At 52.0% G+C, this 115,343-nt stretch carries 74 protein-coding genes and 2 pseudogenes (2 of these 76 cut by a window edge); 32 read left to right on the top strand and 44 right to left on the bottom strand.

Annotated elements, in window-relative coordinates:
- Positions 1-349: the 3' portion of a hypothetical protein gene (locus ACO08I_RS04790; protein WP_282781336.1), read on the top strand. It extends 383 nt beyond the left edge of the window; only the last 349 of its 732 coding nucleotides appear in the window; its start codon lies beyond the left edge, outside the window; the stop codon is at positions 347-349.
- Between the two features lie 120 nt (positions 350-469).
- Here ACO08I_RS04790 and ACO08I_RS04785 read toward each other — a convergent pair whose 3' ends face one another.
- From ACO08I_RS04785 to ACO08I_RS04775, 3 genes are all read right to left on the bottom strand, one after another.
- Complete coding sequence (locus tag ACO08I_RS04785) at positions 470-1,012, bottom strand: GNAT family N-acetyltransferase (protein ID WP_421948665.1); 543 nt, start codon at positions 1,010-1,012, stop codon at positions 470-472.
- 27 nt (positions 1,013-1,039) lie between these two features.
- Positions 1,040-3,406 carry a M1 family metallopeptidase gene (locus tag ACO08I_RS04780; RefSeq protein WP_421948664.1) on the bottom strand — a complete coding sequence of 789 codons (2,367 nt, stop codon included), beginning with the start codon at positions 3,404-3,406 and terminating at the stop codon, positions 1,040-1,042.
- A 225-nt stretch (positions 3,407-3,631) separates the two neighbouring features.
- On the bottom strand, positions 3,632-4,183 hold the full coding sequence (locus ACO08I_RS04775) for a D-glycero-alpha-D-manno-heptose-1,7-bisphosphate 7-phosphatase (protein WP_421948663.1): 552 nt from the start codon (positions 4,181-4,183) through the stop codon (positions 3,632-3,634).
- An 81-nt stretch (positions 4,184-4,264) separates the two neighbouring features.
- On the opposite strand from ACO08I_RS04775, the gene ACO08I_RS04770 reads away from it, so the two are divergent.
- On the top strand, positions 4,265-4,957 hold the full coding sequence (locus ACO08I_RS04770) for an SDR family NAD(P)-dependent oxidoreductase (RefSeq protein ID WP_421948662.1): 693 nt from the start codon (positions 4,265-4,267) through the stop codon (positions 4,955-4,957).
- On the opposite strand, the gene ACO08I_RS04765 is transcribed toward ACO08I_RS04770, so the two are convergent.
- Together ACO08I_RS04765 and ACO08I_RS04760 are read right to left on the bottom strand one after the other, a co-directional pair.
- Positions 4,935-5,525 carry a D-sedoheptulose-7-phosphate isomerase gene (locus ACO08I_RS04765; protein ID WP_421948661.1) on the bottom strand — a complete coding sequence of 197 codons (591 nt, stop codon included), beginning with the start codon at positions 5,523-5,525 and terminating at the stop codon, positions 4,935-4,937. The two genes, ACO08I_RS04770 and ACO08I_RS04765, sit on opposite strands and share 23 nt — an antisense overlap.
- A gap of 11 nt (positions 5,526-5,536) precedes the next feature.
- The gene (locus ACO08I_RS04760) at positions 5,537-6,667 is read right to left on the bottom strand and encodes a glycosyltransferase (protein ID WP_421948660.1); all 1,131 of its coding nucleotides are present in this window, start codon (positions 6,665-6,667) and stop codon (positions 5,537-5,539) included.
- A 48-nt stretch (positions 6,668-6,715) separates the two neighbouring features.
- Between ACO08I_RS04760 and ACO08I_RS04755 the strand changes: the two genes are divergently transcribed.
- The 4 genes from ACO08I_RS04755 to ACO08I_RS04740 all read left to right on the top strand — a co-directional run bounded on the left by ACO08I_RS04755 (position 6,716) and on the right by ACO08I_RS04740 (position 11,657).
- On the top strand, positions 6,716-7,141 hold the full coding sequence (locus tag ACO08I_RS04755) for a hotdog fold thioesterase (RefSeq protein ID WP_044228110.1): 426 nt from the start codon (positions 6,716-6,718) through the stop codon (positions 7,139-7,141).
- Positions 7,142-7,255: 114 nt separating this feature from the next.
- Positions 7,256-9,643, top strand: coding sequence for a choice-of-anchor B family protein (locus tag ACO08I_RS04750; RefSeq protein ID WP_282781322.1), 2,388 nt, complete (start codon positions 7,256-7,258; stop codon positions 9,641-9,643).
- Positions 9,644-10,211: 568 nt separating this feature from the next.
- Positions 10,212-11,360, top strand: a complete 1,149-nt coding sequence (locus tag ACO08I_RS04745) for a tyrosine-type recombinase/integrase (RefSeq protein ID WP_282781320.1) — start codon at positions 10,212-10,214, stop codon at positions 11,358-11,360.
- Between the two features lie 15 nt (positions 11,361-11,375).
- A complete protein-coding gene (locus ACO08I_RS04740) occupies positions 11,376-11,657 on the top strand; it encodes a helix-turn-helix domain-containing protein (RefSeq protein ID WP_282781317.1) in 282 nt (93 codons plus the stop codon).
- Between the two features lie 29 nt (positions 11,658-11,686).
- Here ACO08I_RS04740 and ACO08I_RS04735 read toward each other — a convergent pair whose 3' ends face one another.
- From ACO08I_RS04735 to ACO08I_RS04705, 7 genes are read right to left on the bottom strand one after another with little or no spacing between them, the layout of a single operon-like run.
- Positions 11,687-15,883 (bottom strand): zeta toxin family protein, encoded by a 4,197-nt coding sequence (locus ACO08I_RS04735; RefSeq protein ID WP_421948659.1) that lies wholly within the window; start codon positions 15,881-15,883, stop codon positions 11,687-11,689.
- A gap of 13 nt (positions 15,884-15,896) precedes the next feature.
- The gene (locus ACO08I_RS04730; RefSeq protein ID WP_421948658.1) at positions 15,897-20,063 is read right to left on the bottom strand and encodes a helicase-related protein; all 4,167 of its coding nucleotides are present in this window, start codon (positions 20,061-20,063) and stop codon (positions 15,897-15,899) included.
- A 1-nt stretch (position 20,064) separates the two neighbouring features.
- Positions 20,065-23,211 carry a hypothetical protein gene (locus ACO08I_RS04725; protein WP_421948657.1) on the bottom strand — a complete coding sequence of 1,049 codons (3,147 nt, stop codon included), beginning with the start codon at positions 23,209-23,211 and terminating at the stop codon, positions 20,065-20,067.
- A complete protein-coding gene (locus ACO08I_RS04720; protein ID WP_421948656.1) occupies positions 23,211-23,450 on the bottom strand; it encodes a hypothetical protein in 240 nt (79 codons plus the stop codon). Before ACO08I_RS04720 ends, ACO08I_RS04725 begins: the two co-directional genes overlap by 1 nt.
- On the bottom strand, positions 23,450-24,262 hold the full coding sequence (locus ACO08I_RS04715) for an Eco57I restriction-modification methylase domain-containing protein (protein ID WP_421948655.1): 813 nt from the start codon (positions 24,260-24,262) through the stop codon (positions 23,450-23,452). Before ACO08I_RS04715 ends, ACO08I_RS04720 begins: the two co-directional genes overlap by 1 nt.
- A 3-nt stretch (positions 24,263-24,265) precedes the next feature.
- Positions 24,266-24,523 (bottom strand): hypothetical protein, encoded by a 258-nt coding sequence (locus ACO08I_RS04710; RefSeq protein ID WP_421948654.1) that lies wholly within the window; start codon positions 24,521-24,523, stop codon positions 24,266-24,268.
- The gene (locus tag ACO08I_RS04705; RefSeq protein ID WP_421948653.1) at positions 24,520-25,260 is read right to left on the bottom strand and encodes a glycosyl hydrolase 108 family protein; all 741 of its coding nucleotides are present in this window, start codon (positions 25,258-25,260) and stop codon (positions 24,520-24,522) included. Before ACO08I_RS04705 ends, ACO08I_RS04710 begins: the two co-directional genes overlap by 4 nt.
- A 406-nt stretch (positions 25,261-25,666) precedes the next feature.
- On the opposite strand from ACO08I_RS04705, the gene ACO08I_RS04700 reads away from it, so the two are divergent.
- Positions 25,667-26,764, top strand: coding sequence for an endonuclease (locus ACO08I_RS04700; RefSeq protein WP_421948652.1), 1,098 nt, complete (start codon positions 25,667-25,669; stop codon positions 26,762-26,764).
- Between the two features lie 2,461 nt (positions 26,765-29,225).
- Positions 29,226-31,034 carry a T9SS type A sorting domain-containing protein gene (locus tag ACO08I_RS04695; protein WP_421948651.1) on the top strand — a complete coding sequence of 603 codons (1,809 nt, stop codon included), beginning with the start codon at positions 29,226-29,228 and terminating at the stop codon, positions 31,032-31,034.
- 98 nt (positions 31,035-31,132) lie between these two features.
- Here ACO08I_RS04695 and ACO08I_RS04690 read toward each other — a convergent pair whose 3' ends face one another.
- Positions 31,133-32,032 (bottom strand): M23 family metallopeptidase, encoded by a 900-nt coding sequence (locus tag ACO08I_RS04690; protein ID WP_421948650.1) that lies wholly within the window; start codon positions 32,030-32,032, stop codon positions 31,133-31,135.
- Between the two features lie 11 nt (positions 32,033-32,043).
- On the opposite strand from ACO08I_RS04690, the gene ACO08I_RS04685 reads away from it, so the two are divergent.
- Positions 32,044-33,168: an IS701 family transposase gene (locus ACO08I_RS04685; protein ID WP_421946784.1), complete on the top strand. Its 1,125-nt coding sequence runs from the start codon at positions 32,044-32,046 to the stop codon at positions 33,166-33,168.
- A gap of 513 nt (positions 33,169-33,681) precedes the next feature.
- Here ACO08I_RS04685 and ACO08I_RS04680 read toward each other — a convergent pair.
- From ACO08I_RS04680 to ACO08I_RS04660, 5 genes are read right to left on the bottom strand one after another with little or no spacing between them, the layout of a single operon-like run.
- Positions 33,682-34,683 carry an alpha/beta fold hydrolase gene (locus ACO08I_RS04680; protein ID WP_421948649.1) on the bottom strand — a complete coding sequence of 334 codons (1,002 nt, stop codon included), beginning with the start codon at positions 34,681-34,683 and terminating at the stop codon, positions 33,682-33,684.
- A gap of 2 nt (positions 34,684-34,685) precedes the next feature.
- A complete protein-coding gene (locus ACO08I_RS04675) occupies positions 34,686-35,177 on the bottom strand; it encodes a hypothetical protein (protein ID WP_421948648.1) in 492 nt (163 codons plus the stop codon).
- Position 35,178: 1 nt separating this feature from the next.
- Positions 35,179-35,949, bottom strand: coding sequence for an SDR family oxidoreductase (locus ACO08I_RS04670; protein ID WP_421948647.1), 771 nt, complete (start codon positions 35,947-35,949; stop codon positions 35,179-35,181).
- A 12-nt stretch (positions 35,950-35,961) separates the two neighbouring features.
- Entirely contained in the window at positions 35,962-36,330 is a 369-nt protein-coding gene (locus tag ACO08I_RS04665) for a DUF4345 family protein (RefSeq protein WP_421948646.1), read from the bottom strand.
- Between the two features lie 2 nt (positions 36,331-36,332).
- Positions 36,333-36,821 carry a DUF4267 domain-containing protein gene (locus ACO08I_RS04660; RefSeq protein WP_421948645.1) on the bottom strand — a complete coding sequence of 163 codons (489 nt, stop codon included), beginning with the start codon at positions 36,819-36,821 and terminating at the stop codon, positions 36,333-36,335.
- Positions 36,822-36,854: 33 nt separating this feature from the next.
- On the opposite strand from ACO08I_RS04660, the gene ACO08I_RS04655 reads away from it, so the two are divergent.
- On the top strand, positions 36,855-37,286 hold the full coding sequence (locus ACO08I_RS04655; RefSeq protein WP_421948644.1) for a winged helix-turn-helix transcriptional regulator: 432 nt from the start codon (positions 36,855-36,857) through the stop codon (positions 37,284-37,286).
- Positions 37,287-37,436: 150 nt separating this feature from the next.
- Here the strand turns inward: ACO08I_RS04655 and ACO08I_RS04650 are convergent, their stop codons facing one another.
- The 13 genes from ACO08I_RS04650 to ACO08I_RS04590 all read right to left on the bottom strand — a co-directional run bounded on the left by ACO08I_RS04650 (position 37,437) and on the right by ACO08I_RS04590 (position 49,569).
- Positions 37,437-38,522 carry a ligand-binding sensor domain-containing protein gene (locus tag ACO08I_RS04650; protein WP_421948643.1) on the bottom strand — a complete coding sequence of 362 codons (1,086 nt, stop codon included), beginning with the start codon at positions 38,520-38,522 and terminating at the stop codon, positions 37,437-37,439.
- A 154-nt stretch (positions 38,523-38,676) separates the two neighbouring features.
- Positions 38,677-39,501, bottom strand: coding sequence for a metallophosphoesterase family protein (locus tag ACO08I_RS04645; protein ID WP_421948642.1), 825 nt, complete (start codon positions 39,499-39,501; stop codon positions 38,677-38,679).
- An 82-nt stretch (positions 39,502-39,583) separates the two neighbouring features.
- On the bottom strand, positions 39,584-41,743 hold the full coding sequence (locus ACO08I_RS04640; protein WP_421948641.1) for a prolyl oligopeptidase family serine peptidase: 2,160 nt from the start codon (positions 41,741-41,743) through the stop codon (positions 39,584-39,586).
- Positions 41,744-42,383: 640 nt separating this feature from the next.
- A complete protein-coding gene (locus ACO08I_RS04635; protein WP_421948640.1) occupies positions 42,384-43,142 on the bottom strand; it encodes a D-Ala-D-Ala carboxypeptidase family metallohydrolase in 759 nt (252 codons plus the stop codon).
- Complete coding sequence (locus ACO08I_RS04630; protein ID WP_421948639.1) at positions 43,135-43,623, bottom strand: hypothetical protein; 489 nt, start codon at positions 43,621-43,623, stop codon at positions 43,135-43,137. Before ACO08I_RS04630 ends, ACO08I_RS04635 begins: the two co-directional genes overlap by 8 nt.
- A 21-nt stretch (positions 43,624-43,644) precedes the next feature.
- Complete coding sequence (locus ACO08I_RS04625; RefSeq protein ID WP_421948638.1) at positions 43,645-45,138, bottom strand: hypothetical protein; 1,494 nt, start codon at positions 45,136-45,138, stop codon at positions 43,645-43,647.
- Between the two features lie 33 nt (positions 45,139-45,171).
- Positions 45,172-46,356, bottom strand: a complete 1,185-nt coding sequence (locus tag ACO08I_RS04620; protein ID WP_421948637.1) for a hypothetical protein — start codon at positions 46,354-46,356, stop codon at positions 45,172-45,174.
- A gap of 21 nt (positions 46,357-46,377) precedes the next feature.
- Positions 46,378-46,977 carry a hypothetical protein gene (locus tag ACO08I_RS04615; protein ID WP_282784702.1) on the bottom strand — a complete coding sequence of 200 codons (600 nt, stop codon included), beginning with the start codon at positions 46,975-46,977 and terminating at the stop codon, positions 46,378-46,380.
- 10 nt (positions 46,978-46,987) lie between these two features.
- Complete coding sequence (locus ACO08I_RS04610) at positions 46,988-48,262, bottom strand: hypothetical protein (protein ID WP_421948636.1); 1,275 nt, start codon at positions 48,260-48,262, stop codon at positions 46,988-46,990.
- 3 nt (positions 48,263-48,265) lie between these two features.
- Positions 48,266-48,454 (bottom strand): hypothetical protein, encoded by a 189-nt coding sequence (locus tag ACO08I_RS04605; protein ID WP_421948635.1) that lies wholly within the window; start codon positions 48,452-48,454, stop codon positions 48,266-48,268.
- Positions 48,455-48,482: 28 nt separating this feature from the next.
- On the bottom strand, positions 48,483-48,872 hold the full coding sequence (locus ACO08I_RS04600) for a hypothetical protein (RefSeq protein WP_282784699.1): 390 nt from the start codon (positions 48,870-48,872) through the stop codon (positions 48,483-48,485).
- An 8-nt stretch (positions 48,873-48,880) separates the two neighbouring features.
- Positions 48,881-49,285, bottom strand: a complete 405-nt coding sequence (locus ACO08I_RS04595; RefSeq protein WP_421948634.1) for a hypothetical protein — start codon at positions 49,283-49,285, stop codon at positions 48,881-48,883.
- Positions 49,286-49,290: 5 nt separating this feature from the next.
- Positions 49,291-49,569, bottom strand: coding sequence for a hypothetical protein (locus tag ACO08I_RS04590; RefSeq protein ID WP_421948633.1), 279 nt, complete (start codon positions 49,567-49,569; stop codon positions 49,291-49,293).
- Positions 49,570-49,697: 128 nt separating this feature from the next.
- Between ACO08I_RS04590 and ACO08I_RS04585 the strand changes: the two genes are divergently transcribed.
- A complete protein-coding gene (locus ACO08I_RS04585; protein ID WP_421947473.1) occupies positions 49,698-51,005 on the top strand; it encodes an IS1380 family transposase in 1,308 nt (435 codons plus the stop codon).
- A gap of 331 nt (positions 51,006-51,336) precedes the next feature.
- On the opposite strand, the gene ACO08I_RS04580 is transcribed toward ACO08I_RS04585, so the two are convergent.
- The 11 genes from ACO08I_RS04580 to ACO08I_RS04530 form a co-directional block, all read right to left on the bottom strand.
- On the bottom strand, positions 51,337-51,489 hold the full coding sequence (locus tag ACO08I_RS04580) for a hypothetical protein (RefSeq protein ID WP_282784694.1): 153 nt from the start codon (positions 51,487-51,489) through the stop codon (positions 51,337-51,339).
- A gap of 10 nt (positions 51,490-51,499) precedes the next feature.
- Positions 51,500-51,655 carry a hypothetical protein gene (locus ACO08I_RS04575; protein ID WP_282784693.1) on the bottom strand — a complete coding sequence of 52 codons (156 nt, stop codon included), beginning with the start codon at positions 51,653-51,655 and terminating at the stop codon, positions 51,500-51,502.
- 109 nt (positions 51,656-51,764) lie between these two features.
- A complete protein-coding gene (locus tag ACO08I_RS04570) occupies positions 51,765-52,268 on the bottom strand; it encodes a hypothetical protein (protein ID WP_421948632.1) in 504 nt (167 codons plus the stop codon).
- Positions 52,265-52,672, bottom strand: coding sequence for a hypothetical protein (locus ACO08I_RS04565; RefSeq protein WP_421948631.1), 408 nt, complete (start codon positions 52,670-52,672; stop codon positions 52,265-52,267). The genes ACO08I_RS04570 and ACO08I_RS04565 overlap by 4 nt, the downstream gene beginning before the upstream one ends.
- Before the next feature lie 10 nt (positions 52,673-52,682).
- Positions 52,683-52,889 (bottom strand): hypothetical protein, encoded by a 207-nt coding sequence (locus ACO08I_RS04560; RefSeq protein ID WP_421948630.1) that lies wholly within the window; start codon positions 52,887-52,889, stop codon positions 52,683-52,685.
- 2 nt (positions 52,890-52,891) lie between these two features.
- Entirely contained in the window at positions 52,892-53,314 is a 423-nt protein-coding gene (locus ACO08I_RS04555; protein ID WP_282784686.1) for a hypothetical protein, read from the bottom strand.
- 45 nt (positions 53,315-53,359) lie between these two features.
- Entirely contained in the window at positions 53,360-54,079 is a 720-nt protein-coding gene (locus ACO08I_RS04550) for a hypothetical protein (protein ID WP_282784684.1), read from the bottom strand.
- Positions 54,080-54,297: 218 nt separating this feature from the next.
- Positions 54,298-54,609, bottom strand: coding sequence for a hypothetical protein (locus tag ACO08I_RS04545; protein ID WP_282784683.1), 312 nt, complete (start codon positions 54,607-54,609; stop codon positions 54,298-54,300).
- A complete protein-coding gene (locus ACO08I_RS04540) occupies positions 54,609-55,316 on the bottom strand; it encodes a hypothetical protein (RefSeq protein ID WP_421948629.1) in 708 nt (235 codons plus the stop codon). The genes ACO08I_RS04545 and ACO08I_RS04540 overlap by 1 nt, the downstream gene beginning before the upstream one ends.
- A 3-nt stretch (positions 55,317-55,319) precedes the next feature.
- Positions 55,320-56,060 carry a hypothetical protein gene (locus tag ACO08I_RS04535; RefSeq protein WP_421948628.1) on the bottom strand — a complete coding sequence of 247 codons (741 nt, stop codon included), beginning with the start codon at positions 56,058-56,060 and terminating at the stop codon, positions 55,320-55,322.
- Positions 56,050-56,646, bottom strand: coding sequence for a hypothetical protein (locus tag ACO08I_RS04530; RefSeq protein ID WP_421948627.1), 597 nt, complete (start codon positions 56,644-56,646; stop codon positions 56,050-56,052). The genes ACO08I_RS04535 and ACO08I_RS04530 overlap by 11 nt, the downstream gene beginning before the upstream one ends.
- A 77-nt stretch (positions 56,647-56,723) precedes the next feature.
- On the opposite strand from ACO08I_RS04530, the gene ACO08I_RS04525 reads away from it, so the two are divergent.
- The 14 genes and pseudogenes from ACO08I_RS04525 to ACO08I_RS04460 all read left to right on the top strand — a co-directional run bounded on the left by ACO08I_RS04525 (position 56,724) and on the right by ACO08I_RS04460 (position 93,146).
- Positions 56,724-57,197, top strand: a complete 474-nt coding sequence (locus ACO08I_RS04525; RefSeq protein WP_282784678.1) for a hypothetical protein — start codon at positions 56,724-56,726, stop codon at positions 57,195-57,197.
- A gap of 30 nt (positions 57,198-57,227) precedes the next feature.
- Positions 57,228-57,689, top strand: a complete 462-nt coding sequence (locus tag ACO08I_RS04520) for a hypothetical protein (RefSeq protein ID WP_282784676.1) — start codon at positions 57,228-57,230, stop codon at positions 57,687-57,689.
- 377 nt (positions 57,690-58,066) lie between these two features.
- A complete protein-coding gene (locus ACO08I_RS04515) occupies positions 58,067-59,104 on the top strand; it encodes a hypothetical protein (protein WP_282784674.1) in 1,038 nt (345 codons plus the stop codon).
- On the top strand, positions 59,101-60,066 hold the full coding sequence (locus tag ACO08I_RS04510) for an AAA family ATPase (RefSeq protein WP_421948626.1): 966 nt from the start codon (positions 59,101-59,103) through the stop codon (positions 60,064-60,066). Before ACO08I_RS04515 ends, ACO08I_RS04510 begins: the two co-directional genes overlap by 4 nt.
- Before the next feature lie 26 nt (positions 60,067-60,092).
- Positions 60,093-65,090: an SUMF1/EgtB/PvdO family nonheme iron enzyme gene (locus ACO08I_RS04505; protein WP_421948625.1), complete on the top strand. Its 4,998-nt coding sequence runs from the start codon at positions 60,093-60,095 to the stop codon at positions 65,088-65,090.
- A 101-nt stretch (positions 65,091-65,191) separates the two neighbouring features.
- Positions 65,192-65,350, top strand: a pseudogene (locus ACO08I_RS04500) (SUMF1/EgtB/PvdO family nonheme iron enzyme); the annotation flags it as partial.
- Positions 65,351-66,228: 878 nt separating this feature from the next.
- Complete coding sequence (locus tag ACO08I_RS04495; protein WP_282774407.1) at positions 66,229-66,675, top strand: endonuclease domain-containing protein; 447 nt, start codon at positions 66,229-66,231, stop codon at positions 66,673-66,675.
- Between the two features lie 568 nt (positions 66,676-67,243).
- A complete protein-coding gene (locus ACO08I_RS04490; RefSeq protein ID WP_421948624.1) occupies positions 67,244-69,721 on the top strand; it encodes a gliding motility-associated C-terminal domain-containing protein in 2,478 nt (825 codons plus the stop codon).
- Positions 69,722-71,018: 1,297 nt separating this feature from the next.
- On the top strand, positions 71,019-73,298 hold the full coding sequence (locus ACO08I_RS04485) for a family 20 glycosylhydrolase (RefSeq protein WP_421948623.1): 2,280 nt from the start codon (positions 71,019-71,021) through the stop codon (positions 73,296-73,298).
- A gap of 919 nt (positions 73,299-74,217) precedes the next feature.
- Entirely contained in the window at positions 74,218-74,460 is a 243-nt protein-coding gene (locus ACO08I_RS04480) for an RlmF-related methyltransferase (protein WP_421948622.1), read from the top strand.
- A gap of 13 nt (positions 74,461-74,473) precedes the next feature.
- Positions 74,474-74,698: pseudogene (locus ACO08I_RS04475) on the top strand (transposase family protein); the annotation flags it as partial.
- 209 nt (positions 74,699-74,907) lie between these two features.
- On the top strand, positions 74,908-75,051 hold the full coding sequence (locus ACO08I_RS04470) for a hypothetical protein (protein ID WP_282777252.1): 144 nt from the start codon (positions 74,908-74,910) through the stop codon (positions 75,049-75,051).
- Positions 75,052-75,865: 814 nt separating this feature from the next.
- Positions 75,866-77,614 (top strand): helix-turn-helix domain-containing protein, encoded by a 1,749-nt coding sequence (locus tag ACO08I_RS04465; RefSeq protein ID WP_421948621.1) that lies wholly within the window; start codon positions 75,866-75,868, stop codon positions 77,612-77,614.
- 346 nt (positions 77,615-77,960) lie between these two features.
- Positions 77,961-93,146, top strand: a complete 15,186-nt coding sequence (locus ACO08I_RS04460; RefSeq protein WP_421948620.1) for an SdrD B-like domain-containing protein — start codon at positions 77,961-77,963, stop codon at positions 93,144-93,146.
- Between the two features lie 559 nt (positions 93,147-93,705).
- Here ACO08I_RS04460 and ACO08I_RS04455 read toward each other — a convergent pair.
- A complete protein-coding gene (locus ACO08I_RS04455) occupies positions 93,706-95,424 on the bottom strand; it encodes a hypothetical protein (protein WP_421948619.1) in 1,719 nt (572 codons plus the stop codon).
- A gap of 444 nt (positions 95,425-95,868) precedes the next feature.
- Between ACO08I_RS04455 and ACO08I_RS04450 the strand changes: the two genes are divergently transcribed.
- The 7 genes from ACO08I_RS04450 to ACO08I_RS04420 all read left to right on the top strand — a co-directional run bounded on the left by ACO08I_RS04450 (position 95,869) and on the right by ACO08I_RS04420 (position 114,333).
- Positions 95,869-96,249: a hypothetical protein gene (locus ACO08I_RS04450; protein ID WP_421948618.1), complete on the top strand. Its 381-nt coding sequence runs from the start codon at positions 95,869-95,871 to the stop codon at positions 96,247-96,249.
- A 42-nt stretch (positions 96,250-96,291) separates the two neighbouring features.
- Positions 96,292-97,560, top strand: a complete 1,269-nt coding sequence (locus ACO08I_RS04445) for a hypothetical protein (RefSeq protein WP_421948617.1) — start codon at positions 96,292-96,294, stop codon at positions 97,558-97,560.
- Between the two features lie 90 nt (positions 97,561-97,650).
- Positions 97,651-98,595, top strand: a complete 945-nt coding sequence (locus ACO08I_RS04440) for an FISUMP domain-containing protein (RefSeq protein ID WP_282775832.1) — start codon at positions 97,651-97,653, stop codon at positions 98,593-98,595.
- Complete coding sequence (locus ACO08I_RS04435) at positions 98,580-99,986, top strand: TlpA family protein disulfide reductase (protein WP_282775830.1); 1,407 nt, start codon at positions 98,580-98,582, stop codon at positions 99,984-99,986. The genes ACO08I_RS04440 and ACO08I_RS04435 overlap by 16 nt, the downstream gene beginning before the upstream one ends.
- Positions 99,987-100,020: 34 nt before the next feature.
- Entirely contained in the window at positions 100,021-112,395 is a 12,375-nt protein-coding gene (locus tag ACO08I_RS04430) for an SdrD B-like domain-containing protein (protein WP_421948616.1), read from the top strand.
- A gap of 523 nt (positions 112,396-112,918) precedes the next feature.
- Entirely contained in the window at positions 112,919-113,626 is a 708-nt protein-coding gene (locus ACO08I_RS04425) for a reverse transcriptase domain-containing protein (protein ID WP_421948615.1), read from the top strand.
- On the top strand, positions 113,623-114,333 hold the full coding sequence (locus ACO08I_RS04420; protein ID WP_421948614.1) for a reverse transcriptase domain-containing protein: 711 nt from the start codon (positions 113,623-113,625) through the stop codon (positions 114,331-114,333). Before ACO08I_RS04425 ends, ACO08I_RS04420 begins: the two co-directional genes overlap by 4 nt.
- A gap of 286 nt (positions 114,334-114,619) precedes the next feature.
- On the opposite strand, the gene ACO08I_RS04415 is transcribed toward ACO08I_RS04420, so the two are convergent.
- Positions 114,620-115,343, bottom strand: partial view of a hypothetical protein gene (locus ACO08I_RS04415; RefSeq protein ID WP_282775725.1) — the 3' end only. The gene runs 1,016 nt beyond the window's last position; only the last 724 of its 1,740 coding nucleotides appear in the window; the start codon falls outside the window, past its right edge; the stop codon is at positions 114,620-114,622.

Here is a 115,343-nt window from a genome sequence, read left to right as displayed (position 1 = left end):
CCGTTTCTTCCGGAAGATAAAGGACGGTAAGGTTACCATCTACCACTATTATTCGGCACCACCGCCGGTAACAAGCGGTGATTATGATTACACACCACATTTGACGCCGCAGCCAGTCTACCGTATCGGTGACAAAGGTAAGCTGACTCTTGTCGCCGATATGAAAGTGGAAGAGGAGCTTAAGGATTGCCCTGATGTGGTTGAGCAATACAAGAGTGGTGCTTACGATGTAATCGGAGGCGATAAAAAAGATAAGGGAACGCTGGCAAGACTTGCTAATAAGACGAATGACATTCGGGAGAAAATCCATCTGAAGGTTATTGAGGACTATAATGAAAAGTGCCAGTAACCTATTACCAAAGGAATATGAAAAGCCCCGGTTTGACTTGCCAAGCCGGGGTTTTTCAATAGCTGTTGATACAAAGCGGGGTAATTTATCAGCGTTATGAATGGCCAATAACTCGTTTGGCTAAGCGTGCTTCTTTTCCAGCCATTCAGACTTGCTGATCCCGTACCAATTGTGCTCATCTCCGTCAAATTCAAATACCTCAATCAGCCGGAGCCCTACCTTCTGCAATACTTTGTTGGAGCCGATATTGTCGACATGGGCGCCAGCGAAAATCTCCTCTAACTTCAGTGTTTCAAAGCCATATTCCAATGCCGCCAGGGAAGTCTCCGTCGCAATGCCCTGCCCCCAGTACTGCCGCCTGAGCCGGTAGCCAAGGTCGTAATAGTCCATATCAGTACGCACGGTGGTCTCGAATTTTAGCCCTGACCAGCCGACGAAGTCCTGCGTGGCTTTGTCAATTACCGCCCATCTGCCTATGCCGTATTGGTCGTACTGATTGCGGACATAGGCAATCGTATCATGGGCCTGATCCATTGTTTTGATGGGGTTGTTCCCCAGGTATTTGTGAACCTCAGGATCGGAATCTAAATCGAAAAACCCCTGAGCATCCTGCTCCTCCGGCTTTCTCAGGATAAACCTTGCTGTTTCTAGGGTTGGGCTCATGATGGCTGGGTTGTTTTACAAAAAGGGTTATTTCCCATTGGCACGTTGCATGGGGTTTTTCCCACTCTCGATTTTATGCTTTTTAAAGACCTGGAACCGGGATGGGACCTGCCGTAGTGGCCAGCTGTTATTGCTCAGCCCGGCGTCTGCTGTTTCCCGGAAGGGGTCGATTTCAATAGCTTTGACCTGCTTTTCCCTGACGAAAACCTTGGTGAAGGCCGATTCGTTCTTGCGCCAGATCTGGGCAGGGATACGGTCGATCTCAGTGCTGCCGTCCTCGTAGGTCCACTGTATAATGACTGGCATGACGAGCCCGCCTTTGTTGCTGAAGTGCAGCTCGTAGTAGTTCTTATCGCCAAACTGCTGCTGTTTTTCCTTCTTGCTGAAGGGCTCATCGTAGATCACAATTTTCTGCTGTGTCACGCTGTCTGCCGTTTCCCAGGGCCTGTAGTTGCTGTAAAAATCCTGCAGTTCAGGGTCTTCCTCATCGGCAGGGACGATACCTGCTTCTTCATTGCGGATTTGGGAAAGGTCCCGGAAAGGCTTGGAGGCCCGCACGGGTTGGGTGATTTCCCGGCGTTCGGGGTCATTTTCCAGATCGACTTTGTACCATTTGACACTGTCCAGGGCAATATCCACATAGTCCGTACTGTAGAACCAGCCCCGCCAGAACCAGTCGAGGTCCACGCCGCTCGCATCCTCCATCGTCCGGAAGAAGTCGGCCGGTGTGGGGTGTTTGAATGCCCAGCGGCGGCCATATTCCCGAAAGGCGTAATCGAACAGCTCCCGCCCCATGATGGTTTCCCGCAGGATGTTGAGGGCGGTGGCTGGCTTGAGGTAGGCATTTGAGAAATAATCCTTGATGTTTTCACTGTTGGTCATGATGGGCTCCAGTTGCCCTTTCGGCATGCTCATATAGGCCGTAATCTGATGAGGCGGCCCTGCCCAGCTTTGGTAATCGGCATCGAATTCCCGCTCGGCCAGGAACTGCACGAAGGTATTCAGCCCCTCGTCAAACCAGGCCCACTGCCGCTCATCGCTGTTGATGATCATCGGGTAGTAGTTGTGGCCCACCTCGTGGATGATGACCGAAATGGCGCTCTTCTTTGCTATTTCCGTGTAGGTGCCATCGGGCTCGGCGCGGCCGGGGTTGAAGCAGATCATGGGGTATTCCATCCCGTTGCTGGCCTCCACTGAAATGGCAGTGGGGTACGGATAGGGAATGCTGTATTTGGAATAGGTCTTCAGGGTGTGGGCTACCGCTTTGGTAGAGTAGCGGCTGTAGATGGGGTAGGCCTCTTTGGGGTAATAGCTCATGCACATCACCCGTTTGCCATCGCTGTTGTAGTGCGGCATGGCATCCCAAATGAACTTGCGGCTGGCGGTCCAGGCAAAATCCCGCACCTGATTGGCGTGGTAAATCCAGGTTTGGGTTTTCTTAGCTGGTTTCGCTTTTTCCTGGGCTTTGGCTTCCTTCAGGGTGACGATTTCTACAGGAGTGTCTGCGGTCTGGGCGGCTTCCCAGCGCTCCAACTGTTTTGGCGTAAGCACATCCGCATAATTGAGGCATGCTCCGGTGGAGCCGACCATGTGGTCTTCCGGTAACGTAATGCGCACGGTATAGTCGCCAAAGGTCAGCGCAAACTCGCCCCGGCCGGTGAACTGATTGTTTTGCCAGCCTTCAAAATCGGTGTAAGCGCAAAGTCGGGGGTACCATTGGGTGATGGTGTAGAGGTAGTTGTCGTCCTCCGGAAAGTACTCGTACCCGCCCCGGGGCAGGGTAGCGGCATTGCCGGTAGCCTCGAGCAGGTGATTGAGGTACACCCGGTCCACGATGTAGTAATGCCAGTCCACCCGGAAGCGGAAGTGTTCGCCCGGGCCCAGGGTTTCAGGCAGTTCCACGCGCATCATGGTCTGATTGATGGTATACTCCAGCGCCTGGCCGTTCTCATCGGCTACGGCTTCGATATTGACGCCGTATTTATCCCGCCCGCGCCAGGTTTCCAGAGCTTTGAGTTCGTATTCGCTCATCACAGGTTTGATGGAGCTGGGGTCGAAGTATTGGTTGTCATTTTTTGGGGAGTGCTGGTTTTCGTCCAGTTGGAGCCACAGGTAGCGCAGGGGCTGAGGGGAATGGTTGTAATAGGTGATCCACTCGCTGCCGTCGAGGCGCTGTTCCTCGGTATTGAGGGTGCAGTCGATTTCGTAGTCGGCCCGCTGCTGCCAGTAGTCGGGGCCGGGGGCGCCATCCCAGGCGTGGTAGCTGTTGGGCGGAGTAATGAGGGTGCCCAGTTGCTCAAATTTGTTGCCGTGGTCGGCGCCGGGGTTTTGGGCGTGGAGGCTTGTAAAGAGCCCCATCAGGGCCATCAGAAGGAGGAATCGAAACAGTTGCATGGTCGTGTAAATGTGGTTTGAGGGGCTAAAATACGTTTTTCCGATGGGCTGAGGGTGGGCAATTGTTGCGGAAATGGTGATTTTAGGTAAAAGGGGGTTCACGCGAAGGCCGCGGAAGAGGGCACGCAAAGGGTTGCGGAGGAGGGTTTTTCACGCGGAGTGCGCGGAGGGTGGGGTGCGGAGTGCGTAAAGCGCCTGAAAGGCAGATTTGAAAATGAGAGGCGTTCAGGTGAGTAAATTTGGCAGTACCTGAAGGGTTTGAATGGTTTGCCAAACCGGCAGCCCCTCCTCGATTGCCGCCCGGATTCCAGCCTCATCTTCCGCTTTTCCCGTCACCCATACGTTGCGCATGCCCAGGTTGTGCCCGAATTGGAGATCGGAGAGGGAATCCCCCACCATGACAGAACGGCTGAAGTCAATATTTGGGAAGTCCGCTTTGGCCTGGTGTCCCATTTTTGGGCTGGGCTTACGGCAGTTGTTGGGCACTGTTTTGAGATCGGGGCAGGTGTAAATGCGGTCGGGCAGGGCACCTGCCTTTTCCAGGCCTGCGCACATGTGTCCGTGTACCGCCTCAAGCTCTGCCAGGGTCATCAGCCCCTTGCCGATACCCTGCTGATTGGTCACGACAAAAAAATAATCGAATAGGGGCCGAAGCTGCGCGATGGCCTCCGGGTTGCCGGGCATCCATTCAAATTCATCGGGATGGCTGACGTACCCGCCCGGGATGCGGGTATTGATGACACCGTCGCGGTCGAGGAAGAGGGCAGAGTAGGGCATGGCTCTGGATTTAGAGGTTGTTGTTGAGTGGGCAATTTAAACATTTCGGGCGTTACCCACCTTCTATTCCAAAACAACAAAATGAAAAAGCAAGCCATCATAACCGGTGCCGCAGGTGGGCTGGGCACTGCTGTTACCCAAAAGTTTTTAGAAGCCGGATACGAAGTCACTGCCCTGACGCAGCCCGGTCACCCGGACCAGATCGATCGCCTGAAATCAGCTACGGGCAGCCCGGCAGAACTGCGCATCCAACCCCTTGATGTTATGGACGGGAAAGCGGTCGCCGGATTTTTCGCCAATCAGGAAAACATTCATGCCGCTATCTTTCTGGTCGGTGGCTTTGCTATGGGCAAGCTGGCTGACACTTCGGAAGCAGACCTGGATAAAATGCTGTCGCTGAATTTCAAAACAGCCTTCCATTCGGTACAAAACGCCTTGCCCAAGATGGCGGAAGGTGGGCGGATCATCCTGATTGGTGCACGACCGGCAACGGATCCGGAAGCAGCAGCAGCCCTGGTCGCCTACAGCTTGTCCAAAGGTTTGGTTTTACAACTCGCCGATATCGTCAATGTGGAAGGTGCAGAGCGCAACGTACAGGCGGTCACCATTCTGCCCAGCATCATCGACACCCCGGCCAACCGGGATGCGATGTCGGATGCCGATTTCAGCCAGTGGGTGAGGCCGGCGGAAATAGCCGAGGCGATGCTCTTCGCCTGCTCTGAAGCAGCCCAAAAGCAACGCTTCGGGCAGTTTAAGATGTACGGGGGCGTGTAAATAATGCAGCTTCCACCAGCTGACAAATAGTATGTCCCATCAGCATGTGGCATTCCTGTATGCGAGGGGTATCTCTGCTGGGCGCGTTGAGCAGATAGTCTGCTGTATCCCGGAGTTTGCCGCCGCTCTGACCGGTCATGGCGACCACTTTCAGCCCCAGGCTCCTGGCCTTTTGTGCTGCCAGTAGGACGTTGGGCGAATTGCCGGAGGTAGACATGGCAAACAGCAGGTCTCCCTTTCGGCCAGCTGCCTCCACCATGCGGGCGTAAATCGCATCGTAGCCATAATCATTGCCAACAGCCGTAACAAAAGACGTATTGACATGCAGGGCTTCTGCAAACAGCGGTGGGCGGTCGAAGTAGAAACGGCCGGATAGCTCGGCAGCCAGGTGCTGCGCGTCGGCAGCGCTGCCCCCGTTGCCGCAAAACAGGACTTTGCCGTCACGCCGGTACACCTCAATGCACGCCTGAGCCACGGTTTCTATTTCCTGCAGCAGCTTAGCATCCTGCAGCAAAGAGGTTTTGGCTTTAATACTTGCCTGTATGGCTTCTTTTATCGTGGATTGCATTATTATCTGTTTTATTGGCGGATGAGGGCTTCTATGCCGCGCACCATATTTTCCCAGGAGAATCGGCTGCGGCCGGCTTTTACTGCGGTTTCCATGCTTTCCTGCTGTTGGTTGTGGTAAAAATCGGCAATCGCTGTGGCAATCGCTTCGGGGCTCACGTCCACCACATAACCTTCCTTGCCATGCTGCACGATTTCCGGCAGACCACCCACCCGGGTGACCACCATTGGTTTGCCAAAGTGGAAAGCCAGCTGGGAAATGCCGCTCTGAGTTGCGGTTTTATAAGGTTGCACCACGAGGTCTGCTGCGCCAAAGTAGGCGCCCACCTCGCTGTTGGGAATGTAGGCATTTCGCAAAACGATCTGCTCTTCCAGCCCTTGCCCGGCAATGAGTTGTTGATAAGGTTCCGGATCGTCGTAAAATTCACCGGCGACAATAAGTTTCACGCCAAGTGTGCTCACTTCCGGCAATGCCATCGCCTGAAGCAGCAGGTCAAGCCCTTTATATCCCCGGATAAAGCCGAAGAACAGCAGATAGTGCTGGTCCTTTGGCAAGCCCAGTTGCTCAAGGGCGGCATCCCGTTCCACCATTGGCCCATAGTTGTCGTAAATGGGGTGGGGGATGTAGGCCACTGGCATCTCTTTCGAAAAGGCTCGGATATCGGCCTTGACAGCGCGGGACATGACCACGCAGGCATCCACGGCATTAAGGAAATACCGGGTGAAGGCCTTATCGCCAGGACGGTGCTCGTGGGGAACTACGTTGTCGGTGATTGCCACCACTTTAGTACGTGCAGCCCCGCCACCGATACGGAGGATGGTGCCCAGGGCTGGCCCCATAAAGGGGAGCCAGTAGCGGACAATAATGAGGTCAGGAGCCAGCGCTTTCAATTTTCGGCCAACCTTTATCCAGTTTAAGGGGTTGATGGAATTAATTACGGGCTCAATCTGTAATCTGGCAGGGGGCGGGTCGTCTGTATATTGAGTCTTGCCAGGGAAGAGGAAGCCCGGGTACTGCAAGCTGAAAGAAAGGATGCGGACCCCGTAGCCATGCTGCTGCAGTTCCTGCGCGAGGCGCTCCGTGCTCGATGCAATACCGCCCCTGAGCGGGTGGGCGGGTGATAGAAAGACAACCTGCTTCACTTTTTGTGCGCAAGATAATCATCTCAGAACGAATAACACTTAACCACTATGATTTGGAAACAGGAATTTACTCTGGAGGGCATCCAGCAAATTTGTCAAAATACCCTGGTTGACCATTTAGATATTGTGTTCACGGACTTTGGAGACAATTACCTGGAAGCGACTATGCCGGTCGATCATCGCACCGTACAGCCCGCCCGGTTGTTGCACGGTGGGGCGTCTGTAGCTTTAGCAGAAACCATAGGTAGCGTGGCCTCTCAGCTTTGCATACCCAACATAGAGACCCACATGGCTGTTGGAGTAGAGATCAATGCCAATCACCTTCGCTCCGCCACGAGGGGTCGGGTGAGCGGTCGGGCGACTCCACTGCGCATTGGGCGCAAGCTCCACATTTGGGAAATCCGTATCACAGATGAAAAAGAAAGGCTCATATGTGTCAGCCGACTAACAATTGCAGTGGTCCAACGGAGCTAAATGGTGGAATTGCCATTAAGCTGGTTATATTTGACCGCTAAATTTACAACTATCGGAAGCTTGTTTTGGCGAAAGCCAGTCACCACACTTTTCCACCTAATGCTAAAAAAAAGTATGAAGAAAGCACTTTTACTCTTGTCATTCCTTGCAATGACAGCTACCTATTCTGTAGCTCAACTGAATATGGAACTCCTATCTCAGGTACAATACAACGATACCGGCCTGAATGACATCTGGGGCTGGGCAGACCCTGAGACGGGCATCGAATATGCGATCGTCGGGCTTCAGCTGGGCGTTTCCATCGTCTCCCTGGAAGACCCCGAGAATGCCGTGGAAGTGGCCCGTATTCCCGGGCAGTTCTCCACATGGCGGGACATGAAAACCTGGGGGCATTTTGCCTACATCACTACCGATCAGGGCGGTACCACTGAAGGTGTTACAGTGATCGACCTGTCGCAACTGCCCGAAGCAGCACCTTACTACCATTGGACACCCGATCTGCCCGGGCTGGGCACGCTGGAAACTTGCCATAACATCTATATCGATGAATTCGGCTATGCTTACCTGGCAGGTTGTAACCTGAACAGCGGAGGTATGCTCATCCTGAATGTGGATACGGAAGACGGTGAACCGGAATTCGTAGTGCCTGCACCGCCTATTTATGCGCACGACGTTTACGTGGTAAGCAACAAAATGTACTCCTCTGAAATCTATGTGGGCAACATGACCGTCTACGACGTCACTGATAAAGAGAATATTCAGGCGCTCGGTACAAAGGGTACTCCTTTTTCCTTCACCCACAATATTTGGTTAAATGAATCAGAAACAGTGGCCTTTACAACGGATGAAGTAGCAAACGCTCCGGTAGCGGCCTATGATATTACTGATCTTTCTGAAATTGAAGAGCTGGACCAATACCGGCCAGTGGCAACCGTTGGCTCAGGCGTGATTCCGCATAACGTTCATGTTTGGGATGACTACCTGCTGATTTCCTACTATACAGATGGTGGAAAAGTAGTGGATGGTTCCCGCCCAACCAATCTTATCGAGGTAGGTAATTACGATACCTGGCTGGGTTCGGATGGCGGCTTTAGCGGAGCCTGGGGCTTGTACCCTTTCCTGCCTTCCCAAACGGTACTGGTAACTGATATCAACAACGGGCTTTATGTATTGCAGCCCGACTTCAAGAGAGCCTGCTGGCTGGAGGGCATTGTTCGGGATTCCATTACACAGGCCCCCATTAACGGTGCTACGGTAGTCATCGACTCCGAGCAGCCCAACTTTGGCGAATCTGACCCATTTGGTGCCTACGCTACCGGACAGGTGCTGGCAGGTACCTTTGCGGTCACTTTTGAAAAGCCCGGCTATCAGTCAAAGACCCTGCAGGTGGACCTGGACAACGGCGTACTCACTGAACTGGATGTCGACCTCGTGCCCCTGCAGCAGTATTCCATTACCGGACAAGCCGTGCGCGATGGAGACGGTCAGCCGGTGCCGGGCGCATTGGTGCAGGCCTTCAATGAGACCTTTACTTTCAATACCGTAGCAGACGCAAGCGGTAACTTTACCTTCAATAATATCACAGAGGGCACTTATCAGGTAGTAGCCGGCTCTTGGGGCTACCTGCATGCCGTGCTTGAGGATGTGGATTTGAGCAACAATACAGAAGTAACCGTTGCCCTCGAAACGGGTTATCAGGACGACTTTCTGTTTGACTTCGACTGGCTGACCGGCGCCACCTCGCCTACAGGGCAGTGGGAACTGGGCATACCAGTAGGAACGGAATATCAGGGCGCTCAGTCACATCCTGGTTCCGATGCTCCCGATGACCTGGGCTTCAGCTGTTATTCTACAGGCAACGCCGGTGGAGGTGCAGGCAACGATGATGTGGACAATGGCAGCGTAGTGTTGCGCTCTCCTTTTATGGACCTGTCCAATTACGATATACCGGTGCTTTCTTTGAGTTATTGGTTTTTTAATGCTGGTGGTGGGTCTACTCCGAATGATGAGCTTGTCATTAGCATCACTAATGGAACAGACGAAGTCGAGATAGCTACGATTACCCAATCCCTTAGCCTCTGGCGCAAAATACAGCAGGTCAACCTTGCCGATCTCATCGAGCTGACTGATGAAATGCGCCTGGTGATTACTACTTCCGACGATCAGGCAGAGGGTCATTTAGTGGAAGCCGGTATAGATAAGGTGCTGATCGAAGAAATGGGTATGCCTTCCAATACTGAAGACTTGTCTGCAGGTGTTCAGCTCGAGGCTTTCCCGAACCCTGCCAAAGGTGCCTTCACGGTTAGCTATGAGGTACCGCAAACAGCAGCACGCGCTGATCTGATCCTCTTCAATGCCCTGGGGCAGGAAGTGGAGCGTCAGCAACTGCATTCGGCTGCCGGGCAGTTCCGCTTCGGCGAAAAGCTGAGCGCAGGTACCTACTTCGCCCACCTCATGGTGGATGGAGTGACGGTGGAAACGCTTCGGTTGGTGAAGCAGTAAAACAGCTAAAAGAATGATAAAAAATGGGGCGTTGCTGTTGGGTGGCGTCCCGTTTTTATCAATCTAATTTAAGCCGAGGTTTTGCTACGTGAGCGCTTGCTTATATTTGTTCATTGAAAAGACTGCATTCTGATTCAGACAGGAGATTTTAGTGACTTTAAGTCTTTAGGAGCCGACACATGATCTTTTACCTGCAAAGTACATCATTCTCCGCCTCTACATTTCCTCAGTCTTTCTACACGCCCCAATATTGCGGCACATCGCTGTGCAAAACAGACAAATACATTCTAATATAATATGTAATTTGTAGCGTTCTCCGAAAAAATATCTTTCCATACTTCTGTCTATCAGTTACTTACCTCTGGGTTCCACTTTGGTTAAATATCCTTATATTCGTGAAACAGAGACGCACTTTGCAAATACGAGATTTGTTTTCCAACTTTTTCGCCGGAAAACAGAAAATCTTAATTTGAATTTATTTGGTTTATTTTTGCTTGATTTTGTTTTATCCTGCTTATTTTTATCCAGCATTTTTTTAAGCCATTTTTAAGTAAAACAGACAGACCAAGTGACGATTCGAACAGTATTATGGGCTCAGCCCCGAAAGGATGGAACAGCGGCAGTTAAGATATATGTGAATCTTAAAGGCGTCGTACGTTATTTCAAGGTTGATAGTATTTACATTGAACCTGAGTACTGGGATAAGGCTAAACAGGCCGTCAAGGCTAAGCACCCCAGCGCAAAGTTGTATAATGCTAAAATCAGAGCCCGGAAACTAGAGGTGGAAGAGCACTTCCTCAATGGCGGGACATTTCAGGATTTTGGAAAGACCAAAGCCGAAAATAAGCTGGTAACGGAAGCTTTGGAAGAATACATTGACCTGAACCAGGAGGAATACAGTCCCAAAACTATAAAATTGTACCACTGCACGATCAATCGCATCAAGCAGTTTGATAACGAGTATTCCATTACCTCCAAAATTGGATCCATTGATGCCAACTGGGCGGATGACTTTGTCCGCTACATGAAGAGCATGGGGTATAAGAAGTCAGCGGCTTCCCTCCATCTTTCCAGAGTCAGGAATGCAGCCAAGCAACAACGGGTTGACAATCCCCATATTGAAAAAGTCAGGTGCAGTCAAAACAAGACGGCCCCCAAGACCTATCTGACGCCCGATGAAATAGCGTTGATGGAGAATGTCCCGGCTTCCGAGCTGGGAGAGACACTGGATACTGTACGGGACTTCTTTCTGCTGGCTTATTATTTTCTGCTGAGAAACAGTGATTTGTCGGCTATCTCCAGGTCGAATTTCATGGAGAAAAACGGCAAAATGTTTTATGTCGGAAGAAACAAAAAGACGAAGACACAGGTCATTGTACCTGTTAAGCAAAAGGCCAAAGAGATACTGGAGAAACACAATTATGATTGCTCTGCCTACAGCAACGGCTGGAGAAATAGTAAAATCCGGGAAGTTGCGGAGATTGCCGGCATTAACGCACTGGTAGAACAAAACAACGAGCTGGTCCCCAAATACCAGGTCATTAGCATGCACACTGCACGAAGAAGTGCGGCAACGAATCTGGACATGCAGGGCATGAGCCAGCATGGAATTAAAATGCTGGGAGGGTGGAAAAACATTTCGAGCTTGTCCGTTTACTTCCGTTCGGGCAATATGGATGTTGCGGAGAAAGCGGAGCAATTTGAACACTTCAAATAATGAAAGCCACTTAAGATGGAAAAAGAGAGAACCACTGAAAATTGGAAAGCAGAACTGATCGGCCAGGCTATCGTCCGGCTCATGATCAAAAGTTACAAGGAGAAAGGGTACACCAGCACAGCCATTGCCCAAAAGATTGGGATCAACAAGTCTGGCATGAGCCGCATCAAAAATGGCCAGTACCAGCTGGATCTGGACCGCTTTCTGGCGATTTGCTATATGACCGAGCAAAACCCTGTCGACCTGATTCAGCGGGCTGAAGCCCTTTTCGCTTCAACCCACAGTCCAGCAGTGTAACCGCTTTCCTATTCAGTAGTCTTTTGAATCTACGCAGCTGCTTTGCGCAGCTCTTCGGCCACCCGGGCGAGTGCGTCACTGTATGCCTCGCCCTTTTTTCTGCGCTTTTGAGTTTCTCCATGCAAATAGGATAGGTACCTGGGCACGCCTACTTTGGTTTTGGCCAGGTTACCGCAGGTGTCCACTTCCTTTTTGTAGCGTTCGCGCTGTTCTGTGGTGCAGTTGCCTTTCATACGGCATTTGGCCAGCTCCGAGTGCAGCGCGGCGCACTTCCGGTATTTCTGTTCGCCTTTGGTGGTGTAGGCCGCCTGCAGCTGGCTTTTGCTGACAACGCTCTTGTAGCTGCCCGCCGAGGGCGCCTCCGTTCTGGTGAGGCGGTAGGAGTCGATGCAAAGGCTGTACCACTTGATCTCCTCCTTTTTGCCCCGCGCGCTCCAGTCCCGGGCTTTCACCAGGATCTTTCCCTTGTCCTCCTGCGCGCGTAACTCGTAGATGCCTTCAATTTCCTGGGTTTTCTTCCACTTTTTGCGGTCGAAGATGTCCGACCAGATCATGGTGTTCTCGTCTACCATCTTCATAATTTTAGCAACCTTTTGAGCGGTGGTCAGCTCTTCGGCTGTACAGCTCCCCTCAGGCGTGGCTTTGGTGGGTGCTTTTGGGGCCGGTTTGGCGGCAGCCTTAGGTGTGGCTGACTGTTTGTCTGCCTTGGGCGCATCCGGCTGTTTGGTTGCCTTGGTGGTGTCCATCTTCTTCTCCGTCAGGTACTGTTTGAGTGCCTTAGGGTCTTTCAGCACCGGGTCGATCTTCTTCATGGCCGCCTGATCGCCTTTGTCTGCCTGATTGGCCAGGAGCATCAGCGCGCCCAGCTTTTCGGCATCGTCTTTGCCTTCCTTATAGAGGGTATGGTTAGCTTTGGCGATCTTCTTCACCCGCTCGGTCTTAGCTTGTATCTCCACCGGTGAGCCTTTGTAGACGACATTCCAGTGGTAGGCGCGGTAGCCTGCCTGTGGCTTTTTGTAGTAATCATCGAATTCCAGGACTTCGCCCAGCTTCCCGGCATTGACCTTGTCCTTGAAATCTTCCAGGCTTTTCTGGTCAGGGAAGACGACCATGGTGCCGATCACATCTGTTAAGCCTTTTTTGCCGGCCAGGCGCTTGCGGCGCAGCTTGTTGATGATGGAGTATGGGGTTTTGGTACGGCTGAGGATGTCCGTCTCGCCCTCCGCATGCTTTTTGAGGATCTCCACAAATTCATTTCGGGCAGTATCATAGTCCTTTCGGAAGTCGATGATCTTTTCGATCTCATCGGCCAGCTTGACTTCTTCCACCGTCTGCTTCCCATCACCGGGGGTGTAGGGGTCAGGATCGTCCACGTTCAATACGCCGTCCCCATCGTAGTCCCCAAATACGCCCCGGTATTTTTCCAGCTGCGGCGGCAGGTTCCTTCGCCCGGATTTGGGGGCACCCTGATGCTTTGTCTTGAGGTGCTCCTCCAGCGTGGTATTTTCGATGCACTTACGCTTGAAGCTTGCCGCATTCATCACGTAGACCAGATGCCCTTTATCGTCAAAGATCAGGTATTCCCCTTTCTGAGCGGTTACCGTTATGCTTTCCTTGCCGGTGCCTTTGAGCTGCACGGGCAAGTCCTTGTCCACCTCCAGGGCGTACTCCTGGCAGTGGTTGAGAATGGGCATCAGCTTGGAGGTGTCCGTAGCGGTAAGCCAGGAAAAGGAAGGCTCAGTGCCCGCTGAAGGCTCAGTGCCCGTGCTTTTTCTCAAATTGGAAAGGTCGTCCGGGTTGTGCAATACCTTGCCGATAGTAACGATGCCCTCATCGTACTCATACCCTCCGCCCCGGATTTCGGTTTTCAGGTCTTCCACAGACTGTATTACAGGAACCGGGCCGCCCTCTTGTTTGAGCCTGTCCAGCCACTTTGCGGCTTTGAACTCTAGTTCGACCGCCCACTGGCCTAAATCCTTCGCTGTTTTAACGACAAGGCCCTTGTCGAACTCGATTGACAGTGTATCGTATTCATAGTAATCTTCTTCCTTGTCTACGAAACTAAGTACCCCGTAGGCTTTGATGCTTTCCGGGAGCGTGTACTCCGGGTAATCAATTTCCTCCTCAATAGACACCACACCATCCCATGACCAGCCCGGTTGCTGCACTTCTTTCAATAAGTCTTTTTCAGACTCGAAAGAGAGTTCGTTGTCTTCCATCCACTGTTCAATATCGAGCGAAGCCCGCACGGCTATGCCTTCGTCTTTATTGGACAGGGCTTTTTCTTTGGACAGGTAGAGGTCGGCATCTTCCAGATCATACTGCCCCGGCTCTTCCGGCTGGTCCATGACCAGAAAGACTTCCATAGAGGGAGGCGGCGCGAACCCTTTAGGCTTTTGGGCCGTGCTGCCTTTCGGCAAATGCACACTCACGTAAGCCTCCGCATACTCTGATGCTTTTTTTGCCGTAAGCCCCATATCCTTCGCGCCCTGCTCCAGCTTGTCCATCAGCGCTTCGTACTCCTTTTGCTTCATGCCTTTGACCTGGGCTTTGCTGAGCCCCGGATGGGCTTTGTCCATCGCAGCGTAGTAGTCTTTCTTGTAGACCTTTTTGGCTTTTTTGCCGGGCTTGGGCTTGCTTGTTTTTTTGGGCTGCTGATCGTCCAGCTTGCTGTAGTCCCGGTCGTCGGGGATTTCGGCACCGCCTTTTTCCAGCACTTTTTGAGTTTTGCCGTCGATCAGCACGTAGCCGTCTACCATGCCCTTGAGCTCTTCAAAGGCCGTCAGCCCATTTTGAACGCCCTCTTCGATGACAAAACGGGGGACGTAGCGCCCGGACTTCTGATAGCGCCCCATTGCCCGTTCCAGGCTGGTCGCCTTATCGACTTTCAGGAACATGATGAACACCCGGTAGCCTTCCTTTTTGAGCACTTCGATGAGGGGCTTGTACTTTTTCGATTTGTTCATGGTGCCATCGTAAATGACATCATAACTGCAGCCGAATTTGCCCACCTTGCCGAGCAGGGTTTTGACGATATCCTGCGTTTCGCTGTGGGTCTGAGAAGCATTCCACCCTTCGTATTCCGGCAGCTTGGCGCGGATGTCGTCTGCATCAACTTTGAAGATGGCCGGGTTGTCCATCCAGTCCTTGTTATTGCGGATGTAGGTCGACTTACCGGAGCCCGGCAGCCCGCCGGTCAGTATAGCGATTGGGGCTTCGCGGCGGATGCAGGTATTGCCTTCGATTTCTTCCTTGATGATCTTGTCGTGTAGCTGCTTCCGCTCATCGGTGTATTCGCCGTACTCCGAGTGCATGTCTTTGGTCTGCGGCAGCTTTTCCAGGTGCGCCTCCAGGGCGTCCAGGGCTTGGCTGTCAATACGGCGGTTGCCTTTTTCATCCACCGGGGGCATACTTTCGGGGCGCGCTTCAAAGAAGCCTCGGGGGCGGGCGCGGATCTCCGCTTCAGTTGGCGCGTGTGTATGATAGTAAGGCTCGCCGTCGTTTTTCCAAAGCTTGGCCTCCCGGTCGTAGTATTCCAGGAAGGTGAGCTTGTGCCCATCGTCTCTTTGGTGGCGGGTGGAGATGGCAAAGGGGACATCATCGACCACGAGGTAGACTTTGTGCTCTCTGCCTTTTACATCGACGATTTTGTCGCCCTTCATGTAGGGCAATGAATCCGGGAGCTTTGTGCGTTCCCTCTCCCGGTTCTGCATGTACTGCCGGAACTCACGGTTGGCATTAGCCAGCCCCTCTTTTTCCTCCGGGTTGGGCGTCTTGGCTTTCACCCACTGCGGTGCGCGGGCGAGCAGTTCCTGTATTCTTTTATCCTGCCCGGGGAATTCGATATCGCCTTCGCCTACTTTTTCGTAAGTGGCAAGCTTGCCCTCGGCTGGTTTGGGCAGCATAATGTAATACCGCCCGTCTACGTACCGTTCGGGGTGGTCCCAGTCCACCCGCACTTCTTCCCCTTCCTTGACCCAGTTCCAGCGCAGGGTGCCACCGTAGCCTTGCTGTGCCGGGTAGTCCTTTTTCAATGCCGCGAGGATCTGCTCGTCGTAGTCCTCCCACTCAGCCAGGGCTTCTTTGTAGTCTTCAGAACCGGGCGCCGCGATATCGAGTATTTCCTCGAAGTCCCGCATGGCTTCAAAGTTTTCCTGGTATTTCTGGGGCAGGCTTGCGGTGTCCATGCCCATCGTTTTGAGGTACGCTTGTGCCTTAGATTTCATAGCTGTTCAAGTTTTAGGCTGCGAGCTGCAGCAGTTTTAGTTTTTTGCGTTTTCTGGCTTTGGCCAGCAGTATCCTTGTTCTGGCAGCAGGCTGAGCGGTAGCAGGCTGAGCCATGGCAGGCTGGGGCAGCCGGGCTTTTTGCGTGCCGCCCAGTGACAGGCGCTGCTCTTGTTTTTGGGTGTTGGGCGAAAGCTCACCCTCAATAGCCAGCTCGGTGTAGGCGCCCTGCCGGACGAGGTAGTAGTGCTTGCCGTTGCTGCCCAGGAAGGCTTTCTCGACCCGGGCTTTGCCATCGTTGAAGCGTACCGTTTCGCCGGGCCGGTAAGGGGCGTTCTCCGCCTCCCCGGCCAGGGCTTCCTGGGGCTCTTCCACGCGCAGGTCATCGAGCATGTAGTTGAGCTGTGCGAACTGTGCCACCCGCGCGTCGATGGAAGCCGCAGCGATGCCCTCGGCTTCCTTTTTCAGCCTGATCTCTTCGGCCCTTTCCTGCAGGCGCTCTGCCTTGAGCAGGCCCTCCTTTTCTTTTTTCTTCTGTTCTTTTTCTGCCTGGAGCTGCTCAACCGCTTGTTTGATGGCCTCTTCGGAGTCGTCCAGCCCTTTGGGCTTGAGGATTTCCACTACGGCCCGGTTGTACTTCGCTACGCTCTTTTTCCAGTTGGAGTACCAATAAGGGGGCGTTACCCCGGCAGGCTTTATCCAGGCATCCTCGTAGGGGTTGCGGTAGTAATGGCTGATTTTGTAGCCCCGCTCTACCTCTTCGCGCAGCGTTTCTACCAGCCGCCCGTCTTTGAGCTTTTTGGCGCGCAGGATATAGGAAACCTGCCGCCGCATCTCGTCGGGGTCTTGCGCTGCGCCCTCCGGCAGGCCGCGGTAGTAGCTTACCGCCTCTGCAACCTCTTCCAAACGGTTGAATGCCTGATAGCGGTCGTTGTGCAGCCCTTCCAGGGTGGTGAGCTGGGAGTCAATGGCAACGATCTCGTCTTCCAGTTCCAGGCTGCGCTCTTTGGCTTCCAGCTCCGCGATACGGAAGGGGTCTTTGATCAGGACGTACTTAAGCTCTGACGGGTCAAAGTCGCGGGTGTCCAGCGTACTCTGATTGTTGTCAAAGTCCCAAATGGCGTTGATGCGGGCAGTTTTCTCTTCCAGCTTTTGGAACATGAAGATGTCCATGCTGTCCTCCATGAGCGGGTTGACGATGCGCACGCTGCGGTGGATATTGCCCTGCCGCCAAAGCCGGCCTTCGAGCTGATTGACGTCGGTGGGGTTCCAGGGCAGCTCCAGGATATAAAGGCAGGAGGCGTAGCGCTGAAGGTTGATGCCCTCGCGTATGGTGGCGCTGCCGATGAGCACTTTGCAGCGGAACTCGTGGGGGATGTCTTCATAATCGCGGGTAACCGGGTTGAACCGGCGGCCCAGGAAGGCATTCTGCACCGTCTGCTTATCCTTGAAGCCCATCTTTTTCATGCGGCTTTCACTAACGATGATGCCCACCTCGTGCGGTTGGAAGCCCACCTTTTCGATCAGGTAATCGCGCAGCAGGGGGAAGAACTCCACGCCCATATTGCTGTAGATGATCTGCCCGGACATAGGCGAGCCCTGTTGCTCATGGTAGGCTTTCACGCTGCGGATGCAGCCGGTGATGAACTCCAGCTTTGCCGAGCTTTCGATGAAGGCTTTGGGGGAGCCGGGGTTCTTCGTTTCTTCATCGCACTCCAAAATGTAGGGCGAGAAGGCTACTTTTCTGGCCATGCCTGCCGCACGGAGCATGCGCACGCCGCCCCCGTTGTCGTCTGAGTCCACCTTGGCGTTTTGGCAAGCCTCATTGACGCTAATCTGCCCGGCAGCGTAGGCCAGGATGCTGTCCATACGTTCCTTTTGGTAAGCGTTGAATGGCAGTACCGTTTCAATCGTCTCGTCCCCGCCGAGCCTGATCTCCATGCCGTTGACCACCTTGCGGCGCAGGGGCAGGACGATCTTGTTGGGCCGCTTGAGGTTTTTGGTCGACTGCTTGTACAGAAAGAACCGCCGGATGATGGACTGAAGGGCATCTAGGTTGGAAAAGCCCACGAATACGTCCTTGAACTCCGGGTTGAGGGCAATGGTGAAGACCAGCTCATTGGACGTATTGACAAACTGGTCGAAGAACTGCTTGAGGTTCTTCAGCTGCAGCTCCTGCAAATAGCGCAGCCCCACCAGGCTGATCATGGAGTAAATTTCCATGGGCGAGTTGGTAAAGGGCGTGGAGGTCAGCAGCAGGACGTTGCCGGTGGGGTTCACCTTTTGGACGTACTGTGCGATCATAAAGGTTTTGAGCCCCATAGCGGAGGGCTCCCCGGAGCTGATATCGTAGCGCTTGATGCGCTTTTCGTTGTCCAGGTTCTCCTCCTCCTCGGCCTTGACGGTGGTGAAAATCTTCTTAGCGCTGTGCGCTTCGTCCACCACCATCATGTCGAGCCCCATGCGGTCGATATTGGCGCGTGCGCCCATCTGCGATACGCCGATCAGCCCCCCGACCTTGTTTTTGAGGCGCTCGTAGGCTTTGTCGGCAGCTTTGCCCGTTGCCAGGTGGTCCTCCTGGTCGAGGATGGACATCAGCTCCCCGAAGAAGTTCAGTTCCTGCATATCGTCCAGCCCCACCCGCTTGAAGCCCTGATAGGTCAGGAAAGTGATGGAGCCTTCGGGCATGGGCCCCTCCTCCGGGATATTTTCAAGGTAATCTTCGCTGAGGTTGTACAGGTCATTTTGGGGGATGTGCGGCAGTATGCCCCTGCACTCGCCCATGAACTGTTTGTAGACCTGATTGGGCAGTACAAAGAAGGGCCGCTTGCACCAGCCGTTTTCGAGGAACTGGGCGGCGATGAAAATAGCGCACCAGGTCTTGCCCAGCCCCACGCCGTAGGCCAGGCAGCCCGCGCCCCTGATCTGGGCAAAAGCAACGGCCTCCCGCTTTTCCGGGCGAATGTCCATTTCCATGCCGTTATAGATGCGGGCCATGGTAAAGCCGATGGGCACCTGGCCCAGGTCTACCGGCACTTCGCTATTGTAGCGCTCATTCCAGATGCGCTCAATGGCTTCCCGGTCTTCATCGGTAATGGCTTTAGCCAGGAAGTCCGAGAACAGGCGGATGCCCTCTTGCTGGGCAGCGGACTTGTTGCGCTTGAACTCTTGCACGTCTTCGTCTTTCCCGCGCTTGCGGCTTTCCAGGTAGAGCTCCTTGATGGAACGCCAGGTCAGCCCGCGCCGGATGCCCAGCTCCCGGGCATTCTCGCTCATCCACAGCACGAACGCGCCCTGCAGGGAGATTGGCTCTTTGAGCTCCTGCTGTATGCCTCTTTGCAAAGCACGGCTGTAGTCGATCTGCCCGTTCTGCCGGATTTTGGCTTTGAGCCGGACTTCGCCTTTCAGGTGCCTGATGGTATAGCTTTTGGCCAGGTTGCTGGCCGGCTTAATGATCAGGCGGTCTTCCATCCGCTCAGCATCGAGGCGCTTGCGGCGCACCGTAACCCGGTTCCATACCTGGCCAAGGGCGGCAGACTGCTGCTCAAAGATGGCTTTGCCGTCTTTCATGCTTTCAATCTTCGGCTGGTCCTGGCCGAGCATCTCGCGGCGCTCGGCGATATTGCCGGACAGGTAGATGAAGGCTGGCAGGAAACCATCGTCAAACCAGTACACCAGCTCTTGTTTGGCCCACTCCAGGGGCACTACTTTTTTGGACAGAGCAGCGGGGTTGTAGTATTTCTTCCACCCGCCTTCCATAGCACGCCCCAGCACCTTGGTTTGGTACCAGACAAAGACTTCCTTTTGGGCATCCGTCAGGTGTTTGTTGTACAGCTGGTCGATCTCGTCAAAGGTGATCAAATCCAGCTCTCCGGCTTTGGCCTGATTGCGGGCGCTTTGCTCTTTTTTGGATTGCTTAAGCGCACGGCGGACATTGCCGCTTTGCACTACTCTGAGCCTTGCTGCATCTGTATCGCTATGCTCGCTGGAAATATGGGGCGAGAGCATATTAGCCGCTTCATAAGCTACGCCCGGGATGCGCATTACATCTTCAAATGTGCCCCGATACTTAGTTACAGTTTTTTCGCCTTGCGTGTACCTTCCGGTTGTGAGGTAAGGCTGGCCAAGTATCTTTTCCGGGTTCTGGACATACCAGTTGTCGTTGATGATTGCTTCTATCACGCTACGCTAATTTTAGGAGTTGGAGCTTCTTTTTCTTTTTGGCTTTCGCCAGCAGTAGTTTGGTGGTGGCCTCTTTGGGGGAAGGCTTGCTTTCTATTCGGGGCTTCTTTTCCTTGGCGAACATCTCCCGGCTGAGTTGCTGCAAATACTTGTAACCTTCTTCGCTGCGCTCATACTCATAGGATTGGAGCTGGCTCCTGCCGCGCCGGATTAGCTCTGCCCGGCTGACATCATCAAGGGGGCGGCCATATTCATATACTGCCCGCTGCCATATCTCATGGGCTACGGCTTGAGAAATGCCAAATTCGTCCATGAATATCTCTTCGTAAGAAGTCATGACAGGGGGAGGGAGGATATCGCCTATATAGTTGATTTTGTAGTAAGCACGCCCGCAAGTGAGCGTGTGTGAACCCGCCAAAATTTCAATAGACGGCTTCCCGTTTTCTAATGCCCCGCCCTTCAGCTTATTGACGATCTCTTGCAATGGGCCATCCATTTCGTAATATACTCCGCCGTACCTTCGGGCGGCTTCGCAAACGGCTTTGTAATAGTCCTGCATGTAGGGGTTGCTGCCGGACGTGGCTTGCAGGCTTAAAATCCGGAAATCGCCTCCGGGCATCCGGCATTTATTCTCTCTTCCGCCGTGGTCAATAAGCTTCACTTGTATGCCGTGGGCCACAATAATTTCTGTCTTTCTTGGTATTCCGCTTTCCATAGATATCCGGTTAATTGTGCCGTAGCCCAGGCGGTTATTGAGTAATCCATTATTGCCGCTGCCTTCTTCCTGCCGGGCTGTGCCGTAGCCATAAAAATGGCCTTGGGGGTCAGCCTCCAGCATATATTGCCGGACTGCCTCTACCTGGTTGATGGCCTCTTTGTGGGTTTTAAAAGGGCCAAGAGCCAGCCTTGGCTTTTGCCCTTGGTCATGCACAGATACAAAGTAATCGCCGGGGCGGGTATCAGGAGTTATGTCATCGCCATACCGCTCATCTTTAGGTAGGCCAACTTTGCCGTCGAAATAGGCTTTAAAGGCTTCCTTGCTGTCGATCTGCTTCAGCTCGCTTAGCATTTGGTGGGCTTCTTCCACCTTTTCGGGCGAGGTTATCCGGGGCAGGGTGTCTTCATAATACCGGAACGGGGCGGCAGCATAATCTTTGTGCAGCCGCATCAGGAGAGAACGTGCTTCCTCCCGCAGGGCTTCGCCCTCTTCTTCCAGGCTGGAGAGCCTTTCGTTTTCTGTTCCGATCATTCCGTTGGCCTCCATTTCCACATAGTCCATTATGTAGTCGCGGATATGGTAGCCGGTACCGTTATATTTGCCATAATCAGGCAGGCCGGGGTTCAGGCCTTCCAGCGTTTCATCGAGTGCCGCTTTTAGTTCTTTTACAGTGAACTGCCCTTCAAATATCATGGGGGCCAGCGCGTGTACCATTTGTTTTTTGACCACTTCGTCTACCATCAGCCCCCTGGGCTCGCTATCCAGGTATCTCTGCAAAATATCCCATGCTTCCGATTGGAGCAATGCGCCAAACTTTTCGGTGAGCATATCCAAAAAATAGCGGTAAACGCGGTAGGTTTCTATAGCCTCCTCAGCCGGTTGCAGGTCAGCCCCATCCTCTTCCGCGAGCTGGTAAACGAGTTCATAGTCTTGGCTGTAATCCTTGTCGGTTGGCTTAATCAGCCGGGTGACTTCGCCATTGTACGGGTTGAGGTGGGCAATGCTCAGGTAGTCGCCGTTTTTGCGTTTTCGGCGGTCGGCGTAGACCGTGCTGCCGCCCATGTTGCCAACGAAGAGCCAGTCTGGATAGCGGCTTTTGGGCTGCCTGGGGGCGTTGGCATACGCTTCGATCAGCCGGGCTTCCTCTGCCGGTATGCTGCCTATCACATAAGCCTGGAATGCTTCTTCAGGGGTGACGTTCTCGTCAGAAAACAGCGCTGCCCCGGTGTTACGCCGCACGCTCTCGTTGAACGCCTTGATGGCGGTTTTGAACTTGCGCTGCCCCTGGGACATCAGGCGGCTCAGGTAGATCGCCCTTGGGTGCCACTCCTTTTCTGAGAACAGAGCGCCCTGATTGATAAACTGGTCGAAAGGGAGCCCGCTGGCTTTCATCTCGTTCAGGTACAGGATGGCATCGTTGATGTGGGGTATCAGGTTAGCGCTGCCGGGCAAAGTGCTGTTGCTGACCAGTACGGGCATGGCATATACCACCACTCGACGGGCTTGCTTGATACCGTCCCGCTCGGCGGCTTTCAATGCCGCTTTTTCCAGCACTACGCCCGCCAGGACTGACTCTACGAGTTCTTTCCCGGCGTTTGTGAAGTAGCCCTCGTCATAATATTCGGGGACGGACTGCTCCGTGATGATGTTGCACTGTAGCAGGGCTTCGAGCATCTGCTTTTGGGCCGTCCGGTCGGCGTAAAAATCGCTCATGCGGTCGTGCTGGTCGAGCATAGCCGGGATGCGGGTTTGGCACAGCGGGTTTTCCCGCAGGCTGTTGCTGCGCTCGATGGTTTTGTCCACCGCCCGCTTGCCCTTCATGGTGCTTTGGTTATACTTGGCCAGCTCCCGGGTCTGAAAAGCCGGGAAGCCGTAGTCGATCCGCACGAGCAGAGGCTGCCGGAAGTGATAGGCATCGTTGTTGATGCTGAAATCATCGCCCGTGGGCAGGTAAATCAGTTTGCCGTTCTGGCAGTCTATCCTTTCGGTTTTGCCCGTAGTTGAAAAACCAAAGGCTTCCAGTTCTTCGCACAGCGCATCCACGTAGGCTTTATAGTTCTCCGGGTGCCGGCTTGCCGCAAGCTTGGTGCTCATGGTGCGGTTGTTGCCGGAGACGACAATCCACTTGCCGCCAATCTGCTGCCCGGCGACGATGGGGCTGCCCGATGGTGTCCTGCTCGTAGTCAGCAGGCGGTAAGGGTCAAGCCTGCGGGCATTGTCCCGCACCCGCTCCTGTGCCGCTACGTCGTCCTCGTAGTTGCGGTCGTTCACGTTCTGCCCCTGCTCGTTTACCGGGTAGCCGGGAGTAGGCGCAAAGGTCAGCTCGTTGTGGGAAGCCAGCACGCTGTCCAGCTCCACAATAGCGAACCGGGCATCGCGCTTCTCGCCGTTGGGCATGGAAAGGATGATCTTTTTGCCAAGTACGGTCATTAGTGCTCCATTAAATTGTCATTAAAGTCACGCTCGATGTGGTCGATCGCCTCGGCAATGGTCATGCCTTCTTCTGCCACGTAGTTGACCACGAGCTGCACGATTTTCTCCCGCCCGCCGGGCTTGTTGATGAAGCTGCACACCTTTGGGGTGAAGGTGCCGGTCTCGTCTTCCTCGCACTGGTCCAGCTGCTCGTTGATGGCGGTTTTCAGGTCATTGAGTAAGTCTTGTGCGTCCATTATGCTGCGTTTTTGGTGAAACAAACGATGTCGCTCAGTACGTCGGTGCGGTCGAATACACCGTTGGGCAGGCGGTAGGCGTCCGAGAGAGTGGCGCGGGATGCAATTTCCTCCTTTACCTGGCTGTTGCCGCGCTGAAGGAAAGGCACGCCGCCGTTGGCCACTTCTGAGCCGATGATGTAGATCAGGATGCCACCGGGCTTGAGCAAGTCGATCCCGCGCCGGATGAAGTATTCGTCGTAGGCATGGGCATTGGTGTACTGCTTTTCGCCCATATTCATGTACTTGCCGCCCGATAGCCCGCGTATAGAGCCGTAGGGCGGGTTGCCGATGATGAGGTCATAGACGGGCTTTACATTGCTGCGCACGCTTTCGTTAATGCGCTCATTGATAAATTGCTGCTCGAAGACGCCCTGAATGGCCCGGGCTTCCGGGTAGAGGATGCGGAGAATGGCATAGCTGTACTGCTGCGGCTCGATGGCGGTCACTACGGCATCCCGTTCCAGGTATTGCCGGGCGGGCACCTGAGCAAGGAATACCCCATTGCCTGCTGCCGGTTCCAGGACTTCGCCGCCCTCGAAGCCGAGCTTCAGGGCCAGCCCCCACATCTTTTTGACGATGGGCACAGGCGTGAAAAACTCGTAGAGGATCCCCGCGTTCGATTCTTCCAAAAACTGGTCTAGCCCGCCGTAGCCGGAATACTGGCTAAGCATGGCTTTCTCATCTGCTGAATATGCAGTTGGGTTTATGCCTTTTTGGTCAATCAAGGCTTCGATCTGTCGGTTGAGCTCGTAGGCTTGCCGGTTGGTCATAATTTATTTCTTTGCTCCGATTTGGCTAGTGCCCAGCAGGTTGATGAGGATCAGTAGGATAAATAGCCCTATCAAAATCCGGCCTGCTAGCAGATGCCCTCGCCGGTACAAAAAAGTACCAGCAACAGGCATTAGAAGTATTATTCCTATCACGATGTAGAAGGCCTGTTCCGTAGTCAAGAGCGGCTTAGGCATCTTGGGCCGGGGCTCGTAAGGCTTGGCGATTGGCTTTTCTCCTGATTGGGCGAACAGGCTTTTCATGCGGCGGCTGGTTTTTCATTCCGGAAAAAGAGCTGGTACACCGCATACGCAGTGACTGGCAGCAGCACGGCCGCAGCAATAATCCAGCCCCAGCCATACTTTGCTACCGCCACTTCGATGAGGCGGTCTACGGGGAACTTGGAGGCGGTGACGATGACGGCGCCGTCTTCTTTTTCCGGAAAGTGGTTATTGATGCGGTTTTTCCAGCCCGGTAGTACGCTGAGCTTTCGTGGGTCTTGCAGGGCAAGCCATTCGTAGTATTTCAAGCGGGAGTCCCGGTAAAGGTTATATAGGAGCCCGCCGTTGATTTTGCTCTGCCGGTTGGTGGCCGCTACGGTCAGGCTCCCCAGTATGCCATCGACTTCGAGGTCTTCCCCCAGGTCGTTGAGGGTTTGCTGCAGCAAGGTGACCCCACCGGTGTCCCCTTCGTTACCGGGGCCGTGCTGAATGATGCCGTCCGCCACGATTTCTGCCAAATCCTGGCTATCGAATTCATCGAGGCGATAGCGGTCCCAGTACTCCTGCTCGTAGATGTCCAGTGCCACGTCCTTCGTCAGGTTTTTCATTTCCTGCTGCGTGGGATGGCGGCGGAGGTAGTGGGCCAGCGTAGCCGGCGTAATGCCGTACTTGGTACCGATAAACACGTCGTCCAGATAGTTCTCCTGCCAGTTGCGGTTGCTGTTGTAGCCCCCCTCAATCTGAAGGATTTTACCTGCGAATAAATTGAAACTTGCCATTAGCAGTATTTGTAAACTGCTATCCTTTTGAAAAAAAAAGAAAGCGCCTTCCCCTGAAGAGGGGAGAGGCGTTTCCCCCATTAGCTGCGGTTCGTCACAACCAAAAAATGATTGCAGCTCTTCGGTGCCACTAAATTAATCATTAGTTGCTTTATGCGCAATTTTATAGTGAAACGCCCTTAGTAATTTTTGTGCTGCTAGCATGGAGTTTTAAGGGGATGGGTGCAATTGCGGGTGGTGTGTATTCCGGAGTGTGCTGGCTCTTCTTCAAGGCTGTAAGCCCAGCGCAGCGCTACCTTTATCCGGAAGCAGCAGGGGCCTTTCTTAATGTAGTCACAACATCTTCCTTTTAGGTATTTAGGGACTGTGGATTTGACTACCTTGGCGGGCTAACCCAGCACTACACATGACTAAAGATTGGCTCAGCTTTTTATACCTTGTTATGCGTATAGTATCCAAGGCCTCGCCTATTACGGCCTGCCTGTTTCTTCTATCGTTCTACACGCCGTTGCAGGCTCAATCGCACACACCCGTATTCCCTGATTTAACAGAGGATGAATTGCTGACAGAAGTCGTTAGCGAGTACAAGCCATGGACTGTCCTTGATTACGGTGAAGCCAGGGACTTCATGTACGGGACGCTGTTTAACGTAAACGATAGCGTGAGCTGTGTCTATTCCGGTCATAGGCTTTACTTGCCGCCCGGTGTAGACCCTTCGACGCACCTGTTTATGAACGGGTCCTCAAATGGTATCAATGCCGAACATACGTACCCAAGAAGTAAAGGAGCAGATGAAGATAACGGTAACCCCTACTCGGATATGCACCATTTGTTCCCGGTCAGGGCCGCAGTGAATACCGGCAGGAGCAACTTCCCTTTCGGAGAGATCGATGATGATGAGACGACGTCCTGGTACTACTTTGACCAGACCCAGAGTAATATTCCATCATCAGACGTTGACGCCTGTAGCGAGAGAGTTAATGGAATGTTCGAGCCAAGGGAATCCCACAAGGGCAACGCGGCCCGTGCGGTCTTCTACTTTTACACCATGTACGAAGAGGATGCACTTGAAGCAGACCCCGGCTTTTTCGAACTCCAGCGGGAGACGCTCTGCGAATGGCATGGTAAGGACCCTGTGGACCTGCAGGAGTGGGAGAGGACCTTCGCAATCGCTGATTATCAGGATAGCAAGCCGAACCCTTTTGTCCTGGATTGTACGGTGGCGTACCGTTCCTATTGCCAGGGCTTTACCAATGACTGTGACATTCCGGTGCCTGCTCAGGAGGAAGTACAGGCTCAGGTACAGGTCTACCCGAATCCCTTTACCGACCGGCTCCATGTTGCCGCACAGGGGCAGCATACCCTACAGGTAGTTGATATGCTGGGACGGATCCACCTGAGGCAAGGCTTCTCGGATGAGGCTGAGCTGGACCTCTCTTTCCTGGGGGCAGGCATATATTTTGTGTGGGTTGGTGAACGGGTTTTTAGGGTCATAAAGGTTTAGAGAAAAGCCAGATGTGAGATGCAGAGCTGGCAAAAAATACTCATCCATACCCTATGCAAAACCTACCTTAATAAACTCTAGTCAAATATCATTCCTACATACGGTTATATAGACTGCGTGGAGCTCAATGTGATATCTGTGCGCTGACAGGTCTATTCCTGGAGCAAGGCACGCAGGATTTGGATAATGGTGCCTTCCCTATGCCGAGCCTGTGAAGGCGGTTATACATTCGGAAACCTACCTGCAAAGAAAGAGAGTATCTAAGGATATATCTACAGCTACAAGGGCATTAAGGGCGAATGCCTGCACTACCACTAACTAATGTCACTCACATTTAGATAATACGTATTTGGCAGGCGAATAAAATATAGAGGGAAAGGTGTTTTGGCGTATTTGTAGAAACAATATTTTTAATTATTGATTTATATAAAATTTTATTTTAAATGGTTGTGGTTTTTTTTGAGAGCTGTTCTTTTGCATCGTCACAGATATTCAGTTCATAGGTTATTGTAATTTAAAAGTCACAATAGCTTTGCTTATGCAAAAGCGCTAAAGAACGACGAATCGTAAGTGCATAGTTGTTTTCAGTTTTCTGCATTGGTAAACTTAAATAGGCTTTAATACTACATGAGCCTTAGTGAGTGTTTGGGCTCCTCTTGGAGCCACACTCCAAGCGTAATTATTTTGTGCATATTTGAATAGGTTATGCTTCTGTATTGGTTTGTAGGTTTCCAGGAAAAAGGAGCTCAACCTCACTTTATGTTTACTTATGTGTCATTTACAATTATTACTAGAGGTATATTCGTATCTTTTAGAGCACTGCTTCTAATAAAAAAGGAATATTTAATACCCTCCTTAAGTAAAAGTACTCTCGCACAGTGAAGAGTATTTTTACATGCTCAAACTCCCTGAGCACTATTCGAAAGCACTAGTGCTTTTCTGGAATTTCTCTCTAACACATCGTATTCTGTGCTGCAACAGAATATAACTTTAGACTGGTCTCTACCTGGCTTAAGGCTTCATCGTGTACAGCTATGTTGTACAGAGTGGAGAGCTTAGCGTGAGCTCAATAGTTGCGAAAGTTGAAGCTTACGGTAAGGGCGCTAGCTTAGCGGTAGAGTACAGTAGCGGCACAGTAGCTGGCACGCAGGTTTTGCGCTGTACGAGAACCAGCCAAACCCATTTAAGGGCGAGACGGCGCTCGGTTCCGACCCGGCAAAGGCAGTACAGCTAAGCAAGGACCTAAAGGTTTACCCCTGAGATGGTATGCATAAAAGGGTGCAAACATATCTAGGTTAAGCCTTCTGAACTCGTGGCAGCAGGCGTAGTAGGACACACCATCCGTATCGGCGAGAACAGCGCCACAAAGCGGATGGTGATTATGAAATAGAAGAAGTGTTGGGAGTTGTTAGTTTGGCAAGGTGCTTATTAAAATAGCGCCTTGCTTTTTTTTGGTTTTCAGCCAACGCTGCGCTCCCTGCGTAAAGATCTCGATTTTGTTAATTAGCTGAGTTTCCGGTTCTGCAATAAGAGTCAGCGCTGCGGATAGCAGCGATTCAGGCTATTGTTAACTAAGGACTTATGAACCCCGCAGAAATGGGGGGCAGGCTCAGGTGTTATCTTTTTTTAGCCAGAACTCTGCCGGGCATTCTGGCACAGCAAGCGGGCACAATTCCTTGATCTTCATTACGAACCTGCTCCAAATATAGCCCAGGCAATCAAATGAATTGTACAATACCAGGCTATAGGTTGAATTTCGAGTTCCTCCCCCTGCGCCCAAAACAAGCTTACCTCCCGTCAGGCCAAGTTTACCAATAGCATCCACAATATCCACATCCGGACAGACTGGCTTTCAGATGGCTTTGCCCTTGGTGTATGTAGCGCTTGTGGCGGATAATGATCCTGTGTTGTTGTCATCAATTCTTACCTGGTTTTTAGCTTAGGAAAACCGGCCAGAAGATTGCCTCAATACGCAGTGTGATTTTTCCTGACGAAAAATTTTCACGTAAAATGCCCCCAGAACAGCATGAAAATCTGCGAAAAGAGTCTACAATTTGTCTACAACTCAGGAACGGCAAATTAACAGAGTTGTATAATTGCTTGTAAATGAGTAGGTTTTCGTTCTTAAGGCTACGTTGGTGCCGTTTTGCTGTATAGTTGAAATGTGGCATATTTGAGATTGAAATACGGTAATAACCTAACGATTTAGGTTGCTTACCGAAGCTGTTAATCACGTACGTACGCCCCCTCTCTGTCAGGAATCTCGACAAAGCGACAGCCTGTAGCGCCGTCTGGCTTTGAGCTGCTAAAAGCAAAGTTCAGCACCCGCTTAAGTTCTTATTTGAAGAGGCAAGTTTAACCAGTATTGCCAAACCCATATCGATAGTGCTGTCTGATGATGGCACCGGATCAGATTACTCCCCCCTTATTGATTCTATTGTTCACTTATTAATTTTTTTTAATGAGAAAGCTATTACTGTTAATTCCCCTATGGTTGCTTGTTGCGCAAGTGCTGCATGCTCAGTGCCCGCAGTTTTCTAATTTTTTGAATACACAGGCAAAAGTTGATGATTTTGTTGCTGATTATTCCAATTGCCCCAACATACCAGCATCCTTAACTATATTTGGGTCTGGTATTACTGACATTTCTGGTCTCTCTTTTATTAATAGTGTGGGCGGTGATTTCCAGATCAAGAGTACTACCCTACAGAATCTGTCTGGTCTTGAGAACCTCATTTCTACTACTGGAAGTCTTATCTTAAGTGATAACACCAATCTGGAAGATCTGTCTGACCTTGAGGGTGTAACTACTGTAGGGGGAACTTTAACTAGTCAGAATAACCCTAAACTAGAATCTCTTGATGGTTTGGAAAACCTGACTACCATCAACGGCTTAGTAATTCGGGACAACTCTACGCTGAAGGATCTAGACGCTTTGGCTAATTTGACTTATGTTGGTCAACAAATAATTATTAGAAATAACTCTACTTTGACAGATATCGATGGGTTGGCAAACCTCACTACTATTGTTGGCCCAAGTGTGGCTATTCAACAAAATCCCCAACTCTCTTCCTGTAGCATAGAGTCTTTCTGTAATGAGCTCGAAAATCCCGATGGAGTCAATTTTAATATTAATGCGAATAAGGATGGGTGTAATTCAGTTGCCCAAATCGAATTCATCTGTAATCCCCTTCAGGCAGTCTGCAAAGATGCTACAGTTGCACTGCAGGGAGACGGCTCGGCAAGCATAAATGCCAATGCTGTAGACGATGGCTCGATTGGAGTTACTTCCAGCTCCGTCAGCCCTTCCTCTTTTAGTTGCTCAGACCTGGGTGATAATACTGTAACGCTCACTGTATCCGATGGCAATGGTGATACAGATGAATGTACCGCCACCGTCACCGTCATCCTGCCCAACGATCTGCCGTCTCCCTGGACCGCTACCGATATCGGGGATCCGGGCAGCGGCAACAGCTATAACTTTGACCCCTGCGTGGCCGGTCCTGGGGAATACACCATCAGTGCCGATGGCTACCACCTCATCCCCAATACCTCAGATAACATGGCTTTTGCTTCCCTGCCACTCTGTGGCAATGGCGGTATACAAGCCCGCATCGAAAGCGTGGAAGGTGGCTACGCAGGCCTCATGATACGCGAGAGCAGCGCTCCGGGCGCCAGAATGATTGGTATATACAGTAACCTGACGAGCCTGTTGCGTAGGGAGGTCCGTTATACAGACAATGGGCAGAATGAATCCAATACGACATATGCTTCTTTTCCTTTCATGCTTCGCCTGGTACGTAATGGCGATCGGATAAACGGGTTTTATAAGAATGGCAGCAAGTGGATTAAGTTCCATCAGGCAGAACTCCCTATGGGCGATTGCGTGGAAATGGGCCTGGTCGTCTTCTCCACCAACCCCTTCGGAACGGCAACAGCCACCTTTGACAAAGTCAACTTCATGTCTGGCATGAACCTGTCTGCTCCGAACACCGGACCGATTGCAGATGCCCTGTCCGATGTGCAGCGGGCGCGCGTATCTCCCAACCCGACTTCCGGTGCTTTCACCCTCGACTTTGAGCAGCCCCTTGAATTGGAAGCAACAGCTATACTCCTCAACGAGCTTGGGCAGCCCCTACGGCAATTGCAGCTCCCTGCCGGAGCCATCAACCATAGCTTTGACGACTCTAATCTGCCCCGCGGCTTGTATTTTCTGGAAGTGCGGGACGAGCAGGGCTACCGGGAAGTGCTGAAGGTGGTACGGCAGTAATCTGCCCCCTCACAATAGAAGCGCTTAGATTCCAAGCTGCACTGTATGGCATCGTGCCCTGCCGTGCAGCTTGGTTTTTTATGCTGACCTCTTTCAGCTTAGTTGCTCATCGTCTGATAACGCTTTAGCTTATTGACTTTGTAATTTCCAATCGAGTCCAAAGGATACGATTTCAACCCTCCTTTGCTATCATCAGCTTGCAATACATTGAAATGTAGATGTTCTTCCGAAGCCTGCCCTGTTTGACCACTTAATGCAATGGGTTGCCCCATGGTAATAAACTCGCCTACTTCTACCATGCTGCTATTTTGCTTTAGGTGGCCATACATTGTAAATAAGTGAGTTGAAGCATCGTATATCATAACTTGATTTGCATAGGGTTTCCATTTATCACTATGGCCCCACCCCTCGTAACCGTCAATAACCCCGACAACATAGCCGTTTTGAGTTGATGTAACAGTATCTCCGGTACTCATGGTAAAATCAAAAGCATATCTTGATAAATTTGAATTATGCGTAGGCCCCGAATTATTTCCTTGCAATAGTTTATAGCTCTTACCTTTTGGGAACGGAAGGCTTTTTAGTACAGTTGTCGTTTGAAGGGGAATATTAGGATCACCCAGTTTGAGTTTAATTTGAATTTTGTTTTTCAAGTCGCCATGGCCTTTGATTGTTATAGTAGTGTCTTTTTTAGCTTCAAGTAAAACAGGAGAAAACTCTTTTAACAACGTATTTACACTGCTTTCTTCGCAGGTCAGAAAGAACCGGTTTGGGCAATTTACCGGATTTCTGAGTATTAATTGATATTCGTCATCATTGTACATTTCTTCAATGTTCACCTTGAAAAATTGCAAATTTTGCTTGGGTAAGGAATGGGGCGAAATTTTTCTAAAAGCTGCAAGTGCAACTAGAATCAAAGCTGTTAATAACTGACCTTTCGCACGCGAAAGATTTGGAAAATTGATTAATAATGTTGGGGCAGTTATCTTGCAGCTCAAAGGAGCGCAAGATGAAAGACCCAAAGTTACTTGACTTGTATTCGGACTACCTGCTGGCATCGTTTCGCATGGCGACAGCCACCGGCTTGTCCGAGCTGACCGATCAGGCACTGAGCCATGACAAGATCAGCCGTTTTTTAGGGCAGGAAGCCTTCACGGCAAAGGACTATTGGCGTTGCATAAAGCCTTTGGTACGTAAAGTGGAGCACCCGGACGCGGTCATCAAGATAGATGACACGATCGAGGAGAAGCCGCACTCTACGGAGAATGAAGTGGTCACTTGGCACTGGGACCACTCCAAGAAGCCGAAAGCGGGGCACACCAAAGGGATCAACATCCTGAATTTCCTTTACCAGAGCCCACAGGGCATAGAGCTGCCTGTTGCTTTTGAGATCGTGCGCAAGTCGCAAGAATACGTGGATGCCAAAAGCGGGCAGGTAAAGAAGCGCAGCCCCCGCAGCAAGAACGAGATGCTGCGCGACCAGCTTTTTGCCCTTGTCAAATACAACCGCGTGCCCTTCCGCTATGTGGTATGGGACACTTGGTTTGCTGCCAAGGAGAACTTCGAGTTCGTGCATTATGAGCTGGGCAAGCATTTCATCAGTGCCTTGAAGAGCAACCGCAAGGTCGCCCTTAGCATGGAAGACAAGCTGGAAGGCAAGTTCCACCGAGTCGACGGGCTAGAACTGCAAGCAGGCCAGGCCATTACTGTTTACCTCAAAGGGCTGGATTTCCAAGTCCAGTTGGTCAAGCAGGTCTTTATAAACCAAGACGGCTCAACTGGAGACTTGTACCTGGTCACCAACGATCTGGAGCTAAGCGGCCCAGCTATCTGCACAACCTACGGGACACGCTGGGGAGTGGAGGTATTCCACAAATCGCTCAAACAAAACGTGGGGCTGGAAAAGTCCCCCACCAAGCACGAGACATCCCAGTGCAACCATGTTTTTGCTGCCATGATTGCCTGGACTAAACTCGAACTGCTGGCTGCAAAAGAGCAGACCAACCACTTTGCCCTAAAAACCAAAATTTATGTCAATGCCCTCAGGGCGGCTTTTCAAGAGGTGCAAAGGCTCAAAGCCTATGTCCCTAAAATTGGACCGCCGGATGGGCTAGCCACCCCTCTTTTGGGGTAAGGCCTTGATTAACTTGTTCATGCGAGTGCTTTTTCAGTGCCATGCACTGAGTGGGCTTGCTGTGCCAAGCACCCTGAGTACTGCTAATTTTTTCAATTATCATAACCTTTCGCGTGCGAAAGGTCAGTTAATAAAGCTGTTCTCTTGAGATGCAATTTTTTCAACATGCTACAATTTTTTCATTTTCCATGACCAGGTATACTGACGATTAAGTGGTTTGCAATAGCAAACCTACTCAATGCTTGCCCTGACAAGCTATGCTTCGTCAGTGGGCGATGTCGCAAATCAGTTCGTATTGCGTATAACTTAATAATGCACGGCCAAACCCAACCCCTCAAGATACCTCCTCCCCCAAAATTATCCTAACCTAAAACTCCCTTCAAACAAAAATAGGCCTGGCAGTCAAAAAACCAATGCGCATATGAAAATCCGGCTGGCTGGAGAGTGCCCGAGGCGCACCGTGGGCTTCAAAGCTCACGGCTGCCTACTCGATGGGCTGTGGTTTCTTCGTCTTTATAGCGTTTCAAACCATTCATTGAACTTTTGGCTCATTTGTTTTGGGTGGCTTTCAGTTAAAAAGTGTTTCCCTTTGCCCAAGTACAAATAGGTTGCATTTTTGAAGTTTCCTTTAGCGTATTCTACTGCTTCTCTTTGGTTGACCAACCCCTTTTTTGCGTAGAAATATAAAATCGGAATCTCTGTTGCTTTCATTCCGTTTGAAATCGTGTCCAGCATAGCTGCAAAATCACTTTCTCCCTTGCCTTTGGTATAAGACAACACGGCCGGGTCTGGCCCATTGGTTATAGCGTAGCGTCTTTCTTTTTCATCCCAAGGTTGAGTGTAGTACTTATAGGCTTCCCTGGGGAGTTTTCTTCCCGTGAAGAAATTCACAGCCAGTTTTTTGCCTGCAAAATTTCGCTTCACCATCCATTTTTCATTTCCCTTTGTGGTTCTGGTAATGCGCATAAAGGCTTTAAAACTGAAAGGCAGTTGGTCGTACATCACTTCGGCAGGCATAAACGGGGCCTCAAAAAGTGCTATGCCCTTTACGTTTTGTGGTGCTCTTATGGCATACAACATCCCTACTAATGAGCCAATGTCCTGAATGAAAAGCGTGACATTTTTGAGTTGTTTCGCTTCAATAAAATCAGTCAGCATTTTGTACTGCACTTCAATTGAAACATCACGGTCTTCTGGAAAACTGGATTTGCCAAAACCCAGGAAATCCAATGCAATGACCTTTTTATTGCTATCAATATTGGGTATGATATTTCGCCACAGGTAGGCGTTGGCAGGTAAACCGTGAAGCAATAATACCGGATCGCCTTCGCCCGATTCTACATAGTGGATTTTCTCGGCCCCTATGTCTATGAATTTAGACACGAAAGGAAAATCTGCCGAAATGTCTTTTTCAGGTTTTGTGTTTTCCCCTGAATATACGTCCTGAGCATATCCATTTCTAAACAGGGAAAAGCTGAAGACTACAAGTACTGCTGTTATTATTTTCTTGTTCATAGTTACTTCTTTCGTAAGTTTTTGAAAAGCCTGATGAAGATGTAGATGTGGCTTAGGAATGTCGCTAAACCATAGGTCACAAACATCAGCCAAATGAAGCCAAGGTTTTGATTGTAAAGTTCCAGGCCAAAGAATTGCGGAAAAGCGGTAATTAAATCTCCAAATCCTACGAGGTTGAATATCCAAACCAGCGGAATGGCAAAACGCCACTTATTTTTTAGGCCAATAGCGGTTATGATTGCTAAAACAGCCGTGGTGAAGTCTAATACGCCGACTGTGTTTAGAAATTCGGCAGGAAAGCCGTCATAAAACTGCTCTTTTGCCATAAAGGACAAGCCTAAATACCGAAACGTATTAAGGAAAACGAAGGGTAAAAGTGCATCCTGAATGGATAGGTTGGCAAGGCGTGGTTTTATCCACCACTGGAAAGCAAGAATTATTGCAATTGTGCCTGTTATGGCTTGCAAGTTGATAATCGTAAAATTGTCCATCATTTTAAATTGTGTTTGGTACAGCTTGTTTATTGAGTTGTTTGAATATGAATTTTGGAGCAAGTCGGCTCATGAATTTCAGTTGTTTAGAAATTCCTGGCGTGATTTCTTCTTTGCCGTTAATGAAATCCTTCCAAAAAATCGTTGCTAATTTTTCGGGTGGCATTGGTTTCAAATTATCGTCTTCGGCAATGTCTGCTCCGTGTGCTAAGGGAGTGTCTACGACTGGTGGTAAAAGTTCAATAACTTTAATACCATGAGGTTTCAGTTGCGGGCGAATACCTAATGTCCAAAAATGCAAGGCTGATTTTGTGCCCGAATAAACGGGTGCTTGAGCAAAAGGCACATAAGCCAATCCTGAAGAGACATTGACCAATACTGCGTTCTTACTTTTTTTAAGCAGCGGAAGGAAATAATGCAACATTCTAATGGGCGAATTGTAGTTGATTTCAATTTCCTGCATTTGTTTTTGCAGGTCATTGCTTTCGTTTCCGGTATCGACTAAGTTCATGATGCCTGCATTATTGACAAGGACATCAATGCCGCCAAACTTTTGTTGAACATCACCTGCCAGCGTTCTCACTGCTGCCTCATCTGTTACATCACTTTGGTAGATATGGATTTCAGGATTTTCCTGTTTTACTTTTTTAAGTTTATCGAGATTTCGGCCCGTTATGATGACGGTATGGTCATTCTCCAGGAACTTCATGGCTAAGGCAAGCCCAATACCTGATCCTCCACCTGTGATCAGTACTTTTTGATTCGACTGTTTCATTCAAATTTTAGTTTAAAGTGAACCTGAATTGAGTAGTTTGGCCTGAAACCAAAGCATCAGGGTAGTTGGAATTAATTCAATTAGAATAAGAAAAATGAAAAAGGGGGTAGCAGGGTAGTTGACCAATGCCGCAGCTCTGACAAGACCACCAATGAAAACAGCCACCATTAAGAAGCGGAATAAGGCCGTTTCTGACGGATTCCAAGCCACATAGAAAAACGCCAAAGAGGTAGCCATCCAAATAGCAGCCACATAGCGATGGTTATTGTCTGTCATTGGGTCCGTTACGGCAGAATTGTATTTTGCAGTGGTGCCCATAAATCCTGTGGCGGCAGCAATAAGTCCATACAGCACCAGGAAAACACGAATGAATAGTAGCATTATCAGGGTGTTTTAGAGGTTGGTTTGAGAAAGCAATAAGCAGCAATAATTATTGGAATAGCAAAGGGGATATGTTGTATTATATCTGTTGCGCCAACGTTAGGAACGAAACTGCCCCACACCAACATATCCACAACAATCACTAAGAAAAACGTGATTAAATGGAAGTAACCTGCCAATCTGAATTGTTGAAAATAGATAGCCAGCAAAACGAAAATGGGTGGAAGAACATCTCCAACGGCTTTGAAAATGGCGAGAATTTTTGCAAATCGCAGGGCAGCATCTGAATCTGGAACTATGGAAAATGAACCTTCGGCAGCAGCAGGGTGCGCTATCCAAAAAACACCAATTCCAATCAGCATGACAGCTGATACGATACTTGCCCAGATGCCAATGCGTATATGTTTTGGCTGGCTCTTAATGGCTAAAAATGACCCTTTTTCCATTCCTTTTGTTAATTTTGCTATTAATTCAGTAGCAAAAGTAATCAAAAGTTTTCATTGCTATCAAAACAGTAGTAAAAAATGAAAAATACTTTCCGCTCCGGTTGTCCAATTGCCTCCACTTTAGATATTCTAGGTGACAAGTGGTCGCTTTTGATCGTTCGGGATATGTTAGTTCAGGGGAAGAAAACGTTCAAAGAATTCTCCAGTTCTCCAGAAGGAATTGCACCGGGCATTTTGTCTTCAAGATTAAAGTGGTTAGAGGGGAACGAGCTGATATCGAAACAAAAGCTACCCGACAACAAAAAGGAAAACATTTATTTATTAACCGAGAAAGGAATAGAGTTAGCTCCTGTGATTACAGAGATCATTTTATGGAGCGATAAGAATTTAAGGAAGCACAATGCAGCTATGTACTCCATTTCAGAAGCAGGTTTCAATCAAGACAAGGTAAAAGTAACCGAGGGGGTTCAAAATAATTATCGTGCAATGGTTCATTCCCTTTTAGGTTGAATGTGCTTTTTTGAAATTCCAGCCAATGGGGGAGCTCCGTGAGGCGCCGGACTCTGGCTCATGAAGCATCAGCAAGCCGTGAGTTGGTGTGAAAGGCGCTCCCCGCTAATCTGGCGACTGTCGGGCCATCTACCCGGCTGTTGGCTGCTTTTATACCTTCGGTACAAACTTTTCGAAAGCTTCTCCATTTTGTTTATACACCCCGTCATTATTCGTTCCTAGCCAAAGCGTCCCGTTGCTGTCTTGGTAAATGGAAACAAGAAGGATAGTTTCAATTCCGTTGTGTATTTCCAGGTTGGAAAGCGATTCTCCATCATATTTCCAAACTCCACCGCCATAAGTTGTCATCCATAAATTCCCTTCTTTATCTGTAATTCCAGAGTTGAAATACAGGATTTTATCTTTCACTATTTCTTTGGGCAAAGCTACAGCCTTCACCTTTTCATATCCTTTGCTTGGGTCAGGGTTGATTTTGTATTTACTATAAAAATTGCTTAGCCAGAAATATCCGTCTTTATCTTGAATCATTGAGCGCACACCGGGTACCCTTCCATCCGGAAGCGTTGAGAGTTCCTTTTCGCCAATCCACAAAAATGATTTTCCATCAAAGCGAAACGCCCCTGCATTGATTGTGCCGAACCAGACATTTCCATCTCTATCCTTGTCAATGCCATAAACAGTATAAGGGTTGTACTGCATTTCTTCAAGAGGCATATTAGGATCCATGCTATAGAGTAAAGAATCTTGCCGGGGAAGCGATAAATCATGAAGCCACTCTCCGTCAAAACGATATAAATAATCACCAATCCCATTGAACCACAAATCAGTTGGTTCATTTTTCCATTTGCTGTCTGGTGATTTTATAACCTTTAGGGTCGTCAATTTTGTTCCGTCAAACTTGCTCACACCGATAGGCGTTTCTATATAAATATTGCCCTTTGTATCTTCCTGAATTCCCCGCACCTGATTATGAACCAATCCATCGCTCGTCGTAAATTGCTTTAGCTTTTTGCCATCATAGTGATAAATACCTTTTCCGTTGCTGCCGAACCAAAAGTCCCCTTTTGTGTCCTGATAAACTTTCCAAATTTGGTTATCAAGCTCCGTGACCTTTTTGCCGATTTCAAAAGGTATGATTTCAGCATTTTCAGGCTCAGGTTTCCCTTGCCCATTGCAAGAAATCAAGCTGCTGGAAACAAGAATCATCAGGATTAACTTGACCGGATTTATATTCATGTCGATTTTTTTGATTTTAGTTACCGGATAAATAGACCGGCTAGGTGAGGAGGCAGGCTCTAAGTAACGGTTTTTATTCGCCCCGCTGCACCACTGACCAAGTTACCAAAACCCAGACTAAGTACAGCACCCAATATGCCTTTTCCTGCTGTTTTTATTTTTCGATTTTCAGGATAATACACCTGGAGTCCACATTTAATATTTGTGTGCCATTGTCCATTTCAATTAAGGGGCGATCCCAATAGTTATGGCCACAACAAACAACATTCCTTTTTGAACGCTCCAGCACCGCTCTGATTTTATGGTTTCCGGGTAATTCCGGATTAACGTTATTTGGCCCTTCATGGAGTAAGATAAAGTCAGGTTGTGCCAAAAGCAGCTTTTTCAATTCCTTTAAGTGCTCACTTTCGTCATTTCTAAAAGGCTTATCAGGGCGTCCTATGATTCCACTTAGGCCCCCAATTTTCAGCGCTTTTACTTTTCTAACATGGTTATGCAAATAGTAAATCCCTTCTTCCCGGACAAAAGACTTAAACGCTTCGGGTTCTCCAAAATCATCATGATTTCCAGCGACTCCGGCAACAAATCCAAATTTGTCATTGAACGCTCTCCATACATTTTTTACATCTCCAAGCCCCCCTCTTTTATCAGGCCTGGCATACAAATCTCCACATAATAAAACGCCAACTCGTTCTCTGTCTACGCCTTCAAACTCAATCTCAAACAACAGTTGTAAGAAATCCGGTAAAACTTCGCCTAGTAATCTTGGCTTGTTTTCCTCAAAAACATTCCCTTGTAAGTCAGATGCTATTATTAAGTATTCAATGCCTTCAATCGTTGAATTCCTAACCGACCCCAGGTAAATCGGCAAATCTTCGTCTTTTATCACACGATTTCCACTTGCATCTCTCCCTCCCTGTGCAACAACCTTATAACTAAACCGCTCAATCGGGTCTAAATCATTCAGCTCTATCTTCATTTTTATTGTTTTCACAGCAACTTAAAATGCTTGGTCTGTCACCGTTAAGTTGCCCGATTCCCGGGGAAGGCTACACCAACCTCTACTCAGATGGCACAGCCAGGTGCCGGTCAAAGTATTCGATGATCTTGCCAAACAGGTAGCGATCGTAGTTCCGTTCACGGCTCCATCCATGCGTCGCACCCGGTGCAAACGCAAAGTCGAAGTCCTTGCCTTGTTTAATCAGCTCTTCCGCTAACGCGGCTGTGGTCTTGAAGGGAACCACATGGTCCTGCATGCCGTGGATGAACAGGAGTTTATCCTCCAGATTCGCTGCATAGTTGACTGCTTTTCTTTCGAAAATCTCCGGGTGGGTCTGTGGGGTACGAACGATCGCAACGTCGTCCGTGCCGAAGAACGCCGGGTCAACCGCCGCCGCTGCCGCAACACCTACCTGGAATAAGCCCGGCTTCATCAATAATGAATAAACGGAGAGGGTGCCACCGTAACTGCTGCCCCAGATGCCGATGCGGTCGGGGTCGACATAATCCTGTGACTCCATGTAGGCAACGGCACTGGCATAATCCTCAATGTCCTGGCCGGCAAAGCCCAGCAGGAATTCTTCCCGGAATGCCCGGCCATAACCGTTGCTGCCACGTGAATCCACCTGCACAATAACATATCCCTTCTTAGCCAATAGCTGCTGTACGAGGCTGTAGTTGCCGGCCCAGCGGTTCCTCGCTGTATTCGAATACACGGGCCCAAACAGCACCGGATATTGCTTACCGGGCTGCATGTTGGCAGGCTTGAGAATCCGCGCATGCAGGGTATAGTCATCCACAAGACTGGGAAAGCTGACGTATTCCGCAGCCGCCCAGGTCCGCTCCGTGAAGGCGGGCAAGGGCGAGTGGGTTATTCGCGTAGCGTCGCCACCTTCGCTGCTTACCACGTAAAGCTCGGGCGGTGAGGTGTCGTTGCTGTGCATGAACACCAGGTGCCGCCCATCCGGTGAGGGGTAGCCATCGTTGCGGCCGGGAAGACGCGTCACTTGCTCGCGATCGCCACCGGACAGATTCAGGCGGTACACGTGTTGTTCGTACGGATTAACGCCGTTGCCTGCATAAAACAGGGCATCACCAGCAACACTTGGACCGGACAGCACATCGTAGGACGGATCAGTCAGGAGCTGCGGACGATCTCTGGACGGTGAGGCATCGATGGTATAAAGGCCGTAGCGATCGCCCATATCGCTTAAAAATACGACCTGCTTTCCATCCGGATGCCAGGCAGACCCAAATGAGGTGTACATACGGCTCTCCCGAACTCCCCGCCAAATCTCACGCACCTGGCTTTCTCCGGGTGCAACGACAAACAGCTTACGTTCAACCGCCGTGTCGGATGCAATATCCACCAGCAGCGTACCGTCCGGTGACCAGTTGAAGTCGATGACCTGATTGGCCTGCGGGTCTGGCAAGTCGAGGTACGTAATGTTACCGCTTTCCACATCGAGCAGGCCCACCCTTCGAATCTCGTTTGGATCGCCCGGGTAACCCCGGCGGACCTCATTGGGATTGGTTTCGGAAGCGAGGTAATCCGGGAAGGGCACCTTTCGCATCTCGCGCCGGTCAACGACATGAATCGCGATGGTCTTGCCATCCGGGGACCACTTGTACGTTGGCCCGCTCCAGATGCCCGGGCCGATTTCACGTTCCGGCCGGCTGTAACGCCCTTTCGGTAAGTTCGAAAGACTGGCGATGCCGATCTCGGTGAGCTGTCGATTCTGCTTGGAGGTGAAGTCCGCAAGCCACAGGTCACCGTTGCTGATATATGCCGCCTGTTTGCCGTTTGGCGATATCGACAGGTTATGTGCACCTGCCTCGACGGGCATCAACTGGATATCCTCACCCTGGCTCAGCGATGTTAGCCATAGGTGGCCACCTCGCAGGCTAACGATGGTGTTCGCATCGGCCCAGGCTACATCGCGCACGGACGCGGAGGCCGTATCGGAACGGAGGCGCACTTCCTTCCCATCGCTTGTAGATACCCAGAGCCCACGCCCGGGATTTCCAGGCTCACTCCAGGAAAAGGCGAAGTGCCCGCTGTTCGGTGCCCACGCAGGCCGGGACGGAGTTGTTCCCGTCAGTTTTGGCGTTGCGAACAGGTCATCAAGCGTGAGCTCACCTTCCTGTGCTGTGCCTGCTGCGTGCATCGCCATCAGTAAGCCGGCTGCTACCCATGTTTTCCAAAAAGAGATCTGTTGCATGTGTTTGCTTTTAGTAGGTGAGGCAATCTCATTTCATCATTACGGGAAAACTTCTCTGCATCTCCCATCAGTCTATGCACTTCTGTATGTGGCAGAGGGTTCAATACTGCGTCTGAAAGAGAAGCACCTCCGATCCAGTTTTGACTCGTACGAAACTGACCTGGAATCTTGTGTTTTCTCGAACTCCTTGCAGTAGCACTTTATGAGCCATTCTGATTAATCAAAACGATAGCTTTTGAAAGTCCCTTGACTTATGTAATTGCCGGCTTTAAAATTCTCCATGGCAACTTTAGTAAAGGTTACGCAATTTAAAGAAAACCGTTCGAAACTTAATTAAGCCGAGGCGTACATTAAGAAAACGCAGGGATCCTTAAATAGCTGACTGCAGTTTTTAAGTGTATACCTGGAGTAAACGAGAGTTGATAATCAAAGAGTTGTACCTGTCTGTTGTGCCATCAGGCTGACGGAGGAAGCTTGTGGGTAGCTATTTTGTATGTCTCGAATGTAAATAGAACCAAAAGCCTAAGGGTTATAACCTAAAGGCTGGCTATCCTATGCGCATGGGTAAGGCCATGAAGCATTTGAGCCGTAAGTTGGGAGGAGAGGCGCTCCGCGCTAATCTGGCAACTGGCGGAGCCATCTAATTAGACTGAAACAAACCAAAATACCGGTAACTCAAATAACCCACAGTAGTGAGGGCCCCAATGACTAAGGCTATGGTCCGGATATGCCGGGACTGAATGTCTCTGCCGCGGTCCTCCGCATTGCCGAGCTCGGCAAACATACCGCGTATTTCTCCGGCGGTGACGAGGATGGTATCGAGTACAACATTGGTTGGGCTAAGGTTGAGGTTGCGCAGGGTTTTCATGCTGTTCCAGCGGCTGTAGAGCTGGCCCTGGTGGCGGCGGGTCCGCTTGGCGGCGAATACGGGGTAGAGCTCGCTTTGTACGCAGTCGAGGTGAAGGAAGGTGTCGTAGCTGCCGAACCCGCGTATGCCCATTTCCCACAACTCCTGAAAGACGGGGCCTTTGTTGTCGAAGTCGTCGCGCAGCTCGATGTAGATGGTGTTGACTTCGCGCTTGCTGCCGATAAACTGGAAGTCGATGGCTTGCGCAAGCATGTGGGGGGAGTGTGTGGCAGCTCCCACTACGCCCGGCCCGCTGGGGATGTAGTTGCGATAGGTGCTGGTGATGCGGATGGGCATTCCGAACCTGGTGCGCAGGTACTGCACCGCGTCAATGACTTTGATGGCAAGAGGGTGGGCGGGCAGGCCCGTTTTGGGGTTGTAGAACTCGCCTACGGTGAAGTTCTCCCGCAGCATCTGACTGGAGCTGGACACCATAGCATAGCTCGTGGTCTCCGCTGCTGCCTGAGGGAGGTAAGTCTGTATGTTACTCATGGCTTTTTACCTTGTTTCGGATTTGCATGGCAATGAAAACGGCGCCTATGGAAAAGAGCACTGCAGTAACTGCGGCAATGATGGCGGGCCAGTTGATTTCACCGTTCTGAGCTTTGTCGAGCCGCTTCTCCAGCTTGCGGACCTGCCGGTGCAGGATGTTGATTTCTTCCGTTTCCGGATTAGCCGGGCCGTCCTCGGGCTGCTCCTCTTCGGTCACCTGAGGTTCGTCCGGATAAGCCGCCGTTTGGGCGCTGTCGAGTTGTGCCTGCTGCAGTTTGTGCCGGGTGTACAAGTCAGAATAAGCGGCCATCACTTTTTCGTAGTGAAGCCCGAAAAACTCTCCTTTGTCCAGCTTCGTTTCTCCTTCCGGGAGGTTCCTTTCGTAGGCCTCGTACATCTCGCGGAGCTCCTTAATGGTGGCGGGGTGCATCTTGATCATCCCCAGGTTTTTCATGCTTAGCTGATCTTCATTCTTTTTCATAAAAGTTGCTTTTATCGCAATTTACGATTTTTCCGGGACACCGCCATTGCCGGAGTCCCGCACCGTCTGGCTGGGCAGCGTATAGCCCTGAGTGGTGGCATAATCCAGTACCGCCTGATAATCGGCATCATAGCCCGGGCCGCCACCGCCGCAGGAAGACGGGCAGCTGCCGCCGCAGTCCACGCCGGTTTCGTCCCCGTTCTGTACGCCGTCCGAGCAGGTCGGTACGCCAATCAGGCTATTGCCCAGGCTGCCATACGTCCAGTAGTACTGCCCATCGTACCAGAAGTCCTGGATCAGGCTGCTTTTCAGGTTGATGCTGCCGATGGGCATGCTGTCCAGGACATACAGGAACTCGTCCGGGAAGGTCACCGTGTCGTTGAGCCCGACTTCGGTAAACATCAGGGAATACTCCGCTGCCACGCCGGATGCAGGGCTGGAGGGCACGACCTCCCAGCGGTCGCGGGTGCCCATATTGACTTTGAACAGCCCCTCTTCCTGCCCGCCGAAGTCGTAGCGCAAGGTGAGGCTGTCGTTGGGGACCTGCACGGCCGGGTAGCCGCTGCCACCGCCCGGCGTGACCGTAGCAAATTCTAAGGCAGTGCCGCCTGCGTTGACGCGCACATACTTGCTGCCCTCCCCGCTCAGGGAAGCGGGCGTATCGCTCAGCCCGGTGAAGGCGCTGGCCCCGCCACCGGCTACGGCAGCAAATTCCAGCCCGTTTTCTGTGGCATTTACGCGCACATACTGCCCGCTCTGCCCCGTATAACTGCCCGGCGTATCCGACAGGGCGGCAAAAGAAGTATTGCCGCCCGTGCCGGAGTCCGTGATCAAATAGCCGTTGGCATCAAAGGCCAGGTAACCGGCGGCGGTGCCGGTGAATGCCGTGCTGGACGTGTACTGGTTGAGCCGGGCCTGCCCGCTGGCGAGCAGCTCCAGTTTGACCGTAGCGTCGGTGCCGAACTTCAGCTTGCCGGCCGCCAGGTTGTTGATGAATGAAAAGTCATTGTCTGAACTGCTCAGATAGCCCACCCGCCCCAGCAGGCTCGTATTGCGCCCCCGGTAGAACTCCAGCAGGGGCGTCGCGCACTGATCGGTACTGCAGCTGTCGCTGAGGCGCATCGTCATATTCGGGCTGTACAAATGGAAGCTCGCGCCAATGGTCGTGCTGCTGAAATCCCCAATGCCAATACTGCCCCGGTGGTAGTTATTGGAGGTATTGTCGGCAGCCAGGCTGGTAGAGTTTTGTACCTGCCAGATACCGCCGCCGCTGCCGGAAGGGGCATAGACCTCCCACCGGCTGCCCATGGGCGCTGTAGCGTCATAGACGTACACCACGCTGTTGACGGTGTCAAAAGCGATAGAGCAGCCGTATTCCTGGTTCTGCGTCTGCATGCTCAGGATGTTGTCGGGGTCGCCGGTGGTCTTGCACACCCCAGCGCCCCCGGCCAGGGCCTGCCCTTTTACCTGGAGGGCCGAAAAGCAGGCCAGCAGAACGAAGGCATAAAACTTCATGGATGAGTGTTGCCCGGTTACAAAATAGGTTTGTTAGAATGCGCGGCGCACCTTGGTGCCGGCCGGCAGCCCCATGGTATTGCCCGCCGAGGTGTAGAAGTACTCCCCGATGGCTACGCCCTGCACGCCCGCATCGGCATGGTCATCGGCTTCCACCGCCGCGAATTCGGTATTGATGATATTGGCGCCGTTACTGCCGTTGGAAGTGATCTGTATACCGTCCCCTTCAATGAAGCTAACGGTGCCCCCGTCAATGGCGTCCACGTCTGAAAGGCTTACTGCTGCGGTGCCCGTAGCCACGCCGATCGAGATGGTCTGTGCCTCGTTATTGGCATCGCCATCAATGGTCACGGTGCCCCCATCGGTCAGGCTCAGGTCGTTGCCGGAGATGGACAGGTCCTGTGTATCGGTATTGTCCAGGTAGGCGCTCAGGTCGACCGGGGTGGCATCCTGAGTCAGGCTCAGGGTGTTGCCGGCCAGGCTGAGGTCCTGCACCTCGTCCGTAGCATTCGAGGGGCTGCTGTTGGTGATCGTAAAGTTGGGGTACGTGCCGGATACGCTGATGCCGGTGCCCCCGGTAACGCCCACTGTTTGGTCGGGCGCGGTGTTGGTGATCTGTATATTACCGGACCCGTCATCGGCGATGTCAATAGCGGTGCCTTCCACCACGTCTACGCTGCCGCCCCCGTCGCTGAGGGTGAAGCGCCCGGTCGCCCCATCGGGGAAGGTGTTGGACAGCGTCTGCAGCTCGTCCGTGCCGTTGGAAGTAGCGGTGTTGGTAATGGTGAAGTTGCCGTTGCCGTCATCGGTAATGCTGATGCCCGTACCGGCAGTTACCCCCTGCACGGGGGCGATGTCGATAATCGGTACAGAGATGTCCCCGATGTCGGTATCGGTCTTTTCATCGTACAGGTCAAAGACCAGGTCGGTACCGGATACCCGTGGGTTGTCCAGGCGGGTGTCGGTATCCACCACATCAGACAAGGGCACGGCGGTCCACCGGTTGCCCGAGGCCGCTGTGGAGTCATAGAGGTAGAGGGCCTGATTGGTATTGTCCCAGGCCATCACGCACTCGTAGCGCGCGTCCTGCTGCTGCATGGAAGGGATGTTGTCCGGGTCGCCGTCGACCACGCAGACCCCGGAACCGCCGGTAATGCTTTGGGCAAAAGCCGCCTGTGCGAAAAGCAGTAGCGCGGCGATGTAAAATAGCTGTTTCATAGTATGTTGATGTTTAGAAGATTATTGTGTCCGGATGATGAGGGTGCCCCAGGGCATGCCCATGGTGTTCCCGAGGCTGGCTTTGTATGGTGCGCCTAAAGGGACACCTCCGTTGCCGGCCTCAATATGATTGATGTAAAAGCCATATATGGTGGCTGCGGCCAGGTTGGCCAGCACTTGGTCCAGCTTGAGCCAGTTGGAGCTTTCTAAAGAGGCTTTGATGATTTGCGAAAGGCCATTCTGGTTATCCGGAGTGAATAAATCAAATCCGAAGTTTGGGGTCGTTTTCGTGATTTGCCCTTTCCCGAATGGCGCAGGGCAATCGCCGCCCACGCAATCGGCAGTGATGTTGGTGAGAAAGAAACTCTGCACATTTATGGCCGTTACAACGTATTTATTCTTGTTGCCGTCGATAATCACATGCCCGACTTTAATATCCGTTGCGGAGTATTCGCTGCCCTGGTCCGTGAAAAAAATGTCGAAGGTATAGGTATCTGAATCGGCTGCCGTCACGTCACCAAACGTGCAGGTGCCAGCCATTTCCGCGTACAGCGTGTCTACCTGGGCAAGCAGGGGTAGCCCGGACAAGAGTGCCAATAATAGCAAGGTATATTTTTGCATCTCACCAGCGTTAAAATTCACCAATGACCGTCCAGTCGCCCCCAAACCCATTCAGCCCGCTAATAACGGACGTAGTGGCCCCGCCGCCAATGCCTGCATTAGGACAGGTGACATTCCAGCCCGCCCCCTGCACATCAAGCTGTTGGTTCAAAGTCGTAGTGCGCTCCACAAGGGTGATGTCAGGGATGACGGCATCGGCTTGTGAGGTATTAAAAGTTACACCTAACCACTGCACGGTAATATTCATGTCGCCACCGGCAGTCAAAAAGGAGTTGTTGCCATTCCACCGGAACCAGTCGAGCATAGTACCGGCCGGGACTGTGATGGTCCAGTTGCCTGCGCTGCCGGAAAGGGTAGGGGCGGTGCCGGTGTATTTGACCATAATAGTTGCCCCCCCACCGCTGATGGCTGCAATCGTTGGTGCGCTGCCACCGCCTCCGGTTGCATAATCTTGAAAGCTGGGCGTACCGCTATTCCAGACCATGACTTTCTGGCCTGGCCCGGGCGTGGCGTTGGGCCATTCGTATTTCCCGCCAAAGAAGGAAATCCCGGAGTCACTGGACAGGTCCAGGGGCTGCGTCGTTTGCAAGATGGCGCTGTCCTGGCTGAAGACGAAGCGCGAGGTATCTGCCAATGCCTTGCGGGTAAACTCCATGCTAACGGGAGACACATTGACAATGGAAGGATAGGAGTTGTCGATAGCAGAATGGCGTATGGTAGTGGCCCCGGCCAGGGTGGTGTAGACCTCTGCCTTGTTGCCCAATGTATAATTGGTGGACCGCATCATATTCGTAGCTGGCCCAATGAAGATCTGCCCCTGATTGCCGCCAATGGTATCCGTAGCGGCAATGAACTGCCCCTGCAGATCGGTGATGCGATAGTTTAAAAAAGATTCCCAGTCCAGGTCGAACCGCACACCATTGACGGTCGTATGCCGTTCCATATCCCCGCCCAACTCTATGTCTGTCGCTGAGGAGGCATCCCAATCGTTCAGCCCATTGGAGGCAGATGCAGCGCTGCCTCCCGCATTGATGGTTACGGTATTGCCATTGGTGTCGGTGAAGGTGTAGGTGCCATCCCCGTTATCCACGAGCCCGATATTGTCGATGGCGGTACCGATCGCGCCGAGGAGGGTTTGGATATCGGTGCCGCTCGGGTAGGCGGTGCCGTTGATGCTGATGGGCACGGTTGTTTCTACTGTGCCGGCATTGACGTTGACGGCAAAGACATCCTGATCGGTGGTGATGGCGAGGTCATTGCCGTTGTAGGTGAAAGCCGTCACCACATCTCAGCCGGTGCCCACTGGCAAGCTGTATGCCGGGACGATTTGGAAGTCGCCTGCGCCATCCGACAGCATCACATAGTTTGAGCCGGGTGCCTTAATGATGTTCTTATGCGGCTTGATCCGGTTTTCCTGAGCCAGGCTCAAGGTGGTGCCCAGCAGTAGGGCCGCAAGGGTGAAAAGTAGCTTATTCATCGTCTGGAGAGTATTTGCTGAGGGATAATTAGGCTGACCGTGGAAAGCGGACACTGATGCGGTCATTGGCTTTAGCTCCTGTGAACTCGATTGCGTCAGGTGTGGACCCTGCATTACGGACGGGGATCCAATGAGCGCCGATATGGCTGGACAAGCCATTGACTTCCACAAAAATCTGGTCGTCATCATCGGGCAGTTTGCCGTTGTTTTCTGTCAGTGGGATGGTTAGCGTCGTACCCGAAAAGTCGGGGGCGATAAAAGCCTCCCATTCCGGACCGACCAGGTAGGTGAGTTCCGAAGGGTGGATCCTAACGACTTTCCCATCGCTGGTTTCGAGGATCAGCCAGGCCGAATTGTCCACGGCTACTGCCGGGTCATCGAGCTGTGAGGGTTTTTTGCCTGTGATAATGCAAGCCATGCGGTTCGTTATATGAAGATCAGATAATGGTCGTCATCGACTTTGATGAACTCGTTGTTGTGGGTCATTACGGCATCGGTATAGCCCACCACTTCTTCCACGCTTTCGTACCCGGCGCAATCGGTGACTTTCATGCTCACCGTTTTGTTGTGGCTGATGTTGAAACCCGGCCCGAAGGCAGCTTCCACAGTCAGGGCCCCGCCGGGGTTTACTTCAGTTGTAATGCCGCTGCTGCCATCCACCGCCAGATAGAAAGTGTCTGAAATGGCGTTGAAGGCTGCGATACTGCCCGAAACCCTGACCGTGCCGGTATGCCCATCCACGTCCGTAAAGGTGAAGACGGCCTGCGCATTATCCGTGCCTGTGCAGTTGGGAAAAGCAGGCTTGCAATCTTGTAAGCTGATCAGGATCATAGCATTCAGTTTACCGGCACAAAGCCGAAGCGCGGAGTAGGGATGGTGCGGCAGTCCTCGTCAAGTGCCAGGAAGCCGTTGTTGGAGGCCTGCACGCAAACCACATCGCCGTTCTGCAGTGTGCTGGTGAATGGAATCTGATTGTTGCCGGTATTGATCTCAGCCGGTGTGGTTTCTATGGGCACGCCATTGCGTTTGATGGCTGCCCGGACCTCAGTGCCCAGGCTCCCTGTGGCATCCACCGTGCCTGTGCCCGTATCTAATCCGGCAATAACCGCATCCAAAGGGTCATCATCTGGTGGCCAGGTCCGCGAAAACCCGGATTATTCACGGCAAGGCATAAAAAAAGGGTATAAGTTCTTATATTAGAGTTGCTTAGGCTTTAAAAAATATAAAAACTCCATACCCAAAAATGAGTAATAAAAATACGGCTTTTTATCAGAATAAAAAACAATACACCTTCGATTTTTCGGGCCAGGAAACCAGCTCAGATGGAGGCTTTAGCCTTCTGTACAAACTGGCGAGAAGATCAAAATTGATCAAAGCGTTCAGTGAGCAGGTCCCCGACCGGCGCGACCCTGAGCTGATCACTTACAGTGTTGAAGAGCTGATAATGCAACGGGTAATGCTGCTGGCTTGCGGTTACGAAGATTGTAATGATGTAGATTACCTCAGGGAAGACCCCTTGCTGAAAGCTCTAATGGATAACGGCTTGTGTTCTCAACCAACGCTGAGCCGCCTGGAAAACAGCCTGAACATGGGCGCCGTGTACCGGCTGGCTGAGTGGTGGGTTGACCGGTATGTGGCTAGTTTGCCCACTGATAAAGAGTATGTGATCATTGATGTGGATTGTACCGACGACCCTACCCATGGAGATCAGCAGGGCAGTTTGTTTCACGGCTACTACTGGCAGTGGATGCTCAATGAGCTGTTTTATATAGATGGGGAAACGGGGCAAATCATCCTGCCGGTATTGCGCCCCGGCAACGTACACTCCAATAAATGGAATGACAGGTTTTTGCGGGTAATCGCCAGGAAAATCCGCCAGCGCTTTGGGGATATTCAAATTATCGTCCGGGCTGATGGCGGGTTTTCCTGCCCTGGTTTTTATGAGGTAGTGGAGGAGCAAGACCTTGATTTTTGCATTGGCCTTACATCTAACCCCCGCCTGAAAGCGGCGGTCCGGAAATCTTATGACCGGGTCAATAAGCACTATGGGCAAAAGGGGGCCCGGCATCAAAAGTTTGTAGGGCCCTTCAGTTACCAGGCTGATTCCTGGGATAACCCTCAGCAAGTATATGCCAAAATTGAATCGACGGGCAAAGGCATGAATCTGCGTTTTATCGTTAGCAACTTTGCCGACGACGATGCCGAAGAGCTATACAAAGATTTTTATGTGCAACGCGGAGAGGCCTCTGAAAACCGGATCAAGGAAGTGAAGAACATGTGTTTTTCAGACCGGCTCAGTTGCCATCGTTTCAGTGCCAACTTCTTCCGGCTAATGCTGTCGTGCCTGGCTTATGAGTTGTTGCGCAATTTACGGGGACTGATCCGGAAAACGGCTCATGCCAAAGCCTGGGCCTGGTCGGTACAGTCTATCCGGCTATATCTGCTAAAAGTAGCTGCCCAGGTTCATGAAACGGTTCGCAGGATACACATTCGTTTTTCGCGAGCCTTTTCCCAACAGAACCTGTTCCGAGAAGTAATGATGCAGTGTTAGTGGCTCGCCAGCCAGGTGTCAACAAGGAGGGGGTTTTTTCTACAGGGGCAAGCCCTGGAGGGAAGGCTATGCCCTTGGCTCATCATTTTCGGCTTTTTTCCGGCAAAATGAGAAAAAATTCTTGGCGAAGAAAAATTAATTCTATTCCGACCGGGAGCCAAGGAGTAGTTTTGATAAAATCAGCGCGGCATGGAGTTAAAATTTAATTTCAACTCCATGCCGTGAATAATCCGGGAAAAGCGGCTGCATGAAACTAGCGATAGCATAACAGCAAAGATTTGTCCCAGCCGGCCTATTGGCAGCGGCGGTATCCGTTTCCAAAAAAGCACCCTTAGCTAATCGTCCGGCTGATCAGTACGCCCGACACAATGCCGAGGATAATGCCAGCAGCGATCAGTGCGCCTACAGCCAGCCCGAAATAATTGGCTGATTGCCGGTCCAGGCTCACTTCGACGCCGTATTGAGTGGGGATGATGTCATTCATAGTGTATGGCTTATGCTGCTGCCTGATCGTTCACCGGCAGGCTCCCTTCCGCCATAAGCTTTCTCAGCTTACGCTCTTGGAAGTAGTCGACGATGAGGCCGGCCGTGACGGTTGCCACGACGGTGACCAAAGCCAGGGCAGCGTAATGTTTCCAGGAATTTTTCATGATCGCGGGTCAAATATTACGATGATATAATGTTTGATGAGGGCGGCTGCCAGCGAGGCAACCAGGCTTATCACCAAAAACTTCTTTTCTTGTTCGGTCAGTGGCAGCATCAGGATTCAATTCGTTCGAGCTGTGTTTCCAGTAAATCGCCGTAGTCGGTGCCGACGCTCCCGAACACCATGCACCCGGAATCCCAGGTTTTGCGCATGGCTTCCCGTATGGTCCTGCCGTGGGCGGCTTCATAGGCGAAGTTGAGGGCCCGGAGCTGGTTCAGGTTCAGGGCACTGATGCGGCGGTAGGTGTCGCAACGCTTGCTGATGCCGAAGCCAAACAGGTAGGTTGCGGTGAGCACATCGTGCAGTTCAGACACCCAGGGCTCCACATCAAAATTAGTCACCGGCCCATCGCCCGGCTGGAAGTTGATGTCTTCCACGTCAAAGCGGATGGGCGGCTCGTTTTTTGAGCTTAGCCCCAGCGACTTGCCAACTGCCCTTACCAGAAAGTAAAGGGCCAGCAAGACCAGGATAGCCACCACGCCAATCACTACCGGTTTCACCCAGGGGGGGCGCCCATGGAAAAACTGAGGATAGTCGTATGGCATTAGCGGGCTCATGCAATCGCGTTATTGTCGCAAGCCAGCTCCCCAATCAGTACGTCCCAGTGGGGCAGGGCTACGGTAGCGGCATAGGTTTTGATCTCCTGCTCGTAGAACTTCGCGCGGTTCTCGTTTGGGTAGACGTCGATTGCTTTGAAAAAGCCCCCCACGATGCTGCCGTTCCGCTGGCTGTCCCCCTTGAGGAACTGTTGGGCCATGCGGTTGAGGTCGCCGCTGGGGATGGCATCGGGGTTCCAGGGACCGAAGCGTTCCCGGTTTACCCGCACGCAGGGCATATTGCCCATAGCGCCCGGCCGGCCGGGATCTACCTTGTTTTGCCGTTGTTGCAGGACATAGCCCGCCACGCCCAGGAGTACCAGGATAGCCACGATCAGGAGGGTTGCTTTTGCAAATTTGCTCATCGTGCCAGCGCTAGTTGAGGTAAGCCATGGCGCGGTCGACGTTGAACTTGTCGGTCTCCGTCTTCATGTCCGTGAGCTTACTGTTTGGGGCTTCTTCGCCTATTGCCGGCCTGGAGCCGCCGCTGGCTTTCTTTTTTCTGAAAAAATAGTAGCCCAGCGCCAACGCTGCGATGATGGCCGTACCAATGATGATTTGCATTTTATACTTCCTTAGCATAATCAGATTTTTTTGATCAGAGCGATGATCAGGACAATCATGAAGACCAGGCCCATAGCTACTGCCACATCCGGCAGGGGCCAGCCCAGCACTTTCATTTGCGCAAGCGGGCCGCCGGTATAGCGTTCCGGCGCACCGGCCCGTTGCAGTTCCTGTTGCAGTGCCATCCGGTTGCCATTTTGGACATGGTACTCAAGCAGGTAGTCCGCCTGATCGCCAGACAGGTCGATGGGCACGTCCAGTATTTGCAGGGCAAAGTCGGTACCATCCTCATCCGGCAGTTCTGCCACCCGTTGGTGGATGACCATCTTCAGGTCTTCAGGCGAGTACTCCCCGTCATTCCGAATAAGCCCCAATGCTGCCAGCTTATCGCTGACAGCGAAGGGATTATTCAAAAGGATAGCGTCAATAATTCCTGCGTCCATTACACTCGCTCGGTTGAAAAATAAGTGTGTTCCGTTTGGGGCGGCTTAGTCGCGCGCCCGGCCGATCATCCAGAAAGTAAGGATGATGTGCAGCCCGTGGTAGGCGTAAAACTCCAGGGCGGTCTCCCGGTCGAATCGCGCTTTGCGGTCGGTCAGCGGGATCACCCGTACGTCCCGGTCAAAGTTGCCGGGGTCGTTGAAGTTGGACACCTCCAGCTCGCTTGAGATCTGGTCCCGGGTATTCAGGACATGGTAGTTCATTTTCTCCTGAAACTGCAGTTGTGCAGAGGCGGCAGCACCGGCAGTGGCGGCGATGTCCATTTTAATCCCTGCGAAGAGGTAGGTCCAGCCGCAGAGCCCGCCGACCCATGAAGGGTAACGGTTGTTGGAGGGAGAGCCGATGTAAACGGTGCCCGCCGGGTACTTGGAGGCAATGCCGTTGGCTGCGGAGAAGTAGTTGCCCTCATCAAAGAGGATGATCCGCTCCTTGGTCAGGGTATTGCCCTGTCCTGTGAGGTCGATGTGCACGGTTACGGATTCCTCCACCGCCAGGCCATTCGGTATGGAAGTGGGGACTACAGGCTGCCCGGTCGGCACCTGCATGTTCACATTCGCGCCACGTTCAGGAGTGACCACCTTGGATTGGGATGCGCCCTGCGCACCGAGACGAGAGGCGACACCAGGCGCAACGCTGCGCGCCACATAGCCCGAGGCTTGTTTTTTGCGCATGTCCTGCTCCAGTGCCCGCTTGAGCATGTTATTCATCTTGGATGATGTTTTAGTTTTCGATAGCTTTTGTTGGCTTGAATCAGTTTCAAATCTACGGCAACGGCCAGGGGGCAAAATCATGTTGAGCAGTATGGGGACGATAGCGCACGATTGGCAACGTGTGGCGCCGTTTTTGTGTGGGCCAGGGCATAAAAAAACCGGCCAGCCTGTGGCTGTACCGGTCCAAATGTTGCAAGTACGAAAATGACGTTGGCCTATTCGGCCCAGCAGAATTTCAGTTCGATATCCTCCCCGGCCCGTTTGAGAATGGTTTCGATAATCGTGCGGGCTATTTCGGTAGTGACCTGTGTGCGGTGCAGGTATGGCTGATAGGTTTCCCAAAACCCCTCACAGGTGGCTTTGAGCAGTTGTATCTCGCTGTTCCAATGGCTGCGCCGTTCCAGGTTCAGGGCCTGCCTGATTTCGGTTTTGTAAACAAAGCTGCCATTGCAGCGCACCTCCAACAGGCGTTTGGGCTTGCTTTGACCGGGGGGCGTAGGCTGAAAGGTTGAGTTTTTAGGTTCCATCACACATCGATTATTTCATGATACTGTACCCATTTATTGGTCTCCGGGGCTGCCAGTACCCGCTCATAGGCTTTCCATAGCTGTTCGGCACAGCTGTAGCGCCGGAACTGCCGGTATTCCAGCTCGCTCTCGCCGGTTTTGAAGAGGATGATTTTGGCAATCATATCGCCACGGATAAAAAAGAGGGGCACCCGCATGATCTGATGGCAGACGAAGAACACCTCCAGCCCGTAGTTCCGGTGGTTGTTCACGATATCAATCTGCCAGTCCGGCGGATTGGCCCGTACGTAGGTGGTCCACTCATCGAAGACCACCATGCCGTTGCGGAAGTGAGCCGCCAGCATTTCATGCATGTGCTGAATTTCACGCCCCTTGCGGCACACGTAGCGCAGGGCGCCCTTTTTCCAAACCGGCTGCCCTTTTTTATCCTTGAGGGTGAGCAGTTCCAGCGGGTCTTCCAGGTCGAGCTCCAGTTTCTGGCACGCCTGCTCCACGGTAGGGAGGTGGCGAAATGCCCGGCTGGAGCTCATGTCATGGATGAAAGCCCGGGGATAGACACCATCGCTGTAGGTATTGGCAAAGGATTGCAGGTATTCTTCCACCAGGTCAATCAGCAGGGTCGATTTGCCCTGCCCTTTACCGCCGATGAGCAGATAGGACCGATAATCTCTGGCACCTGTTTTCTTCCGGTTGGCTCTCGTTCCCATAGGTTACACTTCGATTCCTGCCTTGCGGACCACCGACCAGTCGATGGTATCGAGGTCCGGTTTCGTCATTCGGGCTTCCACCAGGCTACCCACGGCGTTAGCCTCATTGATGAGCAAGGAGCCGATTACCGCCCACTTCGTGATATTCGCCTGCCCCCGCAGCGCCCGCTTGCGGAGCTCCAGCTCGACCAGTTTGGCCAGGGTTTCCCGTTGTTTGTCCTTCCAGGCGAGGCGGTCGAGGAAATCATGGCGCATTTGCTCATGCTTTTCGACATAACCCCATAGCTGTTCCAAGAGCTCCTGCTCCGCTGCAGACCGGTTGTTTTTCATGGAAAGCTGCCGGGTGATCCGCCTGATGGTTTTCAGGTCACTGCCGCTGACCGTCCGGCTGTACAGAAAAGAGTAAATCAGGTGGCGGGCCCCTTCAAAAGCGACAAGGACCAGTTCGGCATTGAGCTCCTGCTCGGCTTTCACATCGCATGCCGGTACTGCCTCCGCAGGCGGGTCTTCCTTATTGGCAGCAGCCTCCTTTTCCTGCGCTTCTATGGCTTCTTCCTCCTGTTGCAGGTCCTCCGGCACATGGCCCAGCATTTCATCCAGCGGGTCCACCTCCGGTTCATCGCCCACTTCCTCGTAGTCGGTCTGTTCCCCGATTGGTTCAGGTTCAAAGGAAGGCTTTGTGATTTCGTCCTCGCTCACCGGTTTGGGCAGCTCTTTAGGCTTGCCGAAAAAGCTATGCTTCATCTTTATCGATTTCCAGGCTGTTGAGTGGTGGTATGATCTCGTGTTTTTCGAGCACCCGGAGCCCCGGTGTCAGCTGATCCCCCAGTTCTCCGAAGTTGTCCGTGATGTTGTGCAGATTTTTGCGGATAGCCGCAATGACGCTCACGATGATATTGCCGGTGGCGAGGTCTTCCTCCTTCGATTCCGATTGCTGAAAGTGGAACGCCTTCATTACCCCTGAGATCAGCCGGGAGCCCTTCATAGCCCCCTTATGTGCCATCCCCTTTTTGACGGCCTCCACCACGAACCCGAAGCGGCTGTAAATACCATACAAGCCTTTGAGAAGGATATCACGTTCTTCGCGCACCTCCAGCAGCGCCTTTTCCAGGGTGCGGTAATTTTGCTCCAGCTGTTCGGTATAGTCGGCCTGTCTCTGCAGGTAATCGGCATCGATGATGTACACCTGCTGTTCGTTCAACAATTTGAGAGCAGAGCCCCGTTTGCCCGCCTCGAAAGCCCGGAGAAAAGCCTCCACCGGCTCCGATGCCGTTGGGTTGTGCTCGTGGCTGGGTGGCCCGGTTTTTGCCTCTTGTTCGGTTGTTGCCATAAGATTTGTTGTTACTCTTCACAAAAATTGCTATTTTCGCAACAAGTCACAACCTCCTTACTAAGGGTAAAAAATTTATGGGGGTACTGAAAAGACTGCAAGAGCGGGGCATTATCCGCAAGCGCGTACGCGACATCCGCTTTCTACACGTTACGACCACTTACCATGCCCAGCGGCACCGGCGGGGCACCTTTGTCTTTGAGACCATTCTCAAGTACACGGATGAAGACGGGGAGATCCGTGGTTATGAAACCATCGTCAACTTCCAGCCGGACGACCGCCGGTACTACCTGCACCATCTTTTTCTTACCGAAGAAGCCGACCGCGCCCAGGCGATAAAGGAGGCCCTCAGAGCGGCGAAGGAAACGCAGGGCTACAACCGGCTCAGTGATGAAAGCCTGCTGGACGCTGAGGGGATGCATGATATCAGGTCCACCTTTGTGCAGGCGCTCAACGACATAGAGCTTTGGGTGGAAAACCGCAACGGCTACCCCTTTAAAAAGCTCAAACACTTCGGCCGTTTCTGGCTGAACCTGCAACGATCTGTCTAATCAATTTTTCTCACCAAATACAATTTAGCAATGGATAAACAATCGAAAGCGAAGCTGGAAGTCATCGCCAGGCGCCGCAACGAACTGGCCGGCGAGCGCGAGCAGCTCTCCAAGATCACCAGAGAGGAACAAGACCTGGAGTACCAGGAATTCAAGATCAAGATGGGCTACACCGAATCGCTGGGCGATCAGGCCAAAGCCCTGGAAACAGAGGCGGTCGGCCACAAAGACCTGCGCCTCACCGTAGAATTCGGTGATCAGCAGATCGAGATCGACATGAGCCGGTCGACCACTGAGAAGGTAGCAGACCTCAGCAATATTTCCGAAAAGGTGATCCGCGACCTCGCCATGTATCAGCGGCAGCTTGGCAATGGCTTCCGGATGTTGCACACGAGCGGCAACGTGGTCATGCAAACCCGCTACAACGAAGAAAAACGGAAGGCCGAACAAGCGCGCATCCGTGCCGAGGCTAAGCAAACGGCTGAGGGGTAGGGGGGCGTTTCGAAGAACATTGGGAAGCCTGGGTATGGGAGTGCCCGGGCTTCTTTTGTTTGGTCTGGTGAATGAAAGAGTGGGCGCTATATTTCTCCTGATTTCGAGCTTCTGGTGTTCGCTTTGGGATGTGAGATGATTTGCAGGGGCTTGGGCTTTGGTTGGGCTGCTGTGGCTGGGAGGGCCACCATTTATTCTTTTTATTGTGACATTGAATAAACCGTATCGGTTACTAACGGGCTGTTCGTTAGTATCCGTTTTCCGGAGATTTTGGAAAGGAGTAATCACTTCTGAAAACGAAGCTTTCCCTGAAACATTCAGCCATTGTTTGAGAAAATTATATATTTACTCAAAATATGCCCCGGTAGAGGTAAACTATGAGCTACAAGCAGGAAGAAATAGATGGTCTGGAACGGCGTTGCAAAATTATGCAACGTAAGATCTCCCTGCTTGAAGAAGAGCTTATCCTTGCTATTGATGCCAGTGCGAAGTTCAAAATTGAGCACGAACTGAATGAGTTAAAGCCTAAGCTGGCTGCTGCCAAACGAGAGCTGGAAGACTTGCTTACCGCGAAGTCTTCTGTTGAAAAATCCTCTTCTAAAAAGCCCGCGGCGAAGTTGCATGACCATCACCGGCTTACTTGCGACCGGAAGGAGCAGAATACGCAGTTCAAGGGGATCGAGTATGCACAGGAACATCAGGTGAACTTCCTCTATATCTATGGCTTTGACCGGCATGAGCACGAGGCGCTGGTCGAACGCTTTGCCTATGAGCTGCGTGGCGTGATGAAGGATTATCTTGACCCTAACCTCCGTGCACGTTGTAAAGTAGAGCAGGCAGAGACCATCTATCTGGAACTCAATGACAATATTGAAGCCTACAAAATAGAGGTGCTTTCCCAGCTGTTCACCGTCTTTGGTGTCGATACCCATACCTGCGGCCCAATGCTGCAACGTGACCTGAAGTACCTCTGGCAGCACAGTGCCCGGTTGCAAAGCCTGCAGGCTCAGGATTACGTCTGCTGCTACCTGATGATCCCTGAAATGGATTGGAATAAGGAAATTACCCCACAGGTGGTGACTTGGTTTATTGATGAATTTTGTGGTTCTACTCTCCCGCCAGAGGCCCCCGGATTCTTTTTCTTTTTTGGTATTGAGTTCGAAGAAGAGGACAGTGAGGTGAAAGGTGAAGTAAAAACGGCTATCCGGGCCGGTGGCCGCCGAGTACAAATTCTTCCGGAGTTGAACAGCCTTGGAGAAAAAGACCTCAAGCAGTGGTTTAACCGCTACAAAAAACAACTTCCTCGCCGCACGAAGTATACGGACTACTTCAAAACAGAGGATATTTATTATATGGATGACGTTGTGGTCGAGCTGCAGCGACTGATTGACACGATAAACCACCCCACATCATGAAAATACTGAACCGAAAGTTTTCCCGTACCGCCTTCGACCCGGAAGGGTATATCCTGCAGGATGGCCTGCGCAGTGCTGTTGAAGTGGCCATTGCCCTCGGTCAGCCGCTGTTGCTTACCGGGGAGCCGGGGACAGGCAAAACCCTGCTGGCTTCTAAAATTGCACATGAGCTGAGCAAAGCACCTGATAGTACCTTTCGCTCAAAGCCGCTGGTGTTCAACACCAAGACGACTTCCACCGCCCGTGACTTGTTTTATACCTATGATGCAGTCTCTCATTTCCAAACAGCCAATATCAAGCGGCAGGATAATGAAGCGGCTCCCGGTACAGCTGATTTTATTGAATTGCAGGCGCTGGGGCGGGCTATTGCAGGTACCAACCCAGGAGCTGTAGATACCAGTAAATTCAAGACTGCATTGCCGGAAAAGCCGGAAAGTGCGGTGGTGCTGGTCGATGAGATTGACAAAGCGCCCCGTGACTTTACCAACGATATCCTCAACGAGATTGAGGCATATACCTTCCGGATTAAGGAGCAGGACAACTATGAGGTATCCGCAGGCGCTTCTGAACAGGTGGTCGTTATCATGACGTCTAACTCGGAGAAAAACCTGCCTGATGCTTTCCTGCGGCGCTGTGTCTTTTTTCATATTGAGTTCCCCAAATCGGATAAGCTGTTACAGATTGCGCAGTCCCAATTGAGTGGAAGTACGGGCTACACAGAGGAGGCGCTAAAAGACCTGATCCGCATCTTTGAGCAGATCCGGGGGGCTGCTGTGCGCAAATCGCCAGCCACAGCTGAATTGATTGCCTGGCTGCGTATTCTGGAATTGCAAAAATATATGGAGCAAGGTCGTAAAAAACAGCAGGAAATGCTGCTCCACAACCTCTCTGTATTGGTGAAAACCAAGGAAGACCTGGAAGCGGTGCAGTCCTATTTAAAGGAACAGCTTACCACATCATAAACTAATTCCCCAGATCAAAACGTCTTTTGAACCAACTACCACCAAATACCAATCCACTACCCCTTGAATCCCTGATTCAGCGGCTGGAAGCTTCGGGCTACCAGATAAGCCCCCGGCAGCGCCTGCAACTGTGGCGGATTTTGGAGCAGTTTGGTGCGAAGGAGCTAAATCGGGTGGATCAGCTCAAATACCGGATGGCACCGGTGCTGGTGACCAATGCGGAGGAGCAACAGGCTTTTTATGCCCTATTCGATCAGTTCCTGGAAGAAAGCCGGAAATACGAGCCGCCCCCTGTACCTGAACCCCCGCCCCGATGGTGGGAAAGATTGTCCCGTAGTGCCTGGGTTGCCTTGCTTGGAGCGTTGTTGCTACTCGCAGGAGGAGGGCTGTGGTACGTGCTTTCCAACAGAGCGGAGCAGGCGCCCCGGCTGCTCAAGGTGAGCCACGATCCTGTGATTACGCTGGGGGAACCCTTCCGTGCGGACAATCAAAGTGGGGGATACGATACAACAACGACCCGGTTCAGGTGGGAATTACAGGATGCCGTTACTGGCAGTGTAGAGAACAGGTATGACGATCCGGTCCGCTGGATATTCCGAATAGATACCATTAGCGGCAGTTACAACAAAAAGCTGTTGTTGATTGCAGCGGCAGAAGAAAATCAGGATACCTTTTCCGCATCGGTCAGAGTGGTGTGCGCTACCCCTCCGGATGCCAGCTTTGAAGTGCCGGAGAGTGCTTCGGTACAGGAGCGTCTCCGGTTCCGTCCTGTTGCTGCCGAGCAGGAAGGCTACCGGTACGAGTGGAAATTTGGGGACGGTACCGAAGCGGAGGGCTACACTGTGCAGCACCGGTATGAAAAAGCTGGTGGGTACACTGTCCGTTTGCGTATTGTCGATGACCGTACTCAAGCCTTTTGTGAAAGCACCGCTCAACAAGACCTGTCGGTGGGCAAGCTAAACGCATTTCTGGCTTATCTGCCGGTACAGAAGGATGAGCGGGTGCCAATGGGGCTACATTTTTCGAAAGGCACCTGGTGGGCACTGTTGACCATCCTTGTCCTGGCGGTTTGGTTTTGGGGCCGGTGGTTATTCCAGAAACCACCACCACCACCGGCTCCTGAGGAAAAGTCAGCGGCATTGAAAGCCCGTTTTGCACATGCTGATCAGCCTCCGTACGAAATCCCGTTCCGGGCACAGGACGAGCTCCTGCGCCCGGGGCCAGAGCTGTATCGGCTGGCCCGTATTCTGCGGCTGCGGCAGGAGGGCGTCAGGCAGGAACTGGATTTACCGGCCACTATTCAGCAGACGATCGAAGGCGGCGGCTTTCCGGCCGTGCAATTCCGTCGTACCACAGTTCCGCCCAACTATCTTTTCCTGATTGATGAGCAAGCGCCTAACAGCCATCAGGCACAGTTGTACCGATACCTGCTCGATTTTCTGAAGGAGCAGGACGTACATGTGGCGGCATTTTGGTACAATAAACTCCCCGATCGTTTCTGGAATGCCCATCATCCCAATGGGCTGCGCCTGGAGCAACTGCAGCGTTTGTACCCGCACCACCGCTTGCTGGTGCTCGGAAATGCCCATGCTTTGCTCGATCCCACAGCTGAAGAGGAGCACCGGGTACGCCCCGAGCTGTCGGGCACCTACCGCCGCTGGAAAAGCCGGTTGCTGCTCACGCCGTTGTCTGCCAATGACTGGACTTACCGGGAAGCGGTCCTCTACGACCTGATGGCGGTCTTCCCAAGCGATACCGCAGGGGTACAAGCTGCGATGGCTTACCTGGAAGAAGACCACGATGAGGAAGACGAACGCGCCATGCCTGGTTTCAACCAATGGCAGACTGCTCACAATCAGCCGCCCCTGCCTCCGGAAACCAACTACCGCCGCTGGAACCGCTTATCGACCTACAAAGCTTACTTCGCTGATCACCCTGAAGTATTCACCTGGTTCAAAGCCGCGCTGGTTTACCCGCAGCCCACCTGGCCGCTGACGCTGGCTATAGGCAAAGCCATAGGCGCACCGGTCACCTTCGACAATATGCTGCTGCTGTCCCGCCTGCCGGTACTACAGGGGCATCCCATTCAGCCCCGTCTGCGCCTGAAGTTGCTGGCCGACCTGGATAAGGAGACGGAGCGCAAAGCCCGGGCTGCTCTGGCTGAAGAGCTGGAAGCTGTAGCTCCTGCGGTAGAAGGCGGGCACGCCAGTTATAAGCTTCAGGTGCAGCTGGCCATGCAAAACTTCCTGACAGCCCCGGATGATGCCACCAATAAAGAGGCGCTCTTCCACTTGCTGGAGGGGCACGCCCTGAATAAGCAACAGCAGGCAGAACTGGAAGAAGCGCTGTCTCGTGCTACCGGCCGTACGCAACAGCTGAGCACCTTCCTGCAAAAACCATCGAGAGAAGACCGTAAGCCACGACTGGGGCGGCGCCTGCTGAATGCTGATTTCTACCGGGCGCTAACCACCACCTCCCTGCTATTGCTACTGGGAGCGATGGTCGGCACCTTTGACGGCTATGTGGACCGTAGTGGTACGGAAGGGTCCGTCTACAATCCTTTCTGGGAGCAGCGCCCGCAGCCTGATAGTGCTCTGATTTACCACAACCGGGCGGTCGTGGCCTGGGACAGCCTGCGGGGAGGAGAAGAGCTGCCAGCTGCGCAAGACCTGGAGTCTCTGCTGGCTGACTTCCGCCGGGCCAGTGGTCTGCGCGGAGGCAACTACCCCCTTGCTGCCTCCAACACAAGCATTACCCTTTACCATCAGGGTTTGTTGGATTACCATCGTTTTTTGCAGGAAGGGGACGAAGTGTGGTTGGGTACCGCTGCCGCTTTCTTTGAGCAGGTAGATACCCTGCCCGCTGCCCGGCATGCGCTGGGGCTGATTGATTTCTACCGTGAGGACCGTGCTGCTGCCCGGCGGGCTCTTAACGCATTACCTGCCGGTTTCTTTGAAGACTGGTCACTGGAGCCGAACCTGCTGACGCTGCTGTCCCCACAAAACGAATACGGCATACCGCTTGCCGAATGCCTTACACCTCCGGAGTTGGAGTGGTTGAACGGCACAGACCTCTGTCGTGGGGACACCCTGCGCTTGCGGATCGTGCCCGCCGGGCAAGCCATTGAGGAGTACTTCGTACGATGGGGGGACGGGGAGGTAGATACCCTGTCGCAGGCAGACACCATCGGGCACCGGTACGAGGTCGGCGGCGGGCAGCTGGAGGTAGAGGTGTTGTCCTTTGGGCGATGTGGCAAAGGGCAGCGTGGTTATCAGAAGCGGTCGCAGCTCATAACGCTAAGTGTACCCCCCCGCATTCTATCTGGCGGTTTTGACTCCATTACCGTTTGCCCGCCCTACCGCTTTGCCCCACGCCCGGACGTACAGGGCGCCGCAGACTACTCCTGGGATTTTGGGAACGGGCAGCAAAGCCGGCAGCGACAGCCTACAGTGACTTACACTAAGCCCGGCACCTATACCGTGCAGCTCCGGGTAGCGAATAGATGTGGAACGGACGAAGCCATCTGGCAAAATACCGTAACTATACAACCCCCTGCCGCCTGCACGGATGAAGATAAGCTTCTCCTCTTTGAAGACAGATCCACCGGTCTGTACGGCTATCGCGACATACGCGGGGAGGTCGTCCTGACCGCCCGGTACAACCTCGCCAGCGAATTTGATGACAATGACGAAGCCGAAGTCGCCAAAAACGGCCGCCTCTTCCGCATTGACCCCACCGGGCGCTGTGTGGGCGGGGACTGCCCGCTGCGCCGATATCGCGGACGTGTTATGGGTAGCCTCTCTGAGGAGCCCCTGGCGAATACGCCCCTGCGTATCCCGAATCTCCCGGAGCCTTCCCTGGAGACCGACGCGCAGGGATACTACACCTTTGAGCTGTCGGAAGACACTTCCCCTGCCAACTGGCAGGCACAGGTGATGAGCGGAGATGGCCCGATTGGGAGTTTCCAGTTGCAAATTGCCGATGCGGAAGCAGATCCGGTGGCGCTTGTCACCCATACATTCCAACAAACCGTATTGAACGACGATCCTAATGAAGCCGATACCGACGGCGACGGCATCCCCAACACCTCCGACCGCTGCCCGGAAGAAGCCGGCCCCGAAGCTCTGCGTGGCTGCCCCGATACCGATGGTGACGGTATACCGGATATTGATGACCGTTGCCCGGAGGAGGCTGGGGTGGAGGCAAGACAAGGATGCCCACCTCCGTCCGACGAAGCCACGGAGGGCGAAGTCGGACTGGAGATGGTGCGGGTGCCGGGCGGTACCTTTACCATGGGCTGCGCGAGCGCCGAGCGGGATGGGGATTGCGGTGATAATGAACGACCCGCTCACAAAGTGACCGTGGGTGCATTTTATATGAGTGTGCACGAGGTAACAGTAGGGCAATACCTCGCATTTGTCGAAGAAACGGGAGCAAATCACCCTGAATGGTTGGAGCCCGGAAATGACTATAATGTAGAAACTGGCTCTGATGATTATTATAAGTCAAAAGGTTACAGCCGAGAGGCAGTCAATCTGCCGATCGTAGGAGTATCTTGGAACAATGCTGTTGCTTATGCAGACTGGCTGAGCCAAAAAACGGGTCAAAATTACCGCCTGCCCACCGAGGCAGAGTGGGAATACGCGGCACGGGGCGGGGAAGCAGGTGCGAAGGATGAGTTTTTATACAGCGGCAGTGATGATATTGACGTGGTAGCTTGGTATGGTGACAATAGCGGTGGCCGTACGCACGAGGTGGGGCAGAAGCAGCCCAATCAGTTGGGGCTGCATGATATGAGTGGGAATGTGTGGGAGTGGGTAGGGGATTGCTGGCATGAGGATTATAAGGGAGCGCCGGAGTATGGGAGTGCCTGGCTGGAAGATGATGGCGGCGAATGCGGTCGTCGGGTGCTCCGCGGCGGTTCCTGGGTCTACTTCACTGGGATCACCCGCGTTGCAAGTCGCAGCGGGTACGATCCTTCGTTTCGGTACTACGACGGCGGGTTCCGTCTTGCCCGGGACTAAGTTACCCTTTTCTCTTTTATTCTTTTTCTTCTATCCGGCGAAGCCGGATTTTCAAAATTTTTGTAAATTTGAATGGGCGGTCATGTTAGCAAGGTAGTCGTCGGGTGCTCCGCGGCGGTTCCTGGAACAACAACACTAGGAACACCCGCGTTGCAAATCGCAACAGGAACAATCCTACGAATCGGAACAACAACAACGGGTTCCGTCTTGCCCGGGAGTATGCACAGCCCAGTGCTGTAAGCCAGCGTCTGGCTAGGTGAAGTTGCCAGTCAGAGCGTGCATTCAGTATAGTCCGATGGCCGTCCGGTGCTGCTGCCTTGAGGCAGATGCCAAATACATCGGCAAAAGGCGGGGCTAGTAGCGTTAGTGAACGTCCCTCCTGATGTCTTATAATTTTTTAAGCCAGCCGCCGGTCATTCTTCCCAGACTTTGGATTTGCTCGCTTACGAGCCGGTACTGCCCGGAAGAGATGAAGGTCTTTTTTTAGTCACCCCCACCTCTCTCTGTCATCTCCTAAAAAAGGTTGACGGCATTAATGAGATGGGATAGCGTTGAGTCCACCCCCCGGCCCCCGCCAGCGGGGGAGAGGTGTTGCCCGTGGTGTTGGGAAGCAAGGATGAGGTTTGGGCTTCGCTTTTGGGCACGAGCCGGGCATGCCGTGTATGGCGCGTGGAACGGTCACGCTAAGCTACAAGACTCCCGCTCTAAGCGCAACGCATTTTCCCCCTCCTGAGGGGGTAAGGGGGAGGAACATCCACCCCCAGCTCCCGTCCATGACGAAGCGAAGCTTGTCAGGATTTAGGAACCAGACGCTTGCGCCATAGCTGGCTACAGCGTCGGGGCACGGGGGAGAGGTGTTGCCCGTGATGTTGGTGAGTGGAGCCTAAGTCCGCCCTTCGCTTTTGGACTTGAGCCAGGCAGGCGTTGCGGTGCACGGTGTGTATGAAGCGTGAAAGCTCTGCATTGAACTCCAACGCCCCCACCTCAAGCGCAGCGCCTTTCCCCCTCTGGGCGCTTTCGCCTGGCTGCTATAGCGCCGGGGCAAGGGGGGCAGGAGGAGGTACTAGAACCAATTCCCTGAAAAGAGTTGACAACCAGGCAAACAGGCAGTATCTTTAAACGGACAAAAGATACCCCTATGGAACCCGCCTCTCCACAAAACAACTACCACTACAATAAAAGGCTCCAGCCTTATGCCAACAAGCTGCGCAAGAACATGACCAAAGCAGAGGCTTGCCTTTGGAAGTATGTCCTCCGGGCCAGAAATGTGAAAGGGTACACCTTCCGTCGGCAGCGCCCCATACTGAACTACATCGCGGACTTTGCATGCCTTGATTTGCGCCTGGTCATTGAAGTAGATGGTATTACTCACGAAACGGAGGAAGCGGCAGAACGGGATCGACAAAGAGACCGTGATCTTGAGTCAGTGGGCTTTACCGTACTTCGTTTCACCAACTGGGAGGTGCTGAATCGGATTGATGATGTTTCGGCGATTATTTTAAGATGGGTGGAGGAGAATGGGGTAGGTTCACCCGCCAGTCCCCGCCAACGGGGGAGACGCGTTGCCCGTGATGGTGGGAAATAGAGCTTAAAGTCTGCACTTCGCTTTCGGACCGTTAAGTCGTTGGGACATCAGGCGGCGACAGCTCATCGCAGTCCACAAACTCCGCCTGGCTCGCCATCAAATTCTCACCTCCCGTTGTTTTTGCTTTTGATTTCAACTTAACGGCCAGTGTAAATGATTTAGCGTTAAGCGGGGATATCCCATTGTTATAAAAGGCGGAGAGCCGTATGCTTTCCACCAACCGCAAAACCTTCGGCACAACAATAACAGTTCCTCGTATCTCGCTGATGCAATGAGATGGGCAGTGCTCATTTATATTATTGGCAGTCTGTTGAGAGTCCGAATAACAGCAGGTCAGCCGCGCAGGGCGGTATGCCTAAACAAGAAGGCTTAATTTTTTGAATATATTTGTGCCCTACAAATATTATACTGAACCCCAACATTAAGTTTTATGAATATGCTCAAATGTATCCGAAGTTACTCGATCTCTGTACTTATTATTCTCGTAATCACTACAACAGGAGCTCACTTACCAGATCGTACATCCATCATCAATTTAAATTGCCCACACCCGGATTATGATGCTCTCATGGTTCTTTATAATCAAACGAATGGTGCAGCGTGGGATGACAATACGGGCTGGGCAGAAGGTCAAATTGGCGAAAATTGTGACCCCTGTACCTGGTACGGCATCGGTTGCGATAACAACGGCAGAGTGATTAGCCTCATCCTTGATAATAATGCCCTGGCAGGGACAATACCTGATTTAAATTTACCCTTCCTAAGCCAGTTGGAGTTAGGTTTCAATCAGTTGGAAGGAGAAATTCCTGACTTCTCAAGCCTCCCAGCCCTGCAGCGATTTAGAGCTATGGATAATCAATTGACGGGTAGCCTTCCGGACTTTAGCAATATGCCTCTGCTCGAAATACTTCACTGTGCTAATAATGAGCTGTCTGGTACCATCCCGGATTTTACGAGTCTGCCCAATTTGCGAGAGTTAATCCTGATGGGGAATATGCTGGTGGGGACAATACCTGATTTTACCGACCTGCCAAACCTGGAGTGGCTGGAAATAGGCCAGAATCAGTTGGAAGGAGAAATTCCTGACTTTTCGGCTACTCCTCAGGTCTACCGGTTTCGGTGTATGAATAATTCCCTGACTGGAAACATCCCGGATTTCACAAACCTTCCATTGCTGGAAATTTTCCACTGTGCTGACAACAGCCTATCCGGTATGATACCCGCGTTTTCAAATACACCCGTACTTCGGGAATTGACTGTGGCTGGCAATGAGCTAACAGGGCCGATACCTGATTTAGCTTACCTTCCGGAGCTGGATGTATTCTATTGCAACAATAATAATCTATCCTGTTTTTTTCCTGCTTTCATATGCGGCTTGGATGTTTTTTCGTCCATCAATAACCCGATGATGCCCTGGCAAGGCGCACATGCTAACTTTTGTGCAGGAATAGATGAAGTTGGTGCGCCCTGTGATGATGGGAACCCGTTGTCAGAAGGAGATGCGATACAGGAGAGCTGCGATTGCCTGGGTGAAATTCCATGCAGCCTGAGCATCAGCTTTGACAGCACCGGAATATCATGCAATAGTGCAGCTGATGGCGAGTTGTCATTACTGATCTTTGATGGGGCTGCACCCTTTACTATCGACTGGAACATTGATGATTATGATGGAATGAGCACACTGGAAAGCCTCCCGCCAGGCAACTACAGCGTGGTGGTAACTGATACCTTGGGCTGTTCCGCGGAGGCGGCTATTGCGCTCACAGAACCCGCACCCCTGACCCTTAGCTGTTCGGAGTTAGCACCGGTCTCCACGGTAGGAGGTACTGATGGTATAGCCAGCTTAACAATAGATGGAGGGACACCGCCCTATGAGCTCAGCTATTCTGGGCCGGTCAGCGGTGTATTGGCAATCGACACCGGGAACTATACCTTGGATGATTTATCAGAAGGGAATTACATCTTTCAACTTACAGACGCCAATGGCTGTACTGCAGATTGCAGCACTGAGATTTCCGGGCCCAGCTGTGCGCTTGAGGTACTGCTTATAGCTACAGCCCCCAGCTGTTTCAATAGCAATGACGGCATCATTAATCTTGAAATTACCGGAGGGGTTGCTCCTTACGCTATCGACTGGAACGTGGATACGTTTGATGGGCAGGAAACCCTTTCAGGGTTACAGAGCGGGAGCTATCAGGTGGTGGTGACAGATGCCGAGAACTGCACCGCTGCAGGAGAAGTTATGATTTCAGCGCCTTCTGAATTACAGTTTGGTGTAACCGCTATTCATCCGGTTTGTCTTGGTGACAGTAGTGGAGAAGTCATCATTGATTCGGTTTTTGGAGGGACACCTCCCTATAGCATGGATTTCAACGGGTCGACATACAACATGGGCAATACATTCCCGTATATCCTCAGTGGGCAAAATGCTGGCAGTTATACCGCTATTATCACAGACAGTAACGGTTGTCAGATGAGCAGTGGACTTACTTTAGAGGAAGGGGAAGCATTAATTGTAAACCTAGGTGCAGACCTTAGCATACAGGCGGGTGATAGTGTTCTGCTTGACCCTGAAGCAACATCTACGATAGATAGCGTTATCTGGTCACCATCTGCTGGCCTAAGCGCGCCAAACAGCCCTAGCACCTTTGCTATTCCAGCTGAGACAACTACCTATGTGCTGACTGCTTTTTCCGATAATGGCTGTAGCGGTACAGATCTCATCACAATCACAGTTGAGCCGATCGATGGCAAGGTGTTTGTCCCTAATGCATTTAGCCCCAATGATGATGGCGTTAACGACCGCCTCATCGTATATGGAGGTGAAGATGTCATAAATGTAGAAGATTTTCAGGTGTTCGACCGTTGGGGCAATCAGCTTTATCAACAACAGGACTTCCCGCCAAACAGCTCCCTCCACGGTTGGGATGGTACATTCAGAGATGAGCGGATGCATACAGGAGTATATCTCTACTTTGTACAGTGCCGCCTAAGTGACGACCGTCTTCAGCTGCTAAAAGGAGATGTTACATTGATAAGGCCTTAATAGAGATGCTAACATAGCATCCCTAATGGACTTACCCTATTTTTTACACTTGACAGAGCACTGGGAGGAAATTTAGAATATCTAAGGTATTTTGATTGGTAGACAATCAGAATACAGCCATCTGTTAATGTCACTGATATTTAAATATTTCACATTTGTAAAATCAATGAAAAGACGGTGGGATAACATGCAATTTGCTTGGGGAAATTATGTTTAGCTCCCTTGTGTATTTTGTGAAAATAGCAAGGCTTCTTCGAGGTGTGAAATTGTTTTTTATTGTCACAAAAAGTAAGTATTTGTATTATACTTCTTCGATGCTCTTTTAATTTTAGGCTACTGAGAATCATAGAAGAGCATTTGTAAGCAGGTCAATCTGCTCTGAATCCTTTTCTCTTCATTGGTATGCCTCGGTATGGTCTAATAAACGCATTAGCCTAAGGAGAGTCTTTCGGTTCCGCTCTCAGCAATACAGCCCAGCCAATTAATTGTGCATAGTTTTTGGAGAATGAGTTATGTTACTTGTTTATGTTGTATTGCTAAGGAACCGTTAGGCTCACTCTTTACAATAATTTGTTATGGATTATAGGTAATTCTGTTTTCATGGTCATGGGTATGTTTAGGCTTATAGGTAGAGAAGGAAAAGATATTTGGAAATAGCTCTTTTACATTTTCTATCAGCCCCCCAGGCTGTCAATTACTCTGATTTTTAGTCAAGCCAATTCGTACCTGTGACTTTTTCCATCAAGGTAAAGCCACAGGTTCAGCTCCTCAACCTCAAACCAGTAAAGCCGAATATCCAGTTGGAGTGATAAAATGCCTAAAGAAGGCTTATGCTGTTGCCTCCCCGCTAAGATGCGCTCATATTGGATTCGTGAGATCGAAGGGCATGACCGGTTAAACATTTGAAGTTTGCCCCTCAACCAGTGCTTATTAATCCCTTTTTGGACTTGGCTATCATTAGAGATGCTAACATGGCACTATATTTAAGAATGGATTTTCCCTCCTCTGGATTAATTTCAAACCTTACACTCCCTATCTCACCGAGACAGGGCCATTTGTCAAATACTTCTGATTGTGAAGCAAACTCCAGGTAGTCCAGGTAAGGCTACATGGGGTCAATTCTTTCGGCAGGATACCCCAGGCAGTTAAAAGCCACTGCCCCGCTATTGCAGCAGGTTTATCCCGGAATCCTATATGCCCGAATTTAGGTATTTTCAGCCCCTGTGGCTGTCCATGGCCACTGTTGATAAAGCAAACGGGGGGCTTCCTCAGTAGCCCTGAAATGAAACGACTTCGCATGAAAAATACACTATTATTGTGCTTCCTGATTGTTGTCCTGATGGGCTGTCAGCAGGCTGGCCCACCTACGCCCGGCATTATTCCCCAACCGGCTGAAATTGAATACCAGCAGGGGGTATTCGAAGTCAATACAAATACGGTATTGGTAGTACCCGCTACCGGTAACGGGCAGAAGCTGGCGGAAGAACTGCAGGCTTTTCTCAAAGACCGCTTCCGGTTAGATTTGAAAACAGCTACAGAAGATCAGGCAAATGCCATTCACCTGGTAAAATCCGGGACAGAGGTGCCGGGTGCTTATCAACTGACTGTTTCCGAATCAGGTATACTGATTGAAAGCAGTACGGAACAGGGGCTCTTCTATGGTATTCAAACCCTGAAGCAATTGATGAGCCCGCAGGCTGTAGTTAAAGCCCCGGTACTTCGCTTTGTGCGCATTCAGGACAAGCCAGCCTTCTTGTGGAGAGGGATGATGTTGGATGTGTCCCGGCATTTTTTTCCAAAGGACTCCGTGAAAAAAGTGATCGATATTCTGGCCATGCACAAGATGAATAAGTTCCATTGGCACTTGGTGGACGGGATCGGCTGGCGGATCGAAACAGAGCGCTATCCGGAGCTTACAAGAAGAGGGGCCTGGCGGAAAGTGAAAGCCGGAAAGCAACCCTGGGAAGACTTTGAAACGGCGGACCAGCATGCAGAAGGGGAGGTCTATGGCGGTTATTACACAAAAGCAGACATTCAGGAAATCGTAGCCTATGCTGCGGACCGGTATATAGATATCATCCCGGAGATTGAGATGCCCGGGCACTCGGAAGCGGCCTTACAATGCTATCCCGAGCTGGCTTGCGATGGGCAGGGGGCACCTGGCGTTTATTGCGCGGGCAATGAAAAGACCTTCGAGTTCCTGCAAAACATCATAAGCGAGGTAGTGGAGTTATTCCCTGGGGAGTATCTGCATATTGGAGGGGATGAAGTAGGAAAAGAGGGCTGGCTGCAGTGCCCAAAATGCAGGCGCAGGATGCAGGTGGAAAATTTGCAGAGTGGAGAGGAGCTGCAAAGCTACTTTGTGAAGAGAATGGAAGCCTTTATTCATTCCAAAGGCAAAAAACTGATTGGCTGGGACGAAATTCTGGAAGGTGGCCTGCCGGAAAGAGCAACGGTCATGTCCTGGAGAGGCGTAAAAGGAGGCGTGGAAGCGGCCAATGCCGGGCATGATGTCGTATTGTCGCCGGGGTCTCCTCTATACTTCGACCATAGCCAGGGTAAAAGCGAATTTGAGCCACCTTCCTGGGGCGGCTACAACAACCTGCTCAGCGTTTATAATTTCGACCCTGTTCCGGATGAAATCGAACCGGGGAAAGAGCACCATATTCTCGGCGGTCAGGCGAACCTATGGACGGAGCAGGTCAGGACATTACGGCACGCTCAGTACATGATGCTGCCGAGGCTGTGCGCCCTTTCCGAAGTTCTTTGGACCCCTCCCGCACAGAAAAGCCAATCAGGTTTTATTGAGAAAATGGATGTTCATTTTGACCGGCTCTCAGATTTGGGGTACCATTTTGCCTGCAGCGCTCTCTCTCCTGATTATGAAGTGGCTTACGACAAAGGCAGCGCCACCTTCAGTCTGAGCCTGAAAAACGAGTTGGGCTTATACGAAATCAGGTATACCCTTGATGGTTCAGAACCCACAATGGATTCCAAACGGTATACCAGCCCCATCACCTACACGAGCCCAATTGAAGTGAAGGCACAATGCTTCAGAAAGGGCATTCCAATTGGTTTCCCGCTGCAAAAACTGTTTTCCACCGGATTTGGAGAGCAGTGCGAAGTAATCTACACGAACCCATATCACGAAACCTACAGTGGTGGAGGGGACAAAGCCCTGGTCAACAATAGATTTGCAATAGCCCGGGGCGATGATCCCAACTGGCAGGGGTTTCCAAAAAAGGATTTTGATGTAAAAATCGATTTAGGAGGCCCGAAGAAGCTCTCCTATGTGGGGCTGAACTTTTTTCAGCACATCAGCGCCACTTCCGTTATGCTGCCCACCCGGGTAGACATCTCTATCTCGGAGGACGGTCAAAACTTTACTCCGGTATTAGAGACGTCAGTGGCCACGTCCAAAGAAAGAGATCCGGTAATTAAGAGGATAGAAACCGCCTTTGAAGAACAATGGGTTGCCTTTATAAAGATCTCAGCAACCAACCGCGCTGTGCTTCCGGACTGGCATATTCGGGAAGGGGATGCCTGGCTTTTTGTGGATGAAATATCGGTGAAATAACAGGCCTGTTGGATCGGATCACAAACTATGGTGGTAAGATACCTTATCCCGTCCCGCAGCATCGTGAGATAGCAGTGCTGCTTAGGGGCGGGCTCCAACGCAAAGCGTGCTCGGAAAGTCGCCACAGGCAACCCAATACTTCAATCCTGACAGAGCACTGGTTGTTGAAAATTGTCCTTTTAGAGCGCAATATATGCGATAATCAGTGTCACATACATTAAATTAATTTTCATTTGTAAAGAGAAGAGAAGGTCGGCAAGAGGGTGTTTGTCTGGAGGGGTCGGTATGATATTTTGTTTGTGAGTTGTTTTGTAAAATTTTAGGCCTGTAATAAAGGATAAGGCAGCGCAAATAATTATGTTTCATTGTCACAAAAAGTAAGTATACACATTATGTGACCCTTTGATTCTTCTATTTTTGTTTTATCGAGGAGCAAAGAAGGGCATTTGTAAGTGGGTCAATATGTTCTGATTCTTTTCTTTGCATTAGTAAGCTTCGGTAGGGCTAATGAACGAATTAGCCCTTGTGAGTCTATCGGTTCCAATTTAGTTAAATATGTCAATTTTTAATAGTGCATAGTTTTTTGAAGAATGGTAATGTTGATTTTCATCTTGTTTAGCTAAGGAACCGTTAGTCTCACTGAATAATCAAATATTCTATGGTGTATTAGTATAGTTTGTTTTCATGGTCATGGGTATGTTTAGGTTTGCAGGCAGAGAATGAAAAGATGTTAGGCAATAGTTCTTTAATGTTCTCTACCGTGGTTCCCCATAAGTTTCGATTTCTCCAATTTCCTAATCCAACCAATTCATATCTATGGCCTTTTTTGCTTTAAGGCAAAAGCACACGGCGTTCGATGCCCTGTTCGCGCACTTCTTTTAAAATAGCATCTTCCAGTCCCATTGGTTGGCTTGATTTAGTGAGCTCTCGCACGTTTCTCCTGCAAATCATCTGGGAGAGCCGGACCTACGGTCAGCAGATCGGCTGGTTTACCAGTCTGTTTTCCCAAAAAGATAATGTGGAACCCCTGGGGCAGGCTCTGGAAAAGCGGGGGCGTACCCTTCAGCCAGTAGTGCCCGAAGAATACCGGGCGGCTTCCGGTAGGGTAGTGGGCGGTCTCAGCGTCCCGGAAGGGCAGGAGGTCCAGCTCCAAAATCACTAGGTATATTTAGTATATGTTAGCCGATTTGCAACTCCCTGACTCCAATATTCCGGGATTATGCGGGCTGGTGAAGAAAGCGGATTGCTTTGTATTGCACCTACAATCAAAGTTACAGCACTGGATTTGCCCGGAATGTGGAACAAAAAGCACCCGTATATATAGCACCTATACCAGGAAGCTATTGGATTTGCCTTGGACTGGGGAGCCAGTAAGAGGCCTGGTAAGGATAAGAAAAATCTATTGTTCCAATCCAGCGTGCCACCGTAAGATATTTGCTGAGCGGTTAGGTAAAGAGCTGGAGCCTTATGCCAGGCGGACAGGCAGATTGAACAAGCATCTCAATGCCATTGGGTTAGCCCTTGAGGGCAATGCAGGGTCAAGGCTGGCTTCCAGGGGGCTAGGGCTCGAGTCCCAGGTGCAATACAGGTTGCAGACCGTTGGCATTTATTGCAGAACCTTGGGGATGCCTTCAAGAGAATGCTGGACAAGCACAACCAGGAACTCCGTCTGTCTGCGGAAGATATTGCTGAAGCGAAGCTGAGGGGAAAAGCCAAAGACGAAGCACTCCTGTATACGAAGCCAAAGGATTAAATCCGATTAAGGTTACTACTGAGCCCAAGTTCGAGCTGAATTTCAAGAAAGTGAAAAGCTTGCAGGAGTAGGGGGCTTCCATTAAATCGATTCATCGGCAGACGGGCTTGCACCGGCAAACCATCAAGCGGTATTTGAAATACGAAGAATATCCGGAAGCTGCCTTGCGAGGACAGAACACTGAAATAACAGGTTACGAAGATTACATTAGTGAAAGATAGAACCAGGGTGAGAGCAATGGCAATCAATTATGGAGGGAAATCAAAGAACAAGGCTTCACCGGATCTTTTCAAAGTATATACCGCCTGATAAAGGGCTACCCCAGAGATACCGATAGGGCAAAGCTCCCGCCACCACTAAAGATAAGGGCCTGGTCAGCACGGAAAGTCAGCATGCTATTAGGAAAAGAAATGGGTTTATTGAAGGAAGAGGAACAGTCTTATTTTTACGCAAGTCTACAAGTGGATGTAAATTCATGAGAGAAAATATGTTTTGTAGTTATGGTGAACCACGAAATCTTATTTTTACTCGCTTTTTTCAAACCTCACTCATAACCATCGGGTAGAGCACAATCAATAAGTTGTGCAATAGAGAATTGCACCTTTTTGAATATGTTTGTACTGGATTCAAAATTTTGCAAGCCGTTCTTAAATGGCGGTATCAATTCTTTTGGAGCTCTGTTTGTGTCGCTCAGCGCTGCACAAGCGAAGCTAGTGGTGAAATAAGTTTAGGTTTTTAAGAGGGTCGTCATATAGTAAGTCAGCCTTCGGTCCTGAACCTGTTTTGCAATTAAATAATATGCACAAATATTTTTATGATCAATCTGGCCAAAAGCTATGAGCTCTTTTCCGTGGTTATTATTCTTTTTTTAGGAGTGGTAATTCCAGTCAGTGCCGAAGAAACGAAAGAGCAGGAATTATCGTATGAAACAATAAAGGCACTGCTCCCGGAAGAGATGGATAAGGCAGAGCCACTGATTGACGCTTTCTATGAAACAGCGGTACAAAATGGAAAAGACTCTCTGCTCGCTAAGAGTTACTATTTATATGGTCTGTACCATTATTACAGGGGGGAGCTATACTTATCGATCGATAGTTATCTAAAAGCCCTGGAAACCGATTATGCAGCTCAAGATATTGAGTTCGCTGGCGCCTGTTGGAACAACCTTGGTATCAACTATGATTACCAAGGTTACCCGGGTAAATCTATTGAGGCTTACAACGCGTCATTAAAAGCTGCGGAGGAGCTCAACGATTCGCTAAGCATAGGGCAAAGTTGGATTAATATAGGGCTGTTAGAGGTCAAAAACGGGGAGTTGTTGCAGGGTGAGAAGATATTGAACAAGGCACTAAGGTTCTTTGAAGTACTTGGGGATACCCTGAATATGGCATTGTGCTGCCAAAATTTGGCTGTGACGACTAAGAAGGCGGAGGACTGGGAGTTTTTTAAAGCCTATACAGAACGTGCGCTGGAGTTGTTTTCAGCAAAAGGCTACAGGCTTGGGGTTGCACAAATGAACAATAACCTCGGCGTATATTACTCTGTAGTAGGCCAAAACACAAAGGCAGAATCCTACTACGAGATAGCGATAGATCAGGCGAGGCAGGTTGGAAATATCCTCTTTTTAGGGAGTATCCTGATCAATCAGGCAGATCATGCTGTACAAAATGGGAAGTATGGCCAAGCGGTTGATTTAAAGAAAAATGCATTACAATTATTTCAGCAGGCAAAAGCAAATGATCTCATCGAGCGAGCTATGATTGAGCTGCTCGACCTCTTTGCTGTTTTGGGCGATTACGATCAGTTCAAGGCTCAGCTTGAGCACTACGTCCGGTATAAGGAAGAATTCGCATCGAGTACAGCTGCTGCAAGGTTCACAGAATTAAAGTCGCTCTATGAGCATGAGCGACACATGAGCCAAATCAAACAGCAGGCCTATGAGCTGCAGCAGAATCAACGGTTCCTGATCCTAATAGGGGTAAGCTTGGCTGTTGCTTTGACCGGATTACTGGTATTGAGCCTGCTGTATTTTAAAAATCGACGGCTAGTACGGTCGCTTTACAAAAAAAATAAAAATGCCCTTAGGCAAACGCATTCAGCGTACCCGCATGAGGTTCCGGATATAGCACCGCTAGAGCAGGTTGCCGGTACAGATAAGGACGCGGAAAAGGCTCATCTCACAGCGGAAGAAGCCAGTATAGAAAGCGTTGACCGGCTGGAACAGCTCTTTCTTGACATCAATGCATTGGTCGATGGCTTGAAATTGTACAAAAACCCAACTCTGACGTTAAGCGAGCTAGCGAAACAGCTCAATACCAATGAAACTTACATTTCACAGGCCATCAATCAATATGCGTATAAGAACTTCAATACCTTCATCAACCAATTTCGTATTGAGGAAGCGCAGAAACTGATGATTGAAAGCAGGGGAGAGGTAGTCCTCGATCAGCTTATTGAGAACTGTGGGTTCAACAGTAAGTCCACTTTTTACCGTTTGTTCAAGCAGCAAACCGGATTGACGCCCAGCCAATATTTATACAATGCCAGTCTTGAGGAAGAGTAAACACGAGGAACTCTTTGATTGTCTTAATGCCCTTGAGCCCTTGATTTTAGAACCATTTCAAAGATTTGGGAGTAGGTTTTCAAAGATTTGGGAGCAGATTTTCAAAGATTTGGGAGCAGGATTCAAAGATTTGGGAAGCGGGCAATATGGGTAATGAGCTAATTTTACAGTGCCAGAAGTACAAAGTATAAGAATACTTTTTTTGGTACGAGCCTTTACAGCAGAGATGATTTCGTTGATGTGTTTTGCCGGTATCAACAGTCGTTTCAGCCCGGTAGTCGCTTAAACAGGTTGTTACCGGGGCTTGGGTAATAGTACATTAACAAATCATAATATGCACAATCTCATGAAACGAGTAGGTTTACTAACGTTTGTTTTGGCGCTGTTTTGGGTTTTCCAGGGCAGGGCACAGACTCCCGCACCCGGGGAAATTGAATTATCCTACGATAGCAATGTAATTGCTTCCGGTTCAACCACGATCAGCGCAGGTGCTGGTACCGATTACGGTGTGGGTTTTATCGGTAACGATGCCAATCTCCATCCCAGTATTGAATATCAGATTTCTAATACGGATAATTCGGGGATTATTAATGTTTCGAATATCTACTTCGACGGTGATAATAGCACCGATTTTAGTATCAGCGGCATAACCTTCCCAGTGGCGATCGGAGGGGGAGAAAGCATTTCGTTTATGGTTACTTTTGCTCCTGTTTCAGCCTTGTCCGGTCCGGAAGACCTTACTCCTGTAGATATGGATCGAGTGGCTGAACTACACGTGGTCAGCAACGATTTGGACGAAAGTGATTACGCTTTTTCTATTGGGGGTATGGCAGCGGGCGAAGCTACTGTGCAAGTAGGTGTGGAAATAGCTGGAGAAACATACGATGACGTACATGGATATTATACCTTTGCCAATATAGCAGAAGAGCTTTTGGCTACCTACAGTCGCACAGGGGCTGACGGTATAAAGACGGTTTTTGGTGTTGTAGATACCGTGTTTGGTTGTGGCGATGACCGAGGTGTCGGTACCCATCCGAGTAGTGATGATGCGATATTAACCATCAACCCACAGGGGGTATTGCCTGAGCAGCGCTGGTACTTCTTTTTTGACGATAATAGTGTAGCTGGTTATCCGGTCCGGAACACAACGGGTTACGCGGGTATTGGCACAACGTTGTACACCGGTAAAGGAACAGGGACGGCTTTACTATCTGGTGTAGGCTTGGACGGTGCCTATACGGATTATCTTTTCTTTGTAGAGCCTGCTTATGAGGCGATGATGGGCAATACGCCCACGACTTTTACCAACCTTGAGCTTTTAGGGGAGTACTACGCCGACACCATTTTTTTAGACAGTAGGGTGCTTATTTCAGATCCCGACCTTCAGGTTTTGAATGCCGGACAGGGATTTTACAATGGGAGTACCCTGCAGATTGAGCGGCAAGGCGGCGTCAATACTGATGATTATTTTCAATTGGAAGAAAGCATTCTGTTTAGCCTGCGCAACGATTCTATCTTTACACAGGAGTATTACATTGGCCAATATGACAATACAGGTCATCAAATGACCCTAAACTTTGAAGGGAGTTCCCGGGTAATTGTCTCACAAAGGATGCTGAATGATATTGTTCAGCACATCACCTATCATAATGCCAATGGGGTTACGGCTCCTCTTTCGTTCTCGTACGTTTTTGATGATGGCACTTCAGAAACAACCGGTATTAAGACCGTCAATCCCAATATAGAGGAAGTGTTTTATGTGGACCTCAATGCAACCGGGCTGAACAATGGTACTTCCTGGGTCAATGCATATAATAGCCTTCAGGATGCGCTGGCCAGGGCGAGTTCAGGCGATCAGGTATGGGTTGCGGCCGGAGAATACCTGCCAACTTCCGGTACCGACCGGGAAGCTTCCTTCCGGGTTGCATCTGGCGTTTCCATTTACGGATCCCTCCCTTCGGGCGCATCTGCTTTGACCGCTCAGGATACTGCGGCTTACCCGACCATCCTCTCTGGAAATATTGGTGACCCTGCAACCAACACAGATAATGTATACAACGTCGTAACATTTGGGCCTGTCAGCGACTTTACCCTTCTAAAAGGGCTTCACATTACCGGCGGTTATGCAGATCGTTCGGATAACTTCTTCTACGGCAATGGTGCGGGAGTTTTTAATTCGAATTTTGCCACGGATTCGACTTCCGGAGTTGTCCTGCAAGACCTCATGCTGTACGGTAATACTGCAGTACTCAATGGTGGTGCGGTTTACAGCAATGGTTCAATTTGGATCAGTGGCTGCAATATCTTTCAGAACGAAGCTGAAGATGGCGGTGCAGTTTATAACGGTGGTATAATCAGAATCAGTAGCTGTGATATATCTCAAAATCAGGCGGTAGACGGCAGCGGTATCTATAATGACAATGCTGTTGTAGTCTTTAGTGGCACCAATTGTGTGCTCCGGGATGTGAAAATACACCATAACACTGCTGGCGATGACGGAGGAGGGATCGCCTCTAAGGAAGCTATTTCGGTATATGATTGCGACATTTCCAATAACGAAATTGACGGCAGTGGGGGTGCATGTTATTTTGATTTGGATGAGGGGACCTTGGGAGACTCCATTAGGATTGTTCGTACAAAGCTTAACAACAACCTGCTCACGGATACTGAAGACGAGGGTGCCGCAGTTTATATGAATTCGGATTGCCCTGTACCTCCGGTTGTTTTGTTTGCAGAATGTTTGGTACAAGGCAATGAAGGAGAAGATGGCACTTTCTATTTCGATGTAGATGGTGATAATGGCGATATCATTGTATTTTTGGAAAGCTGTCTGTTTTCGGGCAATACGGTTTATGATGATGGTGCGGCATTGATGGGACCGGATGACACTCAGTTTTGGGTATACAACACTACATTTGCAGGGAACTACGCAGATGATGACGGTTGTGTGATCGAGACCGGATCTAGTTCTAAAGCGACCCTCTACAATTGCATTAGTTTTGGCAATGATGCCAATGATGGCAGCGATGGTATTATCGATGCAGCTGGTGATATCGATATCTTCAATTGCTATTTTGAACATGGAGAAGATCGTATGTCGGTAAGCGGAGACCTTTCTGTAAATACGCTTTTTACTGCTGACGACTTCGAGGATGCAGCATTTGAAGACTTTACATTTGATGCAGTAGACGATACGCCTACTGCAGAAGGAAACTTTGCGCTAAGCAAAATCTCGCCACTGGTCAATTTAGGCGATAATGGTTACGCCACCAATTTGGAAAAAGACCTGGCAGGCAATGCCCGCCTTCAGGAAGGCACAGTGGATTTAGGGGCTTACGAGTCATCCCCCCTCTTTTTCGCTGGCTTGGGCACTGCAGCATCGCCTTATCAGATTAAGGACTGGGAGCACCTGCACAACGTCCGATTCAGGATGGATGCACATTTTATACTGATTAATGACCTGGATAAAAACAGCAGCGGTTATCAGGAATACGTAGCTGGTTCCGGATGGCTTCCAATCGGTACCATGGACGGGGATGTTTTAAATGGCACCGGTACCGTTACTGGGTTCACCGGGCATTTTGATGGACAAGGATACAGCATCAACGATCTGCAAATCGATAATGGCCTTTCTTATGGCAACGGGCTTTTCTTTGCATTGGGGGCCTTCGAAGGGGCGAACCTGATGAAGGCGGATGAAGAAGATTTTATCCCTTCAGTTATAATTGATCCTAGCTTTTTGGATAGCCTGCAATCTCTTGGCGGTGCTGCGGTGCACAACCTAAAGTTGGATAGTGCCATAGTGGGAAGTAGTATTATGTTTGCGGGGGATAACCTGCCGTTGTTCCCTAACGGTATACTAGCCGGTTTTGTCCACAATAGCCAGATTGATAGTATCTCAGCTTCAGGTACCATACGTATGGGGGGAGGTGTTGTTGGTGCTGTTTTGGAATCACGAGCAACGAATACGCAGCTCTCTTTCCTTACTACACATATACAAAACGAGCTATTGGGTGCTGGAATTGCAGGCTGTCTCGGTATAAATACATTAGTTACAGACAGCCGGGCTCATATTCAAAGTAGTGATCAGGGCTCGCCTGTTGGTATATCGTTGCTCAACGCTGGAGAAGTCAGTAGATGCTTTGCGACTGTAACGTCAACGCTAGCCACTCCCTCGCCACCTTTTTTGCCTTCAGGCATTAGCTTGTTACTAACAGGCAAGATAGAGGAATCAGCTGCACACGTTAACTTTTCTTTTGGGGCTGGTTTGGCTGTGTTTAGCCTCAGCGGGCAGATCAATAATGCATATGTAACCGGGAGTATTACTCAAGGGTCTGGGTTGGTTTACCAAAACGATGGGCTGGTCGGAAACACCTACGTTGCAATTGAAACGAACTCGGTTGCCGGGCTCTTCGATATAAATTCAGGAATGGTTTCTAATAGTTTTTGGGATGCGGAGTTGTCTGGTCAATCTGGTAGCGCTGCTGACGAGGGAAAAACAACCTGTGAGATGAAAACAGCAGACCTCTTTACAGCTGCTGGCTGGGATTTCGAAGGAGAAACCAATAACGGCAATGATGAAATTTGGCGCATCGTTGACAGTGCAGGTACCATATCCTACCCCTACCTGTCTGCTCTGACTTACGATGCAATTGGAGCGGTACCAGAAGTTAATCCGATTCCAGGGTTGGATACCTTACTGCCTACTGCAGTTTGTATGGATATTACTGCTTATCTGGATGCATCGGGCGAGGCCAATATCATGTCAGGCGATATTGGGGCTGGCAGTATGATTAGTTGCGATACCTTGACGCTATCACTGTCCCAAACCGCCTTCAGTTGTGATGAACAGGGTGAGAATACTGTGGTCTTGACGACAACAGATAGCGCTAACAATACTGACACTTGCTCAGCTATAGTGACGGTATTAGACACGATCGCTCCGGTAGCGTCCTGTACGGATCTGACGGTATATCTGGATAACGCTGGCGAAGGAACGATCAGCACTGCACAGGCAGATGGTGGCTCAACGGACAACTGTGGTTCGGTCAGCCTGTCGTTATCGGATAGTACATTTACCTGTGATGATTTGTCTTTGAATACCGAGGCTATACTCGGTAGTGGCGCAGGCTTCCGAAGCCCAGAGTCAGCTAGCGGTGTTTCTGTTGTATTGATCGCTACAGATGGGAGCGATAATATTGATAGTTGCATGCTTACAGTAACAGTACTGGATACGATCGCTCCGGTAGCGTCTTGTACGGATCTGACAGTGTATCTGGATAATGCTGGCGAAGGAAACATCAGCGCTGCACAGGCAGATGGTGGCTCAACGGACAACTGTGGTTCGGTCAGCCTGTCGTTATCGGATAGTACATTTACCTGCGGTGATTTGGGGCAGCAGGAAGTAACCTTAATTGTCACAGAGGGTGCTACTGCTTCCTCTGGTTCTGATAGCTGTATGTCGATGATAACAGTACTGGATACGATCGCTCCGGTAGCGTCCTGTGCGGATCTGACGGTGTATCTGGATAACGCTGGCGAAGGAACGATCAGCGCTGCACAGGCAGATGGCGGCTCAGCGGACAACTGTGGTTCGGTCAGCCTGTCGTTATCGGATAGTACATTTACCTGCGGTGATTTGGGGCAGAAGGAAGTAACCTTAATTGTCACAGAGGGTGCTACTGCCGCTTCCGGTTCTGGTAGTTGTATGTCGATGATAACAGTACTGGATACGATCGCTCCGGTAGCGTCCTGTACGGATCTGACGGTATATCTGGATAACGCTGGCGAAGGAACGATCAGCACTGCACAGGCAGATGGTGGCTCAACGGACGCCTGTGGTTTGGTCAGCCTGTCATTATCGGATAGTACATTTACCTGTGATGATTTGTCTTTGAATACCGAGGCTATACTCGATAGCGGCGAAGGCTTCCGAAGCCCACAGTCAGCTAGTGGTGTTTCTATTGTATTGATCGCTACAGATGGGAGCGATAATATTGATAGTTGCATGCTTACAGTAACAGTACTGGATACGATATCTCCGGTAATGGCTTGTACTGATGTACCCGTATCGCTAGATGAAATGGGCGCGGCTTCGATTGACGTTTCGGACGTTGATACAGGAACCACAGACAACTGTGGCTCACCGATGCTGCAACTGTCGCAGACCTCCTTTAGCTGCTCGGATATCGGTGAGGTATCCGTATCCCTGACGGCAACGGATGGCAGTGGCAACAGCAACAGCTGTGAGGTAACGGTCACCGTTTCCGGGCCTGATGCGGACTGTGACGGCGACGGGCTGACGAATGCGGAAGAGGATGAGCTGGGCACAGATAGTTTTGCTGCTGATACGGACGGCGACGGCGTCATTGACGGCACGGAAGTATCTGATATGACCTCCCCGACGGATGCCTGTTCTTTTGTGCTGGGCAGCCAAAGCGTTGCGCCGGCAACAGATTGGAATATGAGCGACTGTGACGGCGACGGGCTGACGAATGCCGAGGAGGCAGATACATACAGTACCAATCCGTTAGAAGCGGATACCGATGGGGATGGTGTCACAGATGGTTCCGAAGTAGCTGATAGCAGCAGCCCGCTGGAAATCTGTGATTACGTGTATAGTTCGGTCACGCTGCCGAAAGGCGAAGCATGGGCCAACGAAGATTGCGATGGCGACGGGCTGAGCAATGAAGTGGAAGGAGATGAGACTATAGACACGGACGGTGACCTTGCCCCGGATTGTTTTGATCTGGACAGCGACAACGACGGGCTGCTGGATGCAACAGAACAAGGTACTGGTCAGGGCAATGAGAATACTGCTTTCCTTGCTATGATTGCGGCCGATATAGATGGGGACAGCATCCTCAACTTCCGCGATTTGGATAGTGATGGCGACGGCTGCTTTGATGCCGTGGAGGCTAGCGATGACTTGACTCCGGCAGATCTGGATAGTGAAGGGCGCATTCCAGGTGGTGTGGATGAAAATGGTGTCCCGCTTACGGCAGGGATGGAAGGCTTTGCTGCGGCAGAAGCCTGGAGCAGCAACGAAATTGCAGGAGAATTCTGTGGTTCGGACATTGGGGGATATGTTTGGCTGGATAACGACCGCAACGGTTTCTTCAGCCAGGATGGGAATACTGACGCAGCCCCTGTGCTTGCGGCATTAGGCGAAGCTTATGCTAATCTTCCGGACAATGAAAATACTTTGCCCGGCGTACAGGTACGCCTTTACGGTACCGACCTCAATGGAAATCCTGTTGACGAGGTGCAGACCGCGGACGCTGACGGCTATTACCTCTTTGAGCTGGTGCTGGGCGGCGAGTACTGCATGGAGGTTAGCTTCGAGGGGCTGGACAGTGCGGAAGACTATGTGCTGACTATTCCTGATGTGGAAGGCGATGCACTGGACGAGCAAGACTCCGACTACTCTCTGGAAGGGGAGCTGTGCTTCACTTTGGAGGCGGGAGCAGCGAGTGTCTATGACCTCAACGCGGGCGTTTTCCTTGATGCGGACGGTGACTTTATCCCGGACGTGATCGACCCGGACATTGGTGGCGAGATGCTGGACCCACAGGGCTTCATCTACTGTGAGAATACGGGCGAGATCATCAGCGGTGGAACCATTGAGGTAACGGGCCCGGGCAATGTGACGATGGTCGCGGACGGCTCTACGGGCTTCTATCAGTGGTTTGTGGACGCAAGCGGGGTCTACACGATGACACTGAATGCCCCGGCTGGGTATGATATCAGCACGGACTGCACCGACAGCGGCCAGCTGGACCCCGAGCCGGGCATCACGATTGTGGGCAGCTCGGAAGAAGCGATGAGCGGCTTCATGGAAGACGCGTCCTGCGGTGCGAACCCGTTCTACATGGAGTTTGTGCTTTCACCGGGCGACCTGGTGCTGAACAACAACCTGCCGCTGGTATGTGCCGAGATCGGCGACCGTGCATGGAAGGACTTCGACCGTGACGGTCTGCAGAGCCCCGGCGAGCCGGGCTTAGGCTACACGGAAGTGCGGCTGCTGGACTGCTCGGGCAACGGCGTGGACACAGTGGTGTCGGACATCGAAGGGCGCTTTTTGTTCACCGGGCTCCCGGCGGGCGGCTACGTGCTGGACTACGAAGGGCGTGCCGAATGGGCCGGCAGCCTGCCGAACCTGTGGTCGTATGCGGGCTATCAGGCCGGCGCAGCGGAGCTGGACTCCGATATTACGGCGAGCGGTTCCACGGAGTGCGTGACGCTGGGCGTAGGGGAGAAGAACTACACAGTGGACGGCGGCTACGAAGTGCCGTACACGTACAGCTGCAACTGCGACGGCTCGATCACTTTGGAGTGGTCGCCGATCAGCGGGGAGCCTGGCGTGACGTACACGGTAGACATAGAAGACAGCGCGGGCAACCCGGTGCTGGACTACGTGAACATGACAGAAACGAGCGTGACGATCGCCCACGGCACGCTGCAGAACGGCGAGGAGTACCGCCTTGCGATCACGGAGAACATCAGCACGAGCAATGTGGTGTCCATCACCGGGCCACTGTACGCAGACTGCAACCCTGTGCCAATGGCATCGGTCATAAGCGCTGCGGGCCCTGCGTGCCCCGGCGGCACAGACGGCAGCGTATTGTTTGAGCTGGAAGAATCAGGCTGTGCGGGCCGCTACGCGGTGTACCTGGAGCAGGCTGGCAGTGATATATTGGTCGCAGGGGACACGACGCTGGCGAATAGCTTCAGCGTGAGCGGCCTTGGCGAAGGCAGCTACAGCCTCCGGGTAGAGCTATTGGATACGCTGAGCTGCGGCTACGGCGTAGGGTGCTTCCCGCTGGAGGTGGAAGATTTTGTGGTGCTGTCCAATCAGGACCTGGAAGGCCCGTCGCTGGAGGTTTCAGCGCAGGGCGGCGTAGGGCTGGGCTCTGGCGCGTCGTTCACTTATACGCCCCCAGAAGGGGAGTGCGGCGTACAGCTGGAGTGGCTGGCGATCACCACGGACAACTGCAGCGCTGTGGGTTCCATCGGGCTGAGCGTGAGCATAGAGAGCGATGTAGCAGGCGTGAGCCCGTGGGCGGCAGCCGTGCAGACGAGCTCCGGCTATGCGGTGAGCGTCCATGCGGGCATAGGCACGAACACCGTGGTGCTGGCCGCCACAGATGAGGCGGGCAACAGCACGGAGCTGTCCTACGAAATTACGGTAGTGGACAGCCGCGCCCCGGAGATCTACGGCCCCGGCGACATGCAGGTGCAGATCCCGGGCTGCGAAGACAGCGCCCCTGTGAACTGGCAGGTATCAGCAATAGACGACTGCGGCCTGGATGTAATACTGGAGCAGGTCAGCGGCCCCGAAAGCGGCAGCGCCCTTGCACCGGGCATGTATACGGTGGCCTACGAGGCTACAGACGGCTATGGCAATACGAGCCAGTATAGCTTTGACATCACCCTCACGCAGGCGCAGAGCCCTGCGCCGATCGTTGACGTGTCCGGCAACGGGCAGTTCGTGATCGAAGACTGTGCGGAGGACGGCTTCATCGTCTTCTCGGGCCATATCTACGACTGTGAGCTTCAGCCGGGCGATGTGCTGGACGGGCTGATCAGCATCAGCGGTGCGCCATTGGAGCTCACCTACATCCAGGTGGACGAGGGCTATGCGTACTTCGAAGCCACGGGCAGCCTGAGCTCGGGCAGTTACCTGATCGTTACCAGCTACGAAGGCGTGAGCATTGAGCATGCTGTAGAAGTGGTGCAAGATGCTGATACGCCGGCGGTAATGACAATGCCCGGCAACCTGGCCTACCAGGTGCCGAATTGCGAAGGCGAAGCGGCGGTAAGCTTTGCGGTACAGCTGGAAGACGACTGCGACCAAGACTTCAGCAGCGCGAGCTTCACGGTGAACGGAGCGCCAGCGCCCCCATTCGACGCAGGGCTGTCGGACCCTGCAAACGGCTACTTCGCGTGGAGCCTGAGCCTGAGCCCGGGCGTGTACACCATCGTGGGCACGTACACGGATGGCGGCGGCAATACCACCGAGGCTACGGCTACGGTCACGGTGAATGCGGACGAAGACAATTCGGCCCCAATCATCGTGTACCCATCGCAGAACATCAACATCGCACTGGACCCATGTATTGAAGCCGCTGTTGCTTCCCAGATTTTCCAGATTACAGCGATCGACAACTGCGATGGCGACCTTGACCCAACTGTAACTGTTTCTTCAGGTACAGGTACAGTGACAACAACTCCAGGCGGCTATGTATTCATGGGCGGCCCTGGCGTGCACACAATTACAATTACAGCGACTGATGCAGCTGGCAACAGCCGCACGGAGTCCTTCTCTATCAACGTAACTCAGGCGCCTGCACCACAGGAGAACCTGGCTTGCAACGACGATATTAACGTTACGCTTGACGACAACTGCTCACGCGTAATCACTGCGGACATGGTACTGGAAGGCAACTTTGGCTGCTTCGAGGAGTCTGACTTTACGGTTACCATCGTAAACGACGACAACCCTGCGAACGGCAATATCCTGGACGGTCACGGCCAGTTCATCTATGAGATTGCACTTGCTGACCAGGCTCAGCCAACGATTGGCTTCACTGGTGATTTTGCGCCAGGTAATTGGGACCTGATTGTTAACGATCCTGCGATGACTGTTGGCTTCAACGGTGATGTACTTGAGCTTGGTTCTCCTGGCGACCCCGTTACTACCAGTGTAGCTAATGCAGCTATCGCCATGCCAGAGTCAGGGACTGTATCCTTCGACTGGACGTTCTTCACAAATGAGTTCCCAGGGGGTGCACTGTTTGAGCTGTTTGGTTACGTAATTGATGCAAACGGTAATATTACTGAGACTATCTTAGCTAGCGATGGTACTGTTGGTACTGTTGGCCCAGATGGTACAGCAGAAGGTTCAGAATCTTTCGACCTGAATGCGGGTGACGTACTTGTCTTCATCCTGCAGGTTGATGGCTTCTTCCCTCTTGGGGCAGAAGCAACAGTTTCTAACTTCACTTTTGAGCCGTCAACACAACCAGTAGCAGGCTTCGAGCCATGCTGGGGCTTTGTTACCGGCGAAGACAAGACAGCACCAGTTGTTGAGTGCCCGGACGACACAGACGTAGCGACGATTTCTGAGTCTGTACAGAAGATCCAGGGTGCCCTGGAGACCACTGACGCACAGCTTGAGCTTGCGGACTACTCTTGCTTCCTTGACGGAGCGGGCCCAGTTGCAGGCGGACAGTACTATGACATCATCGAGTTCCAGGTGAGCGCAGATGATATCTACACGATCTACCTGAACACTTCCTGGGGCGATGGCTTCACTGCACTGTACCAGGGCAGCTTTGATGCGGACAGCCCATGTGAGAATATCCTTTACGCAGCGGACGACAACATCCTTGGCAACGCAGGCCCAATCGGCGGCTTGTTCGACCCACAGGTTCGCGTAACGCTGCCACTGCGTGCGTACGAGACTTACTTCGTGCTGGTTTCCAGCTTTGGCTCAGACGTGACTGGCTCCTACGAGCACACGATCTTCAGCGACGGCAACGGCCTTGTAGGCGCATGGAACTTTACAGAAACGATGCTGCCAGACTGGACGATCCAGTATGACACGACGTTCTCTGCCCTGCCATCGACTACTGAGCAGCTGTCTATCCCGCTGTTCTGTGACGACTTCGGCCAGATCTACGGCGGCGACGCAGGTTCTGTAGCACAGGAGACTGCATTCATCAGCGGCACTTACCAGTGGGTAGGCGCGCCAAGTGCGACGGACAACTGCGACAACAACGTAGGCATCACAGCGACGGACAGCTTCACAGCTTCCGGCGACTGCGGCGACGTAGTAATCACGCGCTCCTTCACGGCTACTGACGACCAGGGCCTGACAGACGAGTGCCAGCAGCAGATCACGATCCGCAAGCCAACGCTTGACGACGTGAACTTCCCAAGCTTCACAGCAGTGGTAGAGTGCGACGAAGACTTCCCAACGCTGGCGAACGGCAACCCGGCTCCAGAGCTGACTGGCTATCCGTTCATCTTCACAGCGTTCGGCATCTTTGACATCGCTCCGAATTACTGCAACATCGGCGCTTCTTACGAAGACCTGCCAACAGTAGACGAGTGCGAAGGCCGCTTCAAGTTCCGCCGTGAGTGGACTATCTTTGACTGGTGCGACCCAGGCAGCTCATTGATCGCTAACCAGCTGATCAAAGTAGGCGACTACACAGCGCCAGAGGTGTCTTGCCCAGCGGGCACGCCAATCGCTTACTCTACAAGCCCATTCTCTTGCGGTGCATCTTTCGAAGTGCCTATGCCAAGCGTGAGCGACAACTGCTCTAACGTAACGGTATACACTGAGATCGTGACGACAACAGAGGAAGAAGTCATCAACCAGTACGGCCTGCCAACTGGCCAGTTCGTGATTGACACCGTAGTGGTGCGCACAATCCAGCCTGGCGCGAACCGTTTTGTATCCTCTATCCCATTCGGCGGCCACTTCTTCCGCTATGTGGCAGAAGACGACTGCGGCAATGAGACAGAGCTGTACTGCCCATTCTCCGTAATCGACGAGATCGAGCCAGTGGCAGTATGCGACGACCAGCTGAACGTAAGCATCGGCGGCGGCAACATCGTGCCTGGCCAGCCAGCGCTAGCACGGGTGTTCGCATCTGACGTTGACGAAGGCTCCTGGGACAACTGCGGCGATGTATCTATCGCGATCTTCCGCAACAACTTCAACCCGGTCACTTACACTTGCGGCACGCAGAACAGCGTAACCGGCGATTTCGTCGACTTCTTCTGCTGTGACGTAGGCGTTACATCTGATATCACACTGGTGGTGACGGACCAGTACGGCAACCAGAACTCCTGCTGGCTGAGCGTTACGCCAGAGGACAAGATCAACCCATTCTGTGATGCGCCAGACAACGTAGTTGTGGATTGCGACGGCCTGCCATACGGCTTCGACGCATCTGACGCAGATCAGCTGGAAGACCTGTTCGGCATGGCGACTGGCGCAGACAACTGCGGCGTAGCAGACGTACAGCAGGTAGCAGCGAACGCTGACCTGGAGTGCGGCTACGGCTCTATCACTCGTATCTTCCGCGTCACTGACGTGAACGGCCTGAGCAGCACGAACAGCTGTGTGCAGGTGATCACGATCAATGAGGTGCACAACTACGAGATCTACTTCCCTGAAGATGCTGAGGCGAACTGCGGCACGCCAACACCAGACACCGTTGAGTACAACGAGCTTGGCTGCGGCCTGCTTGCAGTGACAAGCAGCGACGAGCAGTTCTCTGCATCCGGCGACGAGTGCTACAAGATCTTCCGTACGTGGAAGGTGATCAACTGGTGCCAGTACGACGGCGAGAGCGACCCTTACATCGTAGGCCGCGACGAGGACTGCAACGGAACGCCAGGCGATGGCGACCGTATTGCGAACAACGGCAACGGCTTCTGGCTGCTTGCACGCCCGAACGGCAAGATCTACTTCGACCAGGACACAGACGAGACACCTGACAACAACGTACCAGGCATCAACTTCTGTGGCGTATCGAATGACTACTACAGCTTCGAGTATGACGAGACTGGCTACTACCAGTACACTCAGATCATCAAGGTATACGACGACACCGCTCCTGAGATCAGCTTCACGCAGGCAGGCGCATTCTGCTCACTGGACAACGTGAACTGTGATGCGAACGTGACTTATCCGTTCAGCATCGATGAGGACTGTACGCCAGACGACCTGACGATCAAGGTGTTCCTTGACCCATTCCTGAGCGGTGACCTTGTGGAGCTGACAGGCGTGGTATCTGGTTCTTACCCAGACTACACGATCACAGTGAACGGCCTGCCAATCGGCAGCCACGCGTTCGAAGTGCACGTACTGGACGGCTGTGGCAACTCAGACCTTGCGATCCTGCCATTCGACATCATCGACTGCAAGGCGCCAGCGCCATTCTGCCTGAACGGCATTGCGATCGAGCTGATGCCAGTAGACGAGGACGGCGACAACCTGCCGGACCCGGGCGCAGGCATGGCTGAGATCTGGGCGAGCGACTTTGTCGACTTCTCCACTCAGGCGGGCGACTGCTCTGAGCCAATCAAGTACTCTATCAACCGCGTAGGCGAGCCTAACAACCCTGACCAGACCGGCCTTGTGCTGACTTGCGACGACGAAGGCACGCTGGTGATCGAGATCTGGGCGTACGACGCAGCTGGCAACAGCGACTTCTGCGAGACGTACATCCTGGTACAGGACAACATGGGCGTATGCGGTGCAGCAGCACCAATGGCAGCCGGTGCAGTCAATACCGAGGACAACGAGCCGGTAGAAGATGTACAGGTCAGCCTTTCCGGCCAGGCTTCTACAGCGATGACGACTCAGAACGACGGCGCTTACGTATTCACGAACCTGACATCAGGCCTTGACTACACGATCACGCCACAGCGCGACGGCGACTACCTCAACGGTGTGTCTACGTTCGACCTGGTACTGATCAGCAAGCACATCCTGGGCGTTGGCCCGCTGAGCACGCCATACCAGCGTATCGCAGCGGACGTTAACAACTCTGGCTCTATCACAACTCTGGACCTGATCCAGCTGCGCAAGCTGATCCTGTCTATCGATACAGAGTTCGCTAACAACACCAGCTGGCGCTTTGTGGAGACGGCTTACGTCTTCCCAGACCCATCTAACCCATGGGCAGAGCAGTTCCCGGAAGTGATCAACATCAACGACCTGCCTGCGACCAGCATCACAGATGCGGACTTCGTAGCGGTGAAGATTGGTGATGTGAACGGAGATGCAACAGCGAACAGCTTTGCAGTAGTTGACGAGCGCAGCTACGAAGGCGCTTTCGCGCTGCAGACAGACGAGCAGGAGCTGAAGGCGGGCAACGAGTACCGCGTAAGCTTCACAGCTGCTGAGCTGGCACGCATCGAGGGCTACCAGGCGACGCTGACGCTGAGCAACGGCGTAGAGCTGGTAGACATCGTAAGCGGTGTAGCTACTGAAGACAACTTCGGCCTGTCTTACCTGGGCGAAGGCATGATCACGACAAGCTGGCACTGGGCGTCCGGAGCTTCAGCGAAGGCGCCAACGGGCATTGAGCTGTTCACACTGGTATTGCGCGCCAACAGCGACGTGATGCTGAGCGAAGTACTGGGCGTAAGCTCAGCAGTTACGAAGGCAGAAGCTTACGGCAAAGACGGCAGCTTCCAGGACGTAGCGATCGAGTTTGGCTCCGCCTCCGCTACAGCTTCGGCGGACAGGTTCGAGCTGTACCAGAACCAGCCGAACCCATTCAAGGGCGAGACTGTGATCGGCTTCAACCTGCCAGAGGCAGCACAGGTGACGATCACCATCAGCGACGTAACCGGCAAGGTACTGAAACTGTACCGCCAGGATGGCTCTAAGGGCTACAACCACATCACGGTTAAGTCTTCTGAGCTGGCGGCGACAGGCGTAGTGCAGTACACGGTCAGCACCGGTACGCACAGCGCGACGAAGCGGATGGTCATCGTGGAATAGCGATTGTAAGATGTTTTACTACGAGCATTAGCATGCGGGGCGTAAGGTGCTTTACGCCCCACTTTTGCTCCTGACTGATTACGTAATAGTTTATGCTCATTCAAAGCGCCCCGCACCGGTATTTGGTGTGGGGCTTTTTGTTTGCATGACATGCAGGCATGTTCCGTAAGCGCAGGGCTGTAAGAAGCCCAGATACCTAATCGGCGGGAAGCGAATACGAGGCCACTCTACTGCCGGCAAAGCAGGAGAAGCCTTAGTGTGATTATAAGGCGTGTAGCATAAGCGAAACGAAACGGTCGTGTTAGGTGGATTATGTAAAAAGAGGGAAACTCCAAAAGGCGGATACCCTGTCCCGGAAAAGAGACCATTTATGCAATCTTAAGGGTGGGGATAAGTGCACTGAGTGGCTAAATACATATAGCCCAACAGCTCAGGATTTTTGAAATTATGGCATATCAGCCAGCAGGGTACTGGACGTAATCTGGAAAATAATAGAAAGGTCAGGCATACGGGACGAATTCGGAGGTGGAGATACCGCAATCATCTTATTGCCTAATGATTACTCTGTATCCAAAATGTTTTGAATATGTCGTTCTGAATACCCCACAATGCTAGCTAGCTCATCTATAGGCGTTTCAGGGTTGTTTTTATAAGTTTCCAAGACGATTGCTTTGCGTTTTTCTCTAATGAGCTGACCTGGAGTTTTACGATACAGGGTTCTCGTTAGGGCATAGAGTTCATTCTTTTTAAGGTCCAAAAACTCACAAAGGCTGTGTACCGTTACGGTATTGATATTGGAATGGATAAATTCATCAATCAGTGCTTTCCGGTCTGCTGCTGAGGGCGGGGAAAGGGGCTGCTCGTACGGGGGGGCTTGGGTTGTATTTTTCTTCCGCCGCATTAAGAACAGGAAACTGGAAGCTGTAGCCACAAGTAAAAGTAAAATTAAATATAACTTCCTGAGTCCGGTCTCTTCCCGCTTACTTGTGACAGCTGAAGGATATGGCTGCCTGCCTAGTGTGGGGTCGGTGAAGTCAGACGGAGCCCAGGTGTATAATCCATCTATCGCACCCATATAAATGGTGTCCCTGTTCCTGTAAAAGGAGCGCTTGTTAAATTCTACTTTGTCGAGGTAATATTTATGGGAATAATCCGTCAGATCAACCTGATAAAGCCCGTTGTTGGTGCCACACCACAGAAAACCCAGCTCATCTTTAACCATACTTTGGACTTTGATAACGGCCCCTTTGGAGGTCTTCGTTAAAACAGGCCGGACTTCGGGGGAGTGTGGGCTGAATTGGTAGAGCCCTGAATCAGTGGCAAGCAGGAGTTTATCTCCCTGGTTTATGGATTGGTTATAGTATTTAGGCGGAAACTGGAAAGGGGTTAGGGTAAGATCAGGATGAAGCAGGAACATATCTTGGGAGGTTGCTAACAAATGACCGTTCCGTATCGGCCTGATTTCTTCAATACTGATATCCGGAAGTAAAAAAAGGATTGTATCGGGCTGTACTACGGCGAGTCCCTTGTCCGTACCGATTAACCAGGCACCATCTTGGTTTTGTTCAATTTGAATGATATTGCGCCAATCGGCTTCTATCCAATGTGCAAGATCATCTCCAAGATCAACCACGTGGCTTTCGGTTCCTTCGATTCGTAACAGTTGCCGGCCAGAAGAAGCAAAAAGCTCTTTGGAGGCAGAAAGGAATAAATCTCCTCCGATGATTAGAGGGTTGATTAAGTTATCATCTCTAAATAGCCCATTGTAAGTATTTAGATAGGTTTCACCTTTGTAAGGCTGTATGCCTCGTATAGAATAGATGGGCAAAATCTTGTTGATGGCTTTTTCTATTCGGAACTTGTAAATATGGTAGTCGGTAGCTACATAATGGTAACCCAGGCTGTCAACAGCCACAGTGAGCACAGACTGCAAATCTGAGGGAGGGAGGTGCGCCAGCCACCTAAGATTTATCATCTTAATGGAGTCTATCAAGGGATAGACGAAGTACTCGGTTTCTGGATTAAGATAAATAAGGCGATCTGTATAGTAGATGCAGCCATTAAAGGATGGATCGTGGAGCACTAAATCGCCATTGTTGGTGTCTAGTGCATATACTCCAGAATCAAAAGAGGCATATACAGTGCCCTTTTCATCATGGGCTATAGTATTGATAGCGTTTTCGTAGGAAAATACCTTTACCAAAAGGGTATCATTGCCAAGTAGTGAGTAGAAATTAATCAGGCACAAGAAAATGAGCCAGGTATTGTGTTTCTGCATATTTGTTCGGGTAATAAAACTTAATTCAAGATACTACACAAAGTCTACAAATCCACTAAAGTGTTCATAAAGGTGCCCGAAAATTAAGTTAAAAGAGATGTTGGTCAGGTGTATGTTTTTTTTGTTTAACTTGTTAAGGATTGATAATCATTGTTATGTGTTATTCGAAATTTCGGAAACTGAGTTTGGATAGGCTTTTAACAGGTTGAGCTGAATGCGGTTCGGGCTGATATTACATAGCTTACAATGCGTATATAGTCAAAACCGTGTACTGTTATCGAAATTTCTGCCAGGCTCCTGCTTTTTTTTCTACTGCGTTGGCGTTTCTTTCAGTTGTGTAGTTTTAAATCCAAGGCTCTTCAGGCGTATTATTGTACCTGTTCAATCAGGTAATCTGATTCATACAGCAATTATAATACTCATTGATAAAATCAAGACACCACAATGAAAAATCAGACCAAAAGGTACAAGCGTACCGGCTTTGCGGTAGCCCATGCTATGTCGGTTACCGTACTCCTGCTGGGCATGATGCTGACCAGCTCTGCTCTTAATGCACAGACTGCCGTAGGTGGGGAAGACCCCGATGCCTCCGCCATATTAGACATTCAAAGTACGGATGCTGGCGTGCTCTTCCCCCGGATGACAGCGACACAGCGAGACGCAATTGCTAATCCGGCACTGAGCCTGATGCTCTTCAATACCACTTCCGGATGTCTGGAAATCAACCTGGGCAGCACTGATACACCAGCCTGGTCGGCTATCGCATGCCTGGAGGAACAAGAGTCTGTAGTTACAGATGAAACTCCTGCGGAGTCCGGGCAGTAACAGTTCTGTTGGATTTAGTCCTCAACTCAAAAACAAAAATCAATGTACACGAATAACACACAGCCCAACCGGGCAAAAAGGGAAGTACTATTCCCGCCTTCAATTCGCACAGTGATGGCCCTTGCCGTACTGCTGCTGCACACGCTGTCCACATCTGCACAAACCGTCATAGGAGGCCTGACGGCTCCCGACGAGTCTGCTATTTTGGATATTAGGAGCACAGAACAGGGCGTCCTTTTCCCCCGTCTCAGCGAGTCAGAGCGCGATGCGGTGGAAAGCCCGGCTTCCGGGCTGATGATTTTCAATACCACTTCTATATGCCTGGAGATGAATGCCGGTACGCCGGAAAGCCCTTCCTGGGTGGAGGTGATCTGCCGGGTTGCTCAGGTAGCGTCCCTTTCCTGCGATGATGCTTCCTTATCGGGAGTATTGCTGTCTGGTGAAGAAGTGTCAGACGCCTCGGTTTCTATTCCGTACACAGGAGGGAATGGGGGGCCTTACAGCGCCCAATCTATTGCTTCCGGCGGCCTGGCGGGGCTGACGGCCAATCTGGCAGCAGGTACAGTAGCGGAAGGGGACAGCTCGCTGACGCTCACCCTGTCGGGCAGCTTTATGGGCTCGGGGGAGGCTTCTTTCCAATTGGAAATTGGAGGGCAGTCCTGTCAGGTGGACTTAAACCTTCCTAATGTAGTTCCTAACAGTTGTGACCCTTCCAGCCCCACCCTTATTGTGGATGTGACCAACCCCGTGACGGGCAAAACATGGATGGACCGTAACCTGGGGGCGTCAAGGGCTGCTACTTCCTCTACCGATGCGGAGGCTGCAGGAAGCTTATTCCAGTGGGGACGCTTTAGCGAAGGGCATCAGTGCCGGAACAGTGCTACGACGTCAACAATCGCAACCACTGCAACGCCTAACTTGGGAAATACATGGGATGGAAAAAAAATCAATACTGGATCTCCGTACAATTGGTTGTCTCCTCAAAGTACGAATCTATGGCAGGGCGTCGATGGGGTCAATAATCCCTGCCCAACGGGTTACCGTTTGCCCACTAAAGCAGAGTGGGAGGCAGAGATTGCAAGCTGGTCTTCGAGTAACACAGCTGGGGCTTATGGTTCTCCCCTTAAACTGGTGACTACGGGTATTCGCGACGCCTTTACCGCAAATATTTTTAATCCAACTGAACAAGGCTGGTACTGGTCCAGTGATACGAATGGAGAAGATCGGATGTATCGTCTAGATATTCTACAGGGGGAGGTTACCCTTTTTAACTCTGCTACAGGCATGGCGGTCCGCTGCATCAAAGACTAAAGGCAGGAACTGAGATCTGCTTATCCATTCTACGCAGGGGAACGATAAATACGTTTTCCTGCAATTGGTAAAACAACAATATTAAACAAAATGTACTTACAATCAAATCAGCGCTACGGGGGCAGTTTCTATGCCCGTGCCGTACTGCTCCTTATTACAATATTCAGCCTTTGCCCGGGAGGGGTACTTGTCGCCCAAACCATTATCGGTGGCGCTACTCCTGACAACAGTAGCATGCTCGATGTGCAGAGCACTGGTAAAGGGGTGCTGTTCCCGCGTATGACCACTGCGCAGCGGGATGAGATCACAAGCCCGGCCACAAGCCTGATGCTTTTCAATACCACTACCGTCTGTCTGGAAATTAATTTGGGCACACCGGATAGCCCGAGCTGGGAGCCTATTGTTTGCCCTGGCACACCTGATGTTACAAACTCTTGTAGTACGACTGCAATTGTAGATGTCACCAACCCCACCACAGGGAAAACGTGGATGGACCGAAACCTGGGGGCCAGCCGCGCCGCAACGAGCGTCGATGATGCAGAGGCTTACGGCTCGCTTTTCCAGTGGGGGCGTTCAGCTGATGGGCATGAGTGCATTAACCGTTATGATGGGGATGGAGTGACTACTTCGGAAACAACAGAGATCCAAAGTGATTCTGATACACCTGAACACGGTGATTTTATTTCAAATGAAGATTGGCGTTCTACCCCTAACGCAGATTTATGGCAGGGGGTTAACGGGACGAACAACCCTTGTCCTCAAGGATATCGGGTGCCTACTGAAGCGGAATGGGATGAGGAAATCGCATCCTGGGAATCCCAAGATATTGCAGGGGCTTTCAGCTCTGTGCTCAAATTGCCAACTGGGGGATATCGGGGTTATGACGGAGACTACTATGGTGTAAACGGGGCTAGTGTTTGGTCTAGTAGCGTTAATGAAAATGATGCTCGATCGCTCTACATTTCATCAAATGGTGTGAACAGGTACGATGATTATAGAGGCGGTGGAAATTCTGTCCGATGTATAAAGGATTGATGGTCAATTTCAACGGGCTGCAATATGGTACCTGGATTAGCAAGTCATTGGGAGCGTCTCCGTTAAGCGGATGGCTGCTCGTAGGTATGTTATTCATAGCTAATGCGGCTACCGCTCAGCGTATCAGCATCTACTTTCCGCACTTTGCCGGACAGGAGTGGGACTTTCTGTTGCCGCAGGGTGATGGGCAGGATACCATTCTCAGCGGGCGTATGCCGGAAGGCGATACCCTGTTTATCGATTGGCCGGCAGCCTACAGCGGTTACCGCGGTATGGGGCGGTGGATGCTCCGTAAGGGCGGAGGGGTAGACATGGTGCTCAATGGGGAGGACTTTCAGATTGTCTGTCCCGACGAGCAGCCAACGGAGGAGCGCATCACCTTTGAAGGTTCAGTAGAGAACCGCTTTCTCCGGGAGCACCACCGCCGTCAGCAGCGGCTGAGAGACCGGTACTCGGTCATGCAGGCAGCTCTGCAGTTGTACGGGCCGGATGAGCCGCTTGCGTCCGTTTTCAGCGCGGAGGCAGCAGCCCTTGCTCAAACCTATGCCAAGCTGCAGGACACCCTCCGCCAAAGTCCTTTGTATGCGGCCCGCTTTCTGGAAATCGTCCAATTCACCCGGGGGCAGGGCACTGCCCTTGGGCAGAAGGAGGAAGTCCTGGCACGAGAGGCAGCCACTTTTCTGGAAAAGGAGATGGATTGGATGGACCTGTACACTTCCAATCATTGGTCCGGGGTGATATACAGTTGGGTACAACTACATACCCAGCTCCTCCAAACGGACAGCCTGCTGCATCAGGGTGCTCTGCAGATCCTTGACCGCATAGCAAGCCCCGAAGCCTTTACTTCCTTCTGCGAGCTGTTCGCACGCTACCTCACCAAGTTTGGAAAAGAGGAAGTGCTGCAGCAGCTATCGGATGCCATGATGCAAAGCGACCGGCTGCTCCGCACACCGGAGTATCTGCTGAAAGCCAATCAGGTGGCTGTGGGGGCAGAAGTGCCTGCTCTGCTTGAAGCGGATGGTAGACCCCTGGCCTGGAATGCGGAGGAAGGGCGGCTAAAGTTGCTGGTGTTCTACCAAAGCACCTGCGGCCCTTGCGAAATCATGCTGCAGCAACTAATGGCCAACTATGATGCCATTAGGCAGGCAGGAGTGGAGGTCATTACCATCAGTGCAGATACCGATCGGCTCACTTTTGAAGATACCGCTTCGGCTTTCCCCTGGGAGCAGCAACTGTTCGACGGGCAGGGCTTCAACGGAGATAATTTTGTGAATTACGGCATAACGGGTACCCCGACGCTTTTTGTGGCGGATGCATCCGGCCGTTTGCTCAGGAGGGCTGTCGATTTGCCTTCCTTATTGCTGTGGCTGGATGCACGGCAAGAGAAATAGATTTTTAAAAGCTAATCAACAAATTAATTTGATCATGAAAAGAAGGTTAACACTATTCTGGCTGGCTCTCCTACTGAGTTGGCCAGGGTTGACATGGGCTCAGCACACCATTACCGGTTGCGAGTCCGTCGAAGGGGAACAGGCGTTCTTCTTTGACACCCTCAGGGTGACTGCCGATGGGCACTTCCTTAATTCGGGTACGGTGCACTACACCTCCGTGAGCGTCATTGTCAACGACGGAGGGTTCTCTGAGACAGGCGAAGACTGTATGGCTGTCTACGATGACCCCTGTGATGCAATGGGGGCAGAGCAGGGCGATAATGTCTTTGATACCAGCCTGGTCAAGACCGATATCTACGCCAATGCACCCATCAGGATGTATAATGTGGAGCAGTTCAGAGATATTCACTTGCAGGGAGAATGGCAGATTTTAGGAGAGTGGGACAGTCCAGGTGATAAAGGAAGCATCATCACAGATCGGACTCAAACAGACGATTTTGTGCACTTTGTAGGTGATGTCAAGATACCTATTCCATCACCAGGTTTTTTCCCTACTGCGGGCATTGATGGTTACGCAGGCTGGACAAGCTTCGAGTCGGAAGAAGGTTTTCCCAGTTTAGAGCTATTACTCAGTGACGATGGGGTGCGGGGTGGTATATACCTTGCTTCAGCTGCACCGGTAGATTGTGGGGTAAGCATGTTTAAGGCTGCTTTCTTTGCAGGCGATCCTACCGCAGCTACCTTACCGCAAGGTGCACCTTTTTCCAGATCGAGCCTGGGCGAGGGCATCGGATTGGTTTCTGATGCAGGTTACTGGGATATTATAGGTCAGGATTCTGCGTTTGTTGTTTTCGTTTTAGGCGAAGGCTTCTTCGATGTAGGTGAGAGCATCAATCCGGCTGACCTTACTTGTGTTGGTTGGACAGGGGAAGAGTGGGCTGATCTTGGGCCAGTTGAAACAGAAGTAAATCCTATTTTTGCATTTATCCGGACAACACCCTTCGTCCCCGACGATTATCAGGCTTTTGCCCTGGGCGTACCATACGAAGCACCGGTCATTACTGCCGGCGAGCAGCAGGCCATTTGCTGGCGTACGGAGGGTGCCGAGATCACAGCCGAACAGGAAACAGGCCCTGCCACCTTATTCTATCAGTGGCAGTCCAATATGTCGGACCCTGATGACGAAGCAGGGTGGGAAAACGTTATGGGCGCTACTTCGCTTAGCCTGAATCCGGGAGAATTGGAGACCACGACCTGGTTCCGCCTCAGGGCGTCTTTTGATAACCTCGACTTCGAGACCCTGCAGCCCTCCGAGGTGGTAGAGATTTTCGTGGAGCCGACCGACTGCGATGGCGATGGCATTGACGACCTCACGGAGGCTGGGCCCGACCCGGACAATCCGATCGATGCCGACGAGGATGGCACACCGGATTACCTTCAGGCTTGCAGCCCTATGCAAGAACCCGGTTATACTGATTACAATGCAGAAAATCTGTTTTGGCTGGAAGAAGACTGCGACGGGGACGGGCTGACCAATGAGGAAGAACTGGACCTCGGCACAGACCCCTACAATGAAGACACCGATGGGGATGGGGTGAGCGACTTTGAGGAAAGCTGTGGGTATTACTTTTTCTGGGCAGGAGAATTCACCCAGGAAGATGAGAACACAGTGTCTGGTTTAATTAATGATATAGGTTTCACTTACACTTCCAGCACGCCTGTGGTGTTAAATGGGGGCATTGCTAATTCTGGCGTTTTTCCTCAGTCTTACAATGTACCACCAATAAATCCGGTAATCCGAAACACCAAGATTAATAATAACACATTGACCTTTGATGAGCCGATAGAGAACCCAGTGTTTCTTTTCTCTTCAGTGGGTAGCCCTGAAATTGCAGTGAGCATTCTATTTGAAGTGCCGGTAGAAGTTGAGTGGTCACAAAATGTAACCCAGGAAGACTCTACCTCAATTACAGGAATGGAAGGCCGGGTTATTTTACGTGTACCCGGGACCCATACCTCAATTGATTTTACCTATCCGGTAGAGGAGAATTATAGCAACTTTTACTTTGGTTATGCAGAAAGCTTTGGTGCTTGTACTCCGGATGGAGTGAATACAGCTGTTGATGTTTGTGCACCCGCGCAAGACCCCGGCTACACAGGCTACGATGCAGACAATGCCACCTGGGCTGCCGACGACTGCGATGAGGACGGGCTGACGAATGGAGAAGAAGTTGCTTTGGGCACCGATCCTTATCTGGGCGATACCGACGGAGACGGCGTGAGCGACTCAGCTGAGGACGAGCAGTCCTCTGACCCACTAGACTCCTGTGACCCTGTGCAGGCGGAAGGCTATGAAGGCTATGTTTCAACCAATGAAATCTGGGCAACAGCCGATTGTGATGCCGACGGGCTGACGAATGCGGATGAACTGGAGCTGGGCACTGACCCCTACAATGCGGATACAGACGATGACGGTGTAACGGACGGGCAGGAAGCAATGACAGATTCTACTGATCCGCTGGAGCCCTGCGAATACGAGTTTGCATCGGTTACGCTGCCTAAAGGCGCCCTGTGGGCTGCCGCCGATTGTGATGGCGACGGGCTGACCAATGAGGATGAGCAGGACGAGAATACGGATACAGACGGCGACGGAGTCGTTGACTTCTTTGACCTGGATAGTGATAATGATGGTATTTTGGATAGTGTAGAAGGTGTTTACAGTTGTGGTACAGGAGGGACACAGTTTTTTCTTAACGACTTTGGCACCCCGGGTGCGAATAGCGAGGCAGAGGCTTTAAATACTTCAGAAATCTATAATGGCGCTATAGGAGTTGGTGATGGAGACTCTTTGTCAAGCAGTTTGATCCCCGGCTACACCTACACTTGGCTCAATGATGGGAATTTTGACCCTGGATCAACAAGTGATTTTGATCCTTCTTTGAGAGTGGTAGTTGATGGGCAGTACGCTGTGATTTCTAATGTAAGGCTATCCGGAGGAGGCTGGGGAATTCAGGGAGGCGATCATACTACGCAGGGCAGTGATGTCAGAGATGGAGGCATGTTGATGATTAATGGTGCTAACCCTGGAGAGGTTGCTTTTCGGCAACCCGTTACGGGCCTGGAAGTGGGAAAGAACCATGTCTTTTCTGCCTGGGTTGCTGATTTTTGCGCGAATTGCTACCCGGGAAGTAACAGGCCAAATCTTGAATTTCGAGTTTCTGATTCAGAAGGAGTTACCCTTGCTTCCAACCAAACGGGGCAGTTGTTCTTCCCAGCAGTTGATACGTTAACCTGGACTGAATATAGTCTTGAGTTTGAGGCGACGACTCCTACTGTTACAGTTGAGCTGATCAGTTTTGCGCCAGCTGGAGGAGGTAATGACTTTGCATTGGACGATATTAGTCTAAGGTCATGTCCTAGCTTTGCATTTGTGGCCGACATAGACGGAGACGGCATCCCGAACCACCTGGACCTGGACAGCGACGGGGACGGCTGCTTTGACGCGGTGGAAGCGAGCGGGGATTTCAGCCCTGCGGCGCTGGACAACGATGGCCGCTTTTTGGGCGGTGTTGATGAAAATGGCATACCGCTGGCGGTATTAGACGCCGGTGGAGATGAAGGGAATGAGGCCAATACACCTTCCACAGCAGCTGTTGAGGAGGGTCCTGCCGGCCTGTCGATCACAGATAAGTGGCTGGACGATGAGCTGTTCGATGAGCTCTGCGGCTCCGACCTTGGGGGCTTTGTCTGGCTGGACAACGACCGCAACGGCTTGTTCCTGCAGCAGGAAGCCTCGCTGCCGGGCACAAGCTCCATGCCTTCTTCTGAAGAAGTGCTGCCCGGCGTACAGGTACGCCTGTACGGTACCGATATTATCGGGCGGGAAATCGACACGTTGCAGACAGCCGATGCTGACGGTTACTACCTCTTCGAGCTGGTGCTGGCGGGCGACTACTGCATGGAGATTAGCTTCGAGGGGCTGGACAATGCGGAAGACTACGTGCTGACCATACCTAATGTAGAGTTCAACGCTATCGACAGCCTGGACTCCGACTACTCCCTGGAAGGGGAGCGTTGCTTTACTTTGGAGACCGGTGCGGAGAACGTCTATGACCTGAACGCCGGTGTCTTCCTTGATGCGGACGGCGACTTTATCCCGGACGTGAACGACCCGGACATTGGCGGCGAGATGCTGGACCCACAGGGCTTCATCTACTGTGAGAACAGTGGCGAGATCATCAGCGGAGCAACCATTGAGGTGACGGGCCCGGGCAATGTGACGATGGTCGCGGACGGCTCTACGGGCTTCTATCAGTGGTTTGTGGACGCAAGCGGGACCTACACGATGACACTGAATGCCCCGGCTGGGTATGATATCAGCACGGACTGCACCGACAGCGGGCAGCTGGACCCCGAGCCGGGCATCACGATTGTGGGCAGCTCGGAAGAAGCGATGAGCGGCTTCATGGAAGACGCGTCCTGCGGTGCGAACCCATTCTACATGGAGTTTGTGCTTTCACCGGGCGACCTGGTGCTGAACAACAACCTGCCGTTGGTATGTGCCGAGATCGGCGACCGTGCATGGAAGGACTTCGACCGTGACGGTCTGCAGAGCCCCGGCGAGCCGGGCTTAGGCTTCACGGAAGTGCGGCTGCTGGACTGCTCGGGCAACGGCGTGGACACAGTGGTGTCGGACATCGAAGGGCGCTTTTTGTTCACCGGGCTTCCTGCGGGCGGCTACGTGCTGGACTACGAAGGGCGTGCCGAATGGGCCGGCAGCCTGCCGAACCTGTGGTCGTATGCGGGCTATCAGGCCGGCGCAGCGGAGCTGGACTCCGATATTACGGCGAGCGGTTCCACGGAGTGCGTGACGCTGGGCGTAGGGGAGAAGAACTACACAGTGGACGGCGGCTACGAAGTGCCGTACACGTACAGCTGCAACTGCGACGGCTCGATCACTTTGGAGTGGTCGCCGATCAGCGGGGAGCCTGGCGTGACGTACACGGTAGACATAGAAGACAGCGCGGGCAACCCGGTGCTGGACTACGTGAACATGACAGAAACGAGCGTGACGATCGCCCACGGCACGCTGCAGAACGGCGAGGAGTACCGCCTTGCGATCACGGAGAACATCAGTACGAGCAATGTGGTGTCCATCACCGGGCCACTGTACGCAGACTGCAACCCTGTGCCAATGGCATCGGTCATAAGCGCTGCGGGCCCTGCGTGCCCCGGCGGCACAGACGGCAGCGTATTGTTTGAGCTGGAAGAATCAGGCTGTGCGGGCCGCTACGCGGTGTACCTGGAGCAGGCTGGCAGCGATATATTGGTTGCAGCGGACACGACGCTGGCGAATAGCTTCAGCGTGAGCGGGCTTGGCGAAGGCAGCTACAGCCTCCGGGTAGAGCTATTGGACACGCTGAGCTGCGGCTACGGCGTAGGGTGCTTCCCGCTGGAGGTGGAAGATTTTGTGGTGCTGTCCAATCAGGACATGGAAGGCCCGTCGCTGGAGGTTTCAGCGCAGGGCGGCGTAGGGCTGGGCTCTGGCGCGTCGTTCACTTATACGCCCCCAGAAGGGGAGTGCGGCGTACAGCTGGAGTGGCTGGCGGTCGCCACGGACAACTGCAGCGCAGCGGGTTCCATCCCGCTGAGCGTGAGCATCGAGAGCGATGTTGCAGGCGTAAGCCCGTGGGCGACGGTGACGGTAGCGCCCCTTTCAAGCCAGGGCAGTACGGTCACGTCAGTATACTTACTTTCCTCAGGCGATGCATCTAATGATAATTTGATGGTAGCGCAACTGGAGTCTACCGGTAGGCTCTCGGTTACACTAGGGGAAGAGTTTTGGGAAATGGACGGTACAGAAGACTTATCCGCCTATGATGTGGTCTTTTTACAGGCGAACTTTAACTGGAATAACCCACTTTCGGCAGAGGCAGCTGCTAATTTAACTGCTTACGTTGAGAATGGCGGAGGCCTGGTCACTTCTGAGTGGTCAGTATGGAATGCAGCTTATAATACAGGCAGTGGATCATGGGATGCTTTATTGCCTATTCTTCCGGTAGATTTAGCTGAGATAAACGGTGAAGACTATTTAGGGGAAGCAGATGTCACTTACACCAGCGTGAATAGTGAGCCATTAGTCAATGATGGTTTGTCAAGCTCTTTTGTATTTACTCCCTCGGATGCGAGCGGTACGGTTTCCTTATTTACGGCAAAAGCTGGGGCTACTGTCTTTTACGATATGGCAGCCTCATATGATGGCTATGACTATACAGCTGTGGGAATGGCTGGCTGGGCATATCAGTCTGGCCGTGTTTTCTCGTTCAATGGTACCAATGGAGCTACAGAAATTGCTAACGACGCTAACCTGCGCCAATTGCTGATTAATGCGCTCAATTGGAGTAGCGGCCAGACGGAGACGGTCGTTTATTCGGTGAGCCTGCACGCAGGCATAGGCACGAACACAGTGGTGCTGACCGCCACAGACGAGGCGGGCAACAGCACGGAGCTGTCCTACGAGATCACGGTAGTGGACAGCCGCGCCCCGGAGATCTACGGCCCTGGCGACATGCAGGTGCAGATCCCGGGCTGCGAAGACAGCGCCCCTGTGAACTGGCAGGTATCAGCAATAGACGACTGCAGCCTGGACGTGGAGCTGGAGCAGATCAGCGGCCCGCAGCCGGGCGATGTGCTGGCGCCAGGCACCTACACAGTAGTCTACGAGGCTACAGACGGCTACGGCAATACGAGCCAGTACAGCTTTGACATCACCCTCACGCAGGCGCAGAGCCCGGCACCGATCGTGGACGTGTCCGGCAACGGGCAGTTCGTGATCGAAGACTGTGCTGAGGACGGCTTTATCGTCTTTTCAGGCCATATTTATGACTGCGAGCTGCAGCCGGGCGATGTGCCCGACGGGCTGATCAGCATCAGCGGTGCGCCACTGGAGATCACCTACATCCTGGTGAACGAGGGCTATGCGTACTTCGAAGCCACGGGCAACCTGAGCGCGGGCAGCTACCTGATCGTTACCAGCTACGAAGGGGTAACAATAGGCCATGCTGTAGAAGTGGTGCAAGACCCGGACACGCCGGCGGTAATAACGATGCCCGGCAACCTGGCCTACCAGGTGCCGAACTGCGAAGGCGAAGCAGCGGTAAGCTTTGCGGTACAGCTGGAAGACGACTGCGATGAAGACTTTGGCACAGCCAGCTTCACGGTGAACGGAGCGCCAGCGCCCCCATTCGACGCAACGCTGTCGGGCCCTGCGAACGGCTACTTCGCGTGGAGCCTGAGCCTGCCACCTGGCGTGTACACCATCGTGGGCACGTACACCGATGGCGGCGGCAATACCACCGAGGCTACGGCTACAATTACGGTGAACGCGGACGAAGACAATTCCGCCCCAATCATCGTGTACCCATCGCAGAACATCACGGAGGAACTGGACCCCTGTGGGCCGGACGAGGCAGAAATCTGCTTCCAGGCTACGGCCATTGACGATTGCGAGGGCGATATTGTGCCCACGGTAACGGTGACAGGCCCTGGCGGCGCTGCCATCCAGGTGACGGCAGACGGCACTACCTACTGCTTCACAGCGGGCCCTGGCCAGTACACGGTGAGCATAGGCGCGGTGGACGCAGCGGGCAACAGCACAAGCGAAGCCTTCGGGGTGTCTGTCACACAAGACGATGCGCCGGAAGCGAACCTGGCGTGCAACGATGACATCAACGTAACGCTGGATGAGAACTGCTCGCGCGTTATCACAGCAGATATGGTGCTGGAAGGCAACTTCGGCTGCCTGCAGGAAGACGATTTCGCCATCACTATCGTCAACGATGACAACCCCGCCAACGGCAACATCCTTGACGGGCACGGGCAGTGGATTTACGAGATTGATGGGCCGGACGTAGCAGGCTTCGAGCCATGCTGGGGCTTCATTACTGGCGAAGACAAGACAGCACCAGTTGTTGATTGCCCGGACGACACAGACGTAGCGACAATCTCTGAGTCTGTACAGAAGATCCAGGGCGCCCTGGAGACGACTGACGCACAGCTTGAGCTTGCGGACTACTCTTGCTTCCTTGACGGAGCAGGCCCAGTTGCAGGCGGGCAGTACTACGACATCATCGAGTTCCAGGTGAGCGCCGATGATATCTACACGATCTACCTGAACACCTCATGGGGCGACGGCTTCACTGCACTGTACCAGGGCAGCTTCGACGCGGACAGCCCATGTGAGAATATCCTTTACGCAGCGGACGACAACATCCTTGGCAACGCAGGCCCGATCGGCGGCTTGTTCGACCCACAGGTGCGCGTGACGCTGCCACTGCGTGCATACGAGACGTACTTCGTGCTGGTTTCCAGCTTCGGCTCAGACGTGACGGGCTCCTACGAGCACACGATCTTCAGCGACGGCAACGGCCTTGTAGGCGCATGGAACTTTACAGAAACGATGCTGCCAGACTGGACGATCCAGTATGACACGACGTTCTCTGCACTGCCATCGACTACTGAGCAGCTGTCTATCCCGCTGTTCTGTGACGACTTCGGCCAGATCTACGGCGGCGACGCAGGTTCTGTAGCACAGGAGACCGCATTCATCAGCGGCACTTACCAGTGGGTAGGCGCGCCAAGTGCGACGGACAACTGCGACGACAACGTAGACATCACAGCGACGGACAGCTTCACTTCTTCAGGTGACTGTGGCGACGTAGTGATCACGCGCACGTTCACTGCTATTGACGACCAGGGGCTGACAGACGAGTGCCAGCAGCAGATCACGATCCGCAAGCCAACGCTTGACGACGTGAACTTCCCAAGCTTCACAGCAGTGGTAGAGTGCGACGAAGACTTCCCAACGCTAGCGAACGGCAACCCGGCTCCAGAGCTGACCGGCTATCCGTTCATCTTCACAGCGTTCGGCATCTTTGACATCGCTCCGAATTACTGCAACATCGGCGCTTCTTACGAAGACCTGCCAACAGTAGACGAGTGCGAAGGCCGCTTCAAGTTCCGCCGTGAGTGGACTATCTTTGACTGGTGCGACCCAGGCAGCTCATTGATCGCTAACCAGCTGATCAAAGTAGGCGACTACACAGCGCCAGAGGTGTCTTGCCCAGCGGGCACGCCAATCGCTTACTCTACAAGCCCATTCTCTTGCGGTGCATCTTTCGAAGTGCCAATGCCAAGCGTGAGCGACAACTGCTCTAACGTAACGGTATACACCGAGATCGTGACGACAACAGAGGAAGAGGTGATCAACCAGTACGGCCTGCCAACTGGCCAGTTCGTGATTGACACCGTAGTGGTGCGCACAATCCAGCCTGGCGCGAACCGTTTTGTATCCTCTATCCCATTCGGCGGCCACTTCTTCCGCTATGTGGCAGAAGACGACTGCGGCAATGAGACAGAGCTGTACTGCCCATTCTCCGTAATCGACGAGATCGAGCCAGTGGCAGTATGCGACGACCAGCTGAACGTAAGCATCGGCGGCGGCAACATCGTGCCTGGCCAGCCAGCGCTAGCACGGGTGTTCGCATCTGACGTTGACGAAGGCTCCTGGGACAACTGCGGCGATGTATCTATCGCGATCTTCCGCAACAACTTCAACCCGGTCACTTACACTTGCGGCACGCAGAACAGCGTAACCGGCGATTTCGTCGACTTCTTCTGCTGTGACGTAGGCGTTACATCTGATATCACACTGGTGGTGACGGACCAGTACGGCAACCAGAACTCCTGCTGGCTGAGCGTTACGCCAGAGGACAAGATCAACCCATTCTGTGATGCGCCAGACAACGTAGTTGTGGATTGCGACGGCCTGCCATACGGCTTCGACGCATCTGACGCAGATCAGCTGGAAGGCCTGTTCGGCATGGCGACTGGCGCAGACAACTGCGGCGTAGCAGACGTACAGCAGGTAGCAGCGAACGCTGACCTGGAGTGCGGCTACGGCTCTATCACTCGTATCTTCCGCGTCACTGACGTGAACGGCCTGAGCAGCACGAACAGCTGTGTGCAGGTGATCACGATCAATGAGGTGCACAACTACGAGATCTACTTCCCTGAAGATGCTGAGGCGAACTGTGGTACGCCAACGCCAGACACCGTTGAGTACAACGAGCTTGGCTGTGACCTGCTTGCAGTGACAAGCAGCGACGAGCAGTTCTCTGCATCCGGCGACGAGTGCTACAAGATCTTCCGTACGTGGAAGGTGATCAACTGGTGCCAGTATGACGGCGAGAGCGACCCCTACATCGTAGGCCGCGACGAGGACTGCAACGGCACGCCAGGCGACGGCGACCGCATTGCGAACAACGGCAACGGCTTCTGGCTGCTTGCACGCCCGAACGGCAAGATCTACTTCGACCAGGACACAGACGAGACGCCTAGCAACAACGTGCCAGGGTTCAACTTCTGCGGCACTTCCAATGACTACTACGACTTTGACTACGATGAGACGGGCTACTACCAGTACACTCAGATCATCAAGGTATACGACGACACAGCGCCTGAGATCAGCTTCACTGCGCCAGACGCATTCTGCTCACTGGACAACGTGAACTGTGACGCGAACGTGACTTATCCGTTCAGCATCGAAGAGGACTGTACGCCGGACGACCTGACGATCAAGGTGTTCCTGGACCCATTCCTGAGCGGCGACCTTGTGGAGCTGACAGGCGTGGTATCTGGCTCCTACCCAGACTACACGATCACAGTGAACGGCCTGCCAATCGGCAGCCACGCGTTCGAAGTGCACGTACTGGACGGCTGCGGCAACTCTGACCTTGCCATCCTGCCATTCGACATCATCGACTGCAAGGCGCCAGCGCCATTCTGCCTGAACGGCATTGCAATTGAGCTGATGCCAGTAGACGAGGACGGCGACAACCTGCCAGACCCGGGCGCCGGCATGGCTGAGATCTGGGCGAGCGACTTCGTTGCTTCCCCAATCACAGACTGCTCTGAGCCGATCAAGTACTCCATCAACCGCGCAGGCGAGCCTAACGGCCCTGACCAGACCGGCCTTGTGCTGACCTGTGACGACGAAGGCACGCTGGTGATCGAGATCTGGGCGTACGATGCAGCGGGCAACAGCGACTTCTGCGAGACGTACATCCTGGTACAGGACAACATGGGCGTATGCGGCGGGTCCAGCCCACTTGCAGCCGGTGCGGTCAATACCGAGAACAACGAGCCTGTAGAGCAGGTAGAAGTGAGCCTTTCCGGCCAGGCTTCTACAGCGATGACAACTCAGAACGACGGCGCTTACGTATTCACGAACCTGACATCAGGGCTTGACTACACGATCACGCCACAGCGCGACGGCGACTACCTCAACGGTGTGTCTACGTTCGACCTGGTACTGATCAGCAAGCACATCCTGGGCGTTGGCCCGCTGAGCACGCCATACCAGCGCATCGCAGCGGACGTTAACAACTCTGGCTCTATCACTACTCTGGACTTGATCCAGCTGCGCAAGCTGATCCTGTCCATCGATACAGAGTTCGCTAACAACACCAGCTGGCGCTTTGTAGAGGAAGCTTACGTCTTCCCAGACCCATCTAACCCATGGGCAGAGCAGTTCCCGGAAGTGATCAACATCAACGACCTGCCTGCGACCAGCATCACAGATGCGGACTTCGTAGCGGTGAAGATTGGTGATGTGAACGGAGATGCAACAGCGAACAGCTTTGCAGTAGTTGACGAGCGCAGCTACGAAGGCGCTTTCGCGCTGCAGACAGACGAGCAGGAGCTGAAGGCGGGCAACGAGTACCGCGTAAGCTTCACAGCTGCTGAGCTGGCACGCATCGAGGGCTACCAGGCGACGCTGACGCTGAGCAACGGCGTAGAGCTGGTAGACATCGTAAGCGGTGTAGCTACTGAAGACAACTTCGGCCTGGCTTACCTGGGCGAAGGCATGATCACGACAAGCTGGCACTGGGCGTCCGGAGCTTCCGCGAAGGCGCCAACGGGCATTGAGCTGTTCACACTGGTATTGCGCGCAAACAGCGACGTGATGCTGAGCGAAGTACTGGGCGTAAGCTCAGCAGTTACGAAGGCAGAAGCTTACGGCAAAGACGGCAGCTTCCAGGACGTAGCGATCGAGTTTGGCTCCGCCTCCGCTACAGCTTCGGCGGACAGGTTCGAGCTGTACCAGAACCAGCCGAACCCATTCAAGGGCGAGACTGTGATTGGCTTCAACCTGCCAGAGGCAGCACAGGTGACGATCACCATCAGCGACGTAACCGGCAAGGTACTGAAACTGTACCGCCAGGATGGCTCTAAAGGCTACAACCACATCACGGTTAAGTCTTCCGAGCTGGCGGCGACTGGCGTAGTGCAGTACACGGTCAGCACCGGTACGCACAGCGCGACGAAGCATATGGTGATTGTGGAATAGCAGTCACACGATTTGTATTGGGAGTATAATTTAGCGGGGCGTGTTGTATTTTCACGCCCTGCTTTTACTCGTGATTGTGAGACAGTTTTGTGCTAATTCAAAGCGCCCCGCACCGGTATTTGGTGTGGGGCTTTTTGTGAGTTATGCATGCCTGTCATTTTAAGATGTAAGACCTGAGCGGGCCCAGAAGGCTGGGAACCGTTAGCGAAGGGCAAGGGTGTCCACCGTGAGGTGGAATCTGAAGGAAGCCCGTAGCAAAAGTGGGTTGTGACGAACAGGAATCGGATATAAGGCCGAAGTTGGGGGTAATCCGGCAATAAACGGAGACGCCCGAAAGCCTTCCGTAACCAACTTAGGTAAATCCGGCGCAATTCACGGAAAAGAGGCATACTTACCATGGGAGGTCTCCGGCCCCGAGAGGGGAGGAGAAGTCAGTCGAGGTCATAGTACGGACCGTTTTTTTTACGGGAAGGAAGGACCGAATCTTTAAACCAAGGCAGTTTTTTTTAACAGGCGGCAAGCCATGAAGAACTCAGCAAAACATCAGGGCAGTCAGATAAGTCTAGCAGAGCTAGACGAATGGCAAGCAGATGGGTTGGTTTGGAGCGGTGCGAACGTAAGCGTTGCTGCGAATAAACGAACCGAGGAGTGGCTTGCGGATTGTAAGAAAGAACGAGCCTTGACCGTAGATTTGATGGGCCGCATAGCGGATCTGTCAAATTTAAGCCAAGCTTGCCGCAGAGTAATCTCAAACGGCGGGCGAGGCGGAGTAGATGGGATGGAGGTTGAGGGACTGCAGGAGTGGTTCAGCCGCCACCACGAAGCACTTCGTCAAGACTTGCTAAATGGTAAATACTATCCCAGCGCAGTACGGGGAGTAAAGATACCAAAGCCTAGGGGGAGCTACTGCCAATTGGGTATCCCCACAGTAAAAGACCGTCTGGTACAACAGGCGATCTTGCAGGTACTCAGCCCCCGTTATGAACGCATATTCTCCGATTACAGCTATGGTTTTCGGCCTGGGCGCAGTGCACGCCAGGCTCTACAACAAGCCGGAGCATATGTGGGGTCAGGCAAGAGGTACGTGGTGGATCTGGACCTAGCCAAGTTTTTCGATGAGGTCAATCATGATCGACTATTACACCTGTTAAGTACCCGGATCGGGGATAAACGCCTGCTCAAACTGATACATCGCTTCCTCAAGGCAGGGATGCTGGAAGGGGGGGGATGAATCAACGCATCAAAGGTACGCCGCAAGGCGGCCCCCTGTCCCCACTGCTGTCCAACATCGTACTAGACGAACTGGACAAGGAGTTGGAAAGACGAGGGCACTGCTTTGTACGTTATGCTGACGATGTGATCGTACTGGTAGGCAGCGAATGCTCCGCTGAACGGGTACAAAACAGTCTGATCAACTATCTGGAAGGCAAATTGAGGCTAAAAGTGAATCGCCAAAAGAGCCGGATAGTAAAGTGTTGGGGCATCAATTTCCTAGGCCACGGGATCAATGTAGACGGGAGTTTGATCTTAACCTGGCCCAGCGAGGACCGGCTGAAAGGCAAACTACGTCAGGTTACCCGTCGCAACCGAGGCTGCAGCTTTGACCAGCTCATCGCGCAGGTCAACCGACGCATGCAAGGTTGGCTGTATTACTTCCGATATGCAAAGATGAGAAAGAAGCTAGCGAGCCTGTGTAGTTGGCTCAAACACCGACTGCGATGTTATCGCCTCAAGCAATGCAAGCGAGCCATCGGAATAGCCAGATGGCTGCAAAAGTTGGGCATTCCAAAGAATCGAAGCTGGACAACTGCGGCTAGCCGCCGAGGATGGTGGCGAAAGGCATGCACCCCAGCGGCGTATGAAGGAATGAACAACAGCTGGTTCGCTGATCAAGGCTTAATTGATGTGATGAACGTCTACTCCCGGTTACACGTCTAAAGAAACCGCCGAGTACGAGAGTACGCTCGGTGGTGTGAGAGGACGATAAGGCCGGGCTTGCGCCTGCCCTCATCTCCTACTCGATTGTTTTGTATGGCATGCAGGCGTAATTCCACAGAGCTGTAAGAAGCCCAGATACCTAATCGGCGGTAGGCGAATACGAGTCAACTCAACTGCTGGCAAAGCAGGAGAAGCCTTAGTGAGCAGGCCCCGGGCCTATTCTGGTTAATAATCAGGGCTGATGTTTAGTTTTACCAACTAAGTCACGGGTTCGAATTGGGAGCGCTTATTTACTGGATGTCCCCGATTCTATTGTATTATGTGAGTCTAAAATGTTTTGAACATGACGTTTTGAATACCCAACCATATTTGCAAGGGTTTCAATATCAGTTTCTGGATTAGTATCGAGGACTTTAAAAATGAGTTCCTGCCTCTTTTCGCGAATTAACTGACCGGGAGAGGGGAGAAGAAGATGTTTAAGTTTCCGATAGAGCTCTCGTTTTGTTATATCGAAGTGAGCACAAATTGTATCAACTGTGACATTGTGGATGTTTTGATTGATATAGTCGTCTATTTGGGTTTCGAATGAGGATGGTAAGTTGTTGATTAGAGGGGGACTGTCTTGACTTTTCAAATGTCGTTTAGAGATAAACACGGCGATAGTCAGGAGCCCGATCGCAGTGGCAGTGAGGATAGAGATAATCATACCATTAGGATATGAAGGAGCTAATGTAGCGATTGTATCGCTTTTCGAGGCGTCACTATTAGTGAGCTTATGGAAATCATTAGGCTTCCAAGAATATACACCACTGATTGAACCCATGTAGATAGTACCGTCATTTTGGAAAAGGGAGCGTTTGTTGAAATCTACTTTCTCCAGATAGCTTTGAAATGAATAGTCAGATAAATCAATGTGATATAGTCCGTAATTAGTACCGCACCAAAGGAAGCCTGATTTGTCCTTGATAATGTTTTGAGCTTTAATTGGTTTATCGACTTGTAAGCTTTGT

The organism is Phaeodactylibacter xiamenensis (genome assembly GCF_965229835.1).
Taxonomy (GTDB): domain Bacteria; phylum Bacteroidota; class Bacteroidia; order Chitinophagales; family Saprospiraceae; genus Phaeodactylibacter; species Phaeodactylibacter xiamenensis.
Note: the sequence above shows the minus strand (reverse complement) of the source record. Positions and strands in the feature narration are given on the sequence as shown.

Excerpts from the sequence above, each read along its gene's own strand:
- ACO08I_RS04785 (WP_421948665.1), bottom strand. The coding sequence starts at position 1,012 with ATGAGCCCAACCCTAGAAACAGCAAGGTTTATCCTGAGAAAGCCGGAG.
- ACO08I_RS04780 (WP_421948664.1), bottom strand. The coding sequence starts at position 3,406 with ATGCAACTGTTTCGATTCCTCCTTCTGATGGCCCTGATGGGGCTCTTT.
- ACO08I_RS04775 (WP_421948663.1), bottom strand. The coding sequence starts at position 4,183 with ATGCCCTACTCTGCCCTCTTCCTCGACCGCGACGGTGTCATCAATACC.
- ACO08I_RS04770 (WP_421948662.1), top strand. The coding sequence starts at position 4,265 with ATGAAAAAGCAAGCCATCATAACCGGTGCCGCAGGTGGGCTGGGCACT.
- ACO08I_RS04765 (WP_421948661.1), bottom strand. The coding sequence starts at position 5,525 with ATGCAATCCACGATAAAAGAAGCCATACAGGCAAGTATTAAAGCCAAA.
- ACO08I_RS04755 (WP_044228110.1), top strand. The coding sequence starts at position 6,716 with ATGATTTGGAAACAGGAATTTACTCTGGAGGGCATCCAGCAAATTTGT.
- ACO08I_RS04750 (WP_282781322.1), top strand. The coding sequence starts at position 7,256 with ATGAAGAAAGCACTTTTACTCTTGTCATTCCTTGCAATGACAGCTACC.
- ACO08I_RS04740 (WP_282781317.1), top strand. The coding sequence starts at position 11,376 with ATGGAAAAAGAGAGAACCACTGAAAATTGGAAAGCAGAACTGATCGGC.
- ACO08I_RS04735 (WP_421948659.1), bottom strand. The coding sequence starts at position 15,883 with ATGAAATCTAAGGCACAAGCGTACCTCAAAACGATGGGCATGGACACC.
- ACO08I_RS04725 (WP_421948657.1), bottom strand. The coding sequence starts at position 23,211 with ATGACCGTACTTGGCAAAAAGATCATCCTTTCCATGCCCAACGGCGAG.
- ACO08I_RS04720 (WP_421948656.1), bottom strand. The coding sequence starts at position 23,450 with ATGGACGCACAAGACTTACTCAATGACCTGAAAACCGCCATCAACGAG.
- ACO08I_RS04715 (WP_421948655.1), bottom strand. The coding sequence starts at position 24,262 with ATGACCAACCGGCAAGCCTACGAGCTCAACCGACAGATCGAAGCCTTG.
- ACO08I_RS04710 (WP_421948654.1), bottom strand. The coding sequence starts at position 24,523 with ATGAAAAGCCTGTTCGCCCAATCAGGAGAAAAGCCAATCGCCAAGCCT.
- ACO08I_RS04705 (WP_421948653.1), bottom strand. The coding sequence starts at position 25,260 with ATGGCAAGTTTCAATTTATTCGCAGGTAAAATCCTTCAGATTGAGGGG.
- ACO08I_RS04700 (WP_421948652.1), top strand. The coding sequence starts at position 25,667 with ATGACTAAAGATTGGCTCAGCTTTTTATACCTTGTTATGCGTATAGTA.
- ACO08I_RS04695 (WP_421948651.1), top strand. The coding sequence starts at position 29,226 with ATGAGAAAGCTATTACTGTTAATTCCCCTATGGTTGCTTGTTGCGCAA.
- ACO08I_RS04685 (WP_421946784.1), top strand. The coding sequence starts at position 32,044 with ATGAAAGACCCAAAGTTACTTGACTTGTATTCGGACTACCTGCTGGCA.
- ACO08I_RS04680 (WP_421948649.1), bottom strand. The coding sequence starts at position 34,683 with ATGAACAAGAAAATAATAACAGCAGTACTTGTAGTCTTCAGCTTTTCC.
- ACO08I_RS04675 (WP_421948648.1), bottom strand. The coding sequence starts at position 35,177 with ATGATGGACAATTTTACGATTATCAACTTGCAAGCCATAACAGGCACA.
- ACO08I_RS04670 (WP_421948647.1), bottom strand. The coding sequence starts at position 35,949 with ATGAAACAGTCGAATCAAAAAGTACTGATCACAGGTGGAGGATCAGGT.
- ACO08I_RS04665 (WP_421948646.1), bottom strand. The coding sequence starts at position 36,330 with ATGCTACTATTCATTCGTGTTTTCCTGGTGCTGTATGGACTTATTGCT.
- ACO08I_RS04655 (WP_421948644.1), top strand. The coding sequence starts at position 36,855 with ATGAAAAATACTTTCCGCTCCGGTTGTCCAATTGCCTCCACTTTAGAT.
- ACO08I_RS04650 (WP_421948643.1), bottom strand. The coding sequence starts at position 38,522 with ATGAATATAAATCCGGTCAAGTTAATCCTGATGATTCTTGTTTCCAGC.
- ACO08I_RS04645 (WP_421948642.1), bottom strand. The coding sequence starts at position 39,501 with ATGAAGATAGAGCTGAATGATTTAGACCCGATTGAGCGGTTTAGTTAT.
- ACO08I_RS04640 (WP_421948641.1), bottom strand. The coding sequence starts at position 41,743 with ATGCAACAGATCTCTTTTTGGAAAACATGGGTAGCAGCCGGCTTACTG.
- ACO08I_RS04635 (WP_421948640.1), bottom strand. The coding sequence starts at position 43,142 with ATGAGTAACATACAGACTTACCTCCCTCAGGCAGCAGCGGAGACCACG.
- ACO08I_RS04630 (WP_421948639.1), bottom strand. The coding sequence starts at position 43,623 with ATGAAAAAGAATGAAGATCAGCTAAGCATGAAAAACCTGGGGATGATC.
- ACO08I_RS04625 (WP_421948638.1), bottom strand. The coding sequence starts at position 45,138 with ATGAAGTTTTATGCCTTCGTTCTGCTGGCCTGCTTTTCGGCCCTCCAG.
- ACO08I_RS04620 (WP_421948637.1), bottom strand. The coding sequence starts at position 46,356 with ATGAAACAGCTATTTTACATCGCCGCGCTACTGCTTTTCGCACAGGCG.
- ACO08I_RS04615 (WP_282784702.1), bottom strand. The coding sequence starts at position 46,977 with ATGCAAAAATATACCTTGCTATTATTGGCACTCTTGTCCGGGCTACCC.
- ACO08I_RS04605 (WP_421948635.1), bottom strand. The coding sequence starts at position 48,454 with ATGAATAAGCTACTTTTCACCCTTGCGGCCCTACTGCTGGGCACCACC.
- ACO08I_RS04600 (WP_282784699.1), bottom strand. The coding sequence starts at position 48,872 with ATGGCTTGCATTATCACAGGCAAAAAACCCTCACAGCTCGATGACCCG.
- ACO08I_RS04595 (WP_421948634.1), bottom strand. The coding sequence starts at position 49,285 with ATGATCCTGATCAGCTTACAAGATTGCAAGCCTGCTTTTCCCAACTGC.
- ACO08I_RS04585 (WP_421947473.1), top strand. The coding sequence starts at position 49,698 with ATGAGTAATAAAAATACGGCTTTTTATCAGAATAAAAAACAATACACC.
- ACO08I_RS04580 (WP_282784694.1), bottom strand. The coding sequence starts at position 51,489 with ATGAATGACATCATCCCCACTCAATACGGCGTCGAAGTGAGCCTGGAC.
- ACO08I_RS04575 (WP_282784693.1), bottom strand. The coding sequence starts at position 51,655 with ATGAAAAATTCCTGGAAACATTACGCTGCCCTGGCTTTGGTCACCGTC.
- ACO08I_RS04570 (WP_421948632.1), bottom strand. The coding sequence starts at position 52,268 with ATGAGCCCGCTAATGCCATACGACTATCCTCAGTTTTTCCATGGGCGC.
- ACO08I_RS04565 (WP_421948631.1), bottom strand. The coding sequence starts at position 52,672 with ATGAGCAAATTTGCAAAAGCAACCCTCCTGATCGTGGCTATCCTGGTA.
- ACO08I_RS04560 (WP_421948630.1), bottom strand. The coding sequence starts at position 52,889 with ATGCTAAGGAAGTATAAAATGCAAATCATCATTGGTACGGCCATCATC.
- ACO08I_RS04555 (WP_282784686.1), bottom strand. The coding sequence starts at position 53,314 with ATGGACGCAGGAATTATTGACGCTATCCTTTTGAATAATCCCTTCGCT.
- ACO08I_RS04550 (WP_282784684.1), bottom strand. The coding sequence starts at position 54,079 with ATGAATAACATGCTCAAGCGGGCACTGGAGCAGGACATGCGCAAAAAA.
- ACO08I_RS04545 (WP_282784683.1), bottom strand. The coding sequence starts at position 54,609 with ATGGAACCTAAAAACTCAACCTTTCAGCCTACGCCCCCCGGTCAAAGC.
- ACO08I_RS04540 (WP_421948629.1), bottom strand. The coding sequence starts at position 55,316 with ATGGGAACGAGAGCCAACCGGAAGAAAACAGGTGCCAGAGATTATCGG.
- ACO08I_RS04535 (WP_421948628.1), bottom strand. The coding sequence starts at position 56,060 with ATGAAGCATAGCTTTTTCGGCAAGCCTAAAGAGCTGCCCAAACCGGTG.
- ACO08I_RS04530 (WP_421948627.1), bottom strand. The coding sequence starts at position 56,646 with ATGGCAACAACCGAACAAGAGGCAAAAACCGGGCCACCCAGCCACGAG.
- ACO08I_RS04525 (WP_282784678.1), top strand. The coding sequence starts at position 56,724 with ATGGGGGTACTGAAAAGACTGCAAGAGCGGGGCATTATCCGCAAGCGC.
- ACO08I_RS04520 (WP_282784676.1), top strand. The coding sequence starts at position 57,228 with ATGGATAAACAATCGAAAGCGAAGCTGGAAGTCATCGCCAGGCGCCGC.
- ACO08I_RS04515 (WP_282784674.1), top strand. The coding sequence starts at position 58,067 with ATGAGCTACAAGCAGGAAGAAATAGATGGTCTGGAACGGCGTTGCAAA.
- ACO08I_RS04510 (WP_421948626.1), top strand. The coding sequence starts at position 59,101 with ATGAAAATACTGAACCGAAAGTTTTCCCGTACCGCCTTCGACCCGGAA.
- ACO08I_RS04495 (WP_282774407.1), top strand. The coding sequence starts at position 66,229 with ATGGAACCCGCCTCTCCACAAAACAACTACCACTACAATAAAAGGCTC.
- ACO08I_RS04490 (WP_421948624.1), top strand. The coding sequence starts at position 67,244 with ATGGTTCTTTATAATCAAACGAATGGTGCAGCGTGGGATGACAATACG.
- ACO08I_RS04485 (WP_421948623.1), top strand. The coding sequence starts at position 71,019 with ATGAAAAATACACTATTATTGTGCTTCCTGATTGTTGTCCTGATGGGC.
- ACO08I_RS04465 (WP_421948621.1), top strand. The coding sequence starts at position 75,866 with ATGATCAATCTGGCCAAAAGCTATGAGCTCTTTTCCGTGGTTATTATT.
- ACO08I_RS04460 (WP_421948620.1), top strand. The coding sequence starts at position 77,961 with ATGAAACGAGTAGGTTTACTAACGTTTGTTTTGGCGCTGTTTTGGGTT.
- ACO08I_RS04455 (WP_421948619.1), bottom strand. The coding sequence starts at position 95,424 with ATGCAGAAACACAATACCTGGCTCATTTTCTTGTGCCTGATTAATTTC.
- ACO08I_RS04450 (WP_421948618.1), top strand. The coding sequence starts at position 95,869 with ATGAAAAATCAGACCAAAAGGTACAAGCGTACCGGCTTTGCGGTAGCC.
- ACO08I_RS04445 (WP_421948617.1), top strand. The coding sequence starts at position 96,292 with ATGTACACGAATAACACACAGCCCAACCGGGCAAAAAGGGAAGTACTA.
- ACO08I_RS04440 (WP_282775832.1), top strand. The coding sequence starts at position 97,651 with ATGTACTTACAATCAAATCAGCGCTACGGGGGCAGTTTCTATGCCCGT.
- ACO08I_RS04435 (WP_282775830.1), top strand. The coding sequence starts at position 98,580 with ATGTATAAAGGATTGATGGTCAATTTCAACGGGCTGCAATATGGTACC.
- ACO08I_RS04430 (WP_421948616.1), top strand. The coding sequence starts at position 100,021 with ATGAAAAGAAGGTTAACACTATTCTGGCTGGCTCTCCTACTGAGTTGG.
- ACO08I_RS04425 (WP_421948615.1), top strand. The coding sequence starts at position 112,919 with ATGAAGAACTCAGCAAAACATCAGGGCAGTCAGATAAGTCTAGCAGAG.
- ACO08I_RS04420 (WP_421948614.1), top strand. The coding sequence starts at position 113,623 with ATGAATCAACGCATCAAAGGTACGCCGCAAGGCGGCCCCCTGTCCCCA.